This is a genomic window from Bacillus cereus group sp. N8, assembly GCF_016483685.1.
Classification (GTDB): domain Bacteria; phylum Bacillota; class Bacilli; order Bacillales; family Bacillaceae_G; genus Bacillus_A; species Bacillus_A proteolyticus.
Genome location: NZ_JAEHBK010000013.1, coordinates 57672 through 147226, shown reverse-complemented (window position 1 = coordinate 147226; position 89555 = coordinate 57672). Strand labels below are relative to the sequence as shown.

Sequence of the window (89555 nt, the reverse complement as noted above, 5' to 3'; positions counted from 1 at the left end):
AAAGCTTTCTATTACTTAGGAGTAGCCACGCACTACTTTACAGATGCTACCCAACCTATGCATGCAGCAAATTTTACTGCAATTGATACGAGAGCTATAAAATATCATAGCTATTTTGAAAATTATGTTACAACCATTCAAGATCAATTTGCAGTTAATACTGGAGGGAATTATAACGACTCTCTATCTACACCTGAAGAATGGATTGATTATGCAGCCCGAGTAGCTAAACCTGAAATTCAAAATATCGCTAATGATAAAACATTTAAGTATTACAATAGCGGTAAGGCGCAATTGTGGCAAGAAATGGTTACCCCAGCTGTGCAGCGAAGCTTAGGAGAATCTCAGCGTAATACAGCAGGTTTCCTAAATCTTTGGTTTAAAACGTTTACTAAAAATGTGCAAGCTCCAAGTTTAGAAACTGCACAAATCTATGATATAGCAGGAAATGTTATAGAAGCAGGGAAAAACTATTATATCGTACCAAGTGAATCTCCTTTTCAAGGTCTAACGTTTGAATGGTATGTAGTAAATCGTTACGATTATGTTTTACTTGCAAATAAAAAGAATGATATACAATCTGGTACACCTATGGAATTTGTATTTTACAAAGATAATGATGCAAAGCTACACCACGGTGAAAGCGTATACCTTCGCATGAAGCATTCTAATTATGATCAATATCAATATTTAAATTGGTCCAAATATTCTAGTTGGGTTCACCTTGCTGAGAAATCTGATAGTTTGGCTGACTTTAAAATTCAAATTAACCCGAATAATCCTACAGAATATAATATTTTTACAGATGGTTATCCATTAAATTATGAGAATATAAATGCAGAGAAAAGTTGGATTGTACTAGGTGAAAAAACACAAAAACCTAGCTCATGGAAGTTTGTACCTTTCAGATAACCTAAACACACTCGTTCCTAATCAGAACGAGTGTGTTTTTTATTTTGAGGTATTTGCTTTTCTTAAGTTGTTGGATGTGGGATCACCATACATGCCCATCTACTTAAGAACGGAAACAGTTTGATCAACTTAGGGGGAACAACCTTGTTCAATCAGATGGTAAAAGCTGTACCGAATTTATTTGCGATTGGAAATTTATTGTGCGGTGTTTTTTCAATTACCATGAATATGAGTGACTACTTGGGAGTAGCCTCCATAATCACTTGAAAATCTTTTGTAAAATTTTAATTTTGTCCCTATACGGCGGAAATACAATCCCTAAGTCTATACTTGAGCATTTCTTTAAAATACTTTTACGATGTGTAAAAGTATCAAAACTATGCTTACCATGATAGGCACCGAACCCCGCAGTTCCTACTCCGCCAAAAGGCAAGTGTAGATTAGCCATATGTGACATTGTATCATTGACGCATCCTCCCCCAAAAGAAGTTCGTCCTAGTACTTGTTTTTCAACATTTTTATTTTTAGTAAATACATACAAAGCTAACGGTTTGGGATGGTTGTTAATCATATGAATGACATCATCTAAAGCATTGTACTCCATAATTGGTAAAATCGGCCCGAAAATTTCTTCTTTCATAGCTGCAGCATCCCACGATTTTACTTCAAGAAGTGTTGGTTCAATATATAAATGACTTCTAGATGAATTTCCGCCAAATATTATATAATTTTGGTCTTGTTCTAATATAGAAATAAGCCTATCAAATTGTCTCTCATTGATAATTCGACCATAATCATTGCTTTTTGATACATCTGAGCCATAAAAGCTAGTAATAATTTCTTTCATTTTTGAAATTAGTTTTGCCTTGATAGATTTATGCACAATAACATAATCAGGTGCAATACAGGATTGTCCAGCATTTATAAACTTTCCCCAGATAATACGTTTGGCCGCTATATCAAGGTTAGCAGTGTCATCGACAATAGCTGGTCCTTTCCCCCCCAGTTCTAATGTTACTGGTACAAGATTTTTCGCTGCTGCTTCCATGACAATTTTTCCAACTTGAATGCTACCAGTAAAAAAAATATGGTCAAATGGTGCATGAATCAATAAAGAAGTTATTTCTCTATCTCCTTCAATAACACGAATATATTGCTTATCAAACGTTTCACTTATTATTTTGTTCATTACAGCTGAAACATTTGGTGCATTTTCTGAAGGTTTGAGAACTACACAATTTCCTGCCGCAATTGCCCCGATAAGAGGTTCAATTAATGATTGGAATGGATAATTAAAAGGGCCAACAATTAGCACTGTACCATATGGCTCTTTTATTATGTAACTTTTGGAAGGTGCAAGATGAATAGGTGTTTTTACTTTTTGAGGTTTCATCCATTGTTTTAGGTATTTCATTATAAAATTGATACTGTTATATGCGAAACCAACTTCGGCAGCATATGATTCAAACTCACTTTTGTGTAAATCTTGATATAATGCGCTCAGCACTTGTTTTTCATATTTTCGAATAGAATTTTTCAATTTTTTCAACTGCTTAAGTCGGAATTGAAGACTTCTCGTATGATCATGATGGAAAAATTGTCTATGCTCTTGAATCAGTTGTTGCACATTATCAGCCATTATAAAATCCCTCCAATAGAAAAAAATTCATATACTATGCACATCAATTGTAGAGAGTATTTTAAAACATACTATAAATTTCTAATAATGTGCACTGAAATTATATTCTCAATAAGCAGCTAATATACAAGGTGTGTGATACTTATGTTTACACGGGGAGACAACGCCACATCATTATAAAACCACTATCTATAAAGAAAAAAGACATTATCCTTTCCTATGGTTTCTCAGAAAGAATAACGTCTTTTGTCATTTCAGGGGGGATTTTGTCTTACTAGCTTGATAGCGATGGGGCCCCACCAACAAAACGCTGAAAACATACGCTAAGCAAATTTCGCCATGAAAAAAGCCGATTTTCCCTACACTAAGGTATCATCGGCTTTATTTTATTGAATAAGGGGCTGAAATACTATTCTTTTTGTAGAAGTATTATTAGGAAGGAAGGCGTTTTTGTATGAATCTATCGATTTCTGATGAACCCAACGGATAAGCACCGTTCAGAAATTTATTTTTATATTTTGGATTAGGATGCTATAGTAGTTTCTATTTTAGCACATATATACGACGTCTTTGGCTCTTAAAAACAAGTCATGGTTTCTCTCCTTTATTATTGTGTTGTGTTATATTTGATTGTGAAGTGCATCAAGATTCCTGTAAAGTCGAATATGAATCGTTTTCATGTTTATGTTCTACACGATTCATCGCTTGATATGATTAATTCCATTTATTTGAATGTAACGGTTTTACAAGTGAAATGTATTACCTCCCCCTATTATATATCTGAAATGTACATGTTTTACTACAGGTTCATTACAAAATATATTTTCTCAAAACGTCTTATTTTCAAAATAAATATTTTATTATAGATCTATTATGTTACACTACATGATAGTGTTTTATTCTTGAAAAGATGGTGAAAAAATGGAAGAAAACAAAAAAAGTAAGAGATTTTATGCAGTTGCTTTCCTCGTTTCAACAAGTTATATTTGGCTTTTAATTTTAGGAGCTTACAGTATGGGAATTCCCCAATATAATAATTTACTCTACGGCATACTTTTAATGACAGCTTTTACATTTATTTTTACAATTCCAATTCTTTATATCGGCATTCCATTGGTATATATTGGTTTAGCGCTTGTCTTGCTCCGTATATTCTCTGTAAAGCGAATGTTAAGTTACTATGCTCTATCTTGGGTGGTATTATGGATTACTTTACAGGCCCCTTTATTAATTTATGGACATCATGAAAAAAACTACATATTTAAAGAACAAGTAGAAAAACAACAAATTGTAGAAAAAGTAAAAGCAGCGGTTGAAAAAAAGAATGGTCCTATTAAGATTACAGATATGTTTAAAGATAGTATGCAAGATTGGAATGAAAGTGCAGGAAGCCCTGCTCATCCGAAGTTAAATATTAGATATGAATTAGTAAATTGTGATAAAGGAAAAGAAAAGCGAATCAGTGGATATAGCTGTACATCTACTATCGAGACATACTACAAAGATAAAAAATGGATAGTAGATTTAGATTCAAAAGAAAATGCAAATGCAATGAATATATTAAAAAATAACCAAAAGGCTGAAGAAAAGGAAAAGAAGGAATCCCTGAGCGCTGAAGAAGAAACATTAATTCGTAATAGAGCGGAATTAAAGGCAGTGGAATATTTAAAAGAAGATTTTAATTTGAATTTAACAATCGTAAAGCAGACATTTAATAAGAATACGAATTCCAATAATAAAGCAAACCCTTTATCGTATAAAGTTCATGAAACAATATTTAACGGATATTTGAACGAGGATCTGCATAAAGATGTCACGGTAAGAGTCGAATATGATCCAAACACAAAGAAATACTTTATTCATATGTATAAGTTTGAAATGAGTGATGAATCAGATAAGGAAATTGAAAAACAAATTGAATTAAAAAAAGCAAAAACTAATTAAAAATGAGATATCTGTAGCTTTGAATTTTGTTTATCAAACTTTATTTCAAAGTTACATAATACACCTTATCAAGTTCATTTTATATAAAGTAGTATTCTGGTATGGATATACTTACATACTTCGTTGACTACCTAAGAACAAGCCGAAACATTTACATCTGGATGTGAATGTTTCGGCTTGTTTTTGAATTGAAGAAATGATAATAAAACTCTATTTTGTTATCATTTTTGACAGTTTACTATATAGCAAGGTAGGAGATCAATAATTTGAATCCTAGACATGGTCTGTTAATCTCCCCTTTATACCAATATCCTTTTAAATTACTCTAATAAATGAACTTTATTTTATTTTTATCTTATCTTTACCTTATCTTTAAAATTTTATATTAAACTTTACATCTAAAAGAAAAGATTTCGAGTCTAAAAAAGCAGGGGAAAAGGTGATTATTGCATCTTTTATAAATAACCAACCACCATTGAAAATGCAATTTTTTATACAAGGAGGAGTAATATATGAAGAATAAGAGTAAAAAACAAGTTATTATATTATTTTTTATTAGTATTTTAGGTTTAGGAACAATCATTGGGATACTATATTTTAATCATAAAACTAATATTCATAGAAATAAAGCGCTCGCTACCGAAGAACGTTTATTGCAATATGAGCCCATTATGAAAAAAGAATTAGAAAAATATAATTTAGGAGAGAAAACAGCACTTTTGTTAGGAATTATGTACCAAGAGAGTAGAGGTGAGGGCAACGACCCTATGCAGTCCTCTGAATCACTTGGATTAAAGCCAAATGAAATTCAAGAGATAAACTTGAGCATTAAACAAGGGGTAAAGCACTTTGCTCAAATGTACAAATATGGAACAGAAAAAGGCGTTAGCATGGATACAATTATTCAAAGCTATAATATGGGACCAGGGTATATTGATTTTATTTCCAGTCAAGAGGCTAAACGACACTCAGACGATTCGGCTAAAAAGTTTTCTAAGATGAAAGTTGATCAGAATCCAGACATATACACTTGTGGTGGAAATAAACAAAATTTTAGGTATCCATATTGTTATGGTGATTTCACATATACAACAAAGGTGAATGAAAAAACAAAACTTATTGAAGAACTTCTCCAAAAAAAAATTTAAAATATAATTCGAAAGGTTTTAATGCAAGAACTTAAAGTTACGTGTAAGAAATCTATTAAATTAGGTCGTATTAATCCTCGTATTCCAAAAATAGTATGATTACATACCCATTTGGCTAAGATAAGTTTGGATTGATATAACAAAAACGTTATTCTTTCCAATTTATCTTATCTAGAAAGAATAACGTTTTTTTACTTTTTGGAGTAGTTTTATATCCTTAAGTTAATGGAAATGTAAGATGCACTTAATAGGTTCTTTGAAGGGGATATTAATCTTTATTACTCTGATGGAATGTTTTCTTGAACTAATTCCAGTTCCAACTCATTTTTTGTTTTACCCTTTTTAAATTCATATTGTGTCCCAATTTCAGATTCACTGAACTAATTCAAGAGATACTCCCCTATCCACCAAAGAAATGATATTCGTATTGTCCATTCATGCCATCTTTGACAGCTATAATATTAGTAAGCTTGTAGTTAAGTGAACCATCCCCGTAGTGAACCTCTACTAATAACTGTTCTCGTGACCAAAGAGCATCATAGTACTTTTTAACTCTTTCGTCAGTTCTAATAATAAACCCATCTGCAGTAGACATTTGCTCCTGATAATTCAAAGTTTTAGCTTCAATAAATGAAAGTTCTTCACTATCAACAAAAATCTTTTCAATTTCTTTCGTCACATCCATATAACCTCATCCCCTTTCCTCCAGAATACCATATAAATAATCGTCGACTTATGGGACAAATTTAAAAGATCAGCTTAAAACCAAGCCGACCTTTAGGAGAACCTTACCGATTTTTTCCTTTAACTCTTATCCCTTCCCCTATTACGCAACTAGATTGTTAGGCTATTCGAAAAAATTTATCTATTTTATTAAGCCGGTCACATTTGCTCATACTAAGATTGTAAACACTTATACTAGGATCTGAGCACGTACCAATCTTGGAAAACAACCGTACACGTTGTGTCGTCATCCCCGAAAGCAATGAATGATGTATATAAAGTGAAGTGTAAAATAAATGAAACGTATTAGTAAATCATTCATTGCGTACAGGTGATAGAAGTCAGGAATAAGATAAATTAAAGTGAGTTTTCTCCTCACTTTTTTCTTTTGAAGCGTGATGTGAAAATAATTGTAATTCATCAAATACAGAAATAGACATACAAAAACGCCACCCTTTCCTATAATTCTACAGAAAGAATAGCGTATTTTTTGTATTTTGTTTTGTTAGTTTGATAGCAATGTGGCTATGCCCTTCTAAGGGGGCCTTTTTATACTGCAGGTTCTGTTGGAGCTGGTTGAACAGGAGTTACTTCCCCGCCATCCATGTCATCATACCTCATAGATTGATTCATAGATTGATTCATAAATTCACCAATCATTTTTTGCAACTCATCCATTGGGACAATGTTCTTTTCAGAAGTATCGAATGTGAATTTGATAGGCTTATCGATAGATTTAATATCAGAATTAATATTCATATCAAATTTAATTGTTTCTTTTTCGTCTTTAGAATTTTCTGCTTCGACATGAATTGCTGCATCTTGTTTTTTAATCGTTGTTCCATCCATTGTATAAATTAAAGAAACAGATGATTTATCAAGATTTGCATCTTTTAATTTTTCCTTAAAGTCTGCAATTTCTTGTTTTGTTCCAGTGAAGTTTTTCATTGTAGACATTTCATCAAATACCTTTTCAATCACTGTTTTTAAATCTTTACCTGTTAATTTCACAGTATATACATCTTTTTCTTTTGTAAATTTGTCTTCAGGAAGTGCTTTGATTGCATCTAATAACGCTTTCTGCACTTTCTCTTGGATTTCCACAGATTCTTTTGTATCTACTTCCCCTAAATCTTTCATATCCATTTTGATAACTTTTCCTTCTAGAGTAGAAAAACTATCACCAGGAACGCCAGCTAATTGTAATAATGATTTTACATTATTTGCTTTTACATATAAAGCCTTTTTCCCTTCATCCATAAACATTGGAATCGATATATCCATTTTCATTCCATCTGTTTTAATATTTGCACCAATTGTTATTTCATCTTTTTTTGCATCTTTATCTGTTTTTGAATCAACTGTAAATGATATGTTTTTTAACATATCAATTGCCGCTTTATCTTCTGTTTCCATATCTTTCGCATTAGAATCGAATTTAAAAGAAATTGAACCACTTGATTCCATTTGTTTTGCATTCAAAATGTTTTCTGTTGAAGAAACAACGGTTTCTTTTGCAGATTTTCCACACGCAGATAAAGCGAAAAGACTTAAACTTGCTGCAACAACTAATCCTATTTTACCAAACTTCATAAAATCACCCTTTCAACTCATTAACATATCAATCATAGCATGAAAAATAAAAAATAGTAATATTTGGATAGAAAAATATTACTACTCAGCTACCTTCTTGATTTGAGGGTTTCTTATTTTCTGTATCTTTTAGACTTCCCTTTTTTCCGTTAACACTTGAATTATCAAGGTTAGGAGGTGCTTTCGGACAGAACTATGTACCAACAATGCGGAATGAAAAAAAACTGTCTACTAATAAACGGATTTCAGAGAAATTACTTTCTTTATTCAATAAAACAAATGATTATAAGCGGATAAAAGAAAAATTTATAGGAAAAACATTAACATTTGTACCCGACCATCTCATAGTCAGCAGGCTTAGTATATTATAATATCGATTCCTTTTATAATGAATTTACATCCAGGAATACATATTACTAGGTAAACGGTATCCTAGGTGCTTGATTCCTTATATCCTTAATTATCAAAATAAAAGATATCATCAAGAAAAACTACACAACTTCTGAATCGAATTAAGGAGCCTATTATGGTTCCTTTTTCTATTCAAAATAAAAAAGCAGCTGTTAAGCTACTTTGAATTCTCCTTATCCCCAAATGAAATGATATATATATTCTCCCGTTACACGTTCATTAATTCCAGCAATCCTAGCGAATCTCATTAAGTCCGCCCCTTGAAGAAAATACACCGAGATCGTAACTGGTACTTGTGACCACATGAATTGATAAAGCTCATTCACTCTCTGATTCGTCGAAACGATTAAATCATTTACAGGTCCATGATTCCATGCAGAGGTTTGAACTGAAGTGAACGGAAGGCCTTTCCCATTAACCACTATTCTTGCCACACTTTGAGTTATGTCCACAACAATCCCCTCCACCATTACAAAAATTAGACCTGTTTCTATACTTATATTCTTGATTAATAATAAATGTTTAAGGCAAACCCCTATTTCATTTCTTTTCAAAAACAATTTATTTGATAAAATAAAAAAGCAGCGGATTCGCTACTTTAAAGTAAATTAAACTATTCCTTTTTCTTTTGCTATTTCGTACAAAACCGTACGACTAACTCCTGTTTCAGTACATATACAGGGTTGCACGAGCAACATCAAACATCTCACATACTTCTACTTTCGTTTTACCAGAAGCAAGCATTTCCATCATGCCTTGAATTTGTTGAGGAGTATGAGCCTTCTTTCTACCGCCTTCTCTTCCTCTTGCCTTCGCAGCAGCTACACCACTAATAACACGTTCATTAATTACTTCACGTTCCATTTCAGGCATTTAATAAGTATAAATTTAGAAAACCCATAAACAAAAAAAGAGTGCTGTGAAGAAACGCACTCATTCAAAGGACTTTACCAATCCTTACGCTTATCACAATCACAGTCACGATCATGATTACGTTTACAACGACATTCATCACAATCACAGTCGCGGTCACGTCTACAACGACGGTCATCACAATCTCTATGTCTGCGTCTACAGAACATTAAATCATCCCAAAATCTATTACAATCTCTGCAATGTCTGAAATTACAATTACATCCCATAAATATGATTACCTCCTCTTAACTCTTGGATTCCTCATATTCTATGCTAAAAAACAAAAACAGCTTGTTTACTAGTCTATTTTCTGTATTTTAAATTAATAATATTATTATCTAATCTTTAAGTCTCAAATCTATTTCACCCCTTATCTTTCCTTAACAACAAACAAGACGCCACCCAGATCACGCGGTAGCGCCTATGATAATTGCTATACACTTAATCAAACTCATTTATTCTCACATCATTTATTTCTTTGCTTCCATACCCCATTCTCTTTACGATAAGTATTCTTGCCATTCATGAAGTCAGCTGTATTGCCGGGAATGCTATATTTTTTATTTTTCATTTTCTTTTTCTTTCTTTTCTCTTTAGACTTTTCCAAAATAATTTGTTGTAGATCTGCTCTCCATTGCTTTAAGCGTTCTTTTTCTCGCATCTTCACTTATACCCCTAATGAAATTTATATATGTTCATATCAAATATACATCTAGAATTAAATCAACGAAAGGGGTTACAAATATTTATCAACTTAGTTTAAGTGTATATTTCAATTCAAATGTCCATTTTATTCAAATTTAAAAGAGCACCCGCCATTAGGTACTCTTCAACAAATAAGTATGGTGCTTCGGGTTTCACCTCATATGATTTCTCTATATTAAAATCGAGAATTTGAGGTTTAGTCACTTAACAATAGTTTTTATTTAAAACAGATAACTGATTAATAATCCTGCTGATAATAAGAAGCCAAAAATCGTATTTGTCATCGCTGTTGATTTCATTGCTATGCGCATATACCCGGGATCCTTTTCCCCTTTTTGGAAACTTCGAATTGCAGAGATTGGCTTTTTCAAACCTAGGAACATAACTAATGCCCAAGGGCTTATATAACCCATCAATACAATTACGGTAATCCATAAATAAGCAATGAAAAAGGCTACAGCTAGTGTTACTACAGCTTTCTCTCTCCCAAGGAGGATTACCAATGTCTTTCTTCCACCTTTAATATCTTCTTCGATATCTCGGATGTTATTCGACATGTTGATTGCACCGACTAAAATTCCAATTGGAACGGAAATCAATACACTTTCAATCGTTATAGTATTCGTTTGAATAAAGAAAGCAATGAGTACAAAACATGTTCCCATTAGCAATCCAGAAACTAATTCTCCAAACGGAGTGTACGCAATTGGTAATGGACCACCTGTATATAAATAGCCAACCGCCATCCCAATTAAACCGATAACGACTAACCACCAGCTGCTATTCATACAAATATAAATGCCAATAAATGCTGCTACTACATACAATAAAAGCGCAACTGTTAACACATTTTTTGGTTTCAATCCATGACGGACAATTCCACCACCAATTCCAACAGAATCAGCAGTATCTAATCCGCGTTTGAAATCATAGTACTCATTAAATAAATTCGTTGCTATTTGCAATGCTAAACATGCAACCATCATCGCAATAAATAAAAGCCAATCAATTTCGGCAACATACAGTGATGCCACTGTCCCTAAAATTACAGGAGAAAACGTCGCCGTTAATGTATGTGGCCTCGTCATCTTCCATATTAATTTAGCGGAACTAATTTCTTTTTCATTCCCCATAACTCTGTTCAATCTCCCTACATTTTAAGTATAAATTACTAGCAGTATCTTTCTATCTATTTTCTGCTGTACATCTACTATATCAAAAAAAGGATTGGTGATAGAACTGTAATGCTCTTGCTTGTCCCCCTATCACTCTTGAATTAAGTTTTTCAACAAAAGGCCCGTTGCTCACATTCGAACAACGGACCTTTTTTATATGAACCAATTTAAAACATCCTCAGTAATCTCTTCTGGTCTATCCCAGTGCATTAAATGTCCTGTATCTTTATAAAGCTTAGTTGTAATATCAATATACTTCTTAAATTCCGCAATTTGCAATTCTCTTATTTCTAAATAATTATCTGGAAGATCACAATACAATAATAAAATATCGCTTTTAATTTTATGAGATTTCAATGTTTTATACACCGTATATTGAAACTTAATTACACTTCGAGCGGTATCGCCAGTAGCATGCCATTTCACTTTACTATCTTCTTCTCGCATTAAATCATAAACCGCGCGTTCTATTAATGGTGACCATCTGCTATAAACCATTTTTTCTGATTGGATGAATGCTTCTTTACTGTCAAAAATATATTCATCAAAATCTTTTTCATAATGAGTGATTTCTTCTTCTAATGATCGCGGTAGACACTCCCCTTCTTTCGAATCTTTATATAGCTTCGCAAAATAATCTGCATTCATTTTACCATGATGATAACCACCATCTAACAAAATCATTTTATTAACTTTTTCTGGACATTCTGCTGCATAGTGAAGTGCAACGCTTGCTCCCCATGAATGTGCTAATGTATGAAATGTTTCTTTTCCTATCTGCTCCAGTAATGCTACTACCCAATTTGTTAAATGGAATGCACCGTAATCTTCATCCTTCTCAAAACTTGGTGTTTTCCCATGTCCAGGTAGATCAAATGATACAATATGATATTTATCCTTTAAAAGTTCCGCTATTTCTATAAAACTTAATTTTGTACTTCCTAAACCATGAAAACAAATGATTTGAGGTTTACTTTTATTTCCCCATTCACAAACACTTGCTTGGTATTCACCAAATTCTACAAAAAAGTGATTCATTTTTAATCTCCTCTAATTATTAGATGTAAATTAGTTCCAATTCAAAATTGTTTTTTCAGAATAAATAAATTCAACAAAATTATCCAAATCCCTTTTTCGCAAATGATTTTTATAGAATACGAGAGTTAGAAAGTACCAAACACTTAACTTCATGTATATCGATGCGAATTCATTTAAGTTAATGGTTAGACTACATCTTCACGCCTATGAAATTAATATAGTTTAATAATTATATTATTCGTGATTCTTGTACTATTGTTTCATCCTCTTTAGACGCTGTCACAAAGGAAATAAAGTGAAACTTTATTCAGCCCTCACCAATCGGGCGTTTACGGGCAGCCCGGCTCCCACCTAACTTCTTTGCATTCACTGAATTGTGAGGTGGGGGTCTTACTGCCCGGCAAATAGCGGGATAAAATTAGGTTATATTCAGCCAAATTATTAACCATAGAAAGTTCATACATAGAAGAAAGAGCCTACTTGTATTAAGTTGGCTCTTTCTCTTTTAAAATATCTAATACACTCTACAGCAAAAAATATGATTCAGCGAATAAAAAATTACTTCCAAACAACCCCTCGCCTTTCATATTCCATTCTATATTCAACAGCAGCTGCAATTTTGGAGCTTGCGAACTTTTCAGTAATCCAAAGACCTAAATCGATTCCTGAAGTAACTCCCCTTGCAGTAATAATATCGCCTTGATCCACAATTCTGTAACGAAGAAGTTCTGCACCGTATTCACTCATTTCATCCTGTGCCAAATAGTGCGTCGTCGCCTTTCGACTATTCAATATACCTGAGGCAGCTAGTAGCATACCTCCTGTGCAAACTCCAGCAACAATTGTTCCTTCCTTGTGCATCTCTTTAATCATTTCGGTCAAGGTACCAATCTCTGCTTGCTTTCGTGCGCCATGTTCGGCTTTATGATTCCAGCCACCACCAGGTACAATTAACAAATCTGGACGATTATCCATTCGTAAAAAATCATTTAGTTTAACCGTAACTCCAAACGAAGTAGTAACTTCTTGCTTTGGTTCACTTGAAACGAATTCAACCGTAAGTGAAGCCCCTTCTTCTATCGCTCTTTTGAGTACCTCAAACGGTGCGAAAGAGACAAGCTCTCCGAAGCCATCAAACAATACAATTTGTATTTTCATTTTTAGAACACCTCATATGGTTTCTTTTTTGAATCCCAAATTAGGAGAATAAATATTATCTACAAATTAACAATGAAGATAATCTTTCCCCCCTCACTCTATAAGCTTCCAAATGTTCTTCTAATTCCCTCTCATCACTTATTACACTTAGCGTTTTCTTCACAAAATTCCAATTCAAACTACCAGATAGCCATAGCAATGAAGAAAGCCTTTTATAATCATTTAAAGTTAAAATATTATTGGCCTTATACCCTTCTAAAAATGAACTAGCCACTCTCGCACACACTTCATGCGAATGTATTCCTTTTGTGCGAGAATACCACTTTATTAAAAAAGCTAATCCTTCAATGCGGTCTACATAACTAATAGATTCAAAATCTACAATTCCTTTTACCTGTTGGCTTGAGTCCCATAAAACATTCAAAGGATTTAAATCTGTTTGTACGATAAACTCTAAGTCACTCGTATGTGCGCATTCTATATGATATTTAGCAAGATCTATATACTCCCGTAATGCTTTACATGCGCTTACCTTACTTTCTAACATATTAATAAACTGGGCATACCCATCTAAATGAGATTTCTTTTGAAAAATCGAGCTTTGAAATGTACTAGAAATATCATGGATCTTTCTTGCTTCCGTTCCAAAGGCTTCTGCAATATTTTCTGTACAATGTGTAATATGTTCTCCTTCAATCCAATTAGACAATACAAATCGGTATTGTTCATCATTCCAAGTGACAAATGTAAATAACTCTCCCGCCCTATTCTTGTTAATTTGCATAAAATGAATCCCCTGCTCGCGTAAATAATACGTATACCGTACTTGCTCTTTCAATTGTTCATTTGATAACATCCCAAAGGCAGGATTGATTGTTCGGGCGCTATTCATAAATCTTGCGGAATATCGCTTTCCATTCACCATAATTTTATAGTGTAGATCGGTATTCCAACTATCCTTATGTAATTCTTCCTCCACTGCTATTGAATGAATTTCTTTAAAATAATTCATTAATACATCTTTTATTATGTGTTTCACCCTATTCTCCTTTCATATAAAAACCTTTTAAGTTGATAGGTTTGTAAAATACGTCTAAGTTACTCAAATGGAAAATAATACCCTACATAATTAAACACATTTGCAAACCCTACATTTTCTACAACAGCCACAGAAGGCTTGTTCAATTCCATACAGTCCCAATATGGAATGATGTTATTCTCCAAACACTCTCTTACAAAACTATGAGTTATCTTTTGGGCTAATTTTCTTCCCTGATGACCTTCTATTGTTTCAATATCTATACAATGTATATTTTCAAAGACGAATCCTGAAAAACAAACACTTATGATCATATTGTCATAAGTAATGCAATAGCCTATTCCCTCAGTAAAAAATTCATCTGGTGAGGACCAAAACTCTAAAATTTTTGATTTTAAAAATTCAATGTTCTTCAATGAATTTTCATGATTTTCATAGAGGCTTTTACTTATTTTCAATACTGTATACCCTAACTCAATTTTAGGTTCATACTTATCTTCATAGTCTTCTTTTTTAATCGTATACACTCTTTGATTCCAACTCTTTAATTTACGATGCTGAAATATTTTTTCAATTGTTTTATTCCACTTTGAATGATTGCCGATTCCTTCAAAGCAATTTAGTTCAACCTTTCTCGCCTCAGGTTCTATTACATTATTAATAAAACTATTAATTTCTTTATTAAACTTTTCATTTTCTGCACTTCCTATAAAAAAGAAGCCATCGTTATTACCTAACCATATAAGCCCAGAATTAGGAGAATAGATGTTATCTACAAATATACGACCAGGGTTCACTCCTGCAATGACAGCTTTTACTTCTAATTGCCCTTTTTCATTTACTAAACCGGTACATTTATAAAAATCATTCTTGTTTAATTCAGAAATCATATGTTAAACCACCTTCCTGGAACTCCTCTATTCTAACTTTACCACTATGACAGAATATTCTCTATTCGTTTTAATAGTTGTTTTCAACAATGAAATATATAATAAAAAAGAGCCAATTCCCCTATACGATAGAAGATTGACTCTTTCCTTTATTTACTCACCTGTTTCAGAAAATCGTTTAATCCGTTCTCCGATTTCATCGCGAACACGTTGAAATTCAGACCCCTCTTTTCCTACTGAAGCGTTAAATCTCCAATGAATACGATTCACATGTGAAGGAGTAGGCAAATACATGGAGTCCGCATAATTCCAAAGAACGTTTTTATCAAGTATCTCTATGGTCCACAATTGGGACCTGTTATAGAACTAAACTTAGATTTTCAAACGACTATATTGCTAATTCTTCATTTGGTGAAGTATTATGTATCAACAATTCTAATATAATCCGGTCTAGTTGTAAGATTCCCCCTCAAAAATTATCCTTCATTCAAATCTGTAAGGAGGTCATTTTCCCATGCAATTGTATTCAGGTAAGAATCTCTAACTCTAAACATACTCTGTGGGTAAGTAAAATTATATTTATCCACATTCGTGAACTTTATGTCCGATTTATTAAAATGGCAACCGATATGATAAGCTAAAAAATACTCTTTCCAATCTGAATAGGATTTTTGAGCAAGTTTTGCCGCTTGTATCATATAATGTTCTGCTTCTTTTTTAGATAAATAACCTAATCTATTACCAATTCGACTTAAATAAATACACTGTGCATAATCAAATGCAGCAATCCCAGCATCCGGTAACATATGCAATGAGTAATTCACAATGTAGATTTTTTCATTGCTTGACTGACTCGTAAGTGACAGCTTTCGCCCTGCTTCTGAAAGAGGAGTTAATTGATTGTGTATAGTGTGAAATTCTTGGCGTGTTCCTTCTTCTAATAACCATTCAATCTTTTCTTTTAATTGCGCTGAGTCGTTACAATCAAATTCCCTTAATTGTCTTTTCAAAAACCTTTTACCAAGTATACGGTCTCTTATAAATGTAAATTCATATTTTGTAAAATAATGAACAAGAAAATAACTATCTATACAAATTGTAGACAGGCATCGAAAATATTGTTCTATCTGCTTTTGCTTTCTTGAAACGAACACCTAAGCTCCTCCTTAAAATTTGATTTTCAATCTATAAAACTTCCATAATTCCCAAACGATTGGAAGAAAAAGAATATACTTGAAAGGTAATCGCGTTACAGTAGCAAGTATAAAGAATAAGAAATACACCCAAGTACGACTTAAAAATAAGCCACTATACCAGAATATCCACCCAAATATATGAGCCTTTGTTATCTTTTGTTTAGGTGCTTTCTTTCCACTTTTAGCAAAGAATGTATTGACGTATGAGAAAAACTCAACACGGGTTATATCTATTTTCAGGGCATCTTGCACTATTTTTTCAGCTTTCTCTATTTCTCCTATTTTTTCTAAACATTTTGTCATCATAAGCATCGCATCCATATGCTCTGGATGGATAGAAAGAAGATGTTCACAATCTTTGATAGCATCGTGAAATTGACCAAGATTATACTGAATACGGGCACGATATAATAATGCATCTGGATCGTTTTTATCAATAGACACAATATCGCTAAATGCCTGTAATGCCTTCTCCTTATTATCTATACGTAAATAATAAATACCTTGCATACGTAATAATTCGGGGTCCCTTTGATACATTGCAAACGCACGATCCAGTTCTTCTTTTACATCTTCTAATTCATTCGCTATCAGTTTCCTTTGAATTTCTTCTCGTACATAAAAGTATAATTCAAAATCAAAATCATCTTTTTGTTCGAAAATATCATAACGCATTTCTTTTTCGCCGCTAATTCTTTCTAATAAAAATTGGATTGTTTCTTCTCCGTATTCATTTACTAAATCATCTTTTTGTTCACTGAATCGAAATACTTGATCGATTAATTCCCAAATCGAATGTGGAAAGTGATAATGATATAAGAAAAATTCAATTAATTGATCTTGCAATGCTACTGCATATTGAACATCCCATATCACGTCTGAACGCAATATTTCTTCCCAATTTCTCTGCTCTATCCGTGCAAAGAAATTATCATAAAGCGTTTCAACACTTTCCATGAATGTATAAACTGGATGCTCAGCGATTGTAGTAGTAGCAATTTCCGCATCACTGTCAGTCCATGGAGAAATTGCAAGTTCCCTATCGGGAGCGGTAATTTCATCTATTTGAATCGACGGCTTATCTTTCATATTTTTCGCACTTTTTACTGCCTGATCAAACGCTTCTCTTAATCGTTGATATCCTTCTGGATCCTCTTCTGGATGATGTATTTTTAAAAGTTTTGCATAGGCTTTTTTAATCACCAAAATATTGTCAGTAGGTTCAATCTCCAACGTATCCCAAATACTCATTAGCGATTTGCCCACCTTTCCATACTTTCAATATGTTCTTTTAATATACTAGAAGCTTCTTTAATCTTTTTATCATTTTGTGTTGTAAGCACGCTCTCGAATTGTTGTAGTAATATAGAAATCTTTTTACGTTCATCGCCCAGCAACTCTTCGTAAAGTCGTTCACACTTTGCAAGAAGAAGTCGATTTTCTTCTCTATCTCTCGGATGAATTTTAATATCTCTTAACTCTAAAAGTCTCTTTTCTATTTCTTCATCTGTAAGATTTCCAGCGTTTTGCTGAATGATCGTTCTTTTCTTTTCTCCAGTTGACGTACTTATTACCTCAACTTCGAGAATGCCGTTAATATCGTATGTATAGCGAATATCAACCGATTCATTTCCAGCGGGAGCGGGAGGAATTTTAATTTTGAGTTCACCTAGTTTCAAATTGTTTACTACCCTGCGGTTTTCTCCCTGATATACATCAATAATGATAAATTGTTGTCTATCCTTTACTGTATATAGTCGCTCCACTTTACTTACAGGAATAGGTGTATTTCTCTCTATAATTGGGAAGAAGTAACCAGACTCTGTCTTACCATCTCCAAATTCTTGAACGACACTTGTTCCTAAAGAATATGGACAGACATCGGTTAAAATCACTTCTTCTAACGCCTTATTTCGTTCTTTCAAGGCAACTTGAATCGCGGCACCTAAAGCAACTGTTTCATCAGGATTTATGTTTGCATAAGGCATACGCCCAAACATTTTAGATATAACAGATTTCACAAGTGGCATTCTTGTAGCCCCACCAATTAAAATTACAGCATCTAAATCCTTCGGGTTTAACGAAGCATCGCGAAGGGCACGTTCAATTGGATAACGAAGACGTAACAGTAGTGGTGTTACAATTTTTTCGAATTCACCTCTATTTATGCTCGTTTCATATGTTTGATTATGAATCACAACATTCATAGTCGCAGCTGACTCATCACACAGAGCAAGCTTACAACGTTCTGCTTGTGTATAAATTAATGATAATGTTTTAGAATCAAGTGAATCTGGATCCAGTTGATGTGATTCCAGGAAAAAGCTCATTAAACTTTTTGTAAAATCTTCACCACCAAGATAATTATCACCAGCAATAGATTTTACATCCATTATCCCTTCAAACAATTCCAAAATGGAAACGTCAAAAGTTCCTCCCCCTAAATCAAATACGAGAAATTTTGTTTCTGACTCTTCTTGGTATAATCCATAAGCAATTGCTGCAGCCGTTGGTTCACTAATGAGACGTTCTACGGTTAATCCAGCTATTTCCGCTGCACGTTTCGTTGATTTTCTCTGTGTATCATTGAAATAGGCAGGGACACTAATTACAGTACCGGTAACCTCTTCATTTAAATACGCTTCTGCATCTTGTTTCAAAGATTTAATAATAAAAGATGAGAGTTCTTCAGATGAAAAAGTATATGTACCTAGTTCATATTTTTTCTCTGTTCCTATAAAACGTTTAAAAGTTGCTGCTGTTAGTTGTGGATGAGTTATTAGTCTCTCCTTCGCAATACGCCCGACCAAAATTTCACCCGTTTCATCAACGCTAACTACCGATGGTGTGAGAAATTCACCTAAAACATTTGGAATAAGCGTTGCACCATCTTCCGACCATGTTGCTACTAAACTATTAGTTGTCCCTAAATCAATTCCAATTATCGCCATACTAATCCCCTCTCTTTTTACTATATTTTACTATACCATTACAAATAGGAAAAGCATGTAAGAAACTAACAATATCAAACTTTCAGAATAAAAAAATTCTATTTCAATCTAGTTAAATGAAATACTGTGTTAAGTTATAAAAAAAGTTGTTTATTTTAAAATAAAATCGTTTAAAAGTTCCAGTCATTTCAATATTTTTATGTTGGTTTGAAATTAAATTTCATTCCAAATCAACCTTCTCTACATTCCTTAGACCCCCTTTCTCCTAACTACAAAAAAACCACAGGAGTAACCTCAGTAGGACAATTTATTACATTTTATATTTTGCGTTCCACTCTGTTCTCAAAAAAATGAGAGTAAACGCTATTCGCTATACCCCCACCACCAAAATTTTATAAACAAAAAACCATGTAAGGTGCACTCTAAAAGTAATGTATACGTTAAACCGCCTTCCTGAAACTGCTCTATTCTAACTTTATTAATATGACAGAATATTCTCTATTCATTTTGATAGTTGTTTTAAACCAATGAAATATATAATAAAAAAAGCCAATCTCCTATACGATAGAAGATTGACTCTTTCCTTTATTTACTCCCCTGTTTCAGAAAATCGCTTTATACGTTCTCCAATTTCATTGCGAACACGTTGAAATTCAGACCACTCTTTTCCTGCTGGGTCATCAAATCCCCAGTGAACACGATTTACATGCGGCGGAGTAGATGGACAGACAGCATCTGCATGGCTACAAAGTGTAACGACTAAATCAGCACTATTTAAAATGTTTGCATCAATTATATCTGATGTTTGATTTGTTATGTCGATATTTACTTCTTTCATTGCTTTAATAGCATTTGGATTTACACCATGTGCTTCGATTCCTGCAGAATATACATTCCACTTATCTCCTAAGTATTGTTTTCCCCAAGCTTCTGCCATTTGGCTTCGGCATGAATTTCCTGTGCATAAAAAGTAGATTGTCTTTTTGTTTTCCATGTTGTTTTCCACCTTTGTTTTAACTTTTTATTGGTTGGTCATTAAAATATTTACGCTTAAACCAAAAAGCAACGTTTACAAGTGCAATCATTACAGGCACTTCAACTAACGGTCCGATGACAGCTGCGAATGCCGCACCGGAATGAATACCAAACACACCAACTGCTACAGCAATCGCTAACTCAAAGTTATTACTACCTGCTGTAAATGCTAACGTTGTAGTCACCGGATAGTTTGCACCAATTTTTCTTCCCATAAAGAAAGAAACAAAGAACATCACAATAAAATAAATGAATAACGGAATTGCTATTCTTACTACATCTAATGGCACGCTAACAATCATTTCCCCTTTTAAAGAGAACATAATAATAATCGTAAATAGCAGTGCAATTAATGTAAGTGGGCTGATTTTAGGTATAAAGACCTTTTCATACCACTGTCTTCCTTTTAGCTTTACTAGTACAAAACGTGTCAACATACCTGCTATAAAAGGAATTCCTAAATAGATAAATACTGATTTCGCCACTTCTGCCATTGTAATACTAACGATAGCTCCTTCAATTCCTAACCATTCCGGGATTACTGTTACAAACACGTATGCATAAACTGAGAAGAATAACATTTGGAATACCGAGTTAAAAGCAACTAAACCTGCTGCATATTCTTTATCACCATCAGCTAGATCGTTCCAAACAATTACCATTGCAATGCAGCGGGCTAACCCAATCATAATGAGTCCGACCATATATTCTGGTTTATCAGGAAGAAAAATAATTGCTAAAACAAACATAAGTACCGGCCCAATAATCCAGTTTTGTACTAAAGATAGCACTAACACTTTTACATCTTTAAATACTCGGCCCATTTCCTCATAGCGAACTTTCGCTAATGGTGGATACATCATTACAATTAAACCAACAGCGAGCGGAATAGACGTCGTACCAACTTGTAATGCATTTAGTCCATCTACTACACTAGGGAATACAAACCCTAAACCAATCCCAACAGCCATCGCTAGAAAAATCCATAGTGTTAAATATCGGTCTAGAAATGATAAACGTTTCATTTTATTTTCCATCTCCTATTAACAACAAGAATTTTTAGCTGCCTCATTTGAAGTCGTACAACAAGATGACTCTTCTATTTTGTGAACATCACTATCTGCTTTCGTATAAAAGAACTCCCACTCGTTACCATCAGGATCCGTTACCCAAAACTTATCTTGCACCGCATAGCAACAAGTCGTATCCATCTCATCACGCGCAAAGAATCCCTCTTTTTCTAATCTTTCTTTATGTAATGTAATTTCTTCAGCTGTATCCACTTGGAAACCAAAATGATTTACTTGATTTCCTTTCACTTCATCTCGCACGTTCAACGTGAAATTAAGACCTGGGTTTTCTAATAAAAATTTTGCATAATCCGTTTTCACCTTAACTGGTGATACACCGAATACCTTTTCATAAAATTCAATAGACTTCTCTAAATTCGTAACGTTTATACCGACGTGAACATATCTCATACCTTATTCCTCCTCTTTATATATCATTAATCAATTTTTTTTGATTAATAGCTTAAAATTTTAACAACAACTACCTTTTCCTGTTTTTCTAAAGATACAGCACAATTCTTCTGATAATAAATTATTCACTTCCGCGTCATTTAAATCATAATAACTCCACGTACCTTTTGTTTCTTTTACAATTAAACCGGCCTCTAATAAAATCTTCAAGTGATAGGATAACTTAGATTGTGTCATCTCAAAAATCTCTGTTAAATCACATACACAAGTCTGGCCTCGCTGACAAAGTTCATACATAATCTCTAAACGCTTTTGATCCGCCAACGCTTTAAATTTTTTCTCATATAACTGAAAATCTTGTGCCATTGTAGTTCACTCTCCTTTCATCAATTTTTTTTGATGTTTATAGTATATATGCTGTTTAGTTCTTTATGCAACTAATTCATCAAGTTTTTTTGATTTATAAAAACCTTCCTCGCATCATATCTTTTTACAACTTAATAGTTAAAATATTTCCGAGGAATGGAGTCTCTATAACTGTTTTAAATTTTAATTTGACCATTATAGAGTAGTGCCCCATCAACATCAAGCTAAGAAAAATAAATACCCCCAAATGAAAAAAATCGATATAACTCTTCGGCAAATAAAGATAACTCTTGTTTTTGGTGCATATTCATAAAAAGCACGTCACCCTTTCTCATTAACATAAGAGAATAGTAACGTGCTTTTAATTTCAAAAATAGTCTAAATCCTTAAGTTGATGGTCCTGGGGCGGGACCCCAATAAGAACGGTATCTAAGGTTGTATGAGAGGTGTTAGTTCCATTCCAAAGGCCTCAGCCGACGATTAACTCAAGTACCGGTTTCGGATAACCCCCATGTGATGAAGTTCGTGTCCTGCGATGCCGTACGCGAGGGCGCGCGCCGTAATGCTTAGGTTGTTGGCTGTGCCCTTGCGGGTCCACGCCTCCGCCGGTAGCCCGCGCAGCAATGTGATCGTTGATTGCCGTACGGCCCGGTAGTCTTCGGCCAATTGCGCGGTTGTCCAGCTTCCGAAAGGAGGCATGAACAATTCCTGATCGAAACCGGTCAGAGGCGTCTGGTCCCCTCTTGCGAACCGGAGCAGGCGGTAGGTCATGACGCGTTCCGCGTCTGCGATGTGGCCCGCGACTTCTTTCAGCGTCCATTTTCCTTCCGCATACCGATACGCGGCCTGGCTTTCGTTCAACGATGCCAGGAGCTCGGTCATTTGCTTTTCCTGGGCGAGCAGAATGTCGATGATGTTACCGTCCGGCACCAAACGGATATATTCGCCGGAGCTCCCGGTGTATTCTTCTTCTGACGGTCTTTGATCCATGCGTAGTCACCTCTTTATGGAGATATAGAAAATTATAGCACTCGTCTATGTCTAATAAATTCACGAAATGATAGAACTTTCCTTCTAATAATTGAGGATAAAACAACTATTTAGTTGGTCGGTCGCCACACTATCCTGATTCGTTAGCACAATAAGCAATGCTAATCAATAATGCATAAAAGTTATCTGTTATACAATATTTCGAAGTTATTAATATATAAAGGTAACACCTTCTTTTTTTAATTTAAAGATGAATTTTCAATTATATTTTGAAATGAACCGAAGTAAAACACACTAGTCTAACTACTTTTCTATACAAGATTTTATGCAAAAAAGAATAGCGAAGATCCCTAGAATCCCTGCTATATCGATGATATATAAAATCTTGTATAAGAGATAGATAGACATAGAGACAAAAAATTTAGTAAAAACAAGGATTCTATGAAAAACTTGCTACCGATAATGAGACGTTATGTTAACTTCATATGTATAGAATATACAGTTAACTAAAAATGAAAAGTTCATATTTGAAAATGAACAATAAAAAACAGTAGTGTAAAATCACTACTGTTTTTTATTGTTTCTTATAAGTGAATTATTTGTATTCCTGTCTATATATTTTAAACGAATAAATAGCTCCAATAAAGAATACAAAAGCTTCAAATACTATAAAGATTTGACGGAAATTCTCAATATCTTTACCAACTAAAGAAATAAATATAGCATTCATTAGAATTTGAGTAGTAAACATACGAGAAGTAATTTTTAAATAAATAGCATTTGTTCTTTCATCTGGTTTACCAATTTTTTGTAAATAATAATAAGTGCAATTACTGAACCAAAAAATAGAAATGTTGTAAGTCCTACAACGATATTAAAATTGGCTGTACTTTCTAACATCCATTTATTTAATAGATCAATCATTATTATCTTCCTTTCCTACATAAGAGAATATTTCGTTCTTCTTTTTCACTATAATAAAAAAAGAAAAAGGAAAACATCGAACTTTCTTACAAACATTCGTGTATTCTTACAGTTTTGTCATTTTGTAAATGTATTCATCGCCTTGCCTTTCGCTATTTTCTTTGGAAAATATAGTGAATTACGAGAAAGAGCGCTACAAGATCAACTTCCAAGAAGTAGTGCACTAAACCTCTAGCCAGCACTCACACCAAAAAACAAGGAAGGAAGTCTTAAATACTTGCTAGAATTTTAAATGAAAAGACATTGCAAAATCACTTGAAATGACGCCGCAAACAGGCCATTTAATGGTGGAGAAATTTAATTGAGGAGGGAAAACTGTGAGAATACCTTTTGTACCTAAAAATGTTGAGATTAGTCAGGATCGCTATGATTTTATCAAAGAATACCGAGGCGGAGGATTTATGTTAATTGCAGGTGCTGTTTTTTGGTTATTAGCATTTATATTAACTTATGCATTACCTAAAGTAGCAGTAGTAGGGTTTTATATATGGGGTGGATTGCTTATTCCTATAATTGGAGTAGCTTTATTTAAAGTGATGAAAATGTCTGCAAAACCTAATCAGTATTCATCATTAGTTGCATTTTCCTCCGGTGTCGTAGTTGTTTGTATTCCAGTATTGTTTCTCGTTAAAGAACTGAATGTGGATATGTTACTTCCTGTAATATGTATTATAAATGCCGCGCATTTTCTTATTCTTTGCTGGGTTCATTTAGATTATTTATATTTCATACTTGTTATATTGGGAGTTTCACTTGGGTGCCTTTTTATTTATACTCTACCAAGTTCCCAAGTACATTACCTTGCATTAATTTGGGGGTTAATTTCTTTAATAACTGGAGTTATTACTCATTATTCTACTCAACAACCTTTAAAGGGATATGACTTTTCCATCAAAGGATAAATTCAGCAACCGGTTTTATTAATTAATAACTGTCAAGAAATGAAAATTTTCTTTTTCTATAGTTAGTTATTGTGAGAAGTCAGCCCTTTTTTTACATTTTAGGAGGTATTTTGTTTTATTAGGTTGATAGCGATATAGTGCTACCCCTGTTAGTAGTAATTTTAATATCACTATGGATAAATTACTTTTAAAACTTTACTTCCGAGAACGAGAATTATGTAAATAAGCTGTCCATGTGGACAGCTTATTGTTTTTTTGCTTAGCGTGCAAAATTCGCGTCTTGTTGGCGGTACCCCATGCCCATCAACTTAAAAATGAAAACAAAGTGTACTTTCATTTTGTGGAGGTAAAGCATTCCTAAAATAGAAGCATACTCTTAATAATATGCATACCAAATAAACCCTAACGGGTTTCCTTTTTTAAATTATGCAACTTTCTTTTGTTTTTTCAACCCATTATACTCATAAACAACACCCATAATATCAAAAACAGTCTTCTTCTCATATCGATGAGATTTTCTTCCGTTCTTCTGTAGGAGGTGGAACAGGCTGATTAGGATCTTTGTTATTTCTTAGATGTTTTGTTGTATGGCTTGATACAAACTCGATAAGTGGTCTTGAATCATTCCAATTGCTTTATATTCACTTAATTCTTGTTTCTTCTTTTGTAAAATTAATTGTCGCATCTTAAACATAGTAGAAGAACATAGAAAAATGGCAATGAGTTTTCCATAAACATGGCATTCTAATCGCTCTTGTTTAATATGTTGCCAATGATGAATTTGAAATAAGGATTTCCAAGTTTTAAAAATGATTTCAATTTGCCAGCGGAGAGAGTAAAAATTATGGATTTTTTCCATCGGAGCAATCTCCCAAGGTGTATTGGTAACATATAGGTTCATGCCAGCTAATCGTTTACTTTTTTCCGAATATGTAATCCCTTTTTTACTTTCTGTGTACACTTGTTTTTTCATACGCTCACGAAGTTGTTTTTCTGTTAATCGATACATAATCACCCGAGTGAATAGTTTTTTATCCTTTCCAATATAAGCTTCTTTTATTTCATAGGACTGTCCTGGTTTTAAGGTATCCATGATGTGCTCTAAATCAACTTTGATGTACTGAGATTGTTTTTTTATTGTTCCGTTTCGAAAGTATTCAGGAAATTCATTTTTGACATATACCCTATTGTTTAATTTGAGTCGCGATATATAGTACACACCACGTTGATCCATTTGATCTAAATCATCCAGTGAATAATAGCCTAAATCCCGAATACATAGGTCACCAGGGCGTAATGTTGATAAACACTCTGTTCCAAAGGTTTTATCATTATTTTTCCCTGGTTCCACTTGGAAATTTAAAAACTGACCACTATGTAAATCATATTCTAACTGGATTTTTATACCCGCTGTTTGTGCACAACCACCTGATCCAGGATATACATTGGCCAAGTGTTTTGGTACGTGAAAAATGGTTGCATCTAAAATACGAATTCGCTGAAAATAGGTAAGTGAAGCACTTGGAATTGCTGACTTTCCACAAACTTTATTTTTTAATAATGTGGAGAAAATATGTTTCAAAAAGAACACTGCCTTTTTATTAAAGCGCTTATTTAGTCCTTCAGGACTCATAAGAGTTCCTGTTGATGCATGTAGCTGACTACACAATCGGACTAATGAATCACTCGCTACTCGTTGACTAATCCAGACACATATAGTAGCTAAATCATACCCTGAAAATTTACGTTTTCGTTTTACAAAACCTAGCTCTCTAGCGAGATTTTCCAAAAATGAAGGGGTAAGATGTTCATATAATTCTTCAGCGAATAATTGTAATTCGTCAGAAATTGATAGATACATACAAAAACGCCATCCTTTCCTATGATTCTACAGAAAGAATAGCGTATTTTTTGGTTCTGGTGCAAAGGTAGTGGAAAAGAAAATATAACATATATATTTCTAGCATAATGGTAGGATAATCCTGGTTCCTCATCATTTCTACTAAATCACGAAAAATTAAGTTGTACCGTACCAACGTACAGTTAACAAAATAATATCTTGCTGATAATGCTTCCATTTGAACGAATTTTCCTTTTCCATACCGATCACACATCTTTTGTAGAGTAATAGTATCAGCATATCCCAGTTTAAGAGGTTACTTACAAAATATTTAGAATTTTTTTGCGAGAATCCTCCGAAATGTAATACGGACTTTAAATACTTTCATTTATAATTCTCTATTTGTCTATACTTTTCATATCGCTGTTGTATAAGCTCTTCCGAGGATAATAGTATCAATTTTTTTAGAGATGATTCGATTACAGATTCAATCATTTTTGCCTGTGATTTTATATCATTTTGTGCTCCACCTTTAATTTCAGGAATGATTTCATCAATAATTCCTAAATGTTTTAAATCTTTTGCTGAAATTTTCATATGTTCAGCAGCTTCTGGAGCATACTTAGCGTCCTTCCATAGGATAGATGCTGCTCCTTCTGGCGAAATTACCGAGTACCATGAATACTCTAACATATGGATATGGTTACCGACACTAATGCCAAGAGCTCCACCACTTGATGCCTCTCCAATTACAATACAAACAATTGGCACTTTAAGTGTAGCCATTTCAAATAGATTTCGAGCTATCGCTTCAGAAATTCCACGTTCTTCAGACCCTTTCCCTGGATAGGCGCCTATTGTATCAATAAATGTAATAATAGGGCGATTAAATTTATCAGCTTGTTTCATAAGTCTTAGCGCTTTTCTATAACCTTCTGGATGTGCCATTCCAAAATTTCTTTCTATACTTTCCTTTGTATTTCTACCTCTTTGATGACCAATAACCGTAACGGGCATCCCTTTAAATTTTGCAATACCACCTATCATTGCTTTATCATCACCATATAATCGATCACCATGAAGTTCGAGAAAGTTTGTAAACAATAAAGGTATATAGTCCAATGTCGTGGGCCGGTTACGTAGCCTTGCAATTTGAACTCGTTGAAAAGATGTAATATTAGAATAAATTTTATCTTGCATTTTATTTAAACGTTTTTCTAATACATGAATTTCTGACGATAAATCTACATTATTTTCTTTCATAATTTTCTTTAATTCATCAAATTTCTCTTTTAATTCAATAATAGGACGTTCAAAATCCAAACTCATTTTATCCTCCAAATGTTATGATTTACCTCACTCTAATCAAAAGGCTTAGAAATAGAATCAATAAATAATTCAAAACCATCCACAACTATTTTTTGTTCTGATTCTGATAAATTATTGAGAATACTTTGATAAAATGTAATGGATTGCTCTCTTAAGCAATTAACAGTTATGTGACCTTTTTCTGTGAGGTGCAGAAAAAGTTCTCTTCTATTTTTTTCATTTACTTCACGATAAATAAGCCCCTTTTTTACTAACTTATCTACCAATCTACTTACAGTTGAAGTCTCTAATCTAAGTTTATTGGATAGTTGCCAAACAGTTAATTTTTCCACCTCTAGTTCTTCTAACGCCATCATTTGAGAAGTTGGTAAAGGTTTTTCAAATGGTCCATTGGGCAAATTTTGAGATTCAAAAACCCCAGTTATTATAATCATTTTCTTAATATCTGTTCTTAGTTTTAAGGCATCTTCTCTTTTCAAAAAGGTCACCCTCCTACAACTATTGTATTATACATCAATTGTATTATACATGAATATGATTTTTTCACAAGCTTAACGTAAGCCAATATTACAACATGGACGAGATATTTCTTCTTGTTAAAATGGTATAAGTGGATTGTTTTCTACAAATGGCAGAACATCAATTATGTATCAGGGGCCTTTATGAGGTACCGCTCATCGAAATCAAGCTAAGAAAATAAAACTACCCCAAACAAGAAAATGTACATTTCCTCCTGGAGATGTCAATTTTTTCGTTTTGGGGTATTCGCTTTTCTTAGCTTGATGGCGATGGGGGATTTTGATTCTTTAGCTTGATGGCGATGTGGCGGTACCCCATATAAAGAAATTTTAAACATCTTAATCTGCCTTTCCTTTATGTAAATATAGCAACAATGAAATTACCCCAAGGATAGCTAAACAAGCTCCAATCCATAGCGGAGATACAAAACCATATCCTTTACTGATCCCAAGACCACCTAATGACGAACCAATAACAATACCTAGCGTAATAAAAGAACTATGAACGGTATTTATCATTATTCCATTACTAGCTGATTTCATCACCCTCGCAACCATAGCTGGATTCAATGCTACACCAGTTAAACCAATAAAAATCGTAGAAATAACTGCAATGTATTTATTCTCTGCACTTAAAGCAAATAAAGACAACGCTATGATTAATATAATTAATCCACCCATAAGTATTTTCATTGTAAATTTATCAGCGAACTTGCCAATTATTATATTCCCAATTACCGTCGCGCTACCATAGAGAGCAAGTAAATATGGAATGCTTGTGCTTGAAAATCCTGTAACATTTGTAAAGGTTGGAGTGAAATAACTAAATGCTGCAAACGTACCACCAATAATGAACATACTTGTTACGTACGCTGCCCAAAGATGAATATTCTTAAATCGCAGAAGTTCGTCTTTCCAATTTAATTGCTCTTTATTTGAAGATGATGGTAACAACCGTTGAACCATAATCCCTGATACTAGCACAAGAACAGAAACAGCCCCCTTATTCAAGTTGCCTAGCGAAAAAATCACGTTTTAATAGACTTCTTTATCATGCCTACCTTTCTATAAATTACCAGATATGAAACAAGGATCGTTTCATAACTAGTAATTTACTTGATTAGCTTGATGGGTATGGAGTAGTACCCCTATAAACAAAACCCACCAGAAACATCTAAAATCTGCCCCGTTACCCAGCGACTATCAGAAGAGGCAAGGAACGCTACTGCATCTGCAATATCTTCAACTTGCCCTATTCGTCCAAACACAGATGAATTCGTAGCAAAATTTTGTATTTCCGGATTATCTAGCAATTTTGCATTCATATCTGTCTTCGTATACCCAGGCATAATTGTATTCACTGTTATGCCTCTTTCTCCAAGATGTTTAGCTAGAGGCAGTGTCATCGTATTTAATGCCCCTTTACTTAAACCGTATGCAATTGATCCTGTAAAACCAAGTCGTACTTCTGCTGATGAAATGTTAATAATGCGCCCTTCCGCTCGTATTAATGGTAATGTTTGCTGAATTAAGAAGAAAGGCGCCTTAATGTTTACGGCGAGAATTTCATCAAAAACTTCTTCAGTCGTATTTTCAATCGTTCCTTGTGTACCTATGCCTGCATTGTTTACTAAAATATCAATCTCTGATGTACCAACTCTTGTTTGCAGTTCATTCTCTAATCTCTCTACTAGCCTTTTGACACCATCAATTGAATTGAGTTCAGCTTCAATTAAGAAAGCTTTCCCTCCATTAGATTCAATCTCTTTAATCGTTTCATCTGCAGCTGTTTTATTTCGGCCGTAGTGAATTGCAATTAATGCCCCGTCCTTCGCCAATCTCATTGCAATAGCACGGCCAATTCCGCGACTCGCCCCTGTTACAAACGCTACTTTTCCATCAAGATTCTTCATATATTTCCATCCTTCCTAAATTTCCGTTTGATAAATGCTATACTTATATTTTCATGCAAACACCAATAATTTTAAATATAGATTTATAGGTAATTCAGTTCGTTCGCTTATGATATTATAGTTATAATTCGTGGTTTACTTTAGAAAACCAAACAAGGAGGCTACACAATGCAAAACGCTGTAAAACTGGATGAAATTGACCATAAAATAATGAACTTGTTGTATGAAAATGCGAGAATTTCCGTTTCAGAAATAGGACGAATTATATCCATGACGCAGCCTGCTGTAAAAGAGCGTATTAATAAACTTGAAGATCAAGGAGTTATAGCGGCTTACCGAACGAAATTTGAGCCTTCCAAAATTAATAAAAACATTCAAGCATTCATTATGTTTAAAACGAGCCAATGCTCTGATTTTATCCAATATTGTAATGCCGCTCCTGAAGTAACAGATTTATATCGAATTAGCGGCGAATTTAATTATATGATGAAGGTCATGAGCGATTCGATGGATTCTCTCGCTACATTTTTAGACTCTTTAATGCAATTTGGATTATCATCTCCTTTAATTGTATTAAAGAGTGAGTTTGAGGAGAAATTGTCGTTCTAATAAAGGGGTACGTAACAGTAAAAGTTTCTCTTTCTTGAGAAAAACCAACAAAATCAATGATTAGTAAATAAAAAAGAACATTGAAATATCAATGTTCTTTTTTATATCTCTACTTATTAATTAGATTGCTCTTCGAAAAGAGCACCTTAATCCCCTTATCCCTGATTCCTCTGCGCCTCTCTAAACTCCTCCTTCACCTTCTCTAACAGCCCTTCTTCTGTAATTAATCGATACGCTGTATTCGCTAGTGCTTTTGCAGATGTAACAAGTGCTTTGTCTCCTAATTCTGAACGTGCTGCTTCTCTAAATTCATTTGTATGCGCAATTAAGTCATCTGGACCGATTTTAATATATGGGTGAATTGTCGGTACAACTTGGCTTACGTTTCCTGCGTCGGTTGAACCGATGCCAAGTCTTTCTTTACGATTTACTTCTTCACCTTGTAATTCTAGTTCTTCAGCTACGATGTCGTTATATGTTTTTGTTACGAGTAGTTCATCGATTTCATTTTGGAATTGATGGATTTTTACTTTCGTACCTGTTGCTAACGCTGCTCCTTGTGCAATATTTTTCACTTTTTCTGTTACTTCTGCACATCTTTTTCGCGTTGCTGCGCGGATGAAGAACCTCGCTGCAGCGTAGTCAGGAATAATGTTAGGTGCTTTTCCACCCTCTGTAATGACGCCATGTATTCTCACGTCTGAGGGAAGTTGTTGGCGAAGTGCGTTAATACTGTTGTACAGCTGAATTACCGCATCTAATGCGTTAATCCCTTCTTCAGGTGAAGCTGCCGCGTGAGCTGTTTTTCCGTAAAAATGAAAATCAAGTGGATCAACTGCTAATGAAGGACTCGTCGTCGCTGTTTTTCCGCTCGGATGAATCATAAGCGCCGCATCGATATTTTTAAATAAACCAGCCTTTACATAACTCGATTTTGCGCTACCGTTTGGCCCGCCTTCTTCTGCTGGCGTTCCAAACACGACAACTTCTCCGCCGATTTCCTCAAGCGTTTCTGATAATGCAATTGCTGCCGCAACGCTAATTGTGCCAATTAAATTGTGACCACACGCATGACCAAGTCCTGGTAAAGCATCATACTCAGCTAAAAATGCGATAACTGGTCCTTGTTTCCCTGAACTTTTTCGTGCGATAAAACCTGTTTCATGTCCAGCAATATTGTGCTGTAACTGAAAACCTGCACTTCCTAGTAATAAACTTAACGTTCTTGATGCGTAAAATTCTTGGTTACCAATCTCCGGATTCGCATGAATATCATGACTTGTTTCTATGTACTTTTCCTTATTTCTTTCTATACTCTCTTCAATTGTTTTTCTTTGTGACGTTACTCCTGTCGCTCCCATTTTTCTTCCCCCTTTTATTTTCACGTAAAAAAGCCTCTTTCTAAAAGATAGAAAGAGGCTTCTGTATATACAGTCAAATGAGCTTCTTTCTTATCTTTCAAGTAAACTTGCTGGAATTGGCACAGTATTCATATAGAATCCGCTGCCGAGGTATCGTAGGGCCAGTCCCTCCACCTCTCGTGATAAGAATTTTCATAAAATTATATTAAATTATTTTTATTCTAAGTTTATTCCGAATAAAAGTCAAGGAATTCCTATCCGAATTTACCGAATATCCAAAAATCCTTTTAATACACCAATCGTTTCCGGCGCTTGTAGTCTTGCACATATATACGGGAATTCCGTGCTCCCTTCAAACATCATTTGAGATGTGAGTGGTGCCCCTGCCCAAAAGATTTCATCATCAATTACTAGGAACGGGAACGCTTTATTTTGTCTTTGTAACTTTACATTTTTTAATGGAACTGGTCCATCACTATAAACTGTTACTTGCGCATTTGTGCGCATTAACGCTTGCCATACTCGTTTATCCACTTGTTTTGTACTTGGAAGTGAAATGATAATTTCTCGTTTTGCCACTAAAATATCTTTTAATAACCCTTTCGGCTCTTCAAGATTCATTTCCATAAACCAGCGTAAACGTTTCGAAATTTTTCGCTCCCACAATTGTCTTGATGTCGTGCGATCATACACATCACCGTGACGTTCTATATGTGCTGTTAATTGTGATAACGCTTGTTTTCTCGAAAGGTTTTTACGCATATAATGGCAATCCGATAATTGAATGAACTTCCCTCTCGCTCTCGTTACTGCTACATTGACGAGGCGATGGTTTTTATGATCAAAGAATAATACACCAGGACGTTCTTGCGGATAACTATCAACCGTATCAAAGATCATCATATCTCTTTCAGAACCTTGAAACTTATGAACTGTTGCCGCTAATACTGGTATGTTTTGATATTTCGTTCTCTGTAACATTTCTCTAATACAAGTTGATAAAAAGCGGGACTGTGCTCGGTACGGTGTAACTATACCAATTGATTGAACACCGTCTAACAGTCCAATTAACATCATTTGCATCGCCACTAAACCAGACATAATATTAAAACGCGAACCAGAAGCAGCGTCTTTTAAAGAAAATGCTCCCATTAAGCTCGTATCAAATAAAACACTCGCCTCATTTGCGAACGGTTGTAGTTGCGCAAGTTCTTTACGCTCTGAAACAGATGGATGATCGTACACTCTATTTTTATAAATAAATGAGTTCGTAAACTTCGATATGTCTGCATGCATACGTCTTTGTTCCTGCAACATAAAAAGGTTTGGATGTGCCTCTGATTTATTTACAGTATCAACAATTCCTGCATGATAAAACATATCTTCGCCGAGCCATTTTCGAACGAGTTCATGGTTCGCCATTGCGATCGGAGGTAACTGTAAAAAGTCACCACAAACGACGATACGTTTTCCAAGTGAAGCTGCTAATGCAATTTGCGGAACATAGGCCATACTTACTTCATCTACGACAACTAAATCAAATGTACGCTCATAAATAAGTGAATCAATGGCACATTTCGATAAAGTCGCACCGATTACTTTCGCATTTTCAATATATTCTTTTTCTACTTCTTTAATTTTCGCTTTTTGCTTTCGAAGTTCACCTTCTATTTCTTGCATACGCTTCTTATCAGCAGAAGTCGCTTTATATGATAAAATCTTTTCACGAAGATCTTGTCGTGTCTCTTCTAAATAGAGTCTCTCTTCTCCCCAAGATCCGTTCGTCGTTTCAACTAATTTCGATGCAAGTAACGTTTCATGATTTCGTATATGTTCATGTTGACTATAACCGTAACGAACAATTTCGCCAGGCGTCCATTTCTTTTTCTTTTCAATTTGCTTCGTTACTTCGCTCATTAATACATCTACTGCCGCATTACTATGAGCTAACACAAGTACCGATTTTCCTTTTTGATAATGCGCCGAAATAATACGTGATAAATTGTAAGACTTCCCTGTTCCAGGTGGTCCCCACACGTACGTTGTCGGGTTGTAAAATGAACGATACGCCAATTCATTTTTCGTATTTTTCATCTTCTCAATATGCCTTGGACTGCTCGTCCCCTCAACAAGACGCTTTATACGATTACGTTTCAGCTTATCCTTACGCGCTTCTTTCAATCTCTCTTGCAGTTGCTCTAACAATTGCCACGGTTCACTATATAAAACCGCTTCTCGTATTTCGCCTTGTATATAATCATTTAACTTCAGTTCTATTTCTAATCCATGTACAGATAGTACTTCCCCTGTCGCTTCCTCACCATCGAACTCAATTCGAATCGGTGAACCCTCAGGTAAGCTTACTTCCGAAATAAGCTGAAATACATACACTGTATTTTCATAATCTGTATATAAAAAACGACCGTTCATGATAGAAATTTTACTACCACCTATCGTTTTCCAATGTTTAATTTCATATGCTAATGCATAGTGCCACTCTTTCATCGTTTCTGATAATGAAGGAGTTTGAGTAAGTGTATTCATCGTATAATCTCCTTCCTTCTCCCAAACATACTTTCTCACTATACCATATAACGCCCTAAAAATTGTAACAATTATATCTTGCTTATTTTCTTAATTTTCCATATTATTTTATATATAATTTTCAGAAAGAAGGGTCGCACATGCCAATTAGAAGAATTGAACACGTAGGACTTATGGTTGCAGATTTAGAAACATCTATTTCATTTTATGAAAAAGTCGTTGGCTTACAGCTCATTAAGCGCATGGGACATCCGAACCCAGATTTAAAACTCGCTTTTTTAGGTGTAGAAGAATCAAAGGAAACGATACTTGAACTAATTGAAGGTTATAACTCTTCCCTTCCAGCCGAAGGAAAAGTACATCACATTTGCTTTAAAGTGGATTCATTAGAAGATGAAATCAAAAGACTAGAAAGCCACAAAGTAACATTTTTACTAGGTGAAGAAATCGAAACATTGCCAGATGGAACACGTTACATATTTTTTGCTGGATCTGATGGAGAGTGGATTGAGTTTTTTGAGACGGAGAGATAGAAAAGGAGCCGGTATTCTGACTCCTTTTTTCGCAAGTGCAGAAACGGTTTGAACACCAGTAACTTTCACCCTGAAAATTCACCAAGATTAAGAAACAATCATTTTGTGAGGAGTAAAGAATGATAAATACAGTCTATATTATTGTTTTTTGGATACTTATACTATTCCCATTCCTGTATGTAATCAAGATAAAGCATTGGAATATAAAAGTAGTTGCCGTATTTGTTGGAAGAATTCTATTAAGTATTATCTTTTTTATAAACGGAATGGTTTTAGGACTGCAACGAAATTGGGTAGAACCTCCCTATGAAAAAGAATGGGATTTCTTTCTAAAGTCTTTGCAGCATGGGAAAACGGAAGCACTTTTAGAGGTATTACTTATAATTATCATTGTCACATTTGACTTACTATTTATATCTTATCATATAAATAAAAAGAAATAGGATGTTCTACCTATAGTTACTAAATAACAGTTTTGTTCATATTTTCGTAATATGTATAGACTGGTATATATATTATAATTATCTTAGCAAATTACAAATAAATTTGCATTTCCTGTGACCCTTACCTCCCAGTAAGGGTCTTACCCTTTTATAAATAACTATTTCAATACAACTTTTTTCACAGTACTTTCACGTCAATTTCACAAATTCAAGAACTCTCATATGTTACACTTAGAATATCCTTTTCCAAGGATCTATGTGCCAATACACGAATCCCTATCTATATAGGGATTTTTTTGTGTGAGATCCCCCTCATCATCAATTTAAGAATTCAAAAAAGAAGGGGATTATCCCCTCCTTTTTAAGCTTGCTCCGACTGTCGGAATTATTTAATATAACCACGATTCAGTTCCGTTAACTTTTCATTGATGTTAAAAATTCTTACTCTAATATCTTTAACACCAGCTTCTTCAAGTCTGTTTTTGTGCATTTCCGCGTATTTTTCAGCATCTTTTGTTTCTTCAAATACATAGATGCCTCCAGCTTCTTTTGTTTCTTGATTCTCTGTCCATATTTTCCAATGGAATCCTTCTTCTTCATTAATACTTTTTGCTAAATCCGAAAACGCCTTTTCCATTTCCTCACCAAAAGGACCTTCAAACGGAAAATCAACTTGTAATAAATATGCCATTTTCACTCACTCCTATTTTCAATATAAAGTTCACGGGGAATTCCTTTGTATAAAAAACTCTTCTCATTCTTTTACTAATTATGATTCGAATGATAGTAATGTCTAAATTCGTATTGCTATTATTCCAGCACTAGTTTGAGACTTTCCCTATTCTTTATTGTATTTAAAAATTAAAGAGTTATTAAAAACTCATTAAAAAGAGCTCTATTTAGGCTTGAGATTCTTACCTATATATTGAACAATTTTTCTAAACTCTGTCGAAGTTGGACGACCAAATGGCATCGTTTGTCTCTGTTGATATAGTAGTTGTCCATTTTTCTTCACAAGAAAGTAGGCTGGTTTTCCATGAGTACCGCGGGCTTCATAAAGGGAGCATCGCCATGATAGAAAACATCATAAGCTTTTAAATCCACCAGATATTCATCTGATAAAATCAGGAACGATAAGTTATTTTCCAATGCCGTATTCCTTAAGAATTATCCGGTTAATTACTGTTTATCTAAATATATTCATACTACTAATTAATAAGCAACGCTATTAGTAGTGCCGACACACTCAAAATGCACGTTAAGGTACGCGTGTGATTCAGCAACGTCCAACGGGATTCAAATTCGACTCTGAGTTCCTCCCATCCAGAATCTCTTACAGGTAGTTCAGCTGAGATAATCGCTCTATTCATCGGAAGGTTTCCTGTGAAAGTGATCAGTAGAGTCGCAACATAACTAATCAATGCGATTAATCCTAAAATGAATTTATCAAATTGCTGTAGGTAAACCGCTAATACAACAAAACCGATTTGCGCTATAAGAGCACCGTTTGAAATGAAGAGAAAAATCGGATTAGCCACTGATGAGGTAATGTGTCTAACCGAAAGAACAAAGGTACGATCATCCGCATTACGAAGACCAGGCATGACAGAATTAGAGTATGCAAAAACGGTTCCAGCAACAATACTTGTTGTCAATATAGCAAGAAACGCTAAGACTTTGAAAAACAATAACTCATTCATACGTTTTCACACCCCCTATCTATAAAATAATTACAAAACGATATCAACTTGAACGCATAAAGTTTAACAGTTTTCGGTTCTGTTTAAAAAATATGATACAAACTTATCCCTATACTAAGGACAAACAAAACAAGCGCAGGTATTGCCTTCTTAAAGGGATCTCTCGCTAGTACAATAAGAGTTAATGCAGCTGCAAGCATCGTACCGCCTAACAATAATCCTGCCAATAAAGCTGCTGTTGGGAACCAAATTCCTATCAACATTCCAATTGCTCCTACAATCTCAAAAGCTCCAGTTAAGAAATTAAAAAACGAAGGTAAACCAAATCGCTTAAACTCATCTGCCATTTTCCCAGATATAATTTTCGTACCTGTCATTAAAAAGAACAGAAACAACACTACTTTTACAATATTGATGAAAATTAAAATAGTAATCACACCTTTCTTATTATTTGATGAAAACTCAGTATTGTTCAGATAGTAATCACTACCTTTACCCTATTTCCTGAGATTGACCATAGGGAAGTCGCTTCAATTTACATTCCCCTTCTTAATATTAAAGGGATGGATTTTACATGCTATAGCATATATAATACAAAAATTTGACTGGTACTAGGCAAAAAGGTGACCCTGAATCAGATATCATACAAAATAAAGCTATCTTCCCATTCCTCCAAACAAACAAAAACTATATGCTATAGCATATAATACATAAAACAAAGTTTGTTCCTTATGAATAGCGTAGCATCAATAAGGAACAAGTATTAATAGCGTGTATCATACAATTTGTTTAATAATGATTGTAATACTTTAATCTCTTCTTCGCTCAAATTACTCGTAACGAAATGGTGAGCGTCTTTCACTACAGGCAAGATTGTTTTCTTTAACTCGTCACCTTTTTCAGTTAAAAAAAGGTTGTGTGAACGCCTATCTTGGTCATTCAAAGCCTTCTTTACAATCCCTTTTCTCTCCATTGACTGTATCATTCTTACGACAGTAGTTTGATCTTTATCAATCGCTTCTGCTAACTCTTTTTGAGTAGTGGCCCTTTGGCTACAAAGAACACTAATAATCCCCCACTGCTCTGGCGTAACTCCAAAAGGCTTTAATTTCTTCGTAAAATAATTGGTCATTTTCACATCAGTACGATGAACAAGATAGCCTATTAAATCATGTAAGTTCATGTATCACCTCTATACATTAAGACATAAAAGGATATAGCATACCAGTCAATTATTCAAAGTGAATGTATTTGTTTTACTAATTACATGCTATGACATATATATATTAAATTAGGTCATTTTAATTGTCAAATGAATTACCTATTATTTTTCTACAGTATCAGTCCAGCTTATTAAAAATAAGGAAATCCCGTATTTAATAAAAATACGGGATTTTTATAAATGAGTTATTCACTTATTCGAAAGAAGTTTATTCGTTACATATTACTGATCTAATTAAGAAAAATTCATATACCAGCCCAAACATCTTTTCCATATCGTCCTTCATCTTGCACACGTTCCAACCAATTCCTTGCTTCTTGTTCACTAACTTCATGAATTTCTTGATATGCTTGACAAAGGGTATCTTCTACGTCAGGAGCCATTTTACTTCCATCACCACATATATAAAGATGAGCCCCATTATCTAATAACGAAATTAAATTCATTCTATCTTGTTTTATTAAATGCTGTACATATGTTTTAGGATGTCCTTCTAAGCGAGAAAAAGCTGTGTGTAAAGAGATTAATCCATCTCTTTCATCATTTTCTAGTTCTGTACGATAGAGATAATCCTTTTCAGGATCACGACAACCAAAGTATAGATGTGCTTGTCCTAAGTTCATACCTTTTTGCTTTTGAACGCGACGCGCTTGTAAGAATCCACGGAATGGTGCAATTCCAGTACCTGGCCCAACCATGATAATTGGTGTTTCTGGATTTTCAGGTAATTGAAAGTTTGATTGTGGCGTTCGAATGAAACAAATAATCTCATCTTTATTATGACGCTGAGCTAAATAATTAGAAGCGACTCCTTCATATGTCCCTTCCCCACTCCATGCAGGCGCATTAACAACACCAACCGTAATGCTCAGACGATCCTGTGCAACGAGTGGAGAGCTTGAAATAGAATAGTAACGCGGTTTGAGCGCCGGAAGAAGTTCTAAAAAGCGTTCAAATCGGATTTCACAAGCCTCATACTTTTCAAGAAGATCCAACATTGAAACACGTTTCTTTAATATTTGTTCATGATAAACTCCGTCTTCCAATAATGATTCCAATTCCTTTTTATGAGGAGGGCATGCTGTGAATGTCACCATTTCTCGTATTTGTGCTCGAGTGGCTGCTTCTTGAACTTCAACACTATAACTAAGAAGGTTATATAAACTAACAGGACTGTCTAAAGGTATGTGATTTACACTTCGTCCACTTGCACTCAGTATGACTTGATCCTTCCCGTTTAATCCAAAGCGTTTTAAAATTCGGTTGACATTTTTCTCACTATTAATTGGCAGCACCCCAAGGTGGTCACCTTCTTGATACGTAGCGCCTTCTGGCAAGGATATCTCAATATGTCGCGTGCTTCTTTCACTGCTAGATGATTGAAGTTCACGATTTTCCAATATAGATGCATAAACTGCTTCATATGTTCGCGCAAGAGGAGATCCTCCAAGACGACTAACAAATTGTAAACTTAATGTACTGCGTTCTTTCTCCACGTTTTTGTTAAGTTCCAATCCAAATGCCTTCATCGCATCAGACCACATACTTTGTTTCCATTGCTCGAGCTGTTCCTCGAAATCACCACTTGCATCCGCTTCTCCACGTGTAGAAAATCTTGTTGCTCCTTTTTGAGCCATTTGCTCATCAATGTATCTTGGAATTCGCTGATAGGTACTAACCCAATTATGATCTCCACAACCAAAAACTGCGTATTGAACACCTTTTAGCTCATCCGGTTTTAATTCCTCCAACCACTGCACAAACTGTCCTGCATTACTTGGCGGCTTTCCATTATAAGAAGAAGTTACAATAAGAACCGCTCCTTCTTTCGGTAGACTTCCAATTCGATCGTTAAGAGCTGCCACTTCCGTTTGAACACCTTCTAAACTAGCTGTATCTGCTAGTTCTCTTGCAATACCTTCTGCTACCCCTGTATCCGAGCCATACAGAACAAGAAGCGAAAGATTATCGGCTCCAATAATAGAAGGAGTCTTCTGAACTTGCTGCTTGATTTCATGGTTTTTCAGTTTCTCCTCTGTAGGCGCAAGAACAGTAGTATGGCTAATAGTTTGATTTCGGGGTAGAATCCTAATTTTAAAATCACCAGGCTTTAGCGTTAATGTTTGTTTTACGTCCAGCTGATAGTCTTGATAATCGATGAATTCAAAGTGTTGAAGAAGCATGCCCATTACGAGTGTGGCTTCATGAAGTGCAAACTGCATACCGATACATGCTCTCTGGCCATTCCCAAATGGCTTATAAGCATGATGAGGAACCTTATCCAGCTCTTCAAATCGTTCAGGTTGGAATTCTTCCACATTGTCTCCCCACGCGTCTTTATCCCTATGCAGCTGTGGAATAAGGACAGAAATACGATCTTCTCCTTTCTTAATTGGATATTTCCCACCAATTACTGTATCTTCTTTTGCATAGAGACTAAATGCTGGAGCAGTAGGCCATAGACGTAGCGATTCATTTAAAATCATCCGAATATACTTCAGTTTCATAACTTGTTGGTATGTTGGAGTCGGATCTGTTAAAACCCGATCTACTTCTTCATAGGCTTTTTTCAATTTATCTGGATTCTTTAATAAAAAATAGATTGCAAAAGATAACAATCCACTTGTTGTCTCATGCCCAGCTATTAAAAAGGTAATAATTTGAAAACGAATATTTTCATCATCTAATTTTTCACCAGTTTCCGGATCCTGCACATTTAACATACGGGAAAGTAAATCATTTTCTTCCTGATTCCCATTACTTTTACGTTCAGCAATAATATTATCTACTAAAGAAAACATAGATTGAATATCATGCTGAAATTGACGTTTCGTTCTCCACATGAGTTTGTCTTCTATATCCAGCCGCTGCAATTGGTGCATCGCCTCATCTAGAGCACGGCTCATGCTAGTAATAAAAGGATGAGGGGTCTCACGATAAAAGCTATTAAATCGGTAATTAAAACCACATAGACCAATTGTATCTAATGTAAGGCGAGTCATATCCTCCGGAACATCTACGTTTTCATTCGGATTAAGTCTTGCCCATTTTTGAACGAGTTGTACGGCAATATCGACCATCATGGTATGGTAATCTTTCATTGCCCGTTGGCTGAATGTAGGCATCAAAATATTATGAGCTTTTTTCCAGTTAGGCTCGTGAGTCTCGCTTGTAAATAATCCGTCTCCAGCAAAGGCACGAACCTTTGCTAAAGCACCCTCTATACTTTTATCGAACCGTGTTTCGTCACAGACTTCTGCTACCAGTTCATGTCCAGAAACGACAATGATGGTATCACCTAAAGTTTGAATTCGAAAAATGGGACCATACTCTTCCGCTAGTTTGATAAAGGATAAGGTCGGTTTATCTTTATCAATTAATGGGAGATTACCCAGCGGTCCATATGTTTTCGGCTGAGGAATGGCAGATACTTCTTTTTCCATTAAAAACACCCTTTCAAAAAAGCATGAAATAAAGTGAAACTTTAATCAGTGGGGGTTTTGTTCATTCTCCACTGATTATCAGCCCACACCAATCGGGCTTTTACGGGCAGCCCGACCCCCGTCTAACTTCTTTGCTTCCGCTGAATTTTGAGGTGGGGTCTTACTGCCCGGCAAATAGCGGGATAAAATATCCCATTCAATAAAGAGAAGATAGCAATGAATCGCCTGGGATAAAGATATGTAATTGATTACCTTATTTATCTTTTCCCTAACTATTCATGATTATGATATTGCTTATAAGGTTGGTAATCTAAGTTATTTGTCGACATTAGATTTATAACTTGCAGAAAAAATACTAAATTAAAATGAAGCGAATTATTATAATATTTATCAGAAATTGAAAGCTAAAGATTGTAGTATTGGGAAAACCAGTAGTTTCTAATGTCAATTCAAACAAATACGATAAACAAGTATACTGTGTTACGAATGAAAAAGGATCTGCTATGAATATCAGATCCTTTTTACTATATATAATTATTTCACTGTTTTTTCCAGATTTAAATACCAGCGCCTTAGCAGCAGAAATTTGCATTTCTTCATAGTCTAACTAATCAGCAAAAAATTTTTAGAAATCATTATCTAAAGTTTTGTTTCACTCGACCGATTTAACCTCTCGACAGCTTCCGCGCTTGTATCTACACGTTTAACGAAAAAAACTAATAGTAGTGCAACAACATTCATGCCAAGCGCTACATAGAATGAATATTGAATTCCGGATAATAAAGCCTTCTGAGTTAATATTGCCTTCGTAGCTTCTGTGAAGGTTGTTGGATCTACATCAACCATTAGACTTTCAGCTTTTGTTTTTGTTACAGAATTCATAATCGTAACAAGAATAGCAGTACCAATCGAACCGGACACTTGTTGAGCTGTATTATTAACAGCCGTACCGTGCGGATTTAAGCGAGTTGGCAATTGATTAAGGCCATTTGTCATAAGTGGCATCATCACCATCGCCATCCCAAACATCCGCAGTGTGTAAATAAGAATAATATGCGTGTGACTAGAGTCGATTTGCAGGTTTGCCAGCATATAAGTTGAAACAGCTGTAATGGAAAGTCCTACTATACCAAGAAGCCGAGGGCCATATTTATCAAATAATTTACCTGTAATTGGTGACATAACCCCCATTATTACCGCACCTGGAAGCATCATCAGCCCAGAGCTCAGCGGTGAAATACCGCGGACATTTTGTACATAAGCTGGTGTTAAAATCATACCCGAAAACATGGCCACTGCGTTGACAATTGCAATTACAGACGCAAGTGCAAACATTGGGTACTTGTAAACACGTAAATCCAATAATGGTTCATTCATTTTTAATTGACGGATAATGAAAGCAATTAGGGCAATAGCGCCTATGGTTAAGGTTGTTAAGACAACTTTATTCGTCCAACCATCGGAGCTTGCAGAACTGAATCCATATAACAAACCGCCAAAACCGACAGAAGATAATAGTAATGAGAGATAATCAAGTTTTGCATTTTTGTTTTGTCTCATGACATTCTCCGATTTCCAAATCCCCAGCAGTAAGCTAATGATTGCTAGCGGTAAAATCATTTCAAACAGCAAACGCCAGTCATAGTACTCTACAATATAACCTGATAGTGTCGGTCCAATTGCTGGAGCTGTAATCATAACTAATCCAAAAATCCCCATTGCCGTTCCCCTTTTTTCTCTTGGAAAGCTTACTAGCATAATATTCATTAACAAAGGCCCCATTACTGAAGAACCTGCTGCTTGAACCATCCGGCCAGTAAGTAATAAACTAAAGTTCGGTGCTACAGCCGCTAAGGCCGTACCAAGAATAAAAATCATCATAGATGTAATAAATAAGCTCCTATTGGAGAAGCGGGTTATTAAAAATGCTGATGCCGGAATTAATATACCACTTACAAGCATATACCCTGTAGAAAGCCACTGGATCGTTGAATAGTCTTTAATGTCTAAATCCTTCATTATTGATGGCAAGGCTACATTTAAAAGCGAGTTATTTAGAAAAGAAACAAATGCCCCAATAAAAAGGATTACAAGCATTAAATATGGTGGTTTTCTTTTATGTAATGTTTCACTCATATATTTATTTGTCCCTTCATTATCAATTCCATTGATTCGTTTAAATCGTTTGCATATCTGCACAAAAATACATTATCCTTGCAGTATTTTGCCAAACTCTTCGAATGGATATTCTCTTTTTAGCAATTCTATTTGCTCAACATAACATTTTAAAATCTTTTTTATTGATTACACCTTTATAAACATTTAAATACGGGCTTGTAAATCTAGTTATGTAACCATCCATAAAAAGGAATATTACATAGGCTAAGTCTAACATTACATTTTTAAAGTGAGGGGAATAAGCTTATGCACCAATATTGGTATTTGAATTCAGAGGGAAACGGGGAGCAATATAATACCCAAATTTCAATGTCATCATTATATTCACAGCCCCAAATAACTAAAGCGGAGGGAATGAATGGTCTGAAGATTCCTGAGAATTGGAGTTATCGAGTCTATCCATTTGGTTGGGATTCATCAGCCAATTATACGGGTTTCAATCCCCAGTCCTCCCCCTTCTCTTGGGGCCAGCCAAACAATTATGCGGGGATGATGCCCCAAGGACCTCCTGCTAATTGGGCTCCAGTTTCAGGCCATGCAGGTTTCAATTTTCACCCCTCCTCCTTCCCTTGGGCTCAACCATTCAATCATACAGGGATGTTCGCACAAGGGCATCTTGCCGCTTTACTATCACCGCCAGCCAAGGCTTTTAATTTTAATTCCAATAAATGGGGTGTTTTCGCCCCCCCCCCAGCGTGGGGAGGACAGGTAAGTCCCATGGGATGGGGGAATAACGGTCAGCCAGGAATGCTTGGAAACTTACTTGCAGTAGGAAAAAGCAGCATGAATGGAATAGGAATGATTAGTAGTCTAATCGGTATGGGGAAGTTCTTCTTTTAGTTAATTAGAACGGGCGGATAGGTCCTAGCCCAGGCTAAAAAACATTTCCTTTTCCATTGATTTAATCTTCTCAAACATGCCCCCTCAATGTATTGATTGTACGCTTCCAATACTCCCTCCAAGTTCATTTCCTCGTCTTCCAAATTATAAAAACATCTATTACCTTGTATCTGATAACTTGATAGAGGTGTGGTAACACCAACAAAACGCAAATTTCGTACGTAAAAAACCGGTTCCTTTACGAAAGAACCGGTTTTTTACTCTTTATTTATTTGAAAAGTAGTCAAATTTTTTTGGAATCTCTAACAGATCTGGGTAAAACATAATAAAAAGTACAATACCAGCTAAAATAAATGCTGTTGCTGATGAAGCGAAACTTTAATCCGTGTCAGTGGGGTGCTCATCCCCCACTGATTATTAGTTGAGGCAAATCGGGCATTTACGGGATAAAATACGTACTCGGCTTTTGAATAAAATCTAGTAAAGCATAATCATCAGAAACGATTGGTTTTCTTACTCGATTTGTTAACTGTTTCTATTATTTCAGACTCACTTGCTAATACATAAATAATAGAATCTTTTTCTTGTCCATCGAAAGTGGACTGAAAATTCGCATGTGATAGCATCTCATTTAACGAAAGAAATTAGTTAATTGCATAACGCTCTTCTAACTTTCCTTGCGAAAGTTAGTGGATCATCAACGTCTTCAATATTAACGTAAATCAAATTTGGATCATCACATAACCACTCATTGTGTATTGACGAAACAATTATCCCTTGTTTAATAATTGTAGCAACAAATCCAGTGACTTCCTTTTGTAAGAGCGCTACCCGTCCTAGACATAATGCCCGTCCAGTTTTATGATCTCTTGATTCGAATGAGAAGGAAGTTGTTACTCTAAAACGTTTCCCTAAGATTGTTGCTTGTATTTCATCCCGATTTATTGTTACCACACATTTTCCACCGGCGAATCCTTCTTGGCCACCGATAATTCTTGCAAACTGTTGACAAATTGATTCTTCATTAATCGCCATACCTTTAATCATCCCCCTTTTACTGTTAGGTTATGAATGAATACTTAGGTCTGAAACGGTAATGAATCTATTCTATTACAAAAAAGATTATCGGAATCTAACGAAGTCTATTATATGGTAAGACATTTTTAGGGAACATAAAAAAAACACCCTAAGGTGCCATCCTCCGACTTGAGAATCATATCTATGTATGGAGTAGTTTAGAAAAGAGAAGTTTCTAACTATAATTTATAGAGCTCTTATACCATGAATTACTTACATACATATTTCCTTATTTATCCGAAGAAGAATCCCGTTATATTACTTTCTGATCAGTCTCGTTAAAGCCATCCCAATAAATCCAGCACCCATCCCTATTAGCCATCCAGCATGAGTATCACCTAATATAGATCCCACTCCTCCGCCAAGAAACATGCAGCCAACGAATACTAATCCGCCAATTCCCCAATTCGGTCGTTCCATAATTCAATCACATCCTTTCCATAAAACATATGCGATTAGCTACCTGAACTTTCATGCGTAGGATGGTTAATTATTTTGCTTAGGTTTAGCACTATCAGGGAATTCGAAAATTTCTCTTTTTATATAGACCAGTCATTTGCCACATTTTTTACACATATTTTTTAAAAGAAGGTTTCCATTCTGATAAACAAACGTTATATTGTCACATATTTTCTCTGCAACTTCATACATATGTTTCATATCATTAGCCGCAAATAATATAGATCCTTTGCGTTGAGTGCTATCTACAATAGTTGGTATGGTGTCTCCCTCTTTTACTAATAGATCAATTTGTACCATCCGTATTGCGGACCCAAAACTCACTATTGAATAAGTAAAACCCCAGAAATCCAAAGATCTCTGGGGCTTCATTATACATTTAGCTCTTTTTGCTTTTTATTTTGTTTATGTCTATAGAGTAATTTTCGACTTATGAGAGAAATCAGTAATAAGATCAGTACTAGCACGAAAAGTTGCATATATGATAAATTAAAATATTTAGCACCTGTAACAAGTAAAAGTGTAGAAATCGTACCTTTTACAATGAAAAAAATAATAATCCATAATCCGCCTTTTTTCCAGTTCATTTTTACTTACCCTTTCCTACGTTTAAATTCATAAAAAAAATTAGTGATAGTTCTTGAAAGTGACATTTTAATTGAAATCTATTACATTAATAAAAAAGTAGACTTTTTTTCACAAAAATCATATCCAATTACATGGGACGATTCCATAATAAATGCAAATGATATTCAGTGTCAATTTTATTCAACATTTTTAATTCGAACTGTCTCCATAATGTGCCGATTTGAATAACCATTCTTTTCATCTCAATCTCTTTCCGCTTTGTTTCTTTTGGGTAATTTGTAAGGGGATAATTTGGAAATATTAAAAATCACAAGGAAAAGAAGCTAACAATAAATTGTTAACTTCTCAGCTTAAGGAAAAATAGTATCTTTCTATATTTTTTAATATCTAGGTTGTGATTTAATATTGGTAAGATGAGCATCAAACATATCAATGATTTCAAGAAATCTATCAGCTTCACGAAATACATGGTCTGCTAATAATGGATGAATAATACTCTTTATTTTACATTGCTCAATTAAATCACGTGCCGTTTTCTTAAAATCCCGAAGAGATGTGACTGACACACGATTTTGATCTAAAAATTGATCTAAAAGAGGAACTGTTTGAGATTGTGGTTTCATAGATTCTAAGTCAATTGCTTGATACATTAATTCATCAAAATCATTGCTAAAATTCCGTGCTGTATCTACAAGCTTTCTTTCCGATGGATCAAGAAGATGACCAATAAATTTAGCATGGTCTGCCATAATCCTTAAAAAGAAAACATTTTCTTTAATAATAGCATCAGGAAGGGCATCTAATTTACCTTCATTTAACTCAATTAAGCGTTTTCTAAAATAATCAGCTTCCCTACTTGTATGGTCAACTAACAGTGGAAAATTATTTTGCCCTGGCAATTTACATGTAAGAATTAATCCTAGAATTTTTCGTTTAAATCCCCAAATATTAGTTGCAGCTTGTTGTACTTCTGAATTAAATCTTTTTATTTGCCCAGGATCTGTTTCATTTGTATAGGAATACGCTATTTGTTCGATATGTTCAAACAATCGATAAAATTGATTAGCTTCTTCGATTAGTTGGGTATCCTCACATCTAAACCCCAATCGAAGAAAAAAAGAATGCTCCTTCATGATTCTAGACCAAAAACGAATTTCATTTAATGACCGTTCAACAAACATTACAGACGTAACACCCGTATCAGGATGTAATGAGGTTTCATCCCTATTCATTCTTAATCCCCCCAGTAAATACTATGCTATTTCCATTCTTATGAGTAAATATAAATATAAATGCCATCAATAAAAATCCATGATGATATTGAGCAGGTCCTTTTGGAAATAAAGAAAAGATACCATCAGGTGCCTTTCTCTGACTTGATAACCACATTTATGTTTAAATGTACCTAGCTTATATTTTGTATTTTTTATAACTATCACCCCGTACACGAGAAGTGCATAGTATAAATAATAAAAAAGAAGCAGAAAATCACTCACGATTTTCTGCTTCTTTTTTTAATTTAAGTTCTTAATACATACATCGCTTCACGCAAGATTGCTATTTTCTAGTACACGATAACTGGATCATAAGTGTTCAAACTATCATACACAGATTTTGCAACATTAGGAAGAAGGTTAACACATCCGCCTGATCCCCCTGTTAGATAAGCATTATTCGCCCAGTTTGTTCGCCAGCCTGCGTCATGGAATCCTTGACCGCTATTTGTGAATGGAACCCAGTAATCTACTTTAACTGCATAATCAGCTTTACCTACTGCGCTTCCTTTGAGCGTGTATGGTGTTCGTTTATATAGGACGTACCACACACCTGGTGATGTATCTTCACTCGTGCTATGTTTACCAGTTACTACATTTGTTGTGACTGCTAATTTTCCATCTTTATAAATCCAAATTTGTTGCTCTGCAATTGAAACTTCCGCATACGTGTCTCCGATGCCATTATTCGATGTTGTTTTATAACCGATACCTTCCTTCTCCCAACCATTTCCGTGAATATTAGAAGCAGATAGCGATTTTTCACCCTTTTCAAAAGCTTGCCCAACTTGTTTTGTTTCTTTTTCAACATCTAGTGCCCAGCCGTAGCCTTGCCCTTTTACTGATATGACCGAACCAGAATGAGTTTTAAATGCGAAATCTTTATTTAACGTTGATTTAGCATTATTAATTTCAGCAATCTTATTCTTAATGTCGCTCGCATCGATTGTAACTTTCATATCCTTTGACATAGAGGCATTTTGAATTAAATCTTTTGCTTTTAAAGGATACACTTCATTCTGTACTTTATACTCAACGGACTGCCTAAGAAGATTTTGTAGTGCTTCCTCCTCTTTTTTGACAATCGGGTCGTCTTCTTTAATAGGCTTTATGTATGCAGACTTCAGATGAATTTCACTTTTATACTTCTGCTTGTCGTAATCTTTCAGTAGACTAGTAACGTCATACTGTTTTCCATCAACGCTCTTCGAGATAACAACTTTTCCTTGTTCAAGCTTCGCCATAGCATCTTGAGGCGCTTTTAGTTTTTCATTCATAGAGATGAGCTTTTCTTCTACAAGTTTTTTCATCGTTTCACTACGATACTGATCTGCCTCGTCCGGTAGCAATGAATAATTTTTTTCCTTTGAAGAAGGGAAAAATGTCCACTGGCTTTTTAATAGTTTCTTAACTTGTGGCAAATCTTTTTCCGTAAGTTCCGTTTTTGTATCTTTTTCATCTAAAATTTGTTGTTGATCGACATAGACTTTGTTTGCTAGTCCAGATGTTTTTAGTTTCTGTATTGCCTGATCAGCACTCAAACCACCAACATTGGTGTCATTAATCGTAACATTCGAATTGAAGTGAGTTGCCTGGTAATAACTCATTCCCCCAATGAGAAGTGCAATTATACCAATACCCGCTGCGATAAGCTTCCAGTTTATAAAACGTTTGCTTGATCTTACTCGTTTTCTCTCAACTTCTTCAACTGATTCATTTATTGGATTGTTGTTCATCAATCTTTCCCCCGTATACATTAACGTCCATCGATTTTAAACCAAAACCATTGACTAGTGTACCTTATTTTTCCTGAAATTTCATTACTTTTGACTAGATTTGATTGCATTTAATTGATCAACTTTAGAATTTTTAATAGAACGGCACATTGAATAGTCCCTTACAAGTAGTAACTTATTACAATAAACACCCAAAAGTTAAGTACCATATACTTTTATTCAGCTAACTTCTCTCCCGTAACAATCAAAAACAAAGTGACTGCATTTTTTCCTTCTAATTGAGCATACCGATTATCCCCCGCCATTACTTCTACTTTATCTTTATTAGGACTTATCCAAATTTGATACAATTCAGCTTTCGCCTCTATTTTCGGATTTTTAAATTGAAAAACAAAGTGATAATCAGCTGAACGAGACATTTCCACTTTTTTATTTTCAAAATGAATTTCATTTAATATTTTCTTTACTTGCAACACTTGATTCTTGTCTGTAACTACATTCAAATCCTCATAATCATCACCAATGCGTTTTTGCACTTCGATTCTTTGATCTTCATTTCCTAGTATATTTGAACAGCCGGTTACTATGAATATACAAATAGCAATAAAAACTACAATCAAATTTCTGATTCGCATATTAGTACCCCTCTTTTTAATAAAATTTTCTGTAATTGTAAAATAAAGGTAAATACCTTACGATTAGACATATAAACACTAATAAAGAAGGAGTGCCCTTCAATGCAACTAAAAACATACACTTGGAAAAGTTATACGTTTCTCATTGTAAGTATATTCGTTACTATTAACCTCTTTCTCTTCTCACCTATTTTAGACAGAGTTGGAGTAGAATACGTGGTTCCTTTCGCGTACTTCATTTTAACTTCCGCTGTTATAGCAATTATTTTAGCAGTTATCTCTTTTTGTAGTCGTACCGAAAAGAGAATTTTATCTATTATCGGTTTAACCTTTACGTTATTTAATACAGCAATTATTTTATTTTTCCTTTGGTTCGGTTATCATTTCACGTAAAATATAAATATAATCCGTAACAAATGGTTCGTTGAAAGTTTAAAACTTGCTTTAAAATAAATTAAGCGAAGTAAAGGACGCCATTTGACTCCCCTTACTTCGCCTTTAAAGAAGAATGAGTGAATCGCTTACTCAACCAGCTTATTAAGTAACCTTTCACTATTTTTACACTATGGTAATTATAGTGTTTTTTGACATTTGATCATTATAAATTTAAATGGAGGTTTACTTGCCATATTTTTATGTGGCTCCACAATTTCCGTAGTTTCCATCAGTCCATATTTTCCAAAGTCTTGTTTTACCGAGTCAATATCATAGAAATACATTTTTACCCCTTCCATTATCTCGAAGTAGTCTTTCCCCAGTTGTTTACCCTTCCCAAACATTGGGGCATCTTTAGAAATAGTAGTAAAAATCATATATCCGTTTGGTTTTAACTGACTATAGCAATCTTTAATAAACTTCTCTCTCTCATCCTTATTCAATAAATGAATAAGTGCATAAGAAAATATGCCATCATACAGTTTGTTATCAAAAGGCATATCCGTAACTGAACCATGGAATAAATTAGCATTAATTTCATTTTCCCTCGCCAATTCGATCGCTGTTTTTGAAATTTCAATACCTGTTACTTGTATTTCGTTATCAATAAAAACCTTTGCATTTCTTCCATATCCAATACCAGGAATCAATATATCCTTCACTTTCTTTTCAAGGAAAAAATCCTTCGTCAAAATTGCGGAATCTGAAGGTTCAAATCCCCACATCATTTGATTTTCTATAAAACTTGCTTCCCAAAATTCTGTCATACATCTATCTCCTTTATATATATCGTTGTTTACCATTGAATGTTGAAAAATCATCACATATTCACGGAATTGTATCAAATTTCAACATTTATTCAAAACAAAAAGCATTGGATACCCAATGCTTTTTCACACTTACACAAATAAAGACGTATTCGCATATAAAGCTGGTGAGCCACCTGAATGCACGAATAAAATGTTGTCCTCTTTATTAAATTTACCTTTTCTAATTAAATCGATTAGTCCCGCTACTGCTTTACCTGTATAAACTGGGTCAAGTAAAATACCTTCAGTTTTCGCAAGTAACTGTACTGCTTCAACCATTTCTGATGTTGGTAAAGCGTAACCTGGACCTACATATTCATCAAAGCATGTAACTGCTTCGCGTGAAATAGTGTTTGGAATACCAACGTGAGCTGAAGTTTCATCTACAAGTTTTGCTACTTTCTCTTCTTGCTCTGCTTTTCCTCTACTTACATTTATTCCGATTACAGGAATTTTGCTTTGCGTTCCGGAAAAACCAGTAATTAAACCAGCATGCATACCAGCGCTACCACTTACACAAACAACTGTACTGAAATCAATTCCTTGTTCAAATGATTGAGCCATAATTTCTTGCGCACAAGCAATATATCCCATTGCGCCAGTAGGGTTCGATCCACCAACTGGAATGACATATGGCATATTCCCTTTTTCACTTACTTCTTTCGCTACTTTATGCATTTCTTCCATAAGGTCTGCTCCGTTTGGCACAACAATTACGTTTTCAGCACCTAATAAATGATATAAGAAATAGTTTCCGTTAAAGTCTGGCTTTTCTTCTGGCTCAAGCCCTTCTTCTAGCACAAGAATACATTTCATTTTTTCCTTTACCGCTGCTGCAAGTGTTAGACGGCAATGGTTTGACTGAATACCACCAGCTGTAATTAACGTATCTGCACCCTTTTCCTGTGCATCCGCAACTAGAAACTCTAACTTTCTCGTCTTATTACCGCCAGCTGTTAAACCAAGTAAATCATCTCGTTTAAAATAAATAGTCGGCCCACCAAGTGCTTCAGAAAAATTGTTTAATTTTTCAATTGGTGTATATGATTCTGTATATTTTTTTCTAGGGAATTTAGCTAAATTCATTGTAACGCTCCTTTTGTACTTCTTTCACAATATATGTAACGATACTATTATTACATGTAACAATGATGAAGTCACCTTTCCGGATTAAAAATGTATCGAATTTCAATTTCAGTACGGTACATGAAATTTATATCGACTTTCCGACAAAAAAGGCCTACTCATTAAAAAGTAGGCTCTCTTCCAATTACTTATTTACCGAAAAACGAAGCAGCTGCGTTAATCCCGGCTGTAAATTCATTTCTCCTTTATGACGGACGTAAACGATTTTGTCCCCATCAAATTTCGGAGGATTCCCTGGATTATACGTATGCCACTCATTCGTTCCTTCTATAGAGTACTCCATGTATTCTGTTGCACCGACGATTACGTTTTTACTATCATCTGCTGTTACATTTGGTGCCATTTGTGCAATTTTCGAATCGCTAATTAATAGTTTCTTTATGTCTTTATCACGTTTATAATCATAAGCTGTTACGATTACATCGTTACCGTATGCTTTTATTTGTAATCCTTGTTTAAATAAATATCCATCTGGAGCAGTCTTCTCTCCGCCATTCGGTCCAGCCGACATCCAGCCTGTTTCAATTCCGCCTGTATTTACAACTGTAAATCCTTTTTCATCTCCGCCTGTAATTTTCTTTTTACCAGCCCAGTCCGGTAAATTTAAATCCCAATGCGTATGACTCGTAAAGAAAACAACTTGCGGATAGTCTTTTAATATATCGTACAATTTATCGACGTTTAAATAGTCTTGTAAATATGGTGATTGTCTTGATCCAGATACCGTATCAGGTAAAACGTGATGAGAGAAAATGAAAATTGGTTTATTTTTATCTTTTTGGCTGTACTCTTCTAAATTTTGCTTTAACCATCCTAATTGCTCATCACTCATATATACTTCGTCCCACATTTTTGAATCGTGATATTTCATATATTTTTCTGTTCCTAAAAATAAAAGCGGATAACCGTCTAATTCTTTTTTATGATATACCTTTTCTTGCCCACTAAATTTCAGATAGCGGTTAAATAGCGTTTCCTCCGTTACACCATTTGGCCATGTGCTTTGAGATAATTTCCCATCAGCTGTCCATTTTCCAGCATAAAATTCATGATTCCCAACAGTTGACCATACATTTTCCGGATGCTTATTTTTGTTTAGCACGCGCTTTACATCATCATATTGTGACTGCTGTCCAGTTGGCGTTATATCCCCATTCATAATAAGCGCTCTAGAAAGTGGCGTCACTTTGTTCATATCTTTTAACACATGATCAAAATCCCCTAAATCCCCTTGAATATCACTAATAACATTAAAAGTTGTAGCTGATTTTCGGACTTGCTCTTTCCCTTCTGCATGTGCTGAAAACGTCGGTAATAAAGCCGCCATAATAGCTAATGAGGCAACTGTCTTTTTCATACAAATTCTCCCCCTAATAATAGAATGTACAAACTGACATGTTCTGCTTTCTCTTAGATGCTTGTCCAATTCACATTATAAGGAGGGATTGTAAAGATTGATGGAGTAAAAAATTAATTGTTTTTTAAGAGGTTTTGTCTTTTTTTGCAATCCACAATTAGCGATTCGCGCCAATCCAGCTTTCTAGCCTTTAACATTAAATAAATGTAAATTTATATGATAAATCTTTTAGTTTCCGTTACATAACCACAATAAAATACGCTACTTTTTTAAGTTCTCTTCATTTAATCCGAATAACTCTGGTAAAGTAAAACGTCCACCTTTTCTGTATATTTTTCAAAAAAGAATAACATTTTTCCCGTTTATAGATACCATCTTATTTATTTTTCTCGGTGTTCCGCATCCCATTCACTTAAATAAGATGCATACTCTAATTCATCTGGATCATCATGTAACATTGAAATAAACTCTAATTTATTCCCATCACAATCCAGAAAGTATACACTAGCAGCTGGCATCCATCTTTGGACAATTGGCTCTTGATTTCCTTTTCCTTGGCTTCCTACCACTTCTATTCCACGACTCTCTAACCACAATTTAGAAGTCTTTAGAAATTCTAAATCTACACCAAAAGCAAAGTGTTTCATCTCAAACACATCAATATTATGTACCTCCCATAGCCCAAGTATTTGCTTTTTACTTTCTCCTATCCAAAAGAAAGCCAATTTTCTTTTGGAAAGTTTTTTTGCTAATGCTAATCCTAGCTTATTTTGATAGAAATCTATCGCCTTTTCTAAATCTCTTACGTGTAAATGAGTTTCATATATATTCTGTATCATTCTACTTGTTCCTTTCTTTATTGGTAACAACGGGTTAAACTGTAATTTAAAATCTGATATACCTATTTACTATTCTATAGAAATAGAAATATGATAAATCCAACTGAAGTAGTAAATTCAAATAAGATTTCTACTACTTTTGTAGGTGAAATCTCCATTAAATTCAGATGAAATTATATTTAAATAATGAAAAACCGCTATTCTTTTAGTAAGAATAGCGGTTTTCACTCTTGGGGTAGTTAATATTTTTAAGTTAATAGATGTGTAGCGATATCCCTATCAGTAATCTTTATATTAACAGTTATGCGTAACTTCTAACTCATTATTAACATAGATTGTTCCGTAAGTAGCACAAAGTAACATTCCGCCACAAACCTCACTACTCACTTGAAAGTTTATGTTATCTTCAAATGTATCTATACTACTAGCTCTAATTGTATATACAAGTTTTTTGAAATCAAGAACTGGTAAATATTTCGTTATAATTTCATAGCTTGATAAATTATCTTCATTGTTATATGCATTATATTCCTGAATTTCTCTATAAATCGGGCTTGGACTATACGGATCATGTTGCAATTGTCCATTCTCATCTTCGAATTTTTTTATTTCTTCTTTTACTATATAATCTGGATAATCTTCACTACTTTCATCTTCATCACCAAATTCCCAAAATGGATATTCTATGTCACATAAGTGCGTTATAACCCACATTAGAAATTGCTCATTTATAAATCCCACATTTGTTTCTAACTCTTTGAATCTATTACCATAATATTTTGTAGCCTTTTCTATCTTCTCTTCTTGAAGCATATTATCCGTCGCCCCTGTTATATCGCATCCATCTAAATCTATAAAAATGCTAGTGAATTTACCTAAAATGCCTAAATCAACAGTTTTACTCCAATAGGCTTCACCATCTCTATCGATTGTTATCATAATATCCTCCATTCTATTCTGTTAGTTACATAAGAAAAAGCGACCCTTCAACAAGAAAAACCGCTTCCATTAATACATAACTTGCCTCTCATTAATCCTCAATTTCTATTCCAGCTTGTTTTAATGGTTCTAATACTTTCGGATAACACATTGAAATATATTCCACTGTTTTTAAATTTTTCAGATTCTGAAATCCTTCAACAGATATAACATCAAATAAACTGTCTTCACCATCCCAATCAGGCTTTAAAATATGATAAATTTCATTCCCTCCATCAAAGCAAAGGGATTCAACCTTTTCCAAATCACTTATTTCCAAAGTTAACTCTTCTAAAAAATCTCTAATTTCAACAATTGGTCCAGCTCCTGAATACCATTCAAAATTATTCGTATACTTATCTATTAAGTCTTTCAATTCTTTTAGAAATAGTGGCTCTTTATCTAATAAAACTTCAATTACCACTAACTTAAAATTAAAATCCTGAAACATTTCACTCTTTCCCATTTTAACTTCCTCCTATATTGCCCCTGTCCTAGGGTTTTGATCTCCTTTACACAATTTCAATAAAGCACTTTACCTTTTTAAATTCTCTTCATTTAATCCTAACAGCTCTGGTAAAATAAAACACCCATCTTTCCTAATCAGTACATCATCAAACCAAATTTCACCACCGCCATACTCTTGTCTTTGAATGTTTACTAAATCCCAATGTATCGCTGATTTATTACCATTGTCTGCACCTTGTAACGAATCTCCAATTGCTAGATGAAAACTACCATTTATTTTTTCATCAAATAACGTATTATTCATCGGGTGCAATATATATGGATTAAACGCTAGTGCAAATTCTCCAATATACCTTGCTCCCTCATCCGTATCAAGAATTCGATTCATTCGCTCTGTATCATTTGCATATGCCTCTATTATTTTCCCTTGTGTGACATGTAACTTTATATTTTGAAACGCATAACCTTGTTGAACTGATACTGTGTTAAATGTTATTATTCCATTTACTGAATCTTTAACAGGTGCTGTATATATTTCGCCATCAGGGATATTATCCGTACCGTCTCCCTTTAAAACGCCTATTCCTTCAATTGAAAACTGCAAATCCGTCCCTTCTCCAATAATCTTCACTCGTTTTGCCTTTTCCATTAATTCTTTTAATGGCTCCATTGCTTTCGACATTTTATTGTAATCTAACGTACATACATCATAATAAAATTTTTCATAAACCTCAGTGCTCATATTCGCTTCTTGAGCAGAAGCCGTATTCGGAATTCTTGTTGTCACCCATCTCGTTTTATACACTGCCTCACTATGTGCCTTTCCAAATATCTTTTGATATAATTTCATTTTTTCTGATGGCACATCTGCTAATTCATATGCATTTCTAGGGCTACGAAGATTAATATATACTTGCATCTTACTTAAGCGATAACATTCCCAATCTGCAAATAACTTAAATTGTTCTTCAGATCCTGACAAAATCAATTGCCTAGTAACAGAAACGTCGCGCATTGATACATGCGCATATCCTCCTGCTTTTTCCACAGCTTTAATAATTTCACGAATTACCATAGGATCTATTTCAGTAACACTTTGAATTAACACTTGATCACCAGGTTGCACTTTAGTAGAATGGTTGACTAATACATCTGCTAATTTAGATAATCCTTGTTTCATTACGCTCCTCATCCTTCCATTTCAAAAACTTAATAAAAAAGAGAAATACTCTTCAAGCATTTCTCTTTTTCATCCAAACAATTGATAAAAAATAAATTATTAGAAATATAATATATAAATTCCATAACGTAGGTATTGCAGCTGCACTAAGATAAAGAGTTCCTGGTAACATCCAAATGCAGCAAACAATCATAAAAGTTTTTTTCCTAGTAACTGCCGCAATTACTGCTAGAAAAGAAGGAAGTAAGAACATGAAAAATACAGTGATATATACTTCCTTATCAAGCACTTGCTTGCTGTAAGGATTAAAATAAAGGAAAACTATCGAAAGGGTAAAAATGCTTATAGCTGCTACTACTCCTATATAGACATTTACATTATTTTTCATAAGCCTCCTACTTCCAAGAGTCATATTTTTATCAGTATATTTTCTATCACTACACTACATTTCATTTCCTTGTTCTTCACAAAAAATTCATTGCTACTGTCAGTGTTTTTGATTAAAGATATCCATAATCGTTGATATATACAATAAATAATAGATACGTCACATCCGTAAACCATTTTTTATTTGGCACTGAAGCTTCGAATTAACGTTCCAATCGATGAGGAGCTACCACTTGTTCCGGATATCTGTTTTCCCTTTTCTAAGGAATCACTTTTGGTCACCATATCCTGATAGGTCGCCTTTTCATTTCCAATCTTGACATCTGTGATGAAAATCTTCCGTTCTTTCACCGGACCAGGTTTCACTTCACCATACTTCGGTTTCCACTGTGGGTGGTAAAGCCCTATCTTGAGGTAAGGCGTACGCGCACGTGTAGTATAGGCATTAGGACCTTGCACTTCCCATACAACTTTTCCATCTTTCCATATTCGTAGTAATCCTTCACTTCCTGCTGACCACCTTGCATAGATTACCCAAGAAGACCAAACTCCTTTTTGCACTAGTCCATCCAATGTCTTAAAATCGCGCCCTATATTCGCAGGAGAACCAAATGCTCGTTGTATATTCCATCTATCACCTTCCACTGCAATAGCCAATTCTGGAAAATCCCGATCTACTCGCTCACTGCCGAGTACGGCGTGCCATTGCATGACGATATCGTTGCCACTGCTCTTGTCGAACACCCAATCCTGCGGGATATAAATCCGTGCTGAATACCAACGTTCGTGGAACCCTTCTTCGTATGGCTGTGCAATTTCTGAACGGAATTGGCCTTGAGAATGTGGAACAACGAACTGCACTGCTTTGTAATTCCTCGTCATGTCGGGCGCATCTACTATATGTACACGCTGCGAGATCGTATCAGTATCTAGGTTGATACGGTTTTCCGGCTCGTTGATCGCTATTTTCCATTTTTCTAGTCCAGATTGAAAGTTGTCTTCTAAAATAATAGGATCGTTTACTTCCTTATACATAGACTTCTTTTCTTTTTTGGAGACATCCGACTGAGTCACTGTCTTTTTTATATCAACCAACACGATACCAGCTACAAGTAAACTGACAGATAGGACAAATATAGCAATAATTTTTTTTATCTTTCATGACACTCCATCTAGTTTATTTTTCTCTCGTAACTTCACCTTATAACGCTGAAAACGTCGCATCCCATTTGGTTGAAATTTGATAGTCTCGTATTTAAAAGCCTAACTGGAGTTTCTCTATAAAAGCTCACTGCATCGATTTTAGAGGATTATTAGAAAATATAATGCCTACTTCCCAATATTATATTTTCTAATAATAAACGTTACTCCCCTTTTAATTCGCTTTAAAATTGTAAATCGGCTTAATAATATGTTTGATATCAATTGTCTCTTTTGTATTCTCAACAATTTCATTCATTGGCTTATATACCATTGGTGCTTCATCTAACGTGCTTTCTGCAACAGATGTAGTCCAAACTTCTGTCATTGTATTTTGAAAATCCTCTAAGTTAAGTACTTCTTTCGCCTTCTTACGGCTCATAATGCGTCCTGCCCCGTGCGGTCCAGAAAAGTTCCAATCTGGATTTCCTTTACCAAATGCAATAATTGAACCGTCTCTCATATTAATTGGAATAATTACTCGTTCATCTTTCTGAGCTGAAATAGCACCTTTTCGTAAAATCATATTTTCCATATCGATGTAGTTATGGATTGTAGTGAATTGATCTGTTACTGTCCAATCCATTCTAGTGACAATTTCATCCATCATTGCTTTACGATTTAACTCCGCATATTTTTGAGCAATTTTCATATCATTCATGTAATCTTTAAATCCTTGACCTTCTAAATAAGCTAACTCTTTGCGAATCAATGGCTTCTTAATCCCTCGTATAGCTTCCTGTATTTCTTGTTGTCTACCTTCTCTTGTAAGACGCTCAATGATTTCTTCTTTAATAGATTTAACATTAATAAGTTGCTCGTAAGCAAGGTTTTGATAATACTCTGCTACTTGTTTCCCTAAATTACGCGAACCACTATGAATGACAATGTATACATTTGCTTTATCGTCCTCATTCAGTTCGACAAAATGATTTCCACCACCAAGTGTACCAATACTTTTTTGAGCACGCTGTAATGTAAATGGAGCCCTTACACTATTAAAATCAATCATTTTTGAAAATCGATGTTCCTTATCTCGAATACGAAAACCACTTGGGACAAATTTACGAATTGTTTCGTCTAAGTGATCGAAGTTGATTTCTTCTTTTTTCTTGTCAATTACTACTACTTCCATGCCACAACCAATATCGTACTTACCTCCCAGTTTCCTGAAAGAGTGGACTATACCTTCTCTACAGTCATCGAGATATGCAGTCTCTACCGTAGGCTCACCGTATTAATTATTCCGCTTCAGCTCAAAATGGATGAGGAATAATTCTGTATCTCAGTCTGCTAACCTGATACAAGTCTCTGAACCATTCGATTATGTCACCATAACCACTGGCTGCTGATTGCCCTCGCCTTTTATCCCGCTATTTACGGGCAGTAAGACCTCGACCTTAAAATTCAGCAAAAACAAAGAAGTTAGGTGGGGGTCGGGCTGCCCGTACAAGCCCGATTGGTTCAACTAATAATCAGTGGGGAATGCCCCCCACTGATTAAAGTTTCACTTTATCGTTAGGGTTCCCAGTCAATTGAGTGAGTAGTTTAAAGTCTGAGCCGATTAATTAACCCCGACTAAATTAGGAACAATTTTATCTTGAATTGTCATTGTTGTCCCAATAGTGCAACCTGCCCCCGCATGTGTATCTGGCATAATACGAATCTTACTATCCTTTGCGAATTCTTGGTTACAAAGATCAATAATTTGACCTGCTGCTGTCTCTTCAACATTAGTAGTAAACACCTTCGCTTCATTGAATTTCCCTTGTAATTTCAACATCTTCTATTTCCCCTTTCCTTTAGATTCTACAAAACAGCGATTCGTATATAATATATATTTATAATTATATTTTCCATCACTACAGCTCATTTCCTTTTTTTACAAAAAAAGACACAGAGATTTCTCTCCATGCCTAATCGTAGCTCTAAGAATTAACTACTGAATATTTTTATTACGCTCTAATTGATTTTGAATTCCTAACCTATCAATTTGAATCCAATACTCTGCAATTTTACCATCTTCTACTCTATACACTGCACTTGCTATTTGAATGATTGGAAGTCCTGTAGGTTGATATCCATCGATTTCTCCTACATGCATACCTACTTGTTTCCAACGTACATATACTTTACTTCCTTGTACTAAAAATTCTTGAATTTCTAAAGAAAAGTTACCGTATACTTCAATCATCTCTCTTACATGTTCAGCATAATCTTCAGGTGTTCTGCAAACTGTTTGTTCTTCTTCAGATACAATTTGATGTGCCAATACTTTTTCTGCCATTAATTGATTTGAAAAGTCAGGATTATTCCCCGAACGTACTTCATCAAAAAATTTTCTAACAATTTGTTCTGGCGTCATTTAAAAACCCCCTTATTAAGAAATCCAATGCTAATCATATCATAGTTTATTTTAATCTACCTATTAAAGTAAACTGATTCATGTGTACAATAACAAGACGAAATCTCTTCTTTCTTAAGAAATCCCAATTGTTTCCCCTGAAAATTCACTATACTAATTATCTACTTCTTCACCGCATGCATATACTGCACCGTCTCAAAAGCTTTCAAATAATCATTTCTTCCTTCAAAATATAATTTATTTATGTCCTCTGGTGATAAGTGCTCATAAATGAGTAAACCCGACTTCTCTAACAATGCTTCCATTTCGCGATAAGAATAACATGACTTCATCGGTTCTCCGCCTACCGCTGCCATTTTCACCATATTTTCAACTCGGTTAGACAACCCTTTTTCCGTAAATAGGTTTTCATCGGGATAATCAAAAACAATAGAACTACCTGCTGGAACCATCTCGAATAAACACTCTATTAAACTAGCAAGTTCCTCTTTCGTTAAATAGTACGAAACGCCTAACAGACTAAAGAACGTTTTTTTATGTTCAAATCCTTCATTCCGTAACTGTTCATAGGAAATTCCTTTCGTAAAATCCATCGAAACAAAATGAAGGTGATTTGGAACTTCAAGTTCTGCTTCTTTTATTCTCTCCTTCTTAAACTGCTGCGTAGAAGGGTGATCCACTTCAAATATTTCTATTTTATTCTCTAACTCTCGGTGTCTAAAACTGAACGTATCTAAGCCCGCACCGAGTATAACGTATTGTTTCGCTCCCAGTGTAATTTCGTGTAGTAATACTCTTTCACAATATGCCGCACGTGCTAAAGGTGTTGGTGATAATTGGACTTGTGTAATCCACTTTAATATTTCGTTTGGATCATCTTGAAACTGCTTTGCAATGCCTTTATTGAAAAAATGTATTCCTTGAATCATGTTCGTTTCAATTTCGTTACGTTCTTTTGGCGATATGAATTCTTTAGCGATATAATCATCAAAAATTTTAGAACTATCAAATTCACTATGGTATGCCCTGCTGAAAGCTGATACTAACGACGTTACACTTGCTTCACCTTGTTTCATGCACATACACTCCTTCATTTTCACAACAAAAATAGGGTCCCCCTGGCCAGGAGAACCCTATTATACACATTATTTTTATATTGGTAAATTTTAGCATAAATAAGTTTTTTTGTCAAGTTTTTAACCCTCCTTAACACTTCGGAAAATTGAAATTACATACACAATATTCCTATTTTAATGAACAGGTCCTTTTGAAAAAAAGAAAAACACTCTGAGGTGTCTTTCTTATACTTCATTTTTCACTAAAATAAATATTAAAAATTCTAAATTATTCACCCATTCTTTTTTTAGCAGTATTAGTATCTTGAGATACTGGTATGTGTTCGGTAGCTATAGCTAAACCTGTTTTTGGCATATTAACATAGATTGCTTCAGAAGCACCTTTTTCTATTTGATAGGTTTCATGAAATACACCGACACTCCCATTATCTTTAATCTTATTGTTGTATGATTTCCAAGCATATGAATGGTTTTTTCCGTGAGCGTAGTTTACTAACTCATCGAATCCTTTCCAGTATTGAATTAAGATTACTTTTCTCCAACTAAATAAAAATTCTGTATGTAAGAAACCCCATTGTGGGTTTTGATACAATTCTTTAATCATAGGTCCCATAGCGTTAAAAACTGGTATCCACTTCCAAAATTTTAATAGGTTATTAATACGCATACCAATAATAAAAACAACAAATTCTTTATCCTTGCTATTGGCTATATGCCTGCCGTTAAAAATTTTAGCTCCCACTTTAATCCCCCTTTTTTACTGAACATAAATAATGTGCAGCTCCCAAATAAACCATAACATTTCCCCATTAATTTTCCAATTAATTTAACATAGATTATGAAAGGCTGCACTTAACAATAAAAGGTATACGTTTCCCATCTTTTTTATTATTAATAGCTATTATTAATAGTTACTCTAAATCTCCTTTTCACCAGGAACATTCCCTTACTTCAGGGATTTTTAAAGCTTCAAGTAATTATTCCTTATGCTTCACTTCAAGAGAAATAAACGAAATTAAATTCCCTTCCATATACATATTTCAATAATGATAGTATTGCTTGCCTCTTTCTAAACAGAATATTTTTAGTTCATTTGAATTAGGACAACATCACAATCCTTCATTTTCACAACAAAAATAAGGTCCTCCTGACTAGGAGAACCTTATTTCACACTTTTTTAATATTGGTAAATTACATAATAAATAAGTTTATTTGTAAAATTTTCAGCCCACTACCACTCCGACACTTTGCATATTCTCTGGCAGGAAAATTGTCGATTCACACCGAACATTCCTGATTATAACAATACTTATGGAGGCCAATATGAAAAGATTAGTCATCATCACAGTAGGAAAAACACACAGCGGAAAAACTACATTTGCAAAAGCATTAGAAAAAGAGTTACCCCACTCTTTCGTTATGGATCAAGATAACCAAGCCGAATTTATTAACACGCATTATGAAAAATTACAGCCGACTAAGGGCCCTAATACATTTAAGCATGGTCTTTCAAAATTCATCGTTGATTATGCAAAAGAATATACAAATTTACACCTTATCATTTGCAATTCCAATCGCAGTAAAAACGGAAGATTATATTTACTAAACGAATTATTTCCACAAAACGAATATGTACGTATATTAGTACATTTTGACATCCCAGATGATGTACTTTATGAAAGAGTGGCTCGAAGCACGCGAAGTACAAATATTTTTAGAGGTAACTATTCCAGCTTCAAAGAAGTTCTCAATCGCCAACAGGCTGAATCCCTTCATGAAGATGTAGTAGATCCTGTAGAAAACGAGGCTGATTATTTGTTTGTTATTCGCAATAATAAAGATGTAAACTCTACTATCGAAGAAATTGTTCATCTTGCTGAAGATTTATCCCCTATCCAAAAATAAGAGACTATAAGAATTACATAATCACAGATTATTATGCAAATACTTCCTCTAAGCGCCGAACATGGTATATAATGATATAATAATCTGCTTTTATATGCTCAATTTTACACAATAGAGTTTATTCATAGGAAAGAGGTACAAAAATATGAAAACAAAACAAACAATCGCTGCGTCTACACTAGCTTTAGCAATGATTGCGGGTTCTACCCCTACTCATGCAGAAGTAAATGATGCTACTCCCCAGCAAAGTACTGGAGATCGATTAGCTGAAATTAAGCAACATAAACAAGAGTTAGATGCGAAATTGCAGCAACACAAAGAAAATGTGGATCAAACATTAAATGAACTTAACCAAGTTAAGGAAAATGTTGATACAAAGGTTAATGAACTACATGAACGTAAACAAGTTGCAGATGAAAAAATCGGCGAGATTAAGCAACAGAAACAAGAGTTAGATACAAAACTTCAGCAAGATAAACAGATTGCTGAGGATAAAATTGCTGAAATTAAAGAGCATAAAAAACAAGTAGATGACAAAGTCGCTGAAATTAAAGAGCATAAGCAAAATATCGATACAAAGGTTAATGAGCTTAAGGAACATAAACAAACTGTCGATGAAAAAGTGAATGAAATTAAGCAGCATAAAGAAAACATCGATCAAAAGGTTAATGAGCTTAAGGAAGTAAAAAAACAAGTAGATGAAAAATTAGCCGAGTTAAAGAAAGCGAAACAAACTGCTGAGGACAAACTTGCTGAAATTAAAGAAAACAAGCCGAATGCAGGTAACACGTTAGAAGAACTTAAGAAAATCAAACAAAATTTAGATAGTCTTTCAGCTAACTTAGAACTAGCTAAACAAGATGTGAAAAACAAACTAGCTGAGTTACAAGAGGCTAGACAGGACTTAATAAATAAAATAAATGAAATTAAACAAGCAAAACAAACTGTTTCAGACGATTTAACAAAGAAAAAACAAGACCTAGATATTAAAATAAACGACTTTAAACATACTGAGAAGAAAATTGACGACAAATTAGCTGAGTTACATACAACGAAGCAAAATGTAGATAACAAAATTACTGAAGTATCACAACCTAAACAAACGACAGCGGATAATAACAATACTACTGTTCCAGCGAAAAACAATACTAGAGAACTTCCTAACGCTGGTAGTGAACAATCAAGTAATATGGCTTTAGGAATGTTATCTATTCTAGGTGGACTTTTATTAGTAACACGCAATAAAATTAAAACGTTATTCTCAAAATAATGCTATTATAACTACCTTAAATTATTAATAAAAAGGACAACAGCGTTTATATGTACTGTTGTCCTTTTTCATTGTTTAATTTTGTATTAACTGTCCATCTCTAAGCGTCAATATACGATCACATACATCAAGCATTCTTTCATCGTGTGTAATCATAATTGCTGCTTTTTGACTTTCTTTCACTTCACGTTTCATCATTTCAACAACTTCACGTGCACGTTTTGAATCTAAGCTTGCAGTCGGTTCATCCGCTAATATTAAATCTGGATTGTTCATGAACGCACGAGCGATTGCTACCCTTTGTTTTTCCCCACCAGATAGTTGATTTGGATAATGATTTTTTCTTTCTCCTAATCCAAATGCTGCTAATAAGTGATCTGCACGCTTTTCAGATTCTTGTTTGTTGTCTTTTTTAAGTTTTGCAATATAAAGCAATTGTTCTTTTACATTTAAGTATGGAACAAGATTTGCGAATTGGAAAATGAAGCCGATTTTTTTCAAACGAATGTCTGTCATTTCCTTTTCTGATAACTTCGTAATATTTTGTTCACGAATGTAAATATCCCCTTTTGATGGTGATAATAAAGCACCCGCGATTGATAATAACGTACTTTTCCCTGATCCAGAAGGACCGACGATTCCGATAAACTCTCCAGCTTTCACATCAAGCGATATCGGATGAAGGGCCGTTACTTCAGTATTCCCTTCTCCGTACACTTTACTTACATTGTCTAATTTTAATAATGAAGTCATTACATCCCGCCTCCAATTGCTTCTAATGCATCAACTTTTAATACTTGATATAACGAAATAAGTGTTCCTAAAATACTAATTACGATAAAGATTGCTGCATATTGTGCAATCATCGGTGTTGTTAATAAGAACGGCATACCTGCTGGTAAAATTTGTTCTAACCCTTGTACAAGAACAATACTGATTATCATCGCCACAACTGATAAGAATAACGCCTGTACGACTAAGCTATTTGCTAAATAAGTGTTCTTTGTACCGATTGCTTTTAGTACACCTAATTGCTGTGTTTTTTGTAATGTAATTACGTAGAAGAATACACCAATTAGTAACGCAGCGATAACAAGTAAGAACGCAATGATCATCGTTAATGTTCCTTGTTCTTCTTTAAATCCTGGAATACTTTGTAATACTTCTTTTTTGTCGATAACATGTGCATTTTTAATGTCTTTATCTGTATTAAGTGCAATTGCACTATAATCTTTTTGGCTTGGTTGTGAAATAGCGCTCCATACATCTTCATTTACATAAACGACTGGTGTATGGCTAAACATTTGATCTTTCGTAAATCCAACGATTGTAAATTCTTTCTTTGAAACAGGATCAATAATTGTATCCCCAATATCGATTCCTTTTTCTTTAATTGATTCATCAGCAACCATTTCATTGTTTGCTGTACCTAATTTCTCACCTTCTACAATTTTTGGTTCTAAAAATGAATCGCGTTCACTTGAGAAAATAGCGACATCAACTTTTTTCGAACTATCTTTCTTTTCATAAGTTGAAATTTTTACACGAAACGGAACGGCCTCTTTCTCGCCTACTTGATTTACTACGCTATCTACATCATCTTGCTTAATTTGTGAACGAAGTAATTTATTTTCCGCATCATCTGCTAAAACGAACTTATTTGCCTCCATATTTTGAATCGATGAAGCATTATCATATGATAATCCGTTTGCTAATCCTGAAATCACAAGGACTAAAAATGATAATAACACCATAATAAGTCCGATTAATCCGTATCTTAATTTTGATTGTTTCAATTCACGCAGAGCTAAAAACATTTCGCTCGCTCCTTCCTCTTACTTTCTATGCACTAATAATAAAAAAGAATTATGAACGGAATATGAACAGAAGATTACATTAAAAAGATTAAATTTTCTGAAAGTATTGAAAATAAATAATATCCTTGATACAATTCAGTCAAATAATCTTGACCGAGTAATTTAATTTGAGGAGTTGATCATTTTGAAGCCCATGTTAACACTAACTACTTATAGCCAACTAAAAGCAATAAGCGATCCACTACGTGTCGAAATGATGATGCGTCTATGCGAACGTCCTTATACGGGACAACTACTATCTGAGAAATTCGGCATTTCAAGGGCGAAAATTCATTATCATTTAAAAGAATTAGAGAAAAATGGTTTTATAGAAATCGTTTATACAGAAGAAAAGAATGGCATCGTTCAAAAATTTTATCAATCTGTCGCTAAAGGCTTCACCCCTGCCGCAGATCTATTACCTCATTTAGAATTATTAAGCGAATCAGGTCGCCAAATCTTTTTACAAATGACGGAAATGACGAAAGGCCATATTCTCGCTGCACCAGAAGAAGCTTTTACATTACGAAAAGTAAGTGAAAATCCAGCTGAGTGGAATTACGTTTCATCCTGCTGGGAGTTTGATGCCACGCCAGACCAATTTCAAGTGTGGGTGAAAAAGTTTTATGAATTGATGGCTGAATTAAACGAGATCACAAAAGACGCGGAGAAAGATCCAAATAGTAAATCTTATTACATTTCTACTACTGCACTACAAATCGACGAACGAGCAATGCAGCGATTTGTAAAAAAAGAAGAAAAATCGTAATACGATTTTTTTTACATCAACGGTCAATTTTATTTTACTGATTAAATTTATTTCAAAGGAGTAGATAAAGTGGACATATTAAAAAACCGGAATTTCCTCTTACTATTTTTAGGGAGAATTTTTACAAACATCGGAGATAGCTTATATTATGTAGCAGCGATGTGGCTCGTATATAAACTGAGTGGTAATCCTTTTTACTCTGGATTAGCAGGTTTTCTTACGTTATTACCTTCTGCACTTCAATTTCTTACTGGTCCATTCGTTGATAGATGGTCAATTAAAAACACCCTCGTTATCACACAAGTTTTGCAATGCATTCTTATATTAATCATTCCTATTAACAGTCCAACTACTACTCATCATTATGCCAATCGTAGCCTTTATCGAACAATTCGCCTATCCCGCACAATCAAAAGCTTTACCACTTCTACTGAATAAAACACAATTATTAAAAGGAAACTCACTCTTTTCATTTGCGTATCAAGGCATTGATTTAATTTGTACGACTCTTTCTGGAATATTAGTAGCACTATTTGGCGCAATTACTTTATATGTAATCGACTCCTTTACATTCGCGATTACTGCCCTTTTGTTCTTTTCATTAAAAATGCCAAAGCAAGCAGAAACCAATACATCACTTTCAACTAAACAATATTTCTCTGATTTAAAAGAGGGGTTTTCGATCGTCTTCCGTTCATTAATGGGCGTATTCTTAATTGGTTCAGTTGTTGCCAATTTTTCAATCGGTATGACGATGGCCATACTCCCTTCTTTCGCTGATTCTTTAGGAGGCGTGAAATCATATGGCTTCTTCTTAGCTGCTATATCAGCAGGTAGTTTAATTGGAGCAGTATTCAGTTCATGGGTTGGCAAACGTAACGTTGGCCGTGTCTCTATTATTGGCTTTGCGACTGGTGCTATCTTTTGGTTTCTCTCTACGGTTGTACCGTTTCAATGGTTGTCTATTTTTTATTCGGCCTAGCTTGGGTACCGATTGGTGCAACCAACATATTATTTGCGACAATTAGTCAAATTGTAATTCCAAATCAATATATTGGACGCATCAACTCAGTTATGCGAAGTATGGGCACAATTGCGATGCCATTTGGTTCTTTAATTGGCGGATACACCGCAAATGTATTTAGTAGCCAACTCATTTTCGCACTCGCTAGCATTGGGATTTTCTTCATTTCTCTCGTATGGCTACTTCATCCGAAATTACGAGCATTGCCGAAAGCTGAAGAAATTACAGCGGATACTTTTGGTATTCGGTTTAAGGTTAAGGAAGAACGGGTGAAAGATACCGCTTTATAGCAGAAAGAAAATATTATCTAATCCAATGTGTAGAGATAAAATTATTTAATTTTATGCTATGTTAAAGTTCAATGTTTATTTTCAAAGTTGTTCCAAATTAGCTGCGGCAATCTTTTTTTGTGCATATGCTATTAAATTTAGGAGAAATCTTGTAACTTCTGTCATCTTATTTACTTCAGCAGTTATATGTATTTTTCTATCCATCCTGGCAATATTTAAGTGATTAACGTGACGTTAGTTCAATAAGCCAATGTATAATAAACGCTCAGAGCTTTTATGCCCTGAGCAATTTTAATGCCAATTATTATGTATCTTGTTAACTCGAAAGCTAATTTTATTATTTATCCGCAAATTGCGGTTTTGTACTTCAAAACCGAACCTATTATCTTATGATAAGCGAGTTTTTGTTTATCATAATCAACCTTTATCTTTAACATAGCCTAATTTTAAGAGCATAACCCCGTTCTAAATTTAGAACGGGGTTATGTTTGGATGTAAGTTTTATTCAATAATAACGCTCTTTAATAGAACGAACTAGAATGTTCAATCAACGATTTGCTGGCCAAGACCCCTGCATTTTCCTTAATTGAATAATTTGGCCCGTATGATAAGCATCATGAAACATGATGTCCAGTAATTTCCCCTCAAGTGAATTTTGTTCCAGCTCTTTTTCGGAAATTGCACTCAACACCTGTCTTAAATTACGTTGAGCATTTTCAGAACGGTCAACGACTTCCTTCCATTCCTTATCATCATTAGATTGATTGGTAAGATTGAAGGTTTCATCGCCGTCGAGATTATGCTTCCATTCACGGCCTTCCAAGTTTGCCGCAAGTCTCTCTTTATAATAAATGAGATGATTAACATTCTCCCAAATGGTATTCGTTTCCTCTCCAGATGGTTTCCAAATAGCCTGTTCGGCTGTAAGTCCTTCTATAGCATGTTTAAACGGTGCATACCAACTCTCTTTATCGAATGTTGAATCTAATGCGTTTAAAAACAAGTCAACTCGTTTCAAAGTAATCTCCTCCCTAAATAGTTACAGTTCTCATCAAACCCTTATAACTCTGTAGAGATTCTATATTTTCAAATAAACTTCCTGCTAATCTTATTCCACAAACTAGTCCAATTATAAAATAGACTGACTCGCATTTTTTCACTTTACACGTAGACTAACGAATAAAAAAGAAGAGGCCTTTCCAAACAGCCTCTTCCCTTGCATTTATTTAGGGAGCTCAACCCGAACAGTCGTCCCTTCCCCTTTCGTACTAAATACGGAAACCGTCCCTTGATGCAGTTCCACAATCTTCTGCACAATCGATAATCCTAAACCACTACCTTCTACGTTTCTTGCTCTTGCTGTATCTACTTTGTAAAAACGATCAAATATACGGTCCATTTCTTCTCTTTCCATACCAATTCCGTTGTCTGATATAGAAATCATCACGCTTGACTCTAATTCTTCTACAACAAATTCAATCGTTCCGCCGTCGTTTGAAAACTTAATGCTATTCGTAAAGATGTTACTCCATACTTGATGAAGTAAATTTTCATCACCTTGTATTGTAATATCCGGCACATCAAATTCAACGGCGATATCTTTTTCACGCCATTTCCATTCAAGCATAAAAATAACGTCTTTAATTTGCTTTTGTAAGTGAAACTCTTTAATTTGTAGAACTTTCTCTTCTTTATCTAATGAAGCTAGCGTAAGTAACTGTTTACATAAACTAGACATTCGCTTACTTTCGCCCTCAATAATTCGTAAGTAATGATTTCTTTCTTCTTCACTCATCTTTTCTGTTTGCAATGTTTTCGAAAAACCTTGTATAGAAGAAAGCGGTGATTGAAATTCATGCGAGACGTTCGATACGAATTCCTGTCTCATTTCATCCAATTCTTTTATACTTTTCGTCATCTTTTGAAAGTTTGTAGATAACGTACCAATTTCATCTTTTCTTTTTACGTCCAATTCAATTTCATATTCACCACTCGCAATTTTTTGCGTAGCCTTCGTAAATTTACGAATTGGACGAACGATATAACCTGCTGCAATCGCTATAAAAATAATGCTTAATAACACGATAAAACCAAGTAATACCGCTAAGAAAATTCGCATCTCGCCAAATTGGTTTTGAATGTCAGGACGAATAAATAAAGCGTACTGTTTATCACCGTGCTGCACCGGTACACCGACACTATTTATTAATTCATTATCGAAAAAACCAGTAATAAATAGGCGGGTCGGATATGTGGAAACGCCATTAAATGTTTCGCCTTGCAATACTTTATGAACAGTATCATCACTAATTGTCGTCTTACGAAACGCATTACCGATACGTTTTCCATTCTTTTGGTCATCGACAATATAAATTTCATATCCTAATTTCGCAATTGACTGTAAATATGCCTCTTTATTCTCTTCACTTTGCTTTTCATATAATGATTTTACTTCCTCAGCATACATTAAAATCTTTTCACTATTGTACGGTTTTAACTTCACCTGATAATATACATTTGTTAATAAAAAGCCAATTATACTACTAAGTAGCATAATCCCAACCGTCATAAAAACAAATCTAGAATACAATGATTTCATCTTATTTCAACTCCAACTTATAACCGAGCCCGCGCACTGTTTTAATTTGAAAATCATCTGTTCGTTTTGAGAAACGGTCTCTCAGTCTCTTCACATGAACGTCGACTGTTCGTTCATCCCCTTCAAAATCCATTCCCCACACTAATTCAATTAGCTCTTCTCTTGAAAATGTTCTTCCAGGATAACTAGCAAGTTGTGATAATAATTCAAATTCCTTCAGCGGTAGTAAAATCGTTTGACCGTTACACTTTACTTCAACACCTTTACGATCAATTGTCGTTCCGTGAAGTGTAATAATGTCAGCGCTCAGCATTTGATAACGGCGTAATAAAGCTTTCATACGAAAAATCACTTCAGCTGGTTCAAACGGTTTTACAATATAATCATCCGTACCAGAAACGAACCCTTTTTCTTTATCGACTAGCTGATCTTTTGCAGTTAATAAAATCACCGGTATATCATGATACTTCCGGATTTCTTCACATAACGTATAGCCATCCACAAACGGCATCATAATGTCCACTATCGCAAGATGAATATTTTCCTTCTCTAACACGCCTTGCGCTACCTTTCCATCTTCCGCTTCAAAAACTTTAAACCCCTCTTTTTGTAAATGGTAATGTAATAACTCTCTAATATGCTTATCATCATCAGCTAATAAAATATGTATCATCTTCATTAAACCCTCTCTCGTTCATCCTTCTACATCCTTACATTAAGAAACAATTGTACTTTTTGCAAGAAAAAGAAAAACAATTACAGCATTAATTTTTTCATGGCAATGAGCTAAATTTTAAAATCCATTAAGTGAAATTATTGAGGTTATCAAAGATACTACGCATTAGAACCACAATACAGTACAACAGATTGTATGATAATGTAGCTTTGGAATAAAGGTTCATAAATAATACCTACAAGCCAATATTTTACGATAAATAAAAAGAATCCATTTTGAAATAGATTTTAAATAAACTAAACTAAGAAGAGGATATTACGTTCAATATATGAGCATATATCCTCTTTTCTTATAAACATTAGATTACTTATACAGATAATAAAAATAAAACTCTATATGTATACCGAATCCAGAAAAGTTTGTATAATTTAGATAACTAACGTATCTCGTAACGGAAAGCGTTGTGAGGTCTTTAGAATGAGCGTTAATTGCTTTAGGCGTACAGTGCTATGAGAGTACAAGAGGTTCTCATAGAGAATAACAACAAAGGATACATATTACTGGATCAAAAAGGATTCCCTGTAATAAATCATTTAGGAGGTGACGATTATTAATGAAACAACAAGAACGTATTATCTTTCGTGAGGTTCAGCGACCACAACAAATTTGGGTATGGATACTCATATTGGGGATTTCCGTACTGATGTGGTATGGATTCATTCAACAAATTATCCTTGATACCCCGTTTGGAGATAAACCAGCTCCCAATGGTGTGTTAATTGCTTTGTGGTTGTTTTTTGGGATTGCCTTTCCTGTATTAATGCTTGGGGTATTGAAGCTAATCATAGAGGTCCGTGAAAAAGGTCTTTATGTTCGTTTTGTTCCTTTTCATTTTCAATATAAACAGTACCTTTTCAAAAATATACATCACTATGAAAGCATTACTTACAGTCCACTAAAAAGATTCGGAGGATGGGGAATTCGTTTTAACCTTAAGGGTGAAACAGCCTATAATATAAATGGAAAGAAAGGTATTGAGTTAAAGTTGAAATATAATACAGTGGTACTCGGCACTCAAAAACCGGATGAATTAAAAAAAGCATTGGACTCGGCACAAAAAGCATAATGAAAATTAATCGTCAACAAACGGGCATCATTGTGGAATAAGAAAGGACATTACATATTTAGTCATATAAAATATATAATGTCCTTGAATTTATTTGTTTTTTTAAAATTTAGTTCTTGATAATTAAGTGATCAAAATAGATTCTCATATTTTCGCATTAAGATTATTTCAATAAAAAATATTGCTCATTTTCTGCCTTTTTAAAAACTATTTCTAATTCTTATTAAGCCTTAGAAATATCAACAAACCCTTCTCCAAACACATCACGAACATCGTGTATAGCGATGAACGCAGCCGGATCCGTAGTTTGAACAATCCGCTTTAGCTTCACTACTTCTTGCTTATTAATAACAATATAAAGAATTTCCTTCGGAGTTTTCGTGTAATAGCCATGACCTGAATACACAGTAACCCCTCTGCCCATTAAGGTAGTCACCTTCCCGGCAATTTCATTCGGGTTATCAGAAATAATCGTAATGGCCTTTTTCGGATTCAAACCTTCGATTACAAATTCCATTACTTTCGTTCCTACATATAGCATAATAATCGTCAGCATCAGCTTTTCTGCACCAATGATGAAATACGATGAAAAAGCAACGATTAAATCGAAAAACAGTAGACCGTAACTAATACTCCATCCTAAATACTTATGCGTCATTCTCGCTAAGATAGTAGTACCTGCTGTCGTTCCACCAACGCGAATGATGAGACCAATCCCGCATCCGATAAATATTCCACCGAAAATAGCATTTACGAGCATTTCATCAGAAGTAATCGTCCATCCTTCTGTCAAATGAAGAAATAGTGAGTTCGTAACTACAGCGATAATCGTATAAATTGTTGTGATCTTATTTAAAAATTTATAGCCGGCTATTAACAAAATCGCATTTAAAATTAGATTGACTAAACCTGGTGACCACTCAAATAAATAGTAGGTAATAATCGTGATACCTGTTACCCCACCCTCACCAAATTCATTCGGAATAACAAACAAATTGACACCTAACGCAAAAAGAAATGCACCAATAATAATAAAAATAATGTCTGTCGTTCTTTTTTTCATAAAGTACCTCACTTCTTATGTAAATATTTCTTCAGATATAAACTCTCACCATTATATCGTGGAATATTCAAATCGAACAGTGGTTTATTTTTATTTTAATATAGGTTGATAAATCAACTTTTTCCTATTTCCACATGTAATAAAAAAAAGATAACAACTGTATTTATTATGTGCTACAAATAAAATTTTGATTTCACATGCAATTCACGCTAAAAAATGAATAGGAACACCTACTCGCGCAAACTTCGAATAAAAACATCACGCAATCCAAAATTCTACGGTAAATAAAAAGAGACCATTTTGAAAAAAATTAATCCAAATACTTTCTTTTTGCTTGGTTAATCATTTCTCTTTATTTCTTCCGAGCAATGAACTCTTTTCTTCAAACAAAAAAACTCCATTGAATTTGCATACTTAGTATGCGAATTCAGGAGTTTTTTTCATTTACTACTATACGGATTTACTTCAAATGCATATAACTCATTTTTTATACCTTACTTTACTCATTCAAAATTAGCACGAGGTTCCTCTAACCCTTTCTTACTTCTCCAGTTAAATAAGCTTTCAGTCTTCGTTTGCTGCCCTGGTCTTACAAACAACATTGCCCCCATTGCAATAGCGGCCAAAATAGCAGCTACGATAAACATAGAAGGATAGCCATAACTTACAACTAAGTATCCAGTTAAAGTCGGGGCTAAGATTGTCGCGATATTAGCGATGAAATGCATAATTCCACTATATGTTCCTGAATAAGCAGGAGCTGTATCGACAATAATTGCCCAAAATAATGAACTCGGTAAAAAAGCAAACGCATTTCCAAGCGACATAAGCGCTAATACAGCTACATAATTGTCCATCGCGGGAATGAAACTAAAACAAATCGCTGTAAGTAATAAAGCAATAATCGGTAATCCTGTTCGAGCTAAACGAAGATTCCCTGTTTTACGTAAAATACGATCAGATAGCTTCGCCCCTAGCGGCAATGTTATACAAGCTCCAAGCCAAGGAATCATCCCAAGATACCAAAGGGAAGATAATTGAAAATGGAATACATCTTGCAAATATTTCGGTGTCCAAGTTAATATTAAAAAATTGATATATTGGAAACAAAAATATGCTATCGTAACCATAACGAATGTCGGAACTTTAAAAAAGGAGTACCATGGCTCTTTTGGAATTTCTTTCTCTGCTTTTACTGATTGAAGCACACCTTCCGTACTTCGTATTTCAGCTAGTTCTTCTTTTGTCACTCGTGGATGATCCTCAGGCATATTCGTAAAAGTAAAATACCAAATAATCGCCCATACAATCCCAATTGTACCAAGGATAAAAAACATTACTTTCCAACTAGTGAAAGATAGTAAGAAGACCGCTACAGGTGCAGTTAATACTGCTCCTAACGGAACGCCAACAAAACCAAGGGATGTTAGAAAAGCTCTTTCTTTTGGAGCTGCCCAGTTTGCTGCTGTCTTATTCGAAACCGCGAAAGATGGCCCTTCTGTTAATCCAAATAAAACGCGGAAGATAGCAAATCCTATTAAAGCAGACCCTCCAAAAACAGCAATCCCTATTTCTCCAGCAAAAGCGGTCGCAATTTCAAAAATAGACCAAGCGGTTGCTGCTATGATCCATACAAATTTCGGCCCCTTTTTATCTGAAAAAATACCTCCTAATAAAGAACCAATCATGTAACCGTAACCAAAATACCCTAATATAGCTCCCCACTCCTTCGGGTCAAAGCCATATTCTTTTATAATGAAAGACTGCGCATAAGCGATGGCCCCTCGATCAATATAATTCACCATCGTAATAAACGTGAGCATTGTAAAGACATAATAACGAAATTTATTCTTCATCAAAATCCCCACTCCCCCTCGTATTCTTTTGTTGTTCTCTCTAATCCTTTAATACAATGACATGAACCTTTCCAGGGCCATGAACTCCAAAAGCTAATTCCATCTCAATATCACCTGTCCGGCTAGGCCCAGTGATAAAATTAATACAGGCGGGTAATCCATTCAAAATCTGTTCATGAACTCTAGTTACCCCTTCTGTTAAACGTCTATAAATTGTATGTTCTGAGAGAATCGCAACATAAACTGCTGGCAAAACGCTAACTAAACGTCCACGTCCACCACCATTCCATAAAACAACTGTTCCAGTCTCAGCGAGTCCCATTTCGGCATATGTAATTCCCATATCCACTTGAGCTGCATAATCCCGTAGTTCTCTTTCACCTTCTTTACTTTGCCAAATTCGATGAGAAACGAAATTTCTTGTTAAATGCTTTCCTATTTCAAGCTGATGTAATCTATCATCATCCCAATACAACGCAGATTGAACATTAAATTTATGTACAACGTACTGAAGTGCACTCTCTATTTCTGAACGGTGTATATGACTTACTTCTGTATGTAAAGTATGCAAGTTTGCAATAAACTGCTCTATTAAACGTTCGTGATCTATCTCTTTAGGAAAGTGGCTGAGTGGATCATTTTTCCATCTGGGAGGAGTTACCCCCGAGCGACGTTCCCGGTTTAGTTTACGTGCGATATTGTTTAAAAAAGATTGTTGTACATCCGTATTCATATTATGAATCCCTCTTTTCTTTTTTCCACCAATCACGGAATGATTGTTTCGCAGGTTTTGGAAAATCTCTACTTTCTGTCCACCCTTTTAATGGGCCTGGGCCATTCGCAATATAGCCATCTTTTGCAAATATTGATAAACCTGTGTGTGCCATTTTAATAGCTTTCTCATAAACGAATGGATGACCCGCCATAAACGTGAAACCTTTAAAGGCCAGCTGCTCAAATTTCGTTATAAACCCTTGTTCCACCACATCTTTACGATGTTCAATGAGAAGGTCATGTAATGGAATTTTCACGGGGCAAACATCTGTACATGCTCCGCACAAACTTGATGCAAAAGGTAATTCTTTTAATTCTTCATATCCTTCTAATAAAGGAGCTAGTACTGCCCCAATTGGTCCGCTATAAACACTTCCATAAGCATGTCCCCCAATATTACGATACACAGGACAAACATTTACACAAGCTCCGCACCTTATACACTTTAATACTTCTTCATAAGCAGTTCCTAAAATATCAGAACGACCATTATCTAGAATAATTAAATGAAATTCTTCAGGTCCATCCATATCTTCATGTAAACGCGCCCCATTAATTCCAGTTACATAAGATGTAATCTTTTGGCCTGTAGCACTTCTTGTTAACATTGAAACGACTACATCAAGATCTTTCCACGTCGGAACAAGGCGTTCCATCCCCATAATCGCAATATGAACTTTTGGCAATGTCGTAGTAAGGCGAGCATTTCCCTCATTACTTATAAGAACAACTGATCCAGATTCCACTACCGCAAAGTTACAACCGGAAATACCAATATCAGCTTCTAAAAACTCTTTACGCAATTGCTCTCTAGCAAATTGTAGTAATTGATTCGTATCAACTGGGATCTTTCTTCCAGCTTCCTTAGAAAAAAGCTCTGCTACTTGTTCCTTTGTCTTATGAATGGCCGGAGCAATTAAATGGGATGGAGCTTCTCCAGCTAGTTGAATAATATACTCTCCAAGATCAGACTCTACTACTTTCACCCCTATCTCTTCTAAGTTTTTATTAAGGTGTATTTCTTCTGAAACCATGGACTTTGACTTAATTACTGATTTCGCTCCTTTTTTTCTTGCGATTTCAGAAACATAAGATACGGCATCTTCTGCTTTGAAAGCGAAATGAACATGCCCCCCCTTTTTTCGAACATTAGTAGCTAATTGTTCCAAATAACTATCTAAATTTTCAATTGTATGCATCCGAATTTCAGATGCTGCCTCACGCCATTCTTCAATATTCCCTAATTCATGTATAGCTTGTTCTCGTCCCATCCGAAGCCTATCTTGTGTAAATGGAACCGCACTTCTCATCTGCGGATTGTGCAACGCTTTATCTACTCTTTTCAAAAATCCTTGTTCCCCCGCCACACTCATTTATTCAGCCCCTTTGCCAGTACTTCTGCTACATGTAACACTTGAATATTTTTATTTTTCCTGCGCAATCTTCCTCCAATATTCATAAGACATCCCATATCTGCTCCAATTAAGAGATTTGCTTCTGCCGCCTCAATATGTTTTATTTTTTCATCAACCATCGTTTCAGAAATCGAGCTCATTTTTACTGCAAAAGTACCATCAAACCCGCAGCAATCTTGGCAATATGGTAATTCTTTTACATCTAGACCTTCTACTTGCGATAATAACTTCAGTGGTTCCTCTTTTATCCCGAGCGCACGACTCATATGACAAGATTGATGGAAAACAGCTTTCTCAACCAACTTAGATTTCCAATCACTTTTTCCAAGTACATTCACTAAAAAGTCCGTCAACTCATACGTTCTATCCGCTAAATGAACCGCTTTTTCATACCATTCACTATCATCTTTAAACATCTCTTTATAATAAAGATGAACCATGCTAGCACAAGAACCTGAAGGAGTCACAATATATTCACTATGTTCAAACGCTTTGATCATTTGCTTTGCTGCTAGTTTTGCTTCTTCTTGATATCCGCTATTGTAAGCTGGTTGCCCGCAACAAGTCTGTCCTTCAGGGAAATCTAGTTCCACTCCACATTGATTCATAATTTCTACGACACTCTTACCCACTTGAGGAAAAAACACATCTGATAAACAAGTAATAAATAACGAAACTTTCATAAAAATCCCCCCTCAAAGCGATACAATCTATTTTTAAGTTATTCCTTTTCTAAACATAATTTTAAATTTTTAGAATTTTCTATTTTTAAAACTTTTTGTTTATGATATCATGTGGGATATTATATGAAAACTATCTATAAGGTTGTTTTTGTATACAAAAATGGTATAGAAAGGGACTTTGACATGGATATAAGAAAACTTCGTTACTTTATTGTAATCGCTGAAGAAAAACAACTTACCCGCGCTGCCCACCGACTTCATATGGCACAGCCACCTCTAAGTAGGCAACTATCGCTACTAGAACAAGAATTATCAGTAAACTTATTTGAAAGAAACGATCGAAATATGCATTTGACTGAAGAAGGAAAAATTTTATATACGAAAGCCAAAAACATTATTCATCAATTAGAAGAAACCATTACGGAAATTAAAGATACCGGTGAAGGGCTAAGGGGCAATCTATCTATTGGAGCATTTCATTCTTGCATTCCTTTTCTCTCTGAAAAAATCCGCTATTTTCAAGATAACTATCCAAATGTGAACTTAAAAATATGGGAAGGTGGCCCTTTATACTTAATAGAGGAATTAGAAAAGCGATATATCGAACTTGCTATCTTGCGTACACCCTTTAATAAAGATGTTTTTTCTAGCATTTGTTTATCAAAGGAACCTTTCGTATTAGTCATGCCCGCTAAATGGGAACTATATCATTCACACCTCCCAATCCCTCTAACCGAATTAAGTCATATTCCCCTTTTACTTTTACATAAAGATAAAGAAAACAGCTATCATCAGCTCGTCATCGATGAATGCAAGCACCTTGGTATAAAATTAAACATAGCATGTGAATGTCCTGACTCAGCATTTATTCTTATGCTTATCATGACTGGAATCGGTGCCTCTATCTTGCCGAAAAGCGCTGTATCTCATATCCCGCAAGAATTTATAAAAATAGTAGATTTAATAGATTTCCCCTATCAGTCCGAATCATCGATTATATGGCTGAAGGATCGGAAGCTTTCTAAAAGAGCTCAACGATTTATAGAATGTACATGAATAAACCTTAGAAGTGTAGCGATAGATCTCTTCGCTTCTCCATCGCTATTACCTCGTTTATAAAATTATTTCTTCTATTATTATCATTGGACATGTTATATTTGCCGCTTATGTGAATACGAGAATGACTCATTAATCCTTCTAAAAAAAAACAAAGACGCGAAGTCATAGAAGAGACTTCGCGTCTTTGTTTTTTTAAAGCAATTTATATGAATGTAAACCCCCAGTAAAGTCTTTACCACAACCGTCACACCTCACTGCTTTCTATCCCATTTTCCTAAACAGACGTAGAACAATACCCCATCCTCAGTATTATTTTGAAAATAGAATGATCAAAACGGATTCACTTATCTTTCTCCATATATTCTTTAATCTTTCGTTCTTCCCACTCTTTTCCGAATATCCCAAATGGAAAAGTTGTCAATCCGTGTATAACGATACCAATCCCCCAACCTGCAAGTGGATATAAAAACCATAATTTACTTGAATCAGAGCTTATATTTATAAAAAAAAGCATTAAGTTCACTAGTATATAAACCGTTAAATGAATGTAAAACGCTTTTAAATTCTCCATTCTTTTTTTAGCCCGTAAATAAACCTCATCTCGCTCCACCCTTAAACACCTCTTTCATTATTGGATTTTTTAAACTCGCTCCGATCTAAACATCATATTCTAATAGAAAATCCCTTATTCTCAAAAAAACACAAAATAAAAAATACCCATCAAATTGTCATACTCATGATAATTTGATGGGTAATGCATGATACATTTAGTTTTTACATTAATTGTTTAGAGTAAATTGCAAATAACGACTTATACTCGCCTTATTAAGACCAAATCCAAACATCATCATTATTTTCAACGTTGCTCTTTACCTCATAAACCTTTTCAATATGATCCGTTGTGTTCCAGTTAATAGAACTTCCGCCCCAACCTACATACTTCATATCAATTTTCACTTTCTCACCCGTATTAAATACTTGTCCCTCCGTTAAGAAAACATCAATAATAACTTTCTTCCCGTTTAGCGATGGATACTCAACTACGACATATATAGTAACACCGTCTCCCTCATCTTCCATCGTTCCTACTTTTGATACCTCCCCAATTACATAATCAGGCGAACCGTCTTCTTTCATGTGCATACCTAACTTGTTTGATGTATTTTCAACTGCGGTTGCAACCATATATTCTGTAAAATTACGCATCATAGATCCAGTAGCTTTTACTTCATCTCCTACTTTCACGTTTGAAAGAGAATCTATATACACACTAACAGGTTCTTCGTATTGCTTAGATTTTACGACAATCACACCGTTATCTACTTCTACTACTCGTCCTTCTAACGTCGAGAAATTCGATTCAATAGAAGCTGCATTCGCTTTTGTTACTTCTAATCCTGGTAAATTCGTTCCTGATAATGCTGCAATTCCTAAAGCACCTGCTAAAATTGATTTTTTCATACCCATTATGAAACATCTCCATTCATGATGATTTTATTTGTTTGATTGGATACGCCCAACCTGTAACTGTTATAGTTACAGGTTATAAGAAATAGCGACCATCTTTCTCATGCAATGTTGCATACTGTACTTTTTAAATATAAAGCGGTTTCCCCTATATTCAGCACTACTGCTAAATTCTTGCATAACAGCAGGTAAACGGAATGATGATGAAGAAAATAATGTCATGCATCATATTTTTTCAATGCTACAGTTTGTATAATCGTAGTCCATTAAATTATGTAGGAGCGGAGTTAAAATGTTAATAAAACCAAACCGATTACAGCCAGGAGATATCGTGGCGACAGTAAGTCCTTCATGGGGCGGTGCAGGTGATTCTGAAATAAGATGGCGATATGAGCAAGGAGTAAAAAGATTAGAGGAAGTTTTTGGTCTTACGGTTACTCCCATGCCAAATAGCTTAAAAGGGTAGCGAATACCTTTATAACAATCCAGAGGCCCGTGCGGAAGATTTAATGACAGCATTTAAAGATACACGCGTGAAAGCAATTATTGTGAATATTGGCGGTGAAGATAGCATTCGCTTACTTCCCTATATAGATTTTAATGTGATACGTGAAAACCCGAAAATTTTTATGGGATACTCTGACGTTACTATTTCACATTTATTTTGTCATAAAGCAGGTCTTTCCTCTTTATACGGTCCGGCAATTTTGACCGACTTTGCCGAAAATGTAGAAATGGATCCATATACAATTGAAATGGTAAATCGAACTCTCTTTTCCAATGAAACGATTGGCGAGATTCAACCAGCTCATGAATGGACGAGTGAGCGTTTAGAATGGATTGAAATAAATAAGGATACAAGACGTACGATGCAGCAGAACAATGGATATGAGGTACTTCAAGGCTCTACCACTGTACAAGGGCGTTTAATTGGTGGTTGTATAGAAGTATTGGAATTTGCAAAAGGAACGGAGCTTTGGCCTGAGAAAAAACATTGGGAGGATAGTATTCTATTCTTTGAAACTTCTGAAGATCATCCAGAACCAAGTTATATAAAGTATTGGTTACGAAATTATGCAGCGCAAGGCATTCTGCAAAAAGCAAACGGTATCATCTTCGGTAAACCGAAAGATGAACAATATTATGAAGAGTATAAACATGAAATACTGCAAGTTATGAAGGAACATCATTTAGAAGATTTGCCGATTCTTTACAATTTAAATTTTGGCCATACTGAACCGAAGTTTATTTTACCTTACGGCGCGATGGCAGAAATTGATTGTGAAAATAGATCTTTCTCTATTTTGGAAAGTGGAGTGAAGTGAAACTTTAAATAAGTAGAGCCATAAGTTTTATAATTATGTTTTCCTGATCCTATTTTTCATTTTAGGGAGTATTTTATTTTGTTAGCTTGATAGCGATATGGCAGGACTCAAATAAATAAAAACACTCCTATGAGATATGACAGTGAATTGGTACTTTTTAAATGATATGGAGATTACTTATCTAATAATTAAGGGGGATTTACGTGTATGGAAGTAACATTTATAGTAAGTAAATGGGATGAAAAACTACTCGATGATACTAGAAAAGATTTCCCTATTAATATTGCCCATGTTGAATATGATATTGATGGCGAATTAAAAGGAAAAGCTTTTGTTGAATACTTATTATATTATTTAGACTCAAATATAAATGATGGTCACTTGGCTACTGCTAAAATTTCTGGATTTTTACACTTTGAAGGAATTTATAAGGGGCAACAAGGGACATTTACAGCTATAGAGCAAGGTATATTTGATAAAGGAAATTTAGATTCCCCAGGAACAATTATCAAAGCTACCGGTAACTTAGAAAGTCTGAGAGGATCCTATAATTATCAGTTTACAGGTCAAACTAGTAAACTGATTTTAGAGTTTGGATTTTAGCAAAATATCCTATGATTTAGTGGAAAGGACATTTCTTGTAATACTAGGAATGTCCTTTTTGTTGACGAGCTTATTCAACTATTTTCTAATAGTTAAGAAAAGAACAGAGTATATTACATAACGTCTTATTATCAGTATTCAACGATACATAAAATTTTCGTTATGGGGGGGGAATTAAAACTCTAAGCCTGAGAGGCATGCCCCCCCACTTATTCATTACTTTTCCTACCAATTAAAGAATAATCCCCGAAAAACTCCCCTTCATAACTTCTTTTTCAAGTTGATTCTTACATGTAAACATCGCAATAATTTTTGTGCGATTTTTTTCATCGGGCTCAAATTGTTCAATGGTTACATCACAACGAATGGTATCACCACTAAAAACAGGACGTAAAAATTCAAAATCCATCTTGCGAGCTAATACGTTATGATCACCACCGACTTTCGTAGGCAGTGTTGATGTTAAAAGTCCTTGTACAACAAATCGACCTTGTTCATCTGGCGTAACATGGTGGATTCCCTCATCCTTAGATACCTCTATAAATAAAACAACATCTTCTTTTGTAAAAGTTCGTTCAAAGGTGATTTTTTCGCCTACTTGCAATTTCATCGATACTCCTCCTCAAAAACACTTTTAAAATAAGAAAAACCGAAACTAAAAATTATTTCGGTTTTTCACTCTAAAGAAGTCTATTTATTTTAATGAATGTACAAACAACCCACTGCGCAGTTTCGGTTCAAACCACGTTGATTTTGGCGGCATAACTTCCCCTGCATCTGCGATTGCTAATAAATCATCCATTGACGTCGGATATAACGCGAATGCAGCTTTATATGCACCGCTGTTCACAAGACGTTCTAGTTCTTCTAGCCCGCGGATTCCACCGACAAAATCGATGCGTGAATCAGATCGCGGATCATGTATTTCAAGCACTTGGCTTAATAAATGATCTTGCAGGATAGATACATCTAAACCTCTAACGAGATCATTCGCATCAAATGTTTCCTCTTTCACAGTAAGCTTATACCACTTCTCGTTTATATACATGCCAAATGATTTTGGCTCATTTGGTTTATATGGAGAAACATTTGCTTCTTCTACATAAAAGTACTGCGCGATTTGCTTTAAAAACTGTTCTTCAGATAAGCCATTTAAATCTTTCACAACTCGGTTATAGTCCCAAATTGATAATTCATCGTGAGGGAATAAAACGGATAAGAAGAAGTTAAATTCCTCTTCTCCTGTGTAATTCGGATATTGTTCTCTTCGCATAAGTCCTACTTTTGCAGCTGATGCAGAGCGGTGATGTCCATCTGCAATATAAAGATTAGGAATATCTTCAAATGCGTTTACTAAATTCGCAATTACATCTTCATCTTCAATCTTCCAAGCAACATGCCTAACGCCATCTTCTGCTGTAAATGTATAGATTGGCGCATGTTCTTCTTTCCATCTTGCGATGATACGTTTCACATCTTCTTTTGTACGATACGTTAAAAAGATAGGACCCGTATTTGCATCACACACATCTACGTGGCGAATACGATCTAGCTCTTTTTCATGACGCGTTCTTTCATGTTTTTTAATTGTATCATCTTCATACTCGTCAATAGATGTACAAACGACAAGGCCTGATTGTGTTCGTCCTTGCATCGTCAGTTCATAAATGTATAGTGCTGGCTCTTCGTCTTGAATGAACACTTCTTCTTGTATAAATCGATTTAGATTTTCACCTGCTTTTTCATATACGCGATCATCGTATGGTGAAAGTGCCGGATCTAAATCGATTTCTGCTTTATCGACATGTAAAAAAGAATATAGATTCCCTTTTACAACTTCTCTTGCCTCTTCACTATTTAATACATCGTAAGGTAAAGCTGCAACTTGCACTGCTTTTTCTTCTACTGGACGAATAGCCCGAAACGGTCGGATTTTTGCCAAGTTCCTCTCTCCTTTACACAATCATTCGAACGGCTACAACACCTGTAATTTTGCTTATATTTTCTACAATATTCTCTTTTATTATATCATCAATTCCGTTATCAATATCAATCATTGTGTATGCCCAAGAATGTTTACTACGATTAATCATATCCGCAATATTAATATGATGTTCTGCTAAACATCCTGTAATTTGTCCTACCATGTTCGGAACGTTTTGATGCATTATTGTAATACGTTTCTTTCCTATATACGGCAGTTCGACGTTTGGATAGTTTACTGAATTACGAATATTTCCTGTCTCTAAATATTCACGTAATTGACGTGCTGCCATGACCGCACAATTTTCTTCCGATTCAGATGTAGATGCACCAAGGTGAGGCGTCGCTGTTACATTTTTCATCTTTATAACATTTTCATTCGGGAAGTCCGTTACGTAATGTGTAATAATATCTTCTTCTAACGCTTTTTGAAGAACCTTTTCATCCACAAGTTCCCCTCTAGAGAAATTGAATAGACGCATACCTTTTTTCATCTTCTCTACAGCGTGTTCACCAATAATTCCCTTCGTTTGATTCGTAAGAGGAATATGCAGTGTAATATAATCACATGTTGCAAAAATTTCATCTAAACTAAATGCTCTTTGTACATGTGTAGAAAGGCGCCAAGCTGTTTCAACTGAAATGTAAGGATCATATCCGACAACGTCCATCCCTAAAGCTAACGCATCGTTTGCAACTAAAGCACCGATTGCGCCAAGTCCAATAACCCCTAAACGTTTCCCTGCAATTTCTGATCCAACAAATTGTTTTTTTCCTGATTCAACTAGCTGAGGTACTTCTTCACCCTCTAAATTTTTCGTCCAGCTTACTCCATTAATAATATTACGTGAAGACATAATAAGGCTGGCGATAATGAGTTCCTTTACTGCATTGGCATTAGCTCCTGGTGTATTAAATACTACAATCCCTTTTTCTGTACATCGCTCGACAGGAATATTATTTACACCAGCACCAGCTCTTGCAATCGCCTTTAAGTCTTTTGAAAACTCTTCTTGATGTAAAGAATAGCTGCGAAGTAAAATGCCATCTGGGTATTCCATTCTATCCCCTACTTCATAACGCTCTCCGCCAAGAACTTGCAAACCTTTTTCTGCAATTTGATTTAACGTTTGAACACGAAACATATCCCCATCTCCCTATCTATTCTCAAGCTCAAATTCCTTCATATAATTCACTAATTGCTGCACACCGTGTGCTGGCATCGCATTGTAAATACTTGCACGCATACCACCTACTGAGCGATGTCCCTTTAGCGTAACGAAACCGCGTTCCTTCGCTTTTTGTAAAAACTGATTGTTAAGCTCCTCTGATGGTGTTGTAAACGGAATGTTCATAAGTGATCGATACGTAGGATCAACTGGTGAAGTAAACAATTTTGATGCATCTAAGAAATTGTAAAGAAGTGAAGATTTCATTCTATTTTGTTCTTCAATCGCAGATACTCCGCCTCGTTCTTTCAACCACTCTAGTACAAGTTTCGTTACGTAAATACTAAAGGATGGCGGTGTATTATATAGGGAGTTATTTTTACTGTAAGTTTCATAGTTTAACATTGTAGGACAAAAACGATCTGCCCCACCAATTAAATCTTTTTTTATAATTACAATCGTTAAGCCCGCTGGCCCTAAATTCTTTTGCGCACCCGCATATATAAGACCAAACTTCGTAACATCATATTGTTCTGATAAAATATTTGAGGACATATCCGCAACAAGCGGCACTCTTTCTAAATGTGGAATATCCACATATTTTGTCCCCTCAATTGTATTGTTCGTTGTAATATGTACATAATCTAGTTCTTCATCATTTGGTAAATCATCCATTTTAGGAATCGTAATAAACTTCTCTTTTGCAGAAGAAGCAATCACTTGTACTTCCCCTACTTTCTCGGCTTCTTGTAGCGCCTTTTTAGACCATGATCCAGTCAGTACGTACCCAGCTTTTTTATACGTACTCATTAAATTTAACGGTATCATTGAGAACTGTAATGACGCACCACCTTGTAAAAATAAAACTTCATACTCATCAGGAATGTTCATTAATTCACGAAGTAAGCTGCTCGCTTCATCAATAATACTTTGGAAATAAGAAGATCTATGGCTCATTTCCATAAC

At 34.8% G+C, this 89555-nt stretch carries 80 protein-coding genes, 14 pseudogenes and 1 riboswitch (1 of these 95 only partly in view); of the genes and pseudogenes, 19 read left to right on the top strand and 75 right to left on the bottom strand.

Features of this window, described 5'->3' with window-relative positions; translation table 11 throughout:
• Together JDS80_RS31560 and JDS80_RS19225 are read left to right on the top strand one after the other, a co-directional pair.
• A partial coding sequence (locus JDS80_RS31560; protein ID WP_242477388.1) for a zinc dependent phospholipase C family protein occupies positions 1–912 on the top strand: 912 nt, incomplete at its 5' end.
• A 144-nt stretch (positions 913–1056) separates the two neighbouring features.
• A pseudogene (locus tag JDS80_RS19225) lies at positions 1057–1170 on the top strand (CDP-diacylglycerol--serine O-phosphatidyltransferase); the annotation flags it as partial.
• A 1-nt stretch (position 1171) separates the two neighbouring features.
• Here the strand turns inward: JDS80_RS19225 and JDS80_RS19220 are convergent.
• Complete coding sequence (locus tag JDS80_RS19220; RefSeq protein ID WP_199639724.1) at positions 1172–2551, bottom strand: aldehyde dehydrogenase; 1380 nt, start codon at positions 2549–2551, stop codon at positions 1172–1174.
• A 921-nt stretch (positions 2552–3472) separates the two neighbouring features.
• Here JDS80_RS19220 and JDS80_RS19215 point away from each other — a divergent pair.
• Positions 3473–4495 (top strand): hypothetical protein, encoded by a 1023-nt coding sequence (locus tag JDS80_RS19215; RefSeq protein WP_199639722.1) that lies wholly within the window; start codon positions 3473–3475, stop codon positions 4493–4495.
• Positions 4496–5007: 512 nt separating this feature from the next.
• A complete protein-coding gene (locus JDS80_RS19210) occupies positions 5008–5643 on the top strand; it encodes a lysozyme family protein (RefSeq protein ID WP_071746595.1) in 636 nt (211 codons plus the stop codon).
• Between the two features lie 400 nt (positions 5644–6043).
• On the opposite strand, the gene JDS80_RS19205 is transcribed toward JDS80_RS19210, so the two are convergent.
• The 21 genes and pseudogenes from JDS80_RS19205 to JDS80_RS19110 all read right to left on the bottom strand — a co-directional run bounded on the left by JDS80_RS19205 (position 6044) and on the right by JDS80_RS19110 (position 24233).
• Positions 6044–6328 carry a hypothetical protein gene (locus JDS80_RS19205; protein ID WP_071746594.1) on the bottom strand — a complete coding sequence of 95 codons (285 nt, stop codon included), beginning with the start codon at positions 6326–6328 and terminating at the stop codon, positions 6044–6046.
• Between the two features lie 587 nt (positions 6329–6915).
• The gene (locus JDS80_RS19200) at positions 6916–7959 is read right to left on the bottom strand and encodes a hypothetical protein (protein WP_199639720.1); all 1044 of its coding nucleotides are present in this window, start codon (positions 7957–7959) and stop codon (positions 6916–6918) included.
• A 584-nt stretch (positions 7960–8543) separates the two neighbouring features.
• Entirely contained in the window at positions 8544–8840 is a 297-nt protein-coding gene (locus tag JDS80_RS19195; protein ID WP_242477387.1) for a hypothetical protein, read from the bottom strand.
• A gap of 196 nt (positions 8841–9036) precedes the next feature.
• Complete coding sequence (locus tag JDS80_RS19190; RefSeq protein ID WP_242477386.1) at positions 9037–9234, bottom strand: helix-turn-helix domain-containing protein; 198 nt, start codon at positions 9232–9234, stop codon at positions 9037–9039.
• Positions 9235–9317: 83 nt separating this feature from the next.
• Entirely contained in the window at positions 9318–9512 is a 195-nt protein-coding gene (locus JDS80_RS31555) for a hypothetical protein (protein WP_242477385.1), read from the bottom strand.
• A gap of 239 nt (positions 9513–9751) precedes the next feature.
• Entirely contained in the window at positions 9752–9946 is a 195-nt protein-coding gene (locus JDS80_RS19185) for a hypothetical protein (protein ID WP_071772410.1), read from the bottom strand.
• A 265-nt stretch (positions 9947–10211) separates the two neighbouring features.
• Complete coding sequence (gene menA, locus JDS80_RS19180; RefSeq protein WP_071772411.1) at positions 10212–11123, bottom strand: 1,4-dihydroxy-2-naphthoate polyprenyltransferase; 912 nt, start codon at positions 11121–11123, stop codon at positions 10212–10214.
• Between the two features lie 195 nt (positions 11124–11318).
• Positions 11319–12203 (bottom strand): alpha/beta fold hydrolase, encoded by an 885-nt coding sequence (locus tag JDS80_RS19175; protein WP_199639718.1) that lies wholly within the window; start codon positions 12201–12203, stop codon positions 11319–11321.
• 558 nt (positions 12204–12761) lie between these two features.
• Positions 12762–13361, bottom strand: coding sequence for a DJ-1/PfpI family protein (locus tag JDS80_RS19170; RefSeq protein ID WP_199639716.1), 600 nt, complete (start codon positions 13359–13361; stop codon positions 12762–12764).
• A 55-nt stretch (positions 13362–13416) separates the two neighbouring features.
• On the bottom strand, positions 13417–14400 hold the full coding sequence (locus tag JDS80_RS19165) for a phosphotransferase (RefSeq protein WP_142347588.1): 984 nt from the start codon (positions 14398–14400) through the stop codon (positions 13417–13419).
• 59 nt (positions 14401–14459) lie between these two features.
• Complete coding sequence (locus tag JDS80_RS19160; RefSeq protein ID WP_098890365.1) at positions 14460–15290, bottom strand: GNAT family N-acetyltransferase; 831 nt, start codon at positions 15288–15290, stop codon at positions 14460–14462.
• A 153-nt stretch (positions 15291–15443) separates the two neighbouring features.
• Positions 15444–15632, bottom strand: a pseudogene (locus JDS80_RS19155) (low molecular weight phosphatase family protein); the annotation flags it as partial.
• Between the two features lie 134 nt (positions 15633–15766).
• Positions 15767–16444: a DUF1266 domain-containing protein gene (locus JDS80_RS19150; RefSeq protein ID WP_199639714.1), complete on the bottom strand. Its 678-nt coding sequence runs from the start codon at positions 16442–16444 to the stop codon at positions 15767–15769.
• A gap of 12 nt (positions 16445–16456) precedes the next feature.
• The gene (locus tag JDS80_RS19145; protein ID WP_199639712.1) at positions 16457–17737 is read right to left on the bottom strand and encodes a J domain-containing protein; all 1281 of its coding nucleotides are present in this window, start codon (positions 17735–17737) and stop codon (positions 16457–16459) included.
• Complete coding sequence (gene hscC, locus JDS80_RS19140; protein WP_098890368.1) at positions 17737–19437, bottom strand: molecular chaperone HscC; 1701 nt, start codon at positions 19435–19437, stop codon at positions 17737–17739. The genes JDS80_RS19145 and hscC overlap by 1 nt, the downstream gene beginning before the upstream one ends.
• Positions 19438–20026: 589 nt before the next feature.
• Positions 20027–20431: an arsenate reductase (thioredoxin) gene (arsC, locus tag JDS80_RS19135; RefSeq protein WP_071746581.1), complete on the bottom strand. Its 405-nt coding sequence runs from the start codon at positions 20429–20431 to the stop codon at positions 20027–20029.
• Positions 20432–20450: 19 nt separating this feature from the next.
• Positions 20451–21497: an ACR3 family arsenite efflux transporter gene (gene arsB, locus JDS80_RS19130; protein ID WP_071746580.1), complete on the bottom strand. Its 1047-nt coding sequence runs from the start codon at positions 21495–21497 to the stop codon at positions 20451–20453.
• 18 nt (positions 21498–21515) lie between these two features.
• A complete protein-coding gene (locus tag JDS80_RS19125; protein ID WP_071746579.1) occupies positions 21516–21953 on the bottom strand; it encodes an ArsI/CadI family heavy metal resistance metalloenzyme in 438 nt (145 codons plus the stop codon).
• Positions 21954–22013: 60 nt separating this feature from the next.
• Positions 22014–22319: an arsenical resistance operon transcriptional regulator ArsR gene (gene arsR, locus JDS80_RS19120; RefSeq protein ID WP_000046016.1), complete on the bottom strand. Its 306-nt coding sequence runs from the start codon at positions 22317–22319 to the stop codon at positions 22014–22016.
• Positions 22320–22799: 480 nt separating this feature from the next.
• The gene (locus JDS80_RS19115) at positions 22800–23309 is read right to left on the bottom strand and encodes a DinB family protein (protein WP_199639710.1); all 510 of its coding nucleotides are present in this window, start codon (positions 23307–23309) and stop codon (positions 22800–22802) included.
• Between the two features lie 595 nt (positions 23310–23904).
• A pseudogene (locus tag JDS80_RS19110) lies at positions 23905–24233 on the bottom strand (6-aminohexanoate hydrolase).
• Between the two features lie 139 nt (positions 24234–24372).
• Here JDS80_RS19110 and JDS80_RS32355 point away from each other — a divergent pair.
• Together JDS80_RS32355 and JDS80_RS19105 are read left to right on the top strand one after the other, a co-directional pair.
• Positions 24373–24465: pseudogene (locus JDS80_RS32355) on the top strand (transposase); the annotation flags it as partial.
• A gap of 145 nt (positions 24466–24610) precedes the next feature.
• Positions 24611–25195, top strand: coding sequence for a DUF7010 family protein (locus JDS80_RS19105; RefSeq protein WP_071746575.1), 585 nt, complete (start codon positions 24611–24613; stop codon positions 25193–25195).
• A 424-nt stretch (positions 25196–25619) separates the two neighbouring features.
• On the opposite strand, the pseudogene JDS80_RS19100 reads toward JDS80_RS19105, so the two are convergent.
• From JDS80_RS19100 to JDS80_RS19075, 6 genes and pseudogenes are all read right to left on the bottom strand, one after another.
• Positions 25620–27056: pseudogene (locus JDS80_RS19100) on the bottom strand (IS4 family transposase).
• A 121-nt stretch (positions 27057–27177) separates the two neighbouring features.
• Positions 27178–27296 (bottom strand): annotated as a pseudogene (locus JDS80_RS19095) (IS6 family transposase); the annotation flags it as partial.
• A 123-nt stretch (positions 27297–27419) separates the two neighbouring features.
• A complete protein-coding gene (locus tag JDS80_RS19090; RefSeq protein ID WP_064470405.1) occupies positions 27420–28364 on the bottom strand; it encodes an acetyl-CoA carboxylase carboxyltransferase subunit alpha in 945 nt (314 codons plus the stop codon).
• A 32-nt stretch (positions 28365–28396) separates the two neighbouring features.
• On the bottom strand, positions 28397–28843 hold the full coding sequence (locus JDS80_RS19085; protein ID WP_000817662.1) for a MarR family winged helix-turn-helix transcriptional regulator: 447 nt from the start codon (positions 28841–28843) through the stop codon (positions 28397–28399).
• Between the two features lie 378 nt (positions 28844–29221).
• A pseudogene (locus JDS80_RS19080) lies at positions 29222–29884 on the bottom strand (MFS transporter); the annotation flags it as partial.
• A 146-nt stretch (positions 29885–30030) separates the two neighbouring features.
• Positions 30031–30795, bottom strand: coding sequence for an SDR family oxidoreductase (locus tag JDS80_RS19075; RefSeq protein ID WP_199639708.1), 765 nt, complete (start codon positions 30793–30795; stop codon positions 30031–30033).
• 168 nt (positions 30796–30963) lie between these two features.
• Between JDS80_RS19075 and JDS80_RS19070 the strand changes: the two genes are divergently transcribed.
• Positions 30964–31404 carry an Lrp/AsnC family transcriptional regulator gene (locus JDS80_RS19070; RefSeq protein WP_001178571.1) on the top strand — a complete coding sequence of 147 codons (441 nt, stop codon included), beginning with the start codon at positions 30964–30966 and terminating at the stop codon, positions 31402–31404.
• A gap of 155 nt (positions 31405–31559) precedes the next feature.
• On the opposite strand, the gene JDS80_RS19065 is transcribed toward JDS80_RS19070, so the two are convergent.
• On the bottom strand, positions 31560–32765 hold the full coding sequence (locus tag JDS80_RS19065; RefSeq protein WP_199639706.1) for a M20 family metallopeptidase: 1206 nt from the start codon (positions 32763–32765) through the stop codon (positions 31560–31562).
• A gap of 87 nt (positions 32766–32852) precedes the next feature.
• Positions 32853–32954: riboswitch (SAM riboswitch) on the bottom strand.
• A gap of 75 nt (positions 32955–33029) precedes the next feature.
• Positions 33030–35309, bottom strand: coding sequence for an AAA domain-containing protein (locus tag JDS80_RS19060; RefSeq protein WP_199639704.1), 2280 nt, complete (start codon positions 35307–35309; stop codon positions 33030–33032).
• 140 nt (positions 35310–35449) lie between these two features.
• On the opposite strand from JDS80_RS19060, the gene JDS80_RS19055 reads away from it, so the two are divergent.
• Both JDS80_RS19055 and JDS80_RS19050 read left to right on the top strand, forming a co-directional pair.
• Entirely contained in the window at positions 35450–35842 is a 393-nt protein-coding gene (locus tag JDS80_RS19055; RefSeq protein WP_199639701.1) for a VOC family protein, read from the top strand.
• 119 nt (positions 35843–35961) lie between these two features.
• Positions 35962–36285 (top strand): hypothetical protein, encoded by a 324-nt coding sequence (locus JDS80_RS19050; RefSeq protein ID WP_199639699.1) that lies wholly within the window; start codon positions 35962–35964, stop codon positions 36283–36285.
• 385 nt (positions 36286–36670) lie between these two features.
• Here JDS80_RS19050 and JDS80_RS19045 read toward each other — a convergent pair whose 3' ends face one another.
• From JDS80_RS19045 to JDS80_RS19020, 7 genes and pseudogenes are all read right to left on the bottom strand, one after another.
• The gene (locus tag JDS80_RS19045) at positions 36671–36976 is read right to left on the bottom strand and encodes a monooxygenase (protein ID WP_071746567.1); all 306 of its coding nucleotides are present in this window, start codon (positions 36974–36976) and stop codon (positions 36671–36673) included.
• A gap of 204 nt (positions 36977–37180) precedes the next feature.
• Positions 37181–37428 (bottom strand): annotated as a pseudogene (locus JDS80_RS31550) (peroxiredoxin); the annotation flags it as partial.
• Positions 37429–37493: 65 nt separating this feature from the next.
• Entirely contained in the window at positions 37494–37985 is a 492-nt protein-coding gene (locus JDS80_RS19040; RefSeq protein ID WP_098889573.1) for an anthrone oxygenase family protein, read from the bottom strand.
• Positions 37986–38068: 83 nt separating this feature from the next.
• A complete protein-coding gene (locus tag JDS80_RS19035) occupies positions 38069–38419 on the bottom strand; it encodes a DoxX family protein (RefSeq protein ID WP_071746578.1) in 351 nt (116 codons plus the stop codon).
• Between the two features lie 329 nt (positions 38420–38748).
• Positions 38749–39168 (bottom strand): MarR family winged helix-turn-helix transcriptional regulator, encoded by a 420-nt coding sequence (locus JDS80_RS19030; RefSeq protein ID WP_071746565.1) that lies wholly within the window; start codon positions 39166–39168, stop codon positions 38749–38751.
• 284 nt (positions 39169–39452) lie between these two features.
• On the bottom strand, positions 39453–42650 hold the full coding sequence (gene cypD, locus JDS80_RS19025) for a bifunctional P-450/NADPH--P450 reductase (RefSeq protein ID WP_199639697.1): 3198 nt from the start codon (positions 42648–42650) through the stop codon (positions 39453–39455).
• 639 nt (positions 42651–43289) lie between these two features.
• Positions 43290–44786 (bottom strand): DHA2 family efflux MFS transporter permease subunit, encoded by a 1497-nt coding sequence (locus JDS80_RS19020; RefSeq protein WP_199639730.1) that lies wholly within the window; start codon positions 44784–44786, stop codon positions 43290–43292.
• A gap of 288 nt (positions 44787–45074) precedes the next feature.
• On the opposite strand from JDS80_RS19020, the gene JDS80_RS19015 reads away from it, so the two are divergent.
• On the top strand, positions 45075–45668 hold the full coding sequence (locus tag JDS80_RS19015; RefSeq protein ID WP_199639695.1) for a hypothetical protein: 594 nt from the start codon (positions 45075–45077) through the stop codon (positions 45666–45668).
• 648 nt (positions 45669–46316) lie between these two features.
• Here the strand turns inward: JDS80_RS19015 and JDS80_RS19010 are convergent.
• From JDS80_RS19010 to JDS80_RS18985, 7 genes and pseudogenes are all read right to left on the bottom strand, one after another.
• The gene (locus JDS80_RS19010) at positions 46317–46715 is read right to left on the bottom strand and encodes a DUF1259 domain-containing protein (protein ID WP_199639693.1); all 399 of its coding nucleotides are present in this window, start codon (positions 46713–46715) and stop codon (positions 46317–46319) included.
• A 288-nt stretch (positions 46716–47003) separates the two neighbouring features.
• A complete protein-coding gene (locus JDS80_RS19005; RefSeq protein WP_000441003.1) occupies positions 47004–47165 on the bottom strand; it encodes a hypothetical protein in 162 nt (53 codons plus the stop codon).
• Between the two features lie 148 nt (positions 47166–47313).
• Positions 47314–47504, bottom strand: a pseudogene (locus tag JDS80_RS31540) (ATP-grasp domain-containing protein); the annotation flags it as partial.
• A 71-nt stretch (positions 47505–47575) separates the two neighbouring features.
• Positions 47576–47791 (bottom strand): hypothetical protein, encoded by a 216-nt coding sequence (locus JDS80_RS19000; protein ID WP_071746560.1) that lies wholly within the window; start codon positions 47789–47791, stop codon positions 47576–47578.
• Positions 47792–48172: 381 nt separating this feature from the next.
• Positions 48173–49024, bottom strand: coding sequence for a DUF2935 domain-containing protein (locus tag JDS80_RS18995; RefSeq protein WP_071746559.1), 852 nt, complete (start codon positions 49022–49024; stop codon positions 48173–48175).
• A 332-nt stretch (positions 49025–49356) separates the two neighbouring features.
• On the bottom strand, positions 49357–50802 hold the full coding sequence (locus tag JDS80_RS18990) for a L,D-transpeptidase family protein (RefSeq protein WP_071746558.1): 1446 nt from the start codon (positions 50800–50802) through the stop codon (positions 49357–49359).
• Positions 50803–51017: 215 nt separating this feature from the next.
• Positions 51018–51437 carry a YhfM domain-containing protein gene (locus JDS80_RS18985; RefSeq protein ID WP_199639691.1) on the bottom strand — a complete coding sequence of 140 codons (420 nt, stop codon included), beginning with the start codon at positions 51435–51437 and terminating at the stop codon, positions 51018–51020.
• Between the two features lie 102 nt (positions 51438–51539).
• Here JDS80_RS18985 and JDS80_RS18980 point away from each other — a divergent pair, with 102 nt between their 5' ends.
• The gene (locus tag JDS80_RS18980; RefSeq protein ID WP_071772437.1) at positions 51540–51830 is read left to right on the top strand and encodes a hypothetical protein; all 291 of its coding nucleotides are present in this window, start codon (positions 51540–51542) and stop codon (positions 51828–51830) included.
• Between the two features lie 179 nt (positions 51831–52009).
• On the opposite strand, the gene JDS80_RS18975 is transcribed toward JDS80_RS18980, so the two are convergent.
• From JDS80_RS18975 to JDS80_RS18910, 15 genes and pseudogenes are all read right to left on the bottom strand, one after another.
• Positions 52010–52639, bottom strand: coding sequence for a class I SAM-dependent methyltransferase (locus JDS80_RS18975; RefSeq protein ID WP_199639689.1), 630 nt, complete (start codon positions 52637–52639; stop codon positions 52010–52012).
• Between the two features lie 132 nt (positions 52640–52771).
• Positions 52772–53767 (bottom strand): D-cysteate sulfo-lyase, encoded by a 996-nt coding sequence (cuyA, locus tag JDS80_RS18970; protein WP_199639687.1) that lies wholly within the window; start codon positions 53765–53767, stop codon positions 52772–52774.
• A 184-nt stretch (positions 53768–53951) separates the two neighbouring features.
• Positions 53952–55184, bottom strand: coding sequence for a DUF4073 domain-containing protein (locus tag JDS80_RS18965; RefSeq protein WP_199639685.1), 1233 nt, complete (start codon positions 55182–55184; stop codon positions 53952–53954).
• 380 nt (positions 55185–55564) lie between these two features.
• Positions 55565–56023 carry a VOC family protein gene (locus JDS80_RS18960; protein ID WP_199639683.1) on the bottom strand — a complete coding sequence of 153 codons (459 nt, stop codon included), beginning with the start codon at positions 56021–56023 and terminating at the stop codon, positions 55565–55567.
• A gap of 294 nt (positions 56024–56317) precedes the next feature.
• Positions 56318–56962, bottom strand: coding sequence for a hypothetical protein (locus tag JDS80_RS18955; RefSeq protein ID WP_199639681.1), 645 nt, complete (start codon positions 56960–56962; stop codon positions 56318–56320).
• Between the two features lie 91 nt (positions 56963–57053).
• Positions 57054–57467, bottom strand: a complete 414-nt coding sequence (locus JDS80_RS18950) for a DUF6892 domain-containing protein (protein WP_071746550.1) — start codon at positions 57465–57467, stop codon at positions 57054–57056.
• Between the two features lie 69 nt (positions 57468–57536).
• On the bottom strand, positions 57537–58649 hold the full coding sequence (locus JDS80_RS18945) for an aminopeptidase (RefSeq protein ID WP_199639679.1): 1113 nt from the start codon (positions 58647–58649) through the stop codon (positions 57537–57539).
• Positions 58650–58701: 52 nt separating this feature from the next.
• The gene (locus JDS80_RS18940) at positions 58702–59037 is read right to left on the bottom strand and encodes a hypothetical protein (RefSeq protein ID WP_071746549.1); all 336 of its coding nucleotides are present in this window, start codon (positions 59035–59037) and stop codon (positions 58702–58704) included.
• Positions 59038–59142: 105 nt separating this feature from the next.
• Positions 59143–59275: pseudogene (locus tag JDS80_RS31535) on the bottom strand (IS3-like element ISBt2 family transposase); the annotation flags it as partial.
• 100 nt (positions 59276–59375) lie between these two features.
• Positions 59376–60071: pseudogene (locus JDS80_RS31530) on the bottom strand (polysaccharide lyase); the annotation flags it as partial.
• 340 nt (positions 60072–60411) lie between these two features.
• A complete protein-coding gene (locus JDS80_RS18930) occupies positions 60412–61371 on the bottom strand; it encodes an RtcB family protein (protein WP_071746547.1) in 960 nt (319 codons plus the stop codon).
• A gap of 432 nt (positions 61372–61803) precedes the next feature.
• A pseudogene (locus tag JDS80_RS18925) lies at positions 61804–62019 on the bottom strand (RtcB family protein); the annotation flags it as partial.
• A 156-nt stretch (positions 62020–62175) separates the two neighbouring features.
• Positions 62176–62601 (bottom strand): ester cyclase, encoded by a 426-nt coding sequence (locus JDS80_RS18920; RefSeq protein ID WP_199639677.1) that lies wholly within the window; start codon positions 62599–62601, stop codon positions 62176–62178.
• 161 nt (positions 62602–62762) lie between these two features.
• Positions 62763–63677, bottom strand: coding sequence for a class I SAM-dependent methyltransferase (locus JDS80_RS18915; protein WP_071746544.1), 915 nt, complete (start codon positions 63675–63677; stop codon positions 62763–62765).
• Positions 63678–63945: 268 nt separating this feature from the next.
• Positions 63946–64419 (bottom strand): DUF4188 domain-containing protein, encoded by a 474-nt coding sequence (locus tag JDS80_RS18910; protein WP_071772447.1) that lies wholly within the window; start codon positions 64417–64419, stop codon positions 63946–63948.
• Positions 64420–64988: 569 nt separating this feature from the next.
• On the opposite strand from JDS80_RS18910, the gene JDS80_RS18905 reads away from it, so the two are divergent.
• Positions 64989–65582: an ATP-binding protein gene (locus JDS80_RS18905; RefSeq protein ID WP_139254690.1), complete on the top strand. Its 594-nt coding sequence runs from the start codon at positions 64989–64991 to the stop codon at positions 65580–65582.
• 145 nt (positions 65583–65727) lie between these two features.
• Positions 65728–66852, top strand: a complete 1125-nt coding sequence (locus tag JDS80_RS18900; protein ID WP_199639675.1) for an LPXTG cell wall anchor domain-containing protein — start codon at positions 65728–65730, stop codon at positions 66850–66852.
• Positions 66853–66927: 75 nt separating this feature from the next.
• Here the strand turns inward: JDS80_RS18900 and JDS80_RS18895 are convergent, their stop codons facing one another.
• Entirely contained in the window at positions 66928–67605 is a 678-nt protein-coding gene (locus JDS80_RS18895; RefSeq protein ID WP_000202615.1) for an ABC transporter ATP-binding protein, read from the bottom strand.
• Positions 67605–68669, bottom strand: coding sequence for an ABC transporter permease (locus JDS80_RS18890; RefSeq protein WP_199639673.1), 1065 nt, complete (start codon positions 68667–68669; stop codon positions 67605–67607). The genes JDS80_RS18895 and JDS80_RS18890 overlap by 1 nt, the downstream gene beginning before the upstream one ends.
• Before the next feature lie 184 nt (positions 68670–68853).
• Between JDS80_RS18890 and JDS80_RS18885 the strand changes: the two genes are divergently transcribed.
• Both JDS80_RS18885 and JDS80_RS18880 read left to right on the top strand, forming a co-directional pair.
• Complete coding sequence (locus JDS80_RS18885; protein WP_071746539.1) at positions 68854–69477, top strand: ArsR/SmtB family transcription factor; 624 nt, start codon at positions 68854–68856, stop codon at positions 69475–69477.
• 69 nt (positions 69478–69546) lie between these two features.
• A pseudogene (locus tag JDS80_RS18880) lies at positions 69547–70791 on the top strand (MFS transporter).
• A gap of 547 nt (positions 70792–71338) precedes the next feature.
• Here the strand turns inward: JDS80_RS18880 and JDS80_RS18875 are convergent.
• The 3 genes from JDS80_RS18875 to JDS80_RS18865 form a co-directional block, all read right to left on the bottom strand.
• The gene (locus JDS80_RS18875; RefSeq protein ID WP_199639671.1) at positions 71339–71809 is read right to left on the bottom strand and encodes a DinB family protein; all 471 of its coding nucleotides are present in this window, start codon (positions 71807–71809) and stop codon (positions 71339–71341) included.
• Positions 71810–72013: 204 nt separating this feature from the next.
• Positions 72014–73390, bottom strand: coding sequence for a sensor histidine kinase (locus tag JDS80_RS18870; RefSeq protein ID WP_098889592.1), 1377 nt, complete (start codon positions 73388–73390; stop codon positions 72014–72016).
• Position 73391: 1 nt separating this feature from the next.
• Positions 73392–74069: a response regulator transcription factor gene (locus JDS80_RS18865; RefSeq protein ID WP_083596170.1), complete on the bottom strand. Its 678-nt coding sequence runs from the start codon at positions 74067–74069 to the stop codon at positions 73392–73394.
• A gap of 610 nt (positions 74070–74679) precedes the next feature.
• On the opposite strand from JDS80_RS18865, the gene JDS80_RS18860 reads away from it, so the two are divergent.
• Positions 74680–75192, top strand: a complete 513-nt coding sequence (locus JDS80_RS18860; protein ID WP_199639669.1) for a DUF6141 family protein — start codon at positions 74680–74682, stop codon at positions 75190–75192.
• Between the two features lie 223 nt (positions 75193–75415).
• On the opposite strand, the gene JDS80_RS18855 is transcribed toward JDS80_RS18860, so the two are convergent.
• The 5 genes from JDS80_RS18855 to JDS80_RS18835 all read right to left on the bottom strand — a co-directional run bounded on the left by JDS80_RS18855 (position 75416) and on the right by JDS80_RS18835 (position 80983).
• Positions 75416–76255: a YitT family protein gene (locus JDS80_RS18855; RefSeq protein WP_071744206.1), complete on the bottom strand. Its 840-nt coding sequence runs from the start codon at positions 76253–76255 to the stop codon at positions 75416–75418.
• A gap of 503 nt (positions 76256–76758) precedes the next feature.
• A complete protein-coding gene (locus JDS80_RS18850; protein ID WP_083596177.1) occupies positions 76759–78111 on the bottom strand; it encodes an MFS transporter in 1353 nt (450 codons plus the stop codon).
• Positions 78112–78151: 40 nt separating this feature from the next.
• The gene (locus JDS80_RS18845; protein ID WP_199639667.1) at positions 78152–78844 is read right to left on the bottom strand and encodes a LutC/YkgG family protein; all 693 of its coding nucleotides are present in this window, start codon (positions 78842–78844) and stop codon (positions 78152–78154) included.
• A gap of 1 nt (position 78845) precedes the next feature.
• On the bottom strand, positions 78846–80258 hold the full coding sequence (locus JDS80_RS18840) for a LutB/LldF family L-lactate oxidation iron-sulfur protein (RefSeq protein WP_199639666.1): 1413 nt from the start codon (positions 80256–80258) through the stop codon (positions 78846–78848).
• On the bottom strand, positions 80255–80983 hold the full coding sequence (locus JDS80_RS18835) for a (Fe-S)-binding protein (protein ID WP_199639664.1): 729 nt from the start codon (positions 80981–80983) through the stop codon (positions 80255–80257). Before JDS80_RS18835 ends, JDS80_RS18840 begins: the two co-directional genes overlap by 4 nt.
• Positions 80984–81166: 183 nt before the next feature.
• Between JDS80_RS18835 and JDS80_RS18830 the strand changes: the two genes are divergently transcribed.
• A complete protein-coding gene (locus JDS80_RS18830) occupies positions 81167–82039 on the top strand; it encodes a LysR family transcriptional regulator (protein WP_199639662.1) in 873 nt (290 codons plus the stop codon).
• Positions 82040–82382: 343 nt separating this feature from the next.
• Here JDS80_RS18830 and JDS80_RS18825 read toward each other — a convergent pair whose 3' ends face one another.
• Positions 82383–82652, bottom strand: a complete 270-nt coding sequence (locus JDS80_RS18825) for a 2TM domain-containing protein (protein WP_002120652.1) — start codon at positions 82650–82652, stop codon at positions 82383–82385.
• A 215-nt stretch (positions 82653–82867) separates the two neighbouring features.
• Positions 82868–83509, bottom strand: a complete 642-nt coding sequence (locus JDS80_RS18820) for an ATP F0F1 synthase subunit alpha (RefSeq protein ID WP_071744201.1) — start codon at positions 83507–83509, stop codon at positions 82868–82870.
• A 292-nt stretch (positions 83510–83801) separates the two neighbouring features.
• Between JDS80_RS18820 and JDS80_RS18815 the strand changes: the two are divergent.
• Positions 83802–84834 (top strand): annotated as a pseudogene (locus JDS80_RS18815) (S66 family peptidase).
• Positions 84835–85041: 207 nt separating this feature from the next.
• Positions 85042–85437: a DUF3224 domain-containing protein gene (locus tag JDS80_RS18810; protein ID WP_199639660.1), complete on the top strand. Its 396-nt coding sequence runs from the start codon at positions 85042–85044 to the stop codon at positions 85435–85437.
• 232 nt (positions 85438–85669) lie between these two features.
• On the opposite strand, the gene JDS80_RS18805 is transcribed toward JDS80_RS18810, so the two are convergent.
• From JDS80_RS18805 to serC, 4 genes are all read right to left on the bottom strand, one after another.
• A complete protein-coding gene (locus tag JDS80_RS18805; protein ID WP_199639658.1) occupies positions 85670–86047 on the bottom strand; it encodes a hotdog family protein in 378 nt (125 codons plus the stop codon).
• 84 nt (positions 86048–86131) lie between these two features.
• Complete coding sequence (locus JDS80_RS18800) at positions 86132–87379, bottom strand: DUF1015 domain-containing protein (RefSeq protein WP_199639656.1); 1248 nt, start codon at positions 87377–87379, stop codon at positions 86132–86134.
• A gap of 13 nt (positions 87380–87392) precedes the next feature.
• Positions 87393–88565 carry a 3-phosphoglycerate dehydrogenase family protein gene (locus JDS80_RS18795; RefSeq protein ID WP_071744196.1) on the bottom strand — a complete coding sequence of 391 codons (1173 nt, stop codon included), beginning with the start codon at positions 88563–88565 and terminating at the stop codon, positions 87393–87395.
• A 12-nt stretch (positions 88566–88577) separates the two neighbouring features.
• A protein-coding gene (gene serC / locus JDS80_RS18790; RefSeq protein ID WP_199639654.1) for a 3-phosphoserine/phosphohydroxythreonine transaminase crosses the window boundary here: on the bottom strand, positions 88578–89555 show its 3' portion. 105 nt of this gene lie beyond the right edge of the window; 978 of the gene's 1083 nt are visible here — the last part of the coding sequence; its start codon lies off the right edge, out of view — the gene reads right to left on this strand; the stop codon is at positions 88578–88580.

Coding starts and splice junctions, on each gene's coding strand:
- JDS80_RS19220 (WP_199639724.1), bottom strand. CDS start 2,551: ATGGCTGATAATGTGCAACAACTGATTCAAGAGCATAGACAATTTTTC.
- JDS80_RS19215 (WP_199639722.1), top strand. CDS start 3,473: ATGGAAGAAAACAAAAAAAGTAAGAGATTTTATGCAGTTGCTTTCCTC.
- JDS80_RS19210 (WP_071746595.1), top strand. CDS start 5,008: ATGAAGAATAAGAGTAAAAAACAAGTTATTATATTATTTTTTATTAGT.
- JDS80_RS19205 (WP_071746594.1), bottom strand. CDS start 6,328: ATGGATGTGACGAAAGAAATTGAAAAGATTTTTGTTGATAGTGAAGAA.
- JDS80_RS19200 (WP_199639720.1), bottom strand. CDS start 7,959: ATGAAGTTTGGTAAAATAGGATTAGTTGTTGCAGCAAGTTTAAGTCTT.
- JDS80_RS19195 (WP_242477387.1), bottom strand. CDS start 8,840: ATGGTGGAGGGGATTGTTGTGGACATAACTCAAAGTGTGGCAAGAATA.
- JDS80_RS19190 (WP_242477386.1), bottom strand. CDS start 9,234: ATGGAACGTGAAGTAATTAATGAACGTGTTATTAGTGGTGTAGCTGCT.
- JDS80_RS31555 (WP_242477385.1), bottom strand. CDS start 9,512: ATGGGATGTAATTGTAATTTCAGACATTGCAGAGATTGTAATAGATTT.
- JDS80_RS19185 (WP_071772410.1), bottom strand. CDS start 9,946: ATGCGAGAAAAAGAACGCTTAAAGCAATGGAGAGCAGATCTACAACAA.
- menA (WP_071772411.1), bottom strand. CDS start 11,123: ATGGGGAATGAAAAAGAAATTAGTTCCGCTAAATTAATATGGAAGATG.
- JDS80_RS19175 (WP_199639718.1), bottom strand. CDS start 12,203: ATGAATCACTTTTTTGTAGAATTTGGTGAATACCAAGCAAGTGTTTGT.
- JDS80_RS19170 (WP_199639716.1), bottom strand. CDS start 13,361: ATGAAAATACAAATTGTATTGTTTGATGGCTTCGGAGAGCTTGTCTCT.
- JDS80_RS19160 (WP_098890365.1), bottom strand. CDS start 15,290: ATGATTTCTGAATTAAACAAGAATGATTTTTATAAATGTACCGGTTTA.
- JDS80_RS19145 (WP_199639712.1), bottom strand. CDS start 17,737: ATGAGTATTTGGGATACGTTGGAGATTGAACCTACTGACAATATTTTG.
- hscC (WP_098890368.1), bottom strand. CDS start 19,437: ATGGCGATAATTGGAATTGATTTAGGGACAACTAATAGTTTAGTAGCA.
- arsC (WP_071746581.1), bottom strand. CDS start 20,431: ATGGAAAACAAAAAGACAATCTACTTTTTATGCACAGGAAATTCATGC.
- arsB (WP_071746580.1), bottom strand. CDS start 21,497: ATGAAACGTTTATCATTTCTAGACCGATATTTAACACTATGGATTTTT.
- JDS80_RS19125 (WP_071746579.1), bottom strand. CDS start 21,953: ATGAGATATGTTCACGTCGGTATAAACGTTACGAATTTAGAGAAGTCT.
- arsR (WP_000046016.1), bottom strand. CDS start 22,319: ATGGCACAAGATTTTCAGTTATATGAGAAAAAATTTAAAGCGTTGGCG.
- JDS80_RS19115 (WP_199639710.1), bottom strand. CDS start 23,309: ATGGATCAAAGACCGTCAGAAGAAGAATACACCGGGAGCTCCGGCGAA.
- JDS80_RS19090 (WP_064470405.1), bottom strand. CDS start 28,364: ATGAGTTTGGATTTTGAACGTCCTATTATTGAATTAAAAGAGAAATTT.
- JDS80_RS19075 (WP_199639708.1), bottom strand. CDS start 30,795: ATGAAGAATCTTGATGGAAAAGTAGCGTTTGTAACAGGGGCGAGTCGC.
- JDS80_RS19070 (WP_001178571.1), top strand. CDS start 30,964: ATGCAAAACGCTGTAAAACTGGATGAAATTGACCATAAAATAATGAAC.
- JDS80_RS19065 (WP_199639706.1), bottom strand. CDS start 32,765: ATGGGAGCGACAGGAGTAACGTCACAAAGAAAAACAATTGAAGAGAGT.
- JDS80_RS19060 (WP_199639704.1), bottom strand. CDS start 35,309: ATGAATACACTTACTCAAACTCCTTCATTATCAGAAACGATGAAAGAG.
- JDS80_RS19055 (WP_199639701.1), top strand. CDS start 35,450: ATGCCAATTAGAAGAATTGAACACGTAGGACTTATGGTTGCAGATTTA.
- JDS80_RS19050 (WP_199639699.1), top strand. CDS start 35,962: ATGATAAATACAGTCTATATTATTGTTTTTTGGATACTTATACTATTC.
- JDS80_RS19045 (WP_071746567.1), bottom strand. CDS start 36,976: ATGGCATATTTATTACAAGTTGATTTTCCGTTTGAAGGTCCTTTTGGT.
- JDS80_RS19040 (WP_098889573.1), bottom strand. CDS start 37,985: ATGAATGAGTTATTGTTTTTCAAAGTCTTAGCGTTTCTTGCTATATTG.
- JDS80_RS19030 (WP_071746565.1), bottom strand. CDS start 39,168: ATGAACTTACATGATTTAATAGGCTATCTTGTTCATCGTACTGATGTG.
- cypD (WP_199639697.1), bottom strand. CDS start 42,650: ATGGAAAAAGAAGTATCTGCCATTCCTCAGCCGAAAACATATGGACCG.
- JDS80_RS19020 (WP_199639730.1), bottom strand. CDS start 44,786: ATGAGTGAAACATTACATAAAAGAAAACCACCATATTTAATGCTTGTA.
- JDS80_RS19015 (WP_199639695.1), top strand. CDS start 45,075: ATGCACCAATATTGGTATTTGAATTCAGAGGGAAACGGGGAGCAATAT.
- JDS80_RS19010 (WP_199639693.1), bottom strand. CDS start 46,715: ATGATTAAAGGTATGGCGATTAATGAAGAATCAATTTGTCAACAGTTT.
- JDS80_RS19005 (WP_000441003.1), bottom strand. CDS start 47,165: ATGGAACGACCGAATTGGGGAATTGGCGGATTAGTATTCGTTGGCTGC.
- JDS80_RS19000 (WP_071746560.1), bottom strand. CDS start 47,791: ATGAACTGGAAAAAAGGCGGATTATGGATTATTATTTTTTTCATTGTA.
- JDS80_RS18995 (WP_071746559.1), bottom strand. CDS start 49,024: ATGAATAGGGATGAAACCTCATTACATCCTGATACGGGTGTTACGTCT.
- JDS80_RS18990 (WP_071746558.1), bottom strand. CDS start 50,802: ATGAACAACAATCCAATAAATGAATCAGTTGAAGAAGTTGAGAGAAAA.
- JDS80_RS18985 (WP_199639691.1), bottom strand. CDS start 51,437: ATGCGAATCAGAAATTTGATTGTAGTTTTTATTGCTATTTGTATATTC.
- JDS80_RS18980 (WP_071772437.1), top strand. CDS start 51,540: ATGCAACTAAAAACATACACTTGGAAAAGTTATACGTTTCTCATTGTA.
- JDS80_RS18975 (WP_199639689.1), bottom strand. CDS start 52,639: ATGACAGAATTTTGGGAAGCAAGTTTTATAGAAAATCAAATGATGTGG.
- cuyA (WP_199639687.1), bottom strand. CDS start 53,767: ATGAATTTAGCTAAATTCCCTAGAAAAAAATATACAGAATCATATACA.
- JDS80_RS18965 (WP_199639685.1), bottom strand. CDS start 55,184: ATGAAAAAGACAGTTGCCTCATTAGCTATTATGGCGGCTTTATTACCG.
- JDS80_RS18960 (WP_199639683.1), bottom strand. CDS start 56,023: ATGATACAGAATATATATGAAACTCATTTACACGTAAGAGATTTAGAA.
- JDS80_RS18955 (WP_199639681.1), bottom strand. CDS start 56,962: ATGATAACAATCGATAGAGATGGTGAAGCCTATTGGAGTAAAACTGTT.
- JDS80_RS18950 (WP_071746550.1), bottom strand. CDS start 57,467: ATGGGAAAGAGTGAAATGTTTCAGGATTTTAATTTTAAGTTAGTGGTA.
- JDS80_RS18945 (WP_199639679.1), bottom strand. CDS start 58,649: ATGAAACAAGGATTATCTAAATTAGCAGATGTATTAGTCAACCATTCT.
- JDS80_RS18940 (WP_071746549.1), bottom strand. CDS start 59,037: ATGAAAAATAATGTAAATGTCTATATAGGAGTAGTAGCAGCTATAAGC.
- JDS80_RS18930 (WP_071746547.1), bottom strand. CDS start 61,371: ATGGAAGTAGTAGTAATTGACAAGAAAAAAGAAGAAATCAACTTCGAT.
- JDS80_RS18920 (WP_199639677.1), bottom strand. CDS start 62,601: ATGACGCCAGAACAAATTGTTAGAAAATTTTTTGATGAAGTACGTTCG.
- JDS80_RS18915 (WP_071746544.1), bottom strand. CDS start 63,677: ATGAAACAAGGTGAAGCAAGTGTAACGTCGTTAGTATCAGCTTTCAGC.
- JDS80_RS18905 (WP_139254690.1), top strand. CDS start 64,989: ATGGAGGCCAATATGAAAAGATTAGTCATCATCACAGTAGGAAAAACA.
- JDS80_RS18900 (WP_199639675.1), top strand. CDS start 65,728: ATGAAAACAAAACAAACAATCGCTGCGTCTACACTAGCTTTAGCAATG.
- JDS80_RS18895 (WP_000202615.1), bottom strand. CDS start 67,605: ATGACTTCATTATTAAAATTAGACAATGTAAGTAAAGTGTACGGAGAA.
- JDS80_RS18890 (WP_199639673.1), bottom strand. CDS start 68,669: ATGTTTTTAGCTCTGCGTGAATTGAAACAATCAAAATTAAGATACGGA.
- JDS80_RS18870 (WP_098889592.1), bottom strand. CDS start 73,390: ATGAAATCATTGTATTCTAGATTTGTTTTTATGACGGTTGGGATTATG.
- JDS80_RS18865 (WP_083596170.1), bottom strand. CDS start 74,069: ATGAAGATGATACATATTTTATTAGCTGATGATGATAAGCATATTAGA.
- JDS80_RS18860 (WP_199639669.1), top strand. CDS start 74,680: ATGAAACAACAAGAACGTATTATCTTTCGTGAGGTTCAGCGACCACAA.
- JDS80_RS18855 (WP_071744206.1), bottom strand. CDS start 76,255: ATGAAAAAAAGAACGACAGACATTATTTTTATTATTATTGGTGCATTT.
- JDS80_RS18850 (WP_083596177.1), bottom strand. CDS start 78,111: ATGAAGAATAAATTTCGTTATTATGTCTTTACAATGCTCACGTTTATT.
- JDS80_RS18845 (WP_199639667.1), bottom strand. CDS start 78,844: ATGAATACGGATGTACAACAATCTTTTTTAAACAATATCGCACGTAAA.
- JDS80_RS18840 (WP_199639666.1), bottom strand. CDS start 80,258: ATGAGTGTGGCGGGGGAACAAGGATTTTTGAAAAGAGTAGATAAAGCG.
- JDS80_RS18835 (WP_199639664.1), bottom strand. CDS start 80,983: ATGAAAGTTTCGTTATTTATTACTTGTTTATCAGATGTGTTTTTTCCT.
- JDS80_RS18830 (WP_199639662.1), top strand. CDS start 81,167: ATGGATATAAGAAAACTTCGTTACTTTATTGTAATCGCTGAAGAAAAA.
- JDS80_RS18820 (WP_071744201.1), bottom strand. CDS start 83,509: ATGGGTATGAAAAAATCAATTTTAGCAGGTGCTTTAGGAATTGCAGCA.
- JDS80_RS18810 (WP_199639660.1), top strand. CDS start 85,042: ATGGAAGTAACATTTATAGTAAGTAAATGGGATGAAAAACTACTCGAT.
- JDS80_RS18805 (WP_199639658.1), bottom strand. CDS start 86,047: ATGAAATTGCAAGTAGGCGAAAAAATCACCTTTGAACGAACTTTTACA.
- JDS80_RS18795 (WP_071744196.1), bottom strand. CDS start 88,565: ATGTTTCGTGTTCAAACGTTAAATCAAATTGCAGAAAAAGGTTTGCAA.